The organism is Methylorubrum sp. B1-46 (assembly GCF_021117295.1).
Taxonomy (GTDB): Bacteria; Pseudomonadota; Alphaproteobacteria; order Rhizobiales; family Beijerinckiaceae; genus Methylobacterium.
This window is the reverse complement of the sequence record NZ_CP088247.1, coordinates 3,364,411-3,475,181: the sequence shown is the minus strand read 5'-3', so window position 1 is coordinate 3,475,181 and position 110,771 is coordinate 3,364,411. Positions and strand designations below refer to the sequence as shown.

At 69.3% G+C, this 110,771-nt stretch carries 105 protein-coding genes (1 of these 105 running past the window's edge); 51 read left to right on the top strand and 54 right to left on the bottom strand.

Features of this window, described 5'->3' with window-relative positions; all coding sequences use genetic code 11:
• A protein-coding gene (locus tag LPC10_RS16130; protein ID WP_231347072.1) for a 2'-5' RNA ligase family protein crosses the window boundary here: on the bottom strand, nucleotides 1-72 show its 5' end (the start). It extends 411 nt beyond the left edge of the window; the window shows 72 of its 483 coding nt (coding positions 1-72); it begins with the start codon at nucleotides 70-72; the stop codon falls past the left edge of the window.
• Between the two features lie 189 nt (nucleotides 73-261).
• Here LPC10_RS16130 and LPC10_RS16125 point away from each other — a divergent pair, with 189 nt between their 5' ends.
• Nucleotides 262-1,206: a hypothetical protein gene (locus LPC10_RS16125; protein ID WP_231343332.1), complete on the top strand. Its 945-nt coding sequence runs from the start codon at nucleotides 262-264 to the stop codon at nucleotides 1,204-1,206.
• A gap of 57 nt (nucleotides 1,207-1,263) precedes the next feature.
• Here the strand turns inward: LPC10_RS16125 and LPC10_RS16120 are convergent, their stop codons facing one another.
• Both LPC10_RS16120 and LPC10_RS16115 read right to left on the bottom strand, forming a co-directional pair.
• Nucleotides 1,264-1,590: a hypothetical protein gene (locus LPC10_RS16120; protein ID WP_231343325.1), complete on the bottom strand. Its 327-nt coding sequence runs from the start codon at nucleotides 1,588-1,590 to the stop codon at nucleotides 1,264-1,266.
• 401 nt (nucleotides 1,591-1,991) lie between these two features.
• Complete coding sequence (locus LPC10_RS16115; RefSeq protein WP_231343316.1) at nucleotides 1,992-5,324, bottom strand: hypothetical protein; 3,333 nt, start codon at nucleotides 5,322-5,324, stop codon at nucleotides 1,992-1,994.
• Between the two features lie 345 nt (nucleotides 5,325-5,669).
• Here LPC10_RS16115 and LPC10_RS16110 point away from each other — a divergent pair, with 345 nt between their 5' ends.
• From LPC10_RS16110 to LPC10_RS16100, 3 genes are all read left to right on the top strand, one after another.
• Nucleotides 5,670-7,460 (top strand): acyl-CoA dehydrogenase C-terminal domain-containing protein, encoded by a 1,791-nt coding sequence (locus tag LPC10_RS16110; RefSeq protein WP_231343314.1) that lies wholly within the window; start codon nucleotides 5,670-5,672, stop codon nucleotides 7,458-7,460.
• Between the two features lie 189 nt (nucleotides 7,461-7,649).
• Nucleotides 7,650-8,858, top strand: coding sequence for an acetyl-CoA C-acetyltransferase (locus LPC10_RS16105; RefSeq protein ID WP_231343312.1), 1,209 nt, complete (start codon nucleotides 7,650-7,652; stop codon nucleotides 8,856-8,858).
• Between the two features lie 127 nt (nucleotides 8,859-8,985).
• A complete protein-coding gene (locus LPC10_RS16100) occupies nucleotides 8,986-9,483 on the top strand; it encodes a hypothetical protein (RefSeq protein WP_231343310.1) in 498 nt (165 codons plus the stop codon).
• 54 nt (nucleotides 9,484-9,537) lie between these two features.
• On the opposite strand, the gene LPC10_RS16095 is transcribed toward LPC10_RS16100, so the two are convergent.
• Nucleotides 9,538-10,335 carry an EAL domain-containing protein gene (locus tag LPC10_RS16095; RefSeq protein WP_231343297.1) on the bottom strand — a complete coding sequence of 266 codons (798 nt, stop codon included), beginning with the start codon at nucleotides 10,333-10,335 and terminating at the stop codon, nucleotides 9,538-9,540.
• Between the two features lie 121 nt (nucleotides 10,336-10,456).
• Here LPC10_RS16095 and LPC10_RS16090 point away from each other — a divergent pair, with 121 nt between their 5' ends.
• The 3 genes from LPC10_RS16090 (at nucleotide 10,457) to LPC10_RS16080 (ending at nucleotide 13,627) form a co-directional block, all read left to right on the top strand.
• Nucleotides 10,457-12,658 carry an FAD-dependent oxidoreductase gene (locus tag LPC10_RS16090; protein ID WP_231343295.1) on the top strand — a complete coding sequence of 734 codons (2,202 nt, stop codon included), beginning with the start codon at nucleotides 10,457-10,459 and terminating at the stop codon, nucleotides 12,656-12,658.
• A gap of 100 nt (nucleotides 12,659-12,758) precedes the next feature.
• Nucleotides 12,759-12,923, top strand: a complete 165-nt coding sequence (locus LPC10_RS16085; RefSeq protein ID WP_012455304.1) for a YqaE/Pmp3 family membrane protein — start codon at nucleotides 12,759-12,761, stop codon at nucleotides 12,921-12,923.
• Nucleotides 12,924-13,180: 257 nt separating this feature from the next.
• Nucleotides 13,181-13,627: a DMT family transporter gene (locus LPC10_RS16080; RefSeq protein WP_231343293.1), complete on the top strand. Its 447-nt coding sequence runs from the start codon at nucleotides 13,181-13,183 to the stop codon at nucleotides 13,625-13,627.
• 6 nt (nucleotides 13,628-13,633) lie between these two features.
• On the opposite strand, the gene LPC10_RS16075 is transcribed toward LPC10_RS16080, so the two are convergent.
• Genes LPC10_RS16075 through LPC10_RS16065 form a run of 3 tightly spaced genes read right to left on the bottom strand, consistent with a single transcriptional unit; the run spans nucleotide 13,634 to nucleotide 17,084 of the window.
• Entirely contained in the window at nucleotides 13,634-14,116 is a 483-nt protein-coding gene (locus tag LPC10_RS16075) for a secondary thiamine-phosphate synthase enzyme YjbQ (RefSeq protein WP_231343285.1), read from the bottom strand.
• Nucleotides 14,113-16,005: a cisplatin damage response ATP-dependent DNA ligase gene (locus tag LPC10_RS16070; protein WP_231343256.1), complete on the bottom strand. Its 1,893-nt coding sequence runs from the start codon at nucleotides 16,003-16,005 to the stop codon at nucleotides 14,113-14,115. Before LPC10_RS16070 ends, LPC10_RS16075 begins: the two co-directional genes overlap by 4 nt.
• On the bottom strand, nucleotides 16,002-17,084 hold the full coding sequence (locus LPC10_RS16065; protein ID WP_231343254.1) for a ligase-associated DNA damage response exonuclease: 1,083 nt from the start codon (nucleotides 17,082-17,084) through the stop codon (nucleotides 16,002-16,004). The genes LPC10_RS16070 and LPC10_RS16065 overlap by 4 nt, the downstream gene beginning before the upstream one ends.
• 57 nt (nucleotides 17,085-17,141) lie before the next feature.
• Between LPC10_RS16065 and LPC10_RS16060 the strand changes: the two genes are divergently transcribed.
• The gene (locus tag LPC10_RS16060; protein ID WP_231343252.1) at nucleotides 17,142-18,131 is read left to right on the top strand and encodes a methyltransferase domain-containing protein; all 990 of its coding nucleotides are present in this window, start codon (nucleotides 17,142-17,144) and stop codon (nucleotides 18,129-18,131) included.
• A gap of 41 nt (nucleotides 18,132-18,172) precedes the next feature.
• Complete coding sequence (locus LPC10_RS16055) at nucleotides 18,173-18,934, top strand: YoaK family protein (RefSeq protein ID WP_231343250.1); 762 nt, start codon at nucleotides 18,173-18,175, stop codon at nucleotides 18,932-18,934.
• A gap of 33 nt (nucleotides 18,935-18,967) precedes the next feature.
• Here the strand turns inward: LPC10_RS16055 and arfB are convergent, their stop codons facing one another.
• Together arfB and LPC10_RS16045 are read right to left on the bottom strand one after the other, a co-directional pair.
• The gene (arfB, locus tag LPC10_RS16050; protein ID WP_231343248.1) at nucleotides 18,968-19,393 is read right to left on the bottom strand and encodes an alternative ribosome rescue aminoacyl-tRNA hydrolase ArfB; all 426 of its coding nucleotides are present in this window, start codon (nucleotides 19,391-19,393) and stop codon (nucleotides 18,968-18,970) included.
• 27 nt (nucleotides 19,394-19,420) lie between these two features.
• Complete coding sequence (locus LPC10_RS16045) at nucleotides 19,421-19,699, bottom strand: BolA family transcriptional regulator (RefSeq protein WP_231343246.1); 279 nt, start codon at nucleotides 19,697-19,699, stop codon at nucleotides 19,421-19,423.
• 167 nt (nucleotides 19,700-19,866) lie between these two features.
• Here LPC10_RS16045 and LPC10_RS16040 point away from each other — a divergent pair, with 167 nt between their 5' ends.
• The 3 genes from LPC10_RS16040 (at nucleotide 19,867) to cobT (ending at nucleotide 23,929) form a co-directional block, all read left to right on the top strand.
• A complete protein-coding gene (locus LPC10_RS16040) occupies nucleotides 19,867-20,571 on the top strand; it encodes a J domain-containing protein (RefSeq protein ID WP_231343244.1) in 705 nt (234 codons plus the stop codon).
• A gap of 340 nt (nucleotides 20,572-20,911) precedes the next feature.
• Nucleotides 20,912-21,895, top strand: a complete 984-nt coding sequence (cobS, locus tag LPC10_RS16035; RefSeq protein ID WP_231343242.1) for a cobaltochelatase subunit CobS — start codon at nucleotides 20,912-20,914, stop codon at nucleotides 21,893-21,895.
• 123 nt (nucleotides 21,896-22,018) lie between these two features.
• On the top strand, nucleotides 22,019-23,929 hold the full coding sequence (gene cobT, locus LPC10_RS16030) for a cobaltochelatase subunit CobT (protein ID WP_231343241.1): 1,911 nt from the start codon (nucleotides 22,019-22,021) through the stop codon (nucleotides 23,927-23,929).
• Nucleotides 23,930-23,986: 57 nt separating this feature from the next.
• Here cobT and LPC10_RS16025 read toward each other — a convergent pair whose 3' ends face one another.
• Together LPC10_RS16025 and LPC10_RS16020 are read right to left on the bottom strand one after the other, a co-directional pair.
• The gene (locus LPC10_RS16025; protein WP_231343239.1) at nucleotides 23,987-24,199 is read right to left on the bottom strand and encodes a hypothetical protein; all 213 of its coding nucleotides are present in this window, start codon (nucleotides 24,197-24,199) and stop codon (nucleotides 23,987-23,989) included.
• A gap of 196 nt (nucleotides 24,200-24,395) precedes the next feature.
• Nucleotides 24,396-25,322, bottom strand: coding sequence for a transporter substrate-binding domain-containing protein (locus LPC10_RS16020; RefSeq protein ID WP_231343237.1), 927 nt, complete (start codon nucleotides 25,320-25,322; stop codon nucleotides 24,396-24,398).
• Nucleotides 25,323-25,418: 96 nt separating this feature from the next.
• On the opposite strand from LPC10_RS16020, the gene LPC10_RS16015 reads away from it, so the two are divergent.
• A complete protein-coding gene (locus LPC10_RS16015) occupies nucleotides 25,419-27,284 on the top strand; it encodes a glycosyltransferase family 2 protein (protein ID WP_370644732.1) in 1,866 nt (621 codons plus the stop codon).
• On the opposite strand, the gene LPC10_RS16010 is transcribed toward LPC10_RS16015, so the two are convergent.
• From LPC10_RS16010 to LPC10_RS16000, 3 genes are all read right to left on the bottom strand, one after another.
• Nucleotides 27,235-27,828, bottom strand: a complete 594-nt coding sequence (locus LPC10_RS16010; protein ID WP_231343231.1) for an SCO family protein — start codon at nucleotides 27,826-27,828, stop codon at nucleotides 27,235-27,237. The genes LPC10_RS16015 and LPC10_RS16010 overlap by 50 nt on opposite strands.
• 307 nt (nucleotides 27,829-28,135) lie before the next feature.
• Nucleotides 28,136-29,593 carry a siroheme synthase CysG gene (cysG, locus tag LPC10_RS16005; protein WP_231343229.1) on the bottom strand — a complete coding sequence of 486 codons (1,458 nt, stop codon included), beginning with the start codon at nucleotides 29,591-29,593 and terminating at the stop codon, nucleotides 28,136-28,138.
• Nucleotides 29,594-29,775: 182 nt separating this feature from the next.
• Complete coding sequence (locus tag LPC10_RS16000; RefSeq protein ID WP_231343227.1) at nucleotides 29,776-32,463, bottom strand: nitrate reductase; 2,688 nt, start codon at nucleotides 32,461-32,463, stop codon at nucleotides 29,776-29,778.
• Between the two features lie 234 nt (nucleotides 32,464-32,697).
• On the opposite strand from LPC10_RS16000, the gene LPC10_RS15995 reads away from it, so the two are divergent.
• Nucleotides 32,698-33,138 carry a DUF779 domain-containing protein gene (locus LPC10_RS15995; RefSeq protein ID WP_231343226.1) on the top strand — a complete coding sequence of 147 codons (441 nt, stop codon included), beginning with the start codon at nucleotides 32,698-32,700 and terminating at the stop codon, nucleotides 33,136-33,138.
• 275 nt (nucleotides 33,139-33,413) lie between these two features.
• Here LPC10_RS15995 and egtD read toward each other — a convergent pair whose 3' ends face one another.
• A complete protein-coding gene (gene egtD / locus LPC10_RS15990; protein ID WP_231343224.1) occupies nucleotides 33,414-34,391 on the bottom strand; it encodes an L-histidine N(alpha)-methyltransferase in 978 nt (325 codons plus the stop codon).
• 42 nt (nucleotides 34,392-34,433) lie between these two features.
• Nucleotides 34,434-35,696: an ergothioneine biosynthesis protein EgtB gene (gene egtB, locus LPC10_RS15985; protein WP_231343223.1), complete on the bottom strand. Its 1,263-nt coding sequence runs from the start codon at nucleotides 35,694-35,696 to the stop codon at nucleotides 34,434-34,436.
• A 221-nt stretch (nucleotides 35,697-35,917) separates the two neighbouring features.
• On the opposite strand from egtB, the gene murI reads away from it, so the two are divergent.
• Nucleotides 35,918-36,793 carry a glutamate racemase gene (murI, locus tag LPC10_RS15980; RefSeq protein WP_231347071.1) on the top strand — a complete coding sequence of 292 codons (876 nt, stop codon included), beginning with the start codon at nucleotides 35,918-35,920 and terminating at the stop codon, nucleotides 36,791-36,793.
• 115 nt (nucleotides 36,794-36,908) lie between these two features.
• Here the strand turns inward: murI and LPC10_RS15975 are convergent, their stop codons facing one another.
• Nucleotides 36,909-37,466, bottom strand: coding sequence for a metallophosphoesterase family protein (locus LPC10_RS15975; RefSeq protein ID WP_231343222.1), 558 nt, complete (start codon nucleotides 37,464-37,466; stop codon nucleotides 36,909-36,911).
• A gap of 264 nt (nucleotides 37,467-37,730) precedes the next feature.
• Between LPC10_RS15975 and LPC10_RS15970 the strand changes: the two genes are divergently transcribed.
• Both LPC10_RS15970 and LPC10_RS15965 read left to right on the top strand, forming a co-directional pair.
• Nucleotides 37,731-37,931: a hypothetical protein gene (locus LPC10_RS15970; protein WP_108941052.1), complete on the top strand. Its 201-nt coding sequence runs from the start codon at nucleotides 37,731-37,733 to the stop codon at nucleotides 37,929-37,931.
• The gene (locus LPC10_RS15965; protein ID WP_231343220.1) at nucleotides 37,928-38,125 is read left to right on the top strand and encodes a hypothetical protein; all 198 of its coding nucleotides are present in this window, start codon (nucleotides 37,928-37,930) and stop codon (nucleotides 38,123-38,125) included. The genes LPC10_RS15970 and LPC10_RS15965 overlap by 4 nt, the downstream gene beginning before the upstream one ends.
• A 38-nt stretch (nucleotides 38,126-38,163) precedes the next feature.
• Here the strand turns inward: LPC10_RS15965 and LPC10_RS15960 are convergent, their stop codons facing one another.
• The 3 genes from LPC10_RS15960 to LPC10_RS15950 form a co-directional block, all read right to left on the bottom strand.
• Nucleotides 38,164-38,508, bottom strand: coding sequence for a diacylglycerol kinase (locus LPC10_RS15960; protein ID WP_231343217.1), 345 nt, complete (start codon nucleotides 38,506-38,508; stop codon nucleotides 38,164-38,166).
• A complete protein-coding gene (locus tag LPC10_RS15955; RefSeq protein ID WP_231347070.1) occupies nucleotides 38,505-39,560 on the bottom strand; it encodes an AbrB family transcriptional regulator in 1,056 nt (351 codons plus the stop codon). Before LPC10_RS15955 ends, LPC10_RS15960 begins: the two co-directional genes overlap by 4 nt.
• A 141-nt stretch (nucleotides 39,561-39,701) precedes the next feature.
• Nucleotides 39,702-40,640 carry a LysR substrate-binding domain-containing protein gene (locus tag LPC10_RS15950; RefSeq protein ID WP_231343215.1) on the bottom strand — a complete coding sequence of 313 codons (939 nt, stop codon included), beginning with the start codon at nucleotides 40,638-40,640 and terminating at the stop codon, nucleotides 39,702-39,704.
• A 148-nt stretch (nucleotides 40,641-40,788) separates the two neighbouring features.
• Between LPC10_RS15950 and LPC10_RS15945 the strand changes: the two genes are divergently transcribed.
• A complete protein-coding gene (locus LPC10_RS15945; protein ID WP_231343212.1) occupies nucleotides 40,789-42,378 on the top strand; it encodes a catalase in 1,590 nt (529 codons plus the stop codon).
• Nucleotides 42,379-42,481: 103 nt separating this feature from the next.
• Here the strand turns inward: LPC10_RS15945 and LPC10_RS15940 are convergent, their stop codons facing one another.
• From LPC10_RS15940 to miaB, 6 genes are all read right to left on the bottom strand, one after another.
• Nucleotides 42,482-43,192, bottom strand: coding sequence for a BA14K family protein (locus LPC10_RS15940; RefSeq protein ID WP_231343211.1), 711 nt, complete (start codon nucleotides 43,190-43,192; stop codon nucleotides 42,482-42,484).
• 224 nt (nucleotides 43,193-43,416) lie between these two features.
• Nucleotides 43,417-45,120, bottom strand: a complete 1,704-nt coding sequence (gene lnt / locus LPC10_RS15935) for an apolipoprotein N-acyltransferase (protein WP_231343210.1) — start codon at nucleotides 45,118-45,120, stop codon at nucleotides 43,417-43,419.
• A gap of 25 nt (nucleotides 45,121-45,145) precedes the next feature.
• Nucleotides 45,146-46,300 (bottom strand): hemolysin family protein, encoded by a 1,155-nt coding sequence (locus tag LPC10_RS15930; RefSeq protein WP_231343208.1) that lies wholly within the window; start codon nucleotides 46,298-46,300, stop codon nucleotides 45,146-45,148.
• 102 nt (nucleotides 46,301-46,402) lie between these two features.
• Complete coding sequence (gene ybeY / locus LPC10_RS15925; RefSeq protein ID WP_231343206.1) at nucleotides 46,403-46,888, bottom strand: rRNA maturation RNase YbeY; 486 nt, start codon at nucleotides 46,886-46,888, stop codon at nucleotides 46,403-46,405.
• A 17-nt stretch (nucleotides 46,889-46,905) separates the two neighbouring features.
• Nucleotides 46,906-48,012 carry a PhoH family protein gene (locus LPC10_RS15920; RefSeq protein ID WP_231343201.1) on the bottom strand — a complete coding sequence of 369 codons (1,107 nt, stop codon included), beginning with the start codon at nucleotides 48,010-48,012 and terminating at the stop codon, nucleotides 46,906-46,908.
• A gap of 36 nt (nucleotides 48,013-48,048) precedes the next feature.
• Nucleotides 48,049-49,389 carry a tRNA (N6-isopentenyl adenosine(37)-C2)-methylthiotransferase MiaB gene (gene miaB, locus LPC10_RS15915; RefSeq protein WP_231343199.1) on the bottom strand — a complete coding sequence of 447 codons (1,341 nt, stop codon included), beginning with the start codon at nucleotides 49,387-49,389 and terminating at the stop codon, nucleotides 48,049-48,051.
• Nucleotides 49,390-49,503: 114 nt separating this feature from the next.
• Here miaB and LPC10_RS15910 point away from each other — a divergent pair, with 114 nt between their 5' ends.
• Entirely contained in the window at nucleotides 49,504-49,944 is a 441-nt protein-coding gene (locus tag LPC10_RS15910; protein ID WP_231343195.1) for an MEKHLA domain-containing protein, read from the top strand.
• A gap of 145 nt (nucleotides 49,945-50,089) precedes the next feature.
• On the opposite strand, the gene LPC10_RS15905 is transcribed toward LPC10_RS15910, so the two are convergent.
• From LPC10_RS15905 to LPC10_RS15890, 4 genes are all read right to left on the bottom strand, one after another.
• Nucleotides 50,090-50,968 (bottom strand): 1-acyl-sn-glycerol-3-phosphate acyltransferase, encoded by an 879-nt coding sequence (locus tag LPC10_RS15905; protein ID WP_231343194.1) that lies wholly within the window; start codon nucleotides 50,966-50,968, stop codon nucleotides 50,090-50,092.
• A 25-nt stretch (nucleotides 50,969-50,993) separates the two neighbouring features.
• Nucleotides 50,994-51,515, bottom strand: a complete 522-nt coding sequence (locus tag LPC10_RS15900; RefSeq protein ID WP_231343192.1) for a GNAT family N-acetyltransferase — start codon at nucleotides 51,513-51,515, stop codon at nucleotides 50,994-50,996.
• Nucleotides 51,512-52,192, bottom strand: a complete 681-nt coding sequence (gene tsaB, locus LPC10_RS15895) for a tRNA (adenosine(37)-N6)-threonylcarbamoyltransferase complex dimerization subunit type 1 TsaB (protein ID WP_231343191.1) — start codon at nucleotides 52,190-52,192, stop codon at nucleotides 51,512-51,514. Before tsaB ends, LPC10_RS15900 begins: the two co-directional genes overlap by 4 nt.
• A 144-nt stretch (nucleotides 52,193-52,336) precedes the next feature.
• The gene (locus LPC10_RS15890) at nucleotides 52,337-52,903 is read right to left on the bottom strand and encodes a NifU family protein (RefSeq protein WP_108941036.1); all 567 of its coding nucleotides are present in this window, start codon (nucleotides 52,901-52,903) and stop codon (nucleotides 52,337-52,339) included.
• A gap of 202 nt (nucleotides 52,904-53,105) precedes the next feature.
• On the opposite strand from LPC10_RS15890, the gene rpoZ reads away from it, so the two are divergent.
• The 4 genes from rpoZ to LPC10_RS15870 all read left to right on the top strand — a co-directional run bounded on the left by rpoZ (nucleotide 53,106) and on the right by LPC10_RS15870 (nucleotide 57,891).
• Complete coding sequence (rpoZ, locus tag LPC10_RS15885; protein WP_108941035.1) at nucleotides 53,106-53,516, top strand: DNA-directed RNA polymerase subunit omega; 411 nt, start codon at nucleotides 53,106-53,108, stop codon at nucleotides 53,514-53,516.
• A 235-nt stretch (nucleotides 53,517-53,751) separates the two neighbouring features.
• Complete coding sequence (locus tag LPC10_RS15880; RefSeq protein WP_231343189.1) at nucleotides 53,752-55,983, top strand: bifunctional (p)ppGpp synthetase/guanosine-3',5'-bis(diphosphate) 3'-pyrophosphohydrolase; 2,232 nt, start codon at nucleotides 53,752-53,754, stop codon at nucleotides 55,981-55,983.
• Between the two features lie 148 nt (nucleotides 55,984-56,131).
• Nucleotides 56,132-56,722 carry an orotate phosphoribosyltransferase gene (gene pyrE / locus LPC10_RS15875; protein ID WP_231343187.1) on the top strand — a complete coding sequence of 197 codons (591 nt, stop codon included), beginning with the start codon at nucleotides 56,132-56,134 and terminating at the stop codon, nucleotides 56,720-56,722.
• Nucleotides 56,723-57,234: 512 nt separating this feature from the next.
• Nucleotides 57,235-57,891 carry an NYN domain-containing protein gene (locus LPC10_RS15870; RefSeq protein WP_108941033.1) on the top strand — a complete coding sequence of 219 codons (657 nt, stop codon included), beginning with the start codon at nucleotides 57,235-57,237 and terminating at the stop codon, nucleotides 57,889-57,891.
• Between the two features lie 180 nt (nucleotides 57,892-58,071).
• Here LPC10_RS15870 and smpB read toward each other — a convergent pair whose 3' ends face one another.
• Complete coding sequence (gene smpB, locus LPC10_RS15865; RefSeq protein WP_108941032.1) at nucleotides 58,072-58,545, bottom strand: SsrA-binding protein SmpB; 474 nt, start codon at nucleotides 58,543-58,545, stop codon at nucleotides 58,072-58,074.
• Between the two features lie 105 nt (nucleotides 58,546-58,650).
• Nucleotides 58,651-59,541: a 4-hydroxy-tetrahydrodipicolinate synthase gene (gene dapA / locus LPC10_RS15860; RefSeq protein ID WP_108941031.1), complete on the bottom strand. Its 891-nt coding sequence runs from the start codon at nucleotides 59,539-59,541 to the stop codon at nucleotides 58,651-58,653.
• Nucleotides 59,542-59,728: 187 nt separating this feature from the next.
• On the opposite strand from dapA, the gene LPC10_RS15855 reads away from it, so the two are divergent.
• Nucleotides 59,729-62,053, top strand: coding sequence for a lytic transglycosylase domain-containing protein (locus LPC10_RS15855; RefSeq protein ID WP_231347069.1), 2,325 nt, complete (start codon nucleotides 59,729-59,731; stop codon nucleotides 62,051-62,053).
• Here LPC10_RS15855 and LPC10_RS15850 read toward each other — a convergent pair.
• Nucleotides 62,043-62,648: an HD family hydrolase gene (locus LPC10_RS15850; RefSeq protein ID WP_231343185.1), complete on the bottom strand. Its 606-nt coding sequence runs from the start codon at nucleotides 62,646-62,648 to the stop codon at nucleotides 62,043-62,045. The genes LPC10_RS15855 and LPC10_RS15850 overlap by 11 nt on opposite strands.
• 139 nt (nucleotides 62,649-62,787) lie before the next feature.
• Here LPC10_RS15850 and LPC10_RS15845 point away from each other — a divergent pair, with 139 nt between their 5' ends.
• Nucleotides 62,788-64,074: an adenylate/guanylate cyclase domain-containing protein gene (locus LPC10_RS15845; RefSeq protein WP_231343183.1), complete on the top strand. Its 1,287-nt coding sequence runs from the start codon at nucleotides 62,788-62,790 to the stop codon at nucleotides 64,072-64,074.
• On the opposite strand, the gene LPC10_RS15840 is transcribed toward LPC10_RS15845, so the two are convergent.
• The 7 genes from LPC10_RS15840 to LPC10_RS15810 form a co-directional block, all read right to left on the bottom strand.
• Nucleotides 64,006-64,287 (bottom strand): hypothetical protein, encoded by a 282-nt coding sequence (locus LPC10_RS15840; RefSeq protein WP_231343182.1) that lies wholly within the window; start codon nucleotides 64,285-64,287, stop codon nucleotides 64,006-64,008. The two genes, LPC10_RS15845 and LPC10_RS15840, sit on opposite strands and share 69 nt — an antisense overlap.
• The gene (locus LPC10_RS15835; RefSeq protein ID WP_231343181.1) at nucleotides 64,284-66,296 is read right to left on the bottom strand and encodes a flagellar motor protein MotB; all 2,013 of its coding nucleotides are present in this window, start codon (nucleotides 66,294-66,296) and stop codon (nucleotides 64,284-64,286) included. Before LPC10_RS15835 ends, LPC10_RS15840 begins: the two co-directional genes overlap by 4 nt.
• Before the next feature lie 241 nt (nucleotides 66,297-66,537).
• On the bottom strand, nucleotides 66,538-68,196 hold the full coding sequence (locus LPC10_RS15830; protein WP_231343180.1) for a porin: 1,659 nt from the start codon (nucleotides 68,194-68,196) through the stop codon (nucleotides 66,538-66,540).
• A 356-nt stretch (nucleotides 68,197-68,552) separates the two neighbouring features.
• On the bottom strand, nucleotides 68,553-70,376 hold the full coding sequence (locus tag LPC10_RS15825) for an ABC-F family ATP-binding cassette domain-containing protein (RefSeq protein WP_231343178.1): 1,824 nt from the start codon (nucleotides 70,374-70,376) through the stop codon (nucleotides 68,553-68,555).
• A gap of 43 nt (nucleotides 70,377-70,419) precedes the next feature.
• The gene (locus tag LPC10_RS15820; RefSeq protein ID WP_231343177.1) at nucleotides 70,420-70,662 is read right to left on the bottom strand and encodes a hypothetical protein; all 243 of its coding nucleotides are present in this window, start codon (nucleotides 70,660-70,662) and stop codon (nucleotides 70,420-70,422) included.
• A gap of 74 nt (nucleotides 70,663-70,736) precedes the next feature.
• Nucleotides 70,737-71,054 carry a polyhydroxyalkanoic acid system family protein gene (locus tag LPC10_RS15815; protein ID WP_017486427.1) on the bottom strand — a complete coding sequence of 106 codons (318 nt, stop codon included), beginning with the start codon at nucleotides 71,052-71,054 and terminating at the stop codon, nucleotides 70,737-70,739.
• A gap of 152 nt (nucleotides 71,055-71,206) precedes the next feature.
• Complete coding sequence (locus LPC10_RS15810) at nucleotides 71,207-71,554, bottom strand: septal ring lytic transglycosylase RlpA family protein (protein WP_231343176.1); 348 nt, start codon at nucleotides 71,552-71,554, stop codon at nucleotides 71,207-71,209.
• 431 nt (nucleotides 71,555-71,985) lie between these two features.
• Here LPC10_RS15810 and LPC10_RS15805 point away from each other — a divergent pair, with 431 nt between their 5' ends.
• Nucleotides 71,986-73,182 carry a site-specific DNA-methyltransferase gene (locus LPC10_RS15805; protein WP_305080610.1) on the top strand — a complete coding sequence of 399 codons (1,197 nt, stop codon included), beginning with the start codon at nucleotides 71,986-71,988 and terminating at the stop codon, nucleotides 73,180-73,182.
• 66 nt (nucleotides 73,183-73,248) lie between these two features.
• On the opposite strand, the gene mutY is transcribed toward LPC10_RS15805, so the two are convergent.
• Nucleotides 73,249-74,463 (bottom strand): A/G-specific adenine glycosylase, encoded by a 1,215-nt coding sequence (gene mutY / locus LPC10_RS15800; protein WP_231343174.1) that lies wholly within the window; start codon nucleotides 74,461-74,463, stop codon nucleotides 73,249-73,251.
• Between the two features lie 191 nt (nucleotides 74,464-74,654).
• Here mutY and LPC10_RS15795 point away from each other — a divergent pair, with 191 nt between their 5' ends.
• The 12 genes from LPC10_RS15795 (at nucleotide 74,655) to LPC10_RS15740 (ending at nucleotide 83,793) form a co-directional block, all read left to right on the top strand.
• Entirely contained in the window at nucleotides 74,655-75,131 is a 477-nt protein-coding gene (locus LPC10_RS15795) for a DUF721 domain-containing protein (RefSeq protein ID WP_133090932.1), read from the top strand.
• A gap of 164 nt (nucleotides 75,132-75,295) precedes the next feature.
• On the top strand, nucleotides 75,296-75,949 hold the full coding sequence (locus tag LPC10_RS15790) for a DsbA family protein (RefSeq protein ID WP_231343172.1): 654 nt from the start codon (nucleotides 75,296-75,298) through the stop codon (nucleotides 75,947-75,949).
• Nucleotides 75,950-76,112: 163 nt separating this feature from the next.
• Complete coding sequence (locus LPC10_RS15785) at nucleotides 76,113-76,466, top strand: AtpZ/AtpI family protein (protein ID WP_231343171.1); 354 nt, start codon at nucleotides 76,113-76,115, stop codon at nucleotides 76,464-76,466.
• A 136-nt stretch (nucleotides 76,467-76,602) separates the two neighbouring features.
• The gene (locus tag LPC10_RS15780) at nucleotides 76,603-77,358 is read left to right on the top strand and encodes a F0F1 ATP synthase subunit A (protein ID WP_012455238.1); all 756 of its coding nucleotides are present in this window, start codon (nucleotides 76,603-76,605) and stop codon (nucleotides 77,356-77,358) included.
• A gap of 60 nt (nucleotides 77,359-77,418) precedes the next feature.
• On the top strand, nucleotides 77,419-77,646 hold the full coding sequence (locus tag LPC10_RS15775) for a F0F1 ATP synthase subunit C (protein WP_012455237.1): 228 nt from the start codon (nucleotides 77,419-77,421) through the stop codon (nucleotides 77,644-77,646).
• Nucleotides 77,647-77,758: 112 nt separating this feature from the next.
• Nucleotides 77,759-78,364 carry a F0F1 ATP synthase subunit B gene (locus LPC10_RS15770; protein ID WP_231343170.1) on the top strand — a complete coding sequence of 202 codons (606 nt, stop codon included), beginning with the start codon at nucleotides 77,759-77,761 and terminating at the stop codon, nucleotides 78,362-78,364.
• A gap of 98 nt (nucleotides 78,365-78,462) precedes the next feature.
• Nucleotides 78,463-78,948 (top strand): ATP F0F1 synthase subunit B, encoded by a 486-nt coding sequence (locus LPC10_RS15765; RefSeq protein ID WP_231347067.1) that lies wholly within the window; start codon nucleotides 78,463-78,465, stop codon nucleotides 78,946-78,948.
• A gap of 363 nt (nucleotides 78,949-79,311) precedes the next feature.
• Nucleotides 79,312-80,616, top strand: coding sequence for a serine hydroxymethyltransferase (gene glyA / locus LPC10_RS15760; RefSeq protein WP_231343168.1), 1,305 nt, complete (start codon nucleotides 79,312-79,314; stop codon nucleotides 80,614-80,616).
• A gap of 228 nt (nucleotides 80,617-80,844) precedes the next feature.
• Nucleotides 80,845-81,405, top strand: a complete 561-nt coding sequence (locus tag LPC10_RS15755; RefSeq protein ID WP_231343166.1) for an Rrf2 family transcriptional regulator — start codon at nucleotides 80,845-80,847, stop codon at nucleotides 81,403-81,405.
• A gap of 63 nt (nucleotides 81,406-81,468) precedes the next feature.
• Complete coding sequence (gene nrdR / locus LPC10_RS15750; RefSeq protein ID WP_231343164.1) at nucleotides 81,469-82,026, top strand: transcriptional regulator NrdR; 558 nt, start codon at nucleotides 81,469-81,471, stop codon at nucleotides 82,024-82,026.
• A 50-nt stretch (nucleotides 82,027-82,076) separates the two neighbouring features.
• Nucleotides 82,077-83,153: a bifunctional diaminohydroxyphosphoribosylaminopyrimidine deaminase/5-amino-6-(5-phosphoribosylamino)uracil reductase RibD gene (ribD, locus tag LPC10_RS15745; RefSeq protein ID WP_231343163.1), complete on the top strand. Its 1,077-nt coding sequence runs from the start codon at nucleotides 82,077-82,079 to the stop codon at nucleotides 83,151-83,153.
• 1 nt (nucleotide 83,154) lies between these two features.
• Nucleotides 83,155-83,793 (top strand): riboflavin synthase, encoded by a 639-nt coding sequence (locus tag LPC10_RS15740; protein WP_231343162.1) that lies wholly within the window; start codon nucleotides 83,155-83,157, stop codon nucleotides 83,791-83,793.
• Nucleotides 83,794-83,909: 116 nt separating this feature from the next.
• Here LPC10_RS15740 and LPC10_RS15735 read toward each other — a convergent pair whose 3' ends face one another.
• Nucleotides 83,910-84,332 (bottom strand): GtrA family protein, encoded by a 423-nt coding sequence (locus LPC10_RS15735; protein WP_231343159.1) that lies wholly within the window; start codon nucleotides 84,330-84,332, stop codon nucleotides 83,910-83,912.
• A complete protein-coding gene (locus LPC10_RS15730; protein ID WP_231343158.1) occupies nucleotides 84,305-85,849 on the bottom strand; it encodes a UbiA family prenyltransferase in 1,545 nt (514 codons plus the stop codon). Before LPC10_RS15730 ends, LPC10_RS15735 begins: the two co-directional genes overlap by 28 nt.
• A gap of 333 nt (nucleotides 85,850-86,182) precedes the next feature.
• Here LPC10_RS15730 and ribH point away from each other — a divergent pair, with 333 nt between their 5' ends.
• From ribH to thiL, 3 genes are read left to right on the top strand one after another with little or no spacing between them, the layout of a single operon-like run.
• A complete protein-coding gene (ribH, locus tag LPC10_RS15725) occupies nucleotides 86,183-86,692 on the top strand; it encodes a 6,7-dimethyl-8-ribityllumazine synthase (protein ID WP_231343157.1) in 510 nt (169 codons plus the stop codon).
• Nucleotides 86,689-87,219 (top strand): transcription antitermination factor NusB, encoded by a 531-nt coding sequence (nusB, locus tag LPC10_RS15720; RefSeq protein WP_231343155.1) that lies wholly within the window; start codon nucleotides 86,689-86,691, stop codon nucleotides 87,217-87,219. Before ribH ends, nusB begins: the two co-directional genes overlap by 4 nt.
• Before the next feature lie 7 nt (nucleotides 87,220-87,226).
• Entirely contained in the window at nucleotides 87,227-88,204 is a 978-nt protein-coding gene (gene thiL / locus LPC10_RS15715) for a thiamine-phosphate kinase (RefSeq protein WP_231343154.1), read from the top strand.
• Between the two features lie 24 nt (nucleotides 88,205-88,228).
• On the opposite strand, the gene LPC10_RS15710 is transcribed toward thiL, so the two are convergent.
• The 3 genes from LPC10_RS15710 to LPC10_RS15700 all read right to left on the bottom strand — a co-directional run bounded on the left by LPC10_RS15710 (nucleotide 88,229) and on the right by LPC10_RS15700 (nucleotide 90,803).
• A complete protein-coding gene (locus LPC10_RS15710; RefSeq protein ID WP_231343152.1) occupies nucleotides 88,229-89,089 on the bottom strand; it encodes an SDR family oxidoreductase in 861 nt (286 codons plus the stop codon).
• 18 nt (nucleotides 89,090-89,107) lie between these two features.
• Complete coding sequence (locus LPC10_RS15705) at nucleotides 89,108-89,287, bottom strand: DUF1328 domain-containing protein (protein WP_133090945.1); 180 nt, start codon at nucleotides 89,285-89,287, stop codon at nucleotides 89,108-89,110.
• Between the two features lie 190 nt (nucleotides 89,288-89,477).
• The gene (locus tag LPC10_RS15700) at nucleotides 89,478-90,803 is read right to left on the bottom strand and encodes a chloride channel protein (RefSeq protein WP_231343150.1); all 1,326 of its coding nucleotides are present in this window, start codon (nucleotides 90,801-90,803) and stop codon (nucleotides 89,478-89,480) included.
• Between the two features lie 302 nt (nucleotides 90,804-91,105).
• Between LPC10_RS15700 and LPC10_RS15695 the strand changes: the two genes are divergently transcribed.
• Nucleotides 91,106-91,543 (top strand): DUF3429 domain-containing protein, encoded by a 438-nt coding sequence (locus tag LPC10_RS15695; protein WP_231343149.1) that lies wholly within the window; start codon nucleotides 91,106-91,108, stop codon nucleotides 91,541-91,543.
• Between the two features lie 106 nt (nucleotides 91,544-91,649).
• Here LPC10_RS15695 and LPC10_RS15690 read toward each other — a convergent pair whose 3' ends face one another.
• The 4 genes from LPC10_RS15690 to LPC10_RS15675 all read right to left on the bottom strand — a co-directional run bounded on the left by LPC10_RS15690 (nucleotide 91,650) and on the right by LPC10_RS15675 (nucleotide 97,262).
• The gene (locus LPC10_RS15690) at nucleotides 91,650-92,768 is read right to left on the bottom strand and encodes a heme-binding protein (RefSeq protein ID WP_231343148.1); all 1,119 of its coding nucleotides are present in this window, start codon (nucleotides 92,766-92,768) and stop codon (nucleotides 91,650-91,652) included.
• Nucleotides 92,769-92,943: 175 nt separating this feature from the next.
• The gene (gene pdeM / locus LPC10_RS15685; protein WP_231343147.1) at nucleotides 92,944-93,657 is read right to left on the bottom strand and encodes a ligase-associated DNA damage response endonuclease PdeM; all 714 of its coding nucleotides are present in this window, start codon (nucleotides 93,655-93,657) and stop codon (nucleotides 92,944-92,946) included.
• 41 nt (nucleotides 93,658-93,698) lie between these two features.
• Nucleotides 93,699-96,272, bottom strand: a complete 2,574-nt coding sequence (locus LPC10_RS15680; protein WP_231343142.1) for a ligase-associated DNA damage response DEXH box helicase — start codon at nucleotides 96,270-96,272, stop codon at nucleotides 93,699-93,701.
• A 39-nt stretch (nucleotides 96,273-96,311) separates the two neighbouring features.
• Nucleotides 96,312-97,262: an alpha/beta hydrolase gene (locus LPC10_RS15675; RefSeq protein ID WP_231343140.1), complete on the bottom strand. Its 951-nt coding sequence runs from the start codon at nucleotides 97,260-97,262 to the stop codon at nucleotides 96,312-96,314.
• 218 nt (nucleotides 97,263-97,480) lie between these two features.
• Here LPC10_RS15675 and LPC10_RS15670 point away from each other — a divergent pair, with 218 nt between their 5' ends.
• The 8 genes from LPC10_RS15670 to LPC10_RS15635 all read left to right on the top strand — a co-directional run bounded on the left by LPC10_RS15670 (nucleotide 97,481) and on the right by LPC10_RS15635 (nucleotide 105,430).
• Nucleotides 97,481-97,837, top strand: coding sequence for a DUF6460 domain-containing protein (locus LPC10_RS15670; protein WP_231343138.1), 357 nt, complete (start codon nucleotides 97,481-97,483; stop codon nucleotides 97,835-97,837).
• 139 nt (nucleotides 97,838-97,976) lie between these two features.
• Nucleotides 97,977-99,374 carry a heterodisulfide reductase-related iron-sulfur binding cluster gene (locus tag LPC10_RS15665; RefSeq protein WP_231343137.1) on the top strand — a complete coding sequence of 466 codons (1,398 nt, stop codon included), beginning with the start codon at nucleotides 97,977-97,979 and terminating at the stop codon, nucleotides 99,372-99,374.
• Nucleotides 99,375-99,487: 113 nt separating this feature from the next.
• Nucleotides 99,488-99,874, top strand: coding sequence for a response regulator (locus LPC10_RS15660; RefSeq protein WP_231343136.1), 387 nt, complete (start codon nucleotides 99,488-99,490; stop codon nucleotides 99,872-99,874).
• 143 nt (nucleotides 99,875-100,017) lie between these two features.
• Complete coding sequence (locus LPC10_RS15655; RefSeq protein ID WP_231343134.1) at nucleotides 100,018-101,313, top strand: O-acetylhomoserine aminocarboxypropyltransferase/cysteine synthase family protein; 1,296 nt, start codon at nucleotides 100,018-100,020, stop codon at nucleotides 101,311-101,313.
• Nucleotides 101,314-101,332: 19 nt separating this feature from the next.
• Nucleotides 101,333-101,881 carry a murein L,D-transpeptidase family protein gene (locus tag LPC10_RS15650; protein WP_231343127.1) on the top strand — a complete coding sequence of 183 codons (549 nt, stop codon included), beginning with the start codon at nucleotides 101,333-101,335 and terminating at the stop codon, nucleotides 101,879-101,881.
• 351 nt (nucleotides 101,882-102,232) lie between these two features.
• Entirely contained in the window at nucleotides 102,233-103,918 is a 1,686-nt protein-coding gene (locus LPC10_RS15645) for a methyl-accepting chemotaxis protein (protein ID WP_231343125.1), read from the top strand.
• A 130-nt stretch (nucleotides 103,919-104,048) separates the two neighbouring features.
• Nucleotides 104,049-105,062, top strand: a complete 1,014-nt coding sequence (locus LPC10_RS15640; RefSeq protein ID WP_231343123.1) for an NAD(P)-dependent alcohol dehydrogenase — start codon at nucleotides 104,049-104,051, stop codon at nucleotides 105,060-105,062.
• The gene (locus LPC10_RS15635) at nucleotides 105,062-105,430 is read left to right on the top strand and encodes a hypothetical protein (RefSeq protein WP_231343119.1); all 369 of its coding nucleotides are present in this window, start codon (nucleotides 105,062-105,064) and stop codon (nucleotides 105,428-105,430) included. The genes LPC10_RS15640 and LPC10_RS15635 overlap by 1 nt, the downstream gene beginning before the upstream one ends.
• Before the next feature lie 101 nt (nucleotides 105,431-105,531).
• Here the strand turns inward: LPC10_RS15635 and LPC10_RS15630 are convergent, their stop codons facing one another.
• On the bottom strand, nucleotides 105,532-106,269 hold the full coding sequence (locus tag LPC10_RS15630) for an RNA methyltransferase (protein ID WP_231343118.1): 738 nt from the start codon (nucleotides 106,267-106,269) through the stop codon (nucleotides 105,532-105,534).
• Between the two features lie 108 nt (nucleotides 106,270-106,377).
• Nucleotides 106,378-106,926: a formaldehyde-activating enzyme gene (locus tag LPC10_RS15625; protein WP_133090371.1), complete on the bottom strand. Its 549-nt coding sequence runs from the start codon at nucleotides 106,924-106,926 to the stop codon at nucleotides 106,378-106,380.
• Nucleotides 106,927-107,325: 399 nt separating this feature from the next.
• On the opposite strand from LPC10_RS15625, the gene LPC10_RS15620 reads away from it, so the two are divergent.
• The gene (locus LPC10_RS15620) at nucleotides 107,326-108,540 is read left to right on the top strand and encodes an NADP-dependent isocitrate dehydrogenase (protein WP_231343117.1); all 1,215 of its coding nucleotides are present in this window, start codon (nucleotides 107,326-107,328) and stop codon (nucleotides 108,538-108,540) included.
• Between the two features lie 165 nt (nucleotides 108,541-108,705).
• Here LPC10_RS15620 and LPC10_RS15615 read toward each other — a convergent pair whose 3' ends face one another.
• Together LPC10_RS15615 and LPC10_RS15610 are read right to left on the bottom strand one after the other, a co-directional pair.
• Nucleotides 108,706-109,023, bottom strand: coding sequence for a plasmid stabilization protein (locus LPC10_RS15615; protein ID WP_231343116.1), 318 nt, complete (start codon nucleotides 109,021-109,023; stop codon nucleotides 108,706-108,708).
• A gap of 26 nt (nucleotides 109,024-109,049) precedes the next feature.
• Nucleotides 109,050-110,645 (bottom strand): hybrid sensor histidine kinase/response regulator, encoded by a 1,596-nt coding sequence (locus LPC10_RS15610; RefSeq protein ID WP_231343115.1) that lies wholly within the window; start codon nucleotides 110,643-110,645, stop codon nucleotides 109,050-109,052.
• Nucleotides 110,646-110,771 lie beyond the last annotated feature (126 nt).

Below are 110,771 nucleotides of genomic sequence, written 5' to 3'. Positions count from 1 at the left end.
GATGTGGTTCAGCGCTTGCGGGAAGTGCCGCCGCCTCAGGCCGTCGAAGGTGGCAAAGGCCGCCTTGTCCATCTGCAGCGTCAGGATCAGCGGGGCGGGCTCGGGCGACGCGGGCTCTGGCAAGCCTTGCACTCTCTCTGGATCGGGGCCGGCCGTCCGGCGCAATTCGAGCAAGATGGAGCGGCGGGATCGCGGTTCCAGCCGGCGGGCTGTGGTGCGGCTGCGCTGTTCAGCCGGCATCGCACCGTCTAGGAAGCAGCCATGGCCCGCAGGAACAGAGAGATCATCCACCGGGGGCGCGACGGGTGGCTGTTCCTGATCGGGGGCACCAACGGGGTGCTCCTGCAGTACCGGCGCTCGCTCGCCGGCTGGTGGCACCTGCGCCGCTGGGCGCGGCTGATCGAGGCCCGCGCCGCCCGCGCTCAGGCGCTCGGCATCCGCTACGTCCACACCGTCGTGCCGGAAAAGCTCTCGGTCTACGACGACCGCACCCTCGACCTCGACTACGACCCGCGCCTGTCGCCGGCCCGCCGGCTTGCCCGGCGGCTCGCCCGGATGGGCGGCTACGTCGATCTCGTCGCCCCCTTGCGCGCGGCCCGCGATGACGGGGCGCCGCTCTATCGCCGCACCGATTCCCACTGGACCTACGAGGGCTGCCTGGTCGGCTACCGGGCGCTGCTGCGCGCCTGCGGTGCGGTCGCTCCGCCCGATATCGCCGAACGCCCGCGCTTTCCCCATGACGGGTTGTGGGATCTCGGTGACAAGCTGCCCGACCGGCCGCGCGAGACGGTGGAGAACTGGGCGGTGCATCGCGACGCCGCGCGCAGCTATGCCAGCCCGCTGGTCGAATCCTACGAGTCGGCGGGACGGGCGGGCGACCTGCATGTCGGCGCCCACGTCATCTACCGGAACCCCTCCCCCCAGGCCGACCCGCGCACCCTGGTGCTGTTCGGGGATTCCTACGCGCATTTCGCGCCGATCATGCTGACGAGCTTCCTCGCCGAGACCTTCCGCGAGATGCACTTCGTCTGGTCGTCCAGCATCGACTGGACTTACGTCGAGCGAGTGCGCCCCGACATCCTGATGTTCGAGATGGCCGAGCGCTTCCTCGTCCGCATCCCGGCCGACGATTTCGATGTCGCGGCCTACGAGAGGCCGGGGATGGAGAAGCCGGTGCGTCAGGCGGAGACGGCACCCCTGGTCTGACGAACCACGGCGCCCCTGCCGGGAAGGGCGCCGTTTTTCCTTCGAAGCGTCGGGATCTTAGCGGGAGCAGACCCGCTGCCGGGCTGGGCCGCCGCCGCCGGCTTGATAGCTCTTCGCGTGGCCGATCGAGCCGGTCATGTCCTGGGTCGGATTGCCGCCGCCGCGCTTCACCACGATGTCGCAGTAGCCCGAGGATCCGCCTGCTGCGAACGGAAGCGCGCCGAAGCCGCCATGGGCGACGCGCGGCGGAGCCGGCGGCACGATCTGCGAGGGCAGCGCGGTCCAGGTTCCGTTCTTGGATCGAGCCGGCTGCGCGGCGACCGGAGTGGCCGTAGTCACAAACGCCACCAGGAGGACCGATGCGAATGATGCGAAGCGCAGCATGTTGTGCTCCTCTCTTGTTCAAATTCCGATTAATCTTGAGGCAAGAGCACACGTAACATTCAGTTTTTCGATTTGAAGTGTGTTTTATCACAATAATGCGATAGATTTTAATCCATCGAAATATTATATATATTATCTGGATTAGATTGTCTGCTCGAACGTATATGGAGAAGACGCAGTGTTGCTGAGGGGCGTCGACCGTTTGGTTGTGCCTTCGGCGGTGGAGCGACGGCACACGGACATGACAAGAGGGCCGCGCCCTTGTCCGGAGCGCAGCCCTTTGGATCACGGACGATCGCGCGGCGTGCGACGGGCTCGGACCGCATCCCGGTCCGGCGGCGCACGGAGGAGCAAGCGCGTCAAGACATGGCGCGGTTGCTTCGGTCCGGTCGGGCGGGTTTTCAGACCCCGACGCGCTTGTGGGCCGATGAGGACGTGCCGTTCGGCATGCCCGGCGACGGCGCGCCCATCAGGGACATCGGCGCCGTGGCGGTCGCCTTCGCCGACGGCGCCTCGTTCGCGGCCGGATCGACGACCTTCGCCCGGAAGCCCGCGGCGAGGCTCTTCGCCTCGGTGAGATCCTTCGGCGACAGCTTCGTGGCGACCTCGTCCCGCTTGCGGCCCGCTTCGCCATCGCCCTGCCCGGCCGCGGCCGAGAACCAGAGGTAGGACTGCACGAGATCCTGGCCGACGCCGAGGCCGCGGGCGTAGAGCACGGCCAGATTGTACTGGCTGTCGCGCACACCGTGCTCCGCCGCCCGGCGGAAGGCGTTGGCGGCGTTCGTAAAATCCGGTTTGCCGTTGGCGGCCGGGTTCTCGGCATGCAGGACGGCGAGATTGTGCATCGCCCGGATGTTGCCCTGATCCGCGGCGCGGCCGTACCAGAGCTTCGCCTTCTCGACGTCGCGGATCACGCCCGAGCCCTTCTCGTAGGCGTTTCCGACCTTGAACTGCGCCGGGGCGTAGCCGGCCGTCGCCAGCCGCTCGTAGAACTTGGCGGCGAGGGCGAGGTCGCGCGTCACCCCGCGGCCCTCGGCCTGACGGGCGGCGATCTCCCACACGGCGGCACCGTCGCCGTCGAGCGCCTCCTGCTTGAGCTTGGCCAGGGACGACGGCAGCCCGGCAAGGTCCGGTCCGAGTGCGGCCATGCCGACGACCTGAGGCAACGCGCGCTTGCCCGTCGGCGCCTTCGGCTCGGCGATGGACTGCGTGGTCGTCGGATCGACCGGGCTCGTCGGGGCTGCGGCGGGGAGCGTCGTCTCGGAGGACGCCTGAGCGGACGGGTTCTGAGACGGGGCGGCGGGCGCCGGGGCCGGCTCGGCCTGGGCCTCCGCGCTGCGGCCGGCCGGCGCGTCGGAGGACGCGGCCGGAGACGCGGTCTCCACCGAACGGGCATCCGCGGAGACGGCGTCTCCAGCCGGCGCGGTCTTGCCTGCCAGGAAGGCTTGGTAGGCGCCGAGCGCCAGAACGACGGCGGCGAGGCCGAGTAGCAGCGTGCGGCGGCGGCCGTCGAGGGCTCCGCGAAGCCGCGACAACGGCGCGGAATCCGCGCCCGGCAGACGGGCGGCCGGCGCGACTTTGTCGCGCAGCCGCGCCGCCAGCGGAGCCTCCGTTGCGGCTTCCGCCTGCGCGGCCTGCGCGGCGCGGCGGGCGGCGGCGATGAAGCTCGTCTTGATGTCGGTGCTGCCGGCGGCCGGGATCGCTTCCGGCGTGGCCGGGCGGCCGGGGCCGGGTCGGCCGGCGCCGGGTTCCAGCAGCTCGTCGGAGAGGCGAACCGCCTCGGTCCCGCCGCCGACCTCCTCGGACGGCACCGTGCGGCGCGGGCGGGCCTGCGACTCGGCCGCCGCCTTCGGGGCGGCGGGGCGCTCCTGAGAGACGCGCTCGCTCGGGGAGAGTCCGAGGGGCGCCCGCTCCTGCGGAGCGGCGGCGGTAAGCGCCGCGGCGGAGGTCATGGTGCGGTCGAGCTGCTCGCTCAGGCGCGTCAGCACCGAGTGGACGCCCTCCATCGTCGATTGAAGACGCTGGTCCGAGCCCTTCTGGTTCGCGCGCAGTTCGGCGAGATCGGCGCGCAGCCGCTCGACATCGCCGCCGGCCGCCGTGAGCGGAGAGGATGCGCCCGCCACGGCCTCGCGGACCGCGCGCTCGACGGCGGCTTCGACGTCCGTCCCGTTGCGAAGGGCCGCGACCTGGGCGAGCAGATCGCCCATGGAGCGTTCGAGGCGCGCCACGGCCGGATCGGGATCGCGCGGCGCGTCGAGCCGGCTCGCCAGGGCGAGGACGTGACGTTCCAGGGCGTCGAGCCCGCTGCCGCCCGCGCTGACGCGATCCACCTTCTCGGCCACGGTTTCGAGCCGCTCGATCAACTCGCCGACGGGCCCCGCCTCGGTCCGGCCCAGCCGCTCGGCGAGCGCCTCGAAGCGGGTGAGCAGGTCGCGGGGCAACTCGCGGGACGGATCGGGGATCTTCAGCTCGCCGCGGATCTCCTCCAGCAGCGGCTTGATGGCGGCCATGCCCGCATCCTCGTCGCGCTGAAGCTGCGCAATCTGGGCGCTGATCGCCTGCACGCCTTGAGCGAGGCTCTGGATCCGCTCCGGACCCGCCAGGGCCGCCACGAGGCGGCGGATCTCGTCGAGTTCACGGAACACGCTGTCGAGGGCGCTCTCGTCGGCCGGGCCCGTGAGGGCGCCGGAGAGCACGCTATCGACCTTCGCGACCAAGCGCTCCACCTCGCCCGCGACACGGGCATGAACGTTCTCGGCCACGTCCCCGGCCAGCCGCTCCACCTGGACGCGCATCAGCTCGATCGGGGCGGCGATGGCGGCGAGTTCCTGCGGATCGCGCGCCCGCTGGAGGTCGCTCGCGACGGCCTGCATGGTCTGTTCCAGCTCGCCCACGTCGCGGCCGGTCGCGAGGCCGCCGAGCGCGTCGCGCAGCCGGCTCGTCTCGCGCTGCAACTCGATGATGGCCGGCGACGGCTCGTGGCCGTGAGCCGCCTCTTGGAAGTGGGCGGCCTCTTGGCCGTGGGCCGCTTCCACGTTCGGAGCCGCGACAGGCACGTCCTCGGAGACCTCCGGGGCCGCCGGTTCGCTGTGCTGAGGCTCGCCCGCGCTGGCGCTGTTCCACTCGGCGATGCCCTCTTCCAGCTCGCGCTGGCGGCGGCGCACCTCGGCGACGGCGTCGCGCACCTCGGTGGCGAGCGGGCGTCCGCGACGGCCGAGCGGCCGGGGGGCGCTGAGCTGACCGGCGAGTTCGCCGACCTTGCGCTCGATATCGCCGATCATCCGGGCCGCGTCGGCCTTCGAGGCCTCACGCTCCTGGCTGATCGAGCGGTCGAGCGCGTCGAGCCGCCGCATCATCGCGCCGATCGACGCTTCGAGTGCGGCTGCGGGCGACGGTGCGGCAAAATCCTCGGATGCGGCAGCGGCGGGAGCCGCCTCGCGGCCCTTGTGATGCGGTGTCTCCTTCCGGGGTGCGGCCGCCTTGTCCGCCGCACGCCCTCCGACCCGCCGCGTCGGATCCGTGCCCGCGTCCTTAACTGTGTCTTTGGCCCCGTCCTTGGCTGGAGCCGCGGAGTCCGCGCGCCGCCGCCGCGATCCCGGCTTCGCCGTCTCCGGCACGGCCACGGAAGCGATCCAGCTCTCCAGCGGAACGCCCGCCCGCCGAGCGACCTCGCGGGCCGCCGCGAGCACCTCCGGGTCGAAGCTGTCGAGGCTGATCGAGGCAGTCTGTTTCATCGAGCGGAGATCCGAAGTCGGCGGCTTCCGGTGTCCGCCGGGCTGCCATTCCGCGCGGAGGCGTCAGGGCGGCGGATCGCGGATCGGACAGGAGTGACCTTTTCCAATCTTGGTAAATGGTCAGTTAAGATGCCCCGCGATCGGGCGCTCTTTTCCGGGACTTTCGCAAATGTTGGGGCGATGATTGCTGATGGATCGCCGGGGTAGGCCTCGAAGCGAGCGCCCGGACAGCGCCGGAAAGGGCCTTGCGGAGCCGCCGCCAGATAGTTTACATATGAACTATCTGGGGTCGAAGCCGGCCTGACCGGTGCGGCCCACCTGAGTGAGATGCGGGAGGCTGACGCGATGCCGAGCTACCGGGCCCCGGTCGAGGATACTCTTTTTCTCCTCAACGACGTTCTCGCGATCCACCGCTACGACAACCTGCCGGGCTTCTCCGAGGCTTCGCCGGACGTGGTCGAGGCGGTGCTCAACGAGGGCGGAAAGCTCGCCTCCGAGATCCTCGCGCCGCTGAACCTGTCCGGTGACCAGGAGGGCTGCACCCGCCGCGAGGATGGCAGCGTCGCGACGCCGAAGGGCTTCAAGGCGGCCTACGACGCCTACGCCGCTGGCGGCTGGATGGGCCTGTCCGTGCCGGAGGAGTTCGGCGGACAGGGCCTGCCGCACGTGCTCAACACGGCGATGCAGGAGTTCGTCTCGGGCGCCAACCTCGCCCTCGGCATGTATCCCGGCCTCACCCAGGGCGCGGTCGCGGCGCTGCTCGTCCATGGCTCGCAGGAGCAGAAGCAGACCTACCTGCCCAAGATGGTCGAGGGGGCCTGGACCGGCACGATGAACCTCACCGAGCCGCATTGCGGCACGGATCTCGGGCTCCTCAAGACCAAGGCGGTCCCGAACGGCGACGGCTCCTACAGCCTCACCGGCACCAAGATCTTCATCTCGGCGGGCGAACACGACCTGGCGGAGAACATCGTCCACCTCGTCATCGCCCGGATCGAGGGCGCGCCCGCGGGCACCAAGGGCATCTCGCTCTTCGTGGTGCCGAAGTTCCTCGTGAACGAGGACGGCTCGCTGGGCGCACGCAACGCGGTGTCCTGCGGCTCGCTCGAGCACAAGATGGGCATCCACGGCAACGCCACCTGCGTGATGAACTACGACGGGGCGAAGGGCTGGCTCGTGGGCGAGGAGAATCGCGGGCTGGCCGCGATGTTCGTGATGATGAACGAGGCGCGGCTGGCCGTCGGCGTGCAGGGGCTCGGCCAATCCGAGGTCGCCTACCAGAACGCGGTCGCCTATGCCCGCGAGCGGCTCCAGGGCCGGGCGCTGACCGGGGCAAAGGCGCCCGAGAAGGCCGCCGATCCGATCATCGTCCACCCGGACGTGCGCCGCACCCTGATGCAGATCCGCGCCTTCAACGAGGCGGGACGCGCGCTGATCCTCTGGACGGCGCTCAATTCCGACATCGCCCACCGCTCGCAGGACGCCGCCCAGCGGCAGGCGGCCGAGGACATGCTCGGCCTGATGACCCCGGTGGTGAAGGGCGTGCTGACCGACCGGGGCTTCGCCAACGCGGTCGAGGCCCAGCAGATGTTCGGCGGCCACGGCTATGTCGAGGAATGGGGCATGTCGCAGTTCGTGCGCGATGCCCGCATCGCCATGATCTACGAGGGCGCCAACGGCATCCAGGCGATGGACCTGATCGGACGCAAGCTGCCCAAGGACGGCGGCCGGGCGATGATGGCCTTCCTCACCGAGGTGCAGACCTTCATCAAGGACCACGGCGAGGACGAGGCGATGAAGCCCTTCACCGCCCCGCTCCAGCCGGCGCTGAACGACCTCCAGGCCGCGGTGATGTGGCTGATGCAGAACGCCTTCTCGAAGCCGGACAATGCGGGTGCCGGGGCCACCGACCTGATGCACCTGCTGGGCAACGTCGTGCTCGGCTACATGTGGGGCAGGATCGCCAAGGCCGCGCTGGCGCGGAAGGCGGAGGGCTCCGACGTCGAGCGGATGGACGCCAAGCTCGTGCTCGGCCGCTTCTTCATGGAGCGGATGCTGCCGGAGACGGGCCTTCGCCTCGCGCGGATCAAGGCCGGCGCCGAGACCACCATGGCGCTGCCGGCCGAGGCGTTCTAAGCAATCGCGACACCTGAACCCTCTCCGCTCCGCGGGAGAGGGTGGCCCCCGAAGGGGGTCGGGTGAGGGGAGCGCCGTTTTCGGACAAACCTGAGCCGGCCCCTCTCCCGCCCGCTGAAGCGGGCACCCTCCCCCGCAGAGAAGGGAGGGTTGACCCGGCGGCGATGAAGGACACGAGGAAGCGCTGAGATGCCCGAGGCCTACATCTACGATCACGTCCGCACGCCCCGCGGCCGCGGCAAGCCCGACGGTTCGCTGCACGAGGTGACGGCGCTGCGCTTGGCGGAAACGGCCCTGCGCGCCCTCAAGGACCGCAACGGTCTCGATACGCGGCAAGTGGACGACGTGGTGCTCGGCTGCGTCGATCCGGTCGGCGAGGCCGGCGGCGACATCGCCCGCGCCGCGGCGTTGGTGGCCGATTACGGCACCCACGTGCCCGGCGTGCAGATCAACCGCTTCTGCGCCTCCGGTCTCGACGCCATCAACTTCGCCGCCGCGCAGGTCATGGCCGGCCAGCACGACCTCACGGTGGGCGGCGGCGTCGAGTCGATGAGCCGCGTCGGCCTCGGCGCCTCGGGCGGCGCCTGGCCGGTCGATCCGGCGATCGCGGTCAAATCCTACTTCATGCCGCAGGGCGTCTCGGCCGACCTGATCGCCACCAAGTACGGCTTCACCCGCGACGATTGCGACGCCTACGCGGTCGAGTCGCAGAAGCGCTCGGCCCAATCCTGGAACGAGGGCCTGTTCAAGAACTCGGTCGTGCCGGTGCGGGACATCAACGGCATCACCCTGCTCGACCGTGACGAGCACATGCGGCCCTCGACCGACATGCAGTCGCTGGCGAGCCTGAAACCGTCCTTCGTGCAGATGGGCCAGATGGGTGGCTTCGACGCGGTGGCCGTCGATGCCCATCCCGATGTCGAGGCGGTGGAGCACGTCCACCATGCCGGCAATTCCTCAGGGATCGTCGACGGGGCGGCCGCCGTGCTGATCGGCTCGGCCGAGGCCGGCGATCGGGCCGGGCTGCGGCCGCGGGCCCGGATCCGGGCGTTCGCCAATATCGGCTCCGATCCGGCGCTGATGCTGACCGGCCCGGTCGATGTCACGCGGAAGGTGCTGGCGCGGGCCGGCATGAGCCTGTCCGATATCGACCTGTTCGAGATCAACGAGGCCTTCGCCTCGGTGGTGCTGCGCTTCCAGCAAGCCTTCGACCTCGACCCGGCGCGGGTGAACGTCAACGGCGGCGCCATCGCCATGGGCCATCCCCTCGGTGCCACCGGGGCGATGATCCTCGGCACCGTCCTCGACGAACTGGAGCGCACCGGCAAGGAGCGGGCGCTCGTCACCCTCTGCATCGGTGCCGGCATGGGCACCGCCACGATCATCGAGCGGGTGTGATCGGTCGGGCGGCGGCACGCCGCCGCCCTGCCCTGCCATCCATCGGGAAACGCTGCTAAGGGCCTCCCACGCCGCGCCCTTTTTCGATCGGGTGCGGCCCCAGAACACCGATGGGAGAAACGCCACGATGAAGTCGACAAAAGCCGCCCTGTGCCTCGCCCTCGTGCTGGCCCTGCCGCTCGCGGCGCGGGCCGACGAGAATGCGGACAAGCTCGCCGTCGCCACCAAGCTCACCGAGAAGACGGTGCTGAAGAACCTCGACACCGGCTTCGGCGGCGCGCTCGAGAAGACCGTCTCGACCATGCCCGACGACAAGGCGGAAAAGGTGCGCAAGGAGGCCAGGGCCGAGTTCGACAAGCAGCGCAAGGAGCTGCTGGAAGGCCTGTCCAAGCAATACGCCGACAAGTTCAGCCTCGACGAGCTGAAGGAGCTCGACAAGATCTACGACGACAAGACCTACCAGAAGTTCCAGGCCGTCAACGCCGACCCGAAGTCCGAGGTGAACCTGCTGTCGCAGGCGGTGGTGACGCGGCTCCTGAACATGCTGACGCTTGCCGCCGCCAGCGACCAGACCGGCGGTGCCCCGGGCGGCCTGCCCGGCGGCATGCCGATGCCCGCCAAGTAAGCCGGCGGAGGCGCGAGGATGAGCGGTGCGGCGGGCAGCTTCGGCGGAGGAGCGTCAGGCGACGCGCTTCGTCGGCGCGCCGTCGGCCGCGAAGCCCGCGACCGGCGGCAGGGCTTCCAGCGCCGGACGGGCGAAGTGGTAGCCTTGCAGCAGATCGATGCCGAGGCCGTGCAGCGCCTCGGCCTCGGCCGCGCTCTCGATGCCCTCTGCGATCACCGCGACGCCGAGCGTCCGCGCGATCTGGGTGATGCCGCCGACGATGGTGCGGCGCCCGGCATCCGCCTCGATGCCGCGCACGAGATCCATGTCGATCTTGATCAGGTCCGGGCGGAAATTGGCGAGCAGGCCGAGGCCCGCATAGCCCGCGCCGAAATCGTCGAGCGCCGTGAGGAAGCCCTGCCGCCGGTACTCCGTGACGATGCGCTGGACATGGGCGATGTCGGTAAAGCGCTCGTTCTCGGTGAATTCGAAGTTGAGGCGCCCGTTGTCGAAGCCGACGCGGCGGGCGGCCTCCAGCGAGGCGCGGATGCAGGCGGCCGGCTCGTAGACGGCGTTCGGCATGAAGTTGATCGACAGCTTGGTGTCGCCGCCCGGCGGGAACAGGCGACCGGCGAGTTCAATCGCCTTGACCCGCGCCGCCTGATCGAACCGGTAGAGCGTCTCGTCGGTGACCCGCGACAGGATCGAACCGGCGGACTCGCCGTTCGGCCCGCGCACCAGCGCCTCGTAGCCCCAGACGCGCGCATTGGCGACGTCGACGATGGGCTGGAAGGCCATGGTGAAGGCAAAGTCGAGATCCGCCCCGTCGCGGCAGGCTCGGCAGGCGGTTCGCGGTCGGGCGTCCGTCTTCATGGTCTGTCCGGAGGCGGTCGTGGAGGGACGGGGCCGGTCGCGCACCCGTTGCATCCGCCATGACGAGCCCTCCCTCTTAAAATTTCGATACGGCCAGGCTCTTTTCCTTCGAGGTTTCGCGATGACCGCCACCGAGAATTTCCGCTTCGAGACCGATGCCGACGGCATCGCGCTCGCGACCTGGGACATGCCCGGCCGCTCGATGAACGTCATCACCATGGAGGTGATGGCGGAGCTGGACCGGATCGTCGACGCGGTCGTCGCCGACGCGGCGATCAAGGGCTGCGTCATCGTCTCGGGGAAGAACAACTTCTCCGGCGGCGCCGACCTCACCATGCTCCAGGGCCTTGGGGTCGAGTACGAGCGGCTGAAGGCGAGTGAGGGCGAGGCGGTGGCCATGCGCCACTTCTTCGAGGAGTCGCGCCGCCTCAGCCTCGTGTTCCGCAAGCTCGAGACCTGCGGCAAGCCGTTCGCCGCGGCGGTGCACGGTCTCTGCCTCGGCGGTGCGTTCGAACTCGCGCTGGCCTGCCACCACCGGGTGCTCGCCGACGACGACAAGACCCGTGTCGGCCTGCCCGAGATCAAGGTCGGCCTGTTCCCCGGCGGCGGCGGCACCCAGCGAGTGGCGCGCCTGATGCAGACCGGCGACGCGCTGCAGATGCTGTTCAAGGGCGAGCAGATCCGTCCGCTCATGGCCAAGAATATGGGGCTGGCCCACGCCGTCGCCCCGGCGGCGGAGATCGTCGAGCGGGCTAAAGCCTGGATCCGCGAGGGCGGCTCGGCGGTGGCTCCCTGGGACGTGCCGAAGTTCAAGGCGCCGTCCGGCAAGGTCTACTCGCCGGCCGGCATGATGATCTGGCCGCCGGCCAACGCGATCTACCGCCGTGAGACCCACGACAATTACCCCGCGGCAAAAGCGATCCTGGCCTCGGTCTACGAGGGCCTGCAACTGCCGATGGATCTCGGCCTCAAGGTCGAGAGTCGCTACTTCGCCCACATCCTGCGCACCAAGGAGGCGCAGGCGATGATCCGCACCCTGTTCATCTCCATGGGCGAGATCAACAAGGGCGCCCGTCGGCCGAAGGATGTCGAGCCGACGAAGGTGGGCAAGGTCGGCGTCATCGGCGCCGGCTTCATGGGCGCGGGCATCGCCTACGTCACGGCGCAGGCCGGGATGGAGGTCGTGCTGATCGACCGTGACCAGGAGGCGGCCGATGCCGGCAAGGCGCATTGCCACAAGCTCATCACCGGCCAGATCAACCGCGGCAAGGCCAAGACCGCCGACCGCGACGCGCTGCTAGCCCGCATCACCGCGACGCCCGACTATGCCGCGCTCTCGGACTGCGATCTCGTCATCGAGGCGGTGTTTGAGGATCCGCGCGTGAAGGCCGAGGTGATCGCGCGGGTCGAGGCGGCGCTGCCGGAGCACGCGATCTTCGCCTCCAACACCTCGACCCTGCCGATCTCAGGGCTCGCCCAGACCTCGAAGCGGCCTGAGCAATTCGTCGGCATCCACTTCTTCTCGCCGGTGGAGAAGATGCTGCTCGTGGAGATCATCCGCGGCAACCAGACCGGCGACCGGGCGGTGGCCACCGCCCTCGACTATGTGCGGGCGATCAAGAAGACCGGCATCGTCGTCAACGATTCCCGCGGATTCTTCGCCAACCGCTGCGTGCTCGTCTACATCCAGGAGGGCCACAAGATGCTCGCCGAGGGCGTGCCCCCGGCCATGATCGAGAACGTGGCGCGGATGGCCGGCATGCCGGTCGGCCCGCTCTCGCTCAACGATGAGGTGGCGCTCGATCTCGGCCTCAAGATCATGCGCGCGACCGAGGCGCAGCTCGGCGAGGGCGCCGTCGATCCGGATCAGAAGCGGCTCCTCGTCGCGATGGTCGAGACCCACGGCCGGCTCGGGCGCAAGAACAAGCGCGGCTTCTACGACTACCCGGAAGGCGGCCAGAAGAAGCTCTGGCCGGGCCTTTCCGAGATCCAGCCGAACCGGCTCGATCCGGACAGCCTCGACGTGGAGGAGCTGAAGCACCGCTTCCTCGTGGTGCAGGCGCTGGAGGCCGCCCGCACGATGCAGGAAGGCGTGGTGATCGATCCGCGCGAGGCGGATGTCGGCTCGATCCTCGGCTTCGGCTTCGCCCCGTTCACCGGCGGCGCGCTCTCCTACATCGACTTCATGGGCGCGGGGGCATTCGTCGAACTGGCCCGTGCCCTCGAAGCCCGGCACGGCGCCCGCTTCACCCCGCCGGACAACCTGCTGGCGATGGCCGAGTCCGGGGGACGCTTCTACGATGTGCTGAAGCAGGCGGCGTAAGGCTTCAGGCAGCCCTCTCTGACCGGAGGGCTGCCATGCGGAACCGAACAGCGCCGCTCTCGTTCACCGCCCGACCATCGTGAGTGAACCGGAGTTCCCCTTGTCGACCCTCATCAAGATCCTGATCGCGTTCTTCCTGCCGCCGATCTCGGTGCTGATGACGAACGGGATCGGGATCCAGTTCCTGTTCAACATCCTGCTCTGCCTGCTGTTCTACCTGCCGGGCTCGATCCACGCGCTCTACCTGCTGCTGCGCGACCGCTGATCGCGCTCGACTGAGCGGCGGGCTCTGCTTCCGTTCGATCCGCGTCGATCACGCGACCGTCCTCGCGAAGCGGAGCTGGACCGTTGCCGTGCGCGTCCTTTACGGGGTTGTCGCGCCCCGGATTGCGTCGCGGACGCTCGCGAAATCGGCGTCCGATAAATCCCCAAGCAGCCAACCGGAAACGGTATGAACCGGATCGCGGCAGCGATCTGGACGTCGATGGGTCGGCCGATCGAGCGAGGGGGAAGCCGAGATCGATGCTCAGAGTTCTGCTGCCCTCTCTCCTCGCGCTGAGCGCCGGCATCAGCATCGTGATCCAGCAGGGGCTCAATACGCGCCTGCGCACGGATCTCGGATCGGCGGCCTGGGCCGGTTTCGCGAGCTACGCCGTCGGCCTCGCCTGCATGGTGCTGCTCATCCTGGCCCTGCGCGATCCCCTGCCCGCGGCCAGTGCGGCGGCGCGGGTGCCGTGGTGGGGCTGGAGCGGCGGACTGTTCGGCGCGCTCTTCATCGGGCTTGCCATCGTCCTCGTGCCGCAGCTCGGCGCCGCGACCTTCATCGCGCTGCTCGTGGCCGGGCAGATGCTCGCCTCGGTCGCCTTCGATCATTTCGGCTGGATGGGTCTCGCCCAGCGCCCCATTGACGGCCCGCGCCTGATCGGTGTCGCCCTGCTGGTCGCCGGCGTGATCCTGATCCGGCGCTGATCCCGCTCACGCCCCGACAGCGTGCAGCGCGATCTCCCGCCGATGGCCGCGGTCGCGGTGCTCGATCAGGTAGATCCCCTGCCACGTGCCGAGCGCCAGCCGTCCGTCGCGCACAGGGATGGTGAGACCCGAATCGGTCAGCATCGTCCGGATATGCGCGGGCATGTCGTCCGGCCCCTCCATGCCGTGGACATACTGACCGTGGCGCGGTGCGAACCCGTCGAGGGCGGTCATCAGGTCGACCCGTACGTCCGGGTCGGCGTTCTCTTGGATCGTCAGCGAGGCCGAGGTGTGCCGGCAGAATACGCTGACGAGGCCAGAGCGGATACCGCTCTCGGCCACGAAGGCGGCCACCGCCTCGGTGATGTCGGTGAAACCCTGGCCGGGCGTCGCGACGGTGATCCGCGCGCTCGCCTGCCGGGTCACGTCGCCGGCCGAAAAGCCTTCGAGCGATCCGATCTTGCCGGCGCTCCTGCCCGCCTGTCTCATTCCGATGCCTCCATCGTCGTCCCCGGCGCGACCTCGCGCTCGCCGCGGGCCAGAATTCGCTCCAGAACCTCGACCCGGTCCGCCTCCGCCGGGGGCTTGTCCCAGCGGATGCGGCTGACGCGAGGGAAGCGCATCGCCACGCCCGACTTGTGCCGGGTCGAGCGCTGCACGCCCTCGAAGGCGATCTCCAGCACGAGGCCGGCGTCGCGGCCGTAGGCGACCTCGCGCACCGGACCGAAGCGTTTGGTGGTGTGGTTGCGGACATAACGGTCGAGCTTTTGCAGCTCGGCGTCGGTGAAGCCGTGATAGGCCTTGCCGACCGGTACCAGCTCCTCGCCCTCCGCCCCCTCGCGCCAGCAGCCGAAGGTGTAATCCGAGTAGAACGACGAGCGCTTTCCGTGGCCGCGTTGGGCGTACATCATCACCGCATCGACCACGTAGGGCTCGCGCTTCCACTTCCACCACGGCCCCTTCGGGCGGCCGGGCAGGTAGGGGCTGTTGAGGCGCTTCAGCATCACGCCCTCGACGGCGTCGGCATCCGCGCCCGCGCCGGCGGAAGCCGGGTCGGCGCGGGCGCTCGCGACCTCGTCCCAGGTCGCGAACGGGACGAGCGGCGAGAGGTCGATGCGGGCATGGTCGAGCCGCCGCACCAGGGCTTCCAGCCGGGGCCGGCGCTCGGCGAAGGGCAGCCCGCGCAAGTCCTCGCCTTCGGCTGACAGCACATCGTAGGCGCGGACATGGGCCGGGAACTCGTCGAGGAGCTTGCCCGTCACCGCCTTCCGGTTGAGCCGCTGCTGCAGCACGTTGAAGCTCTGGACCCGGCCCTCGCGCAGGATCAGCAGCTCGCCGTCGAGGGCACCCTCGAAGGTGATCGCGTCAGTGAGATCGGGGAAGGCTTCGGAGATGTCCTCGCCGGTGCGCGAGTAGATTTTCTGGACTTGCCGGCCCTGACCGTCGCGCCCGCCCGCGAGCTGCACCCGGATGCCGTCCCACTTCCACTCGGCGGAGAAGGCTTCGGGCTCGAGTTTGTCGAGGTCTTCGAACGCCTCCACCGGATGCGACAACATCGGCGGGCGGAACGGGGCCGGGTTGCGGCTATCGGGGCGCTCACCCCTTCCCTCCACCCAGGCGAACAGCTCGGTGTAGGGCGGCCTCAATCCGTGCCAGACCTCCTCCACCGCATCGGCCTCGTGGCCGCCGAGCGCCCCGATTGCGGTCTTGGCGAGCCGGGCCGAGACGCCGACCCGCAGGTTGCCGGTGACGAGCTTCAGGAGCGCCCAGCGCCCGGTCTCGTCGAGGGCGTCGAGCCAGCCTGCGAGATGCTGCGGCAGCGCGCGCTTCGGAGTGGTGGCGAGGGTTTCCACGACCTCCGCCAAAGTGGGGACGGCGGGCGGCGGATTGTTGTGGCCGAGACCCGGTGCATCCCCTGTCCCCGCGCGCGGGGACAGGGCTTCGGCGACCTCGTCGTTGCCGAAGCGAGTCGGCTGGCGGTGGTGAGGGGGCATCTCCGAAATGGGCTCACCCTGAACCGCCCCCTCACTCCCACGACCGCTCGTCGCGCCGACGACGAGGTCGTCGCGACCCTCTCCGCGCGCGCGGGGAGCGGAGCTTTCATCCGGTCCCGGCCAGATCAGCGCGGTCGTCTCCGCGAGATCGCCCACGTAATTGTGCGAGAGCGCGAACAGCACCGGATCGACCCGCTCCTCGACGAGCGCGCGGATCAGCGCCGGCTTGGCCTCGCGGAAGGTCAGGCCGCCGGTCATCGCGGCCAGCGCCCAGCCGCGCTCGGGGTCGGGCGCGCCGGCGAAGAAGTCCTGGAGCAGACGCAGCTTGGCGTTGCGGCGCGGCTCGTAGGCGAGGCGGTCGAGAAGGTGGGCGAAGTCGTTCACGCCGAGGCCTCCGCCATCTTCGGTTCCTGCCCAGGATCAGGCTCGGCCTCGCCGTCGTCGCCATACCCCAGCAGGTGCAGCGGCTTGGCGCGGATGCCGCGCGTGCCGCACCAATGCACCAGCGCGTCCTCCTGTCCGTGCGTCACCCAGACCTCCTCGGCCCCGGTGTCGAGGATCGTCCGGCACAGGTCCGGCCAGTCGGAATGGTCGGAGATGACGAGCGGCAGCTCGACGCCCTTCTGCCGGGCGCGGGCGCGCACCCGCATCCAGCCCGAGGCGAAGGCGGTGACTGGATCGGGAAACTTGCGCGACCACAGATCCTGGATCGAGGAGGGCGGGCACAGCACGATGGCGCCGTGCAGATCCTTGCGCTCGGCCGCCACCACCTTCGGCGTCTCGCCGAGCGGCACGCCCTCCCGCTTGTACAGCTCGGTCAGCCGCTCCATCGCACCGTGCAGGTGGATCGGCCGATCCCAGCCCTCCTCGCGCAGCAGCGCCATCACCCGCTGCGCCTTGCCGAGGGCGTAGGCGCCGACGATGTGCGCGCGCTCGGGAAACAGCGTCACCGATTCGATCAGCTTGCGCACCTCGCCCCGCGTGTCGGGATGGCGGAAGACCGGCAGGCCGAAGGTCGCCTCGGTGATGAACACGTCGCACGGCACGACCTCGAACGGCAGGCAGGTCGGATCGGGCGCGCGCTTGTAGTCGCCCGAGACGACGATGCGCTGGCGCGGCCCCTTGCTATCCCCCTTGCCTTCGCGCTCGATCGCGATCTGAGCCGAGCCGAGCACGTGCCCGGCCGGGGCGAAGAACACGGTGACGTCGCCGATCCGCATCCGCTCACCGAGCCGCGCCTCCTGGCGCGAGGCACAGAAATCCTCGCCGTAGCGCACGGCCATGATCCGCAGCGTCTCGGGGGTGGCCAGCACCGTGCCGTGCCCGGCGCGGGCGTGGTCGGCATGGCCGTGGGTGATCAGCGCCCGCTCCACCGGCCGCGTCGGATCGACGTGGAAGCGCCCAAGCGGACAATAAAGACCCTCGCGGGTCAGGGTGAGGAGATCGGAGGCGCGCTGCGACATCGGCCGGGATATAGGGCGGAACCTTCCGTCGCACCGACACCCCGCCATCCTGCCGCGATGTCACGCCAACTTTCCTCCGGTGACCTCCTCGCCGACCGCCGCTACGCCTATGCCGAGGCCTGCCTCGCCGAGGACGATCCCGGAGCGGCGGCGGAGATGGCGAGCCAAGCCCTCGACCTCGCACCCGGCTATGCTCCCGCCTGGTTCCTGCTCGGGCGTGCCCGCGAAGCCCTGTTCGAGAAGAGCCGCAACGAGACCGACCGGCAGGCCGCCCTCGCGGCCTTCGAGCGGGCGCTCGACCTCGACCCGTCGGACGCGCTCGGTAGCCGGCTGCACCGGGCGGCGCTGGGCGGAGGCGACGCCCTCGCGGCGATGTCGCCGGCTTATCTCCGCGCGCTGTTCGACGGCTACGCCCCGCGTTTCGAGCGGCATCTCGTGGACGAACTCGGCTATTGCGGGCCGGCGCTGATCGTCGCCGCACTCGATGCGCTGCCGGTCGCGCTTCGATCTTGTGCGCCGCAACACTTCTCGAATGTGCTCGATCTCGGCTGCGGCACCGGCCTGATGGGGCGTGCGCTGGCGAACCGGGCCGGGCATCTGGCCGGGTGCGACCTCTCTCCGGCGATGCTGGCGCAGGCCGGCCGCACCGGCCTCTACGAGCGCCTCGTCGAGGCCGATCTCGTCACTTTCCTCGCCGGCGAACCGGAGGCCTCGGCCGACCTGATCGTGGCGGCGGATGTGTTCATCTATCTGGGAAACTTGGCATCCGCGCTCTCGGGCATGGCTCGCGTGCTGCGGCCGGCAGGGCTGGCCGTCTTCACCGTCCAGTCGCCGCAGGAGGAGGAAACCGGCGTCGTCCTCGGGGCCGACGGCCGCTACGCCCATGCCGACGCCTACCTGAAAGCCGAGGTGAGGCAGGCAGGACTCGTCGTGACCGAGATGCGTCCGGCCTCTATCCGGCGCCAGAAGAGAATAGACGTGCCCGGACGGCTTTTAATCCTGCACAAACACTTGATCGGATCTCATGAAATGGATGCAACCGGATAGCCGTAATACCGTTGTGCTGCGGAGCAAAATCAGGGGAACCGATGCCCGACGAGTCGAACAAAGCCTTTCCGGCGAGCCCAGTGACGCGGGTGCCGTTCGCGCTGATGCTGGCGGGAACCGCCGGCGCGGCTGACTCGATCGGCTTCCTCGAATTCTCTCAGCTCTTCATGTCGTTCATGAGTGGCAACACCACGCGGTTCGGCGTGGCCGTGGCCGGCTTTGACTGGGACGGCACCACGCGCTTTGCCAGCGTGATCGCGCTGTTCTGCTTCGGCGCCTTCCTCGGCACGCTGATCGCGGCCTGGGCCGGTCGCTTCCGGCTCTCGGTTCTGCTCATCATCCAGGCGATCCTGTTCGCCATCGGCCTGCTGGTCCCCTTCGGCACTACGGCCTTCCCGCTCCACGCCTATCCGATCGTGCTGGCGCTCGGCATTCAGAACGCGACGCTGCAAGACGAGGCGGGCCGCAGCCTCGCCATCACTTACGTCACGGGAACGGTGGTGCGCTTCGGGGCGGGCGTCGCCAACCTCATCCTGCACAAGCCGGCCCCGTCCTTCTGGCTGCAGGCGCCGCTCTGGGGTGCGCTCAGCACCGGCGCCGTGGTCGGCGGGTTCCTCCACGGATGGTTCGGCGAGCGGGCCTTCCTGTTCCCGGCCGGCTTTGCCGCCCTGCTCGCGGTGATCGCGCTGGTGCTGACGATCTGGCTCAAGGACACGCCCTACGTCTCCGGCATCGCCGCCCCGCAGCCCGATGCGCATCCGGAGGCGAAGCCGACGGCGACCGCGCCGGCTGCCGCGGGCTGATCCTCACCCTTCTTTACCTTACCCTTCGTCAACTTACCCCTCGTCACCTGGGCCGCCGCGCAGCCGCTTGACGCTGCTGCGGCGACCCTTCTCGTCGAGGCGCCGCTTCTTCGAGGCCAGGGTCGGCCGGGTGGCGCGGCGGGGCGTCGGCGGCACCGCCGCTTCCGCCACCATCGCCGCGAGCCGATCGCGGGCATCCGCCCGGTTGCGCTCCTGTGTGCGGAAGCGCTGGGCGCTGATGACGAGCACGCCCTCCCCCGTCAGGCGCCGGCCCGCGAGCCGCATCAGCCGCACCGCCACGGCGTCGGGCAGGCTGCGGGAGCGGCGCACGTCGAAGCGCAGTTGCACCGCGGTGGAGAGCTTGTTGACGTTCTGCCCGCCCGGCCCCGAGGCGCGCACGAAGCTCTCCTCGATCTCGGCCTCGTCGATCTCGATCTGCGGCGTGCAGCGAAGCCCCACGGCGGTCGCCCTCTCCCGGTGAGGGCCTCAGCCCGCCTCGCCCGGCGTGCGGGCCCGCACCGCCAGGGCATGCAGGCCGCGCTTAAAAGCCTCGTCGAGGAGCCCGTTGACGAGCCTGTGACGCTCGACCCGGTTCTTGCCCTCGAACACCGCCGAGACGACATCGAGCCGGAAATGGGTTTCGCCCTCCGGACGTGCTCCCGCATGGCCGGCGTGCAGGTGCGACTCGTCGATCACCTCCAGCGCGGTCGGCGCCAACTCGGCCTCGAGCCGCCCGGCGATCCAGTCCTTCAGGGTCCCGGTCATCGTTTCCTCACTGCGAAAGGCGGCGCTTCGAATGCGCCGCGAACCTGTTTCGGACATGCCGGCCCGGCACCTTTCGGGCACAGAAGCGTCAACCCCGGATCGAAGCATGCGGCATCAGGCCCGACGGCCTTTCCGTCCGCGCGTCCGCCCCTCATAATCGGCCCGTCATGGATCTCAACTCGCCGCTGTTCGACCGCATCCGCATCAAGCCGACCTGTGACGATCCCAAGCAGGGAGCGAAGGCGGGAACGCGGGCCGGTGGGCGGAAGGGCGCCGATGCGGGCGCCGCCACGACCGAGGCGGCCTGCGAGGCGCAGGGCTGCACCCATCCCGGCCTCTACCGCGCGCCCAAGGGCCGCAAGCAGGAGGGTCAGTACTGGCGCTTCTGCATCGACCACGTGCGCGCCTACAACGCCGCCTACAACTACTTCGACGGCATGAACGATGCCGCGGTCGAGGCCTACCAGAAGGATGCGATCATCGGTCATCGGCCGACCTGGTCGATGGGCATGAACGCCGCCGCAGGAGCCGCGGAGGGCAAGGCCAAGGGCGCCAAGCCCGAGGCCGAGCGCGACTGGGCCTATGCAGATCCGCTGGGAATCCTGCGGGCGAACGGGGTCGGCGGCGGGGCCGCGGGCCGGCGCCAAGCCGAGCCGGAGCCGCAGCGGCCGCGCCACTCGGCGGCGGTGCGCAAGGCGCTCGACGTGATGGGCCTCGACGAGAACGCCGACACCGCGGCGATCAAGGCGCAGTACAAGACCCTGGTGAAGCGCTTCCACCCCGATGCCAATGGCGGTGACCGTTCCTTCGAGGACCGCCTGCGCGACATCATCCGCGCCCACGACGTGCTGCGCGCCGCCGGGATGTGCTGAGCGCGACCTCCCTTCGCCGGCCCGCCCCGGTCCCGGCGGGGGGAAGACTTTCCGCCCTTGCGCCGGGCGCCGATCGGGCCGGCGATGGATGGGGCAGCAAATGTCCGTGCGCGCCCTATATTCATACGATACCGCTTCTTCGCGAAGCCGGCTTCCCGGATGAACCATCCTTCAGGCCGACCCGTCTTTCTGGCTGAGCCCCCTTGGCGATGCCGCGGGGCGGCGATTAAGGATGACATCCGCCCGCTTACCGACGGGCTGCCCGGCAGGTGAGTTGACGACGAAATTGCGCGGTCGCGCGGGCTTACGCACGCTCCCGGCCGCCTCGATGAGGTTCCGTATGCTGTCCGACGATACGCCCGCTTCCCTGCCCGATCGCCAGGTTTCCGTCCGCGAGGTGTTCGGCATCGACCTCGACCTCAAGGTGCCGGCCTATTCCGAGCCCGAGGAGCACGTGCCGGATCTCGATCCGGATTACATCTTCGACCGCGAGACCACGCTCTCGATCCTGGCGGGCTTTGCCCGCAACCGCCGCGTCATGGTCACCGGCTATCACGGCACCGGCAAGTCGACCCATATCGAGCAGGTCGCGGCGCGGCTGAACTGGCCCTGCATCCGGATCAACCTCGACAGCCACGTCTCGCGTATCGACCTCGTCGGCAAGGACGCCATCGTCCTGCGGGACGGCAAGCAGGTCACCGCCTTCCAGGACGGCATCCTGCCCTGGGCCCTGCAGAACAACGTCGCGCTCGTCTTCGACGAGTACGATGCCGGCCGGCCCGACGTGATGTTCGTGATCCAGCGCGTGCTGGAGGTCTCCGGCCGCCTGACGCTGCTCGACCAGAAGCGCGTCATCCGCCCGCATCCGGGCTTCCGCCTGTTCGCCACCGCCAACACGGTCGGCCTCGGCGACACGTCCGGCCTCTATCACGGCACGCAGCAGATCAACCAGGGCCAGATGGACCGCTGGTCGATCGTCACCACGCTGAACTACCTGCCGCACGACCGCGAGGTCGACATCGTGCTCTCGAAGGCGACGCACTACCAGAACGAGAGCGGGCGCGACACGGTGAACCGGATGGTGCGCGTGGCGGATCTCACCCGCAACGCCTTTATGAACGGCGACCTTTCGACCGTGATGAGCCCGCGCACGGTCATCACCTGGGCCGAGAACGCCGACATCTTCCGCGACATCGGCTTCGCGTTCCGGGTGACCTTCCTCAACAAGTGCGATGAGCTGGAGCGTCCGCTGGTGGCCGAGTTCTACCAGCGTGCCTTCGGCAAGGAGCTGCCCGAGAGCGCGCTCAACGTTGCGCTGAGCTGATCGGGCAGCCGTCCCCCTCGCACGCGACGGGGACGGCGCTCGTCTTCCCGGTTTTGGGGCCCCGCCGTCATGGCATTGCCCCGACCGGGCCTTCGAACTCGATTCGGTGGCGTCCGCGAAGATATGGCCCTGACCAACCGCCCCAAGACCGGTGATCGTAAGGAACCCGGCGCCGAGCCGCTGAAGCGCTCGGTGGCCGGTTGCCTGCGCGCCATCGCCAAGCGGCCGGATATCGAGGTCACCTATGCCAGCGACCGGCCGGCGCTGATCGGCGACAAGGCGCGCCTGCCCGAGCCGACGCGGCGGCTCACCGCCGAGGACGCGGCGATCCTGCGTGGCCACTCCGATTCCATGGCTTTGCGCCTCGGCTGCCATGATACGAGCGTCCACCGCCGGCTCGCTCCCGACAACGCCGCGGCGCGCGCCGTCTACGATGCGGTGGAGCAGGCCCGCGTCGAGGCGATCGGTTCGCGCCGGCTGGAGGGCGTTGCGGCCAACATCACCGCGATGCTGGAGGACCGCTACCACCGCGGCGGCAAGTACGAGAACATCACCGACCGGGCCGACGCGCCGATGGAGGATGCCGTCGCGCTGATGGTGCGCGAGCGCCTCACTGGCCAGAAGCCGCCGCCTGCCGCTGCCCGGATCGTCGATCTGTGGCGCGAGCATATCGAGGCGCGCGCCGGGAAGAACCTCGACGGCCTGATCGGCACGATCGACAACCAGCGCGGCTTCGCCCGCTCCGTGCGCGACCTGCTCTCCTCCCTCGACATGGCCGACCAGACGCCGCTCGATCAGGACGATGAGAGCGACGAGGACGAGAACCAGGCTCAGGACGACGAGCAGCAGCCGAGCGAGGGCGAGGCTGAAGAGCAGTCGCAGGGCGACCGCGCCGAGATCGAGGTGTCCGATGAGGCCACCGACGAACTCGACGAGGGCGCCACCGAGTCCGCCGACGCGCCCTCCGGCGAGTTGCCGGAAGAGGCCGAGGACGCGGAATCGGAGGAGGCTTCCGAATCCTGGCGCCCGCCGAGCCAGCGCGGCAACGAGCGCACCGGCCCCGATTACCGGGTCTACAATCCGCGCTTCGACGAGACCGTCGAGGCCGAGGATCTGTGCGATGCCGAGGAGCTGACGCGGCTGCGCAGCTATCTCGACAAGCAACTCGCCCACCTTCAGGGCGTCGTCGGGCGTCTCGCCAACCGCCTGCAGCGTCGCCTGCTGGCGCAGCAGAGCCGTGCCTGGGACTTCGACCTCGAAGAGGGTCAGCTCGATCCGGCCCGCCTCGTCCGTGTCGTCACCGATCCGTTCCAGCCGCTCTCCTTCAAGCAGGAGAAGGACACCGACTTCCGCGACACGGTGGTGACGCTGCTGCTCGACAATTCCGGCTCGATGCGCGGGCGCCCGATCACGGTCGCGGCGACCTGTGCCGACATTCTCGCCCGCACGCTGGAGCGCTGCGGCGTGAAGGTCGAGATTCTGGGCTTCACCACCCGCGCCTGGAAGGGCGGCCAGTCCCGCGAGGCGTGGCTTGCTAACGGCAAGCCGCCCAATCCCGGCCGCCTGAACGACCTGCGCCACATCATCTACAAGTCGGCCGACGCGCCCTGGCGGCGCGCGCGGAAAAACCTCGGGCTGATGATGCGCGAGGGGCTGTTGAAGGAGAACATCGACGGCGAGGCGCTGGATTGGGCCCACAAGCGCCTGCTGGCGCGGCCCGAGCAGCGCCGCATCCTGATGGTGATCTCGGATGGCGCGCCGGTCGATGATTCGACGCTGTCGGTCAATCCCGGCAACTACCTCGAGCGCCACCTGCGCTACATGATCGAGGAGATCGAGACCCGCTCGCCGGTCGAGTTGCTCGCCATCGGCATCGGCCACGACGTGACGCGCTACTACCGCCGCGCCGTTACGATCATCGACGCCGAGGAACTCGGCGGCGCAATGACGGAGAAGCTCGCCGAGCTGTTCGAGGAGAACACCGGCGCGTCCGGTGGCGGCGGGGCAATGCGGCGGGTGGCCGGACGGCGCTGACGGACCTCATCCGGGAGGAGCCGCCTCCCGGTCACTGTGTGGACGATGCGGCGAGGGTCAGCGAGACCCGTGGGGGTGTCCGTCCCGTCGTCTCAGCTCTGGCTTCAGGATCATGCGGCCCTCGTAGCCGTCATAGCCGCCGCTATAGGTGAAGCGGTTCAGCGCGAGCTTCTGTCGGCGCTCCAGGGACAGATCGCTCTCCCGCTGCGCGGTGTGCGGCTCGCCGGCGCGGCGACGCGCTTGTCCCTGTGTGCTGTACGGCTTCGGCATTCGTGGACGGTCCATTCGAGCCTTCAGAGCATCGTCCCGAAAGGTGGCCACCGGCTTTCGGAAAAAGACGATGCAAAACGATCATTTTAGAACATCGTTCTGGATCGGATATCCGGGACGATGTTCTCGGCCGGGGCTTGCAGGCCCCGTGAGGCGCGGGCTTCACGCTACAGCAGTTAGGGCGTTCGGGCCCAGGTCAGAACGGACTGACCGGAAAAAACCGTAGATAGAGCTCAGCGTATTTTCCATCGTCCCACACCCGCTGCAACGCATCGTCGAGGGCGCGGGCGAGTGCCGCGTCCTCGGTGCGGGTGACGAAGCCGATGCCCTCGCCGAAATAGCGGTTCTCCAAGTAGTCGCCGCCGGAATAGGCGCAGCAGCCTTCCGCTTCCTGGCCGTTCAGCCAGAGAGCGAGGCTGAGGCCGTCGGCGAACAGATACTCGACCTCGCCGCGCTTGAGCGCGCTCTCGGCCGCTGACAGGTCGGTGAACGTCTTGCCTGTGGCCTTAGGGAAATAGGCTTTCAGGTAGGCCTCGTGGGCGCTGCCCTCCACGACTCCGACGCTCCGCCCGGCCAGCGCGCTCGCCGAGGGAGCGGGCAGACCGCGATCCTTGCGGGCGACGAAGCGGGCTGGCCAGCGGAAATAGGGGCGTGTGGCCAGGAAGCGCGCGCGCAGGCCCGCGGTCAGGGGGACGGCGGCCGCCACCACGTCGCCCTGCTTGTCGGCGAGCGCGTCGAGCAGCGTGTCGAAGCGGCGCGCCTGCACCGTGCAGGTGATGGTCAGCCGCTCGCAGACCGCGCGGGCCAGTTCCACGGCAAAGCCCGTCGGCATGCCGTCGGGCCCCGCGAAGTGCAGCGGTGGGAACTCGTCGTCGGTCATGAAGCGGACGGCCCGCCCCGTCTGCGGCGCCTCGACGCGCTCGCCGCGCGCCCGCGGATTCCAGAAATTCGGGATGGCCACCGATGGCGTGGGCGCCGGTCCGGTCGGCTGTTGTGCCGATACAACATTGGTTAATGAAATGATAACGGCTGGTACGATCAGCCACCGTACCCAGCGGCCGAGAATTGACGCACTGGTTGTTGTCGTGGCGCAGTGCACGCCGGTGGAGAGGTCCGAGCCCATGCCTCTCCCTAGCACGGCGCGGGCTCGCAGGGAGCTGTCACCCTGTCCGATCTCGACCGCCGACGGAGCCACCGGGCCGCTCTGCTCCCGCCGGAAATCGGCTTCCTCGCCGCCGAAGGCGTTTCCCTCGAGACGCTGAGCCGGGCCGCGACCATCGCCCGACGCTGCGGCACCGACGCCGCGACCGCTCTCCTCAACGAGGGGCTTCTCTCCGAGGAGGTGTTCTACCGCGCGCTAGCCCGCCGGCTCGGAGCGACCTTTCTCGCCGGAGCGTTCACGATCGGAGACGGTGTTCCGTACAGGCGCTGTCTTGAGGCCGGCGCCGCGCCACTCGTGACATCGGAGGGAGGCGAAGTCCTCGTCGCGGCACCGCGCGGTGCGGCGGTGGCGCGCCTGATCGCGGTGGCGGATCGATCGGCGCTGCCTGCCATCACGACTCCGACGGCCTTGAGGCAGGCCTTGTTCGCACGGTACGGGGCCGCCATCGCCGAGGATGCCTCCGAAACCCTGGGGCGTCTGCGTCCCGAATGGTCCTGCCGCCCTGGGCCGCTGGCGATCGACCTTGTCTTGGCCGGCAGCATGTTCGCCCTTGTCGTCCTGCTCGCTCGCCTTCCGACGATGGCAGGCTTCCTCCTGCTGCTGCTGATCCAGGGCTTGATGCTGACTCTGCTGACCTTCCGCCTCACCGCGGCCGGGATGGGGGCTGCCGAGATCCTGCGCCCCACAGAGCCCGAAAAGCGGCCCGCGCTCCTGACGGACGAAGAACTTCCGACCTACACGATTCTCATCGCCCTCTACCGGGAGGCGCCGGTGGTGCCGCGTCTGCTCGGCGCCCTGCGCCGACTCGACTATCCGGCAGCCAAGCTGGACATCAAGTTCCTGCTGGAGGCGGACGACGAAGAGACTGCCGCGGCGTTCCGCGCGACCCCGCTTCCGGCCCGCTTCGAAATCGTCACCGTCCCGGAGGGCATGCCGCGCACGAAGCCGAGGGCGTTGAACGCGGCCCTCCCGCTCGCCCGCGGCGAGCACCTCGTGGTCTACGACGCGGAAGACGTGATTTCGCCTGAACAGCTTCGCCTCGCCGCGACGCTGTTTGCCCGCGCGCCGGCCTCGACCGCCTGCCTCCAGGGCCGCCTCGTGATCGACAATCACGGCGACGGTTGGCTCCCGCGCCTGTTCGCCATCGAGTACGCGGCTCTGTTCGACGTGCTCGGCCCGGCCCTGGCCGCGTGGCGGATGCCGACACCGCTGGGCGGGACCTCGACGCATTTCCGCACCCGCGTCCTGCGCGATCTCCACGGATGGGATTCGTGGAACGTCACCGAGGATGCCGATCTCGGCCTGCGCATGGCGCTTGCGGGCTACGATGTCGGCGATCTGCCGAGCGCGACCTTCGAGGAGGCGCTCGCCCATCCGCGCAAGTGGCTGCGCCAGCGCACCCGCTGGATGAAGGGCTTCCTGCAGACGAGCTTCACCCATGGGCGGCGCCCGCTCCACCTCTATCGCCGCCTCGGTGCGGCGGGGAGCCTGTGTGTGCTGGCGCTGCTGCCCGGCACGGTCGTCTCGGCCTTGTTCTATCCCTTCATGCTGCTCGGCGGTCTCGTCGACCTCGTCAGTTGGGTCGAGGCGGAGGACGGCCTCGCCATCGTGAAGCGTGCGGCCTCGATCACGGTGTTCCTCGGCGGGCTGGCAGCGATGTGCCTGCCCGGCCTCGTTGGCTGCCTCCGGCGCGGATGGTTCGATCTCGTGCCGCTCGTGCTGCTGCTACCCGTCTACTTCCTCCTCGGCAGCCTCGCGGCATGGCTCGCCGTGTTCGAACTGGCGCGGCATCCGCACCGCTGGAACAAGACCGAGCACGGGCTGGCCCGCACCTCTCGCACCGGCGCGCTCGGGCGGCGCCCGCTCGGCGCGATCAGATCCGCTTCGACAGCTCCGCTGCCGTCTCCGCTGCCGGCCGGTTGAGGTTGACCGCGCCGACGAAGCCGTTGCGGGCGTCCATCAGGTAGACGAGCGCGGTGTGCTCCATCGTGTAGTCGCCGCTCTGGCTCGGCACCTTCTTGGCATAGGCGCGGAAGGTCTTGATCGTCGCCGCCACCTGCTCCGGGCTGCCGGTGAGGCCGATGATGCGCGGATCGAAGCTCGACAGGTAGGTCTTGAGGGATTCGGGCGTGTCACGCTCCGGATCGACGCTGACGAAGGCGACCTTCAGCGCGTCGGCCTTGGGCCCCAGTGCCGCCAGTACGTCGCTGATCTGCTGTAGGGTGGTCGGGCAGACGTCGGGGCAATGGGTGAAGCCGAAGAACATCAGGTAGGGCTTGCCGGCAAAGGCGCGCTCGGTGATCGTCGCCCCGTCCTGGTTCACCAGGGTGAAGGGCCCGCCGACACCGCTCGGACCGCTCTGGGGATGCTGCGGCACCAGCGTCATCACCAGTGCGACGGAGAGGGCCACGAGGCCGGCGACGAAGGCGGCGAGCGGCAGGAGAACGCTGCGGGAGGGACGACGCATGGAGCTCTCGGACGCGTGTCTGTGAGGGCGCCCGACGAGGCGGGACGACCGTGTGAGATGGCCCGCAATCCCCGGACGCTGTGCCGATAGCGACAGCCTCGGGCATCAGGGCGCCGCCCCTCACATCACAGAGCTCAAGGCGTGCCGCAAGCCCGCGGGAAGCCGCACGGGGCGCCCCCGTCCTCCAGACGATGCAGGGTGTCGTACCAAATCCGGTTGATCCCTTCGGGATGGCGGATTTCGACTTCGCTCAAGCGCCGTGCGGGCTTGTCGATCCGATCTCCGCTTTGATCAAGCGGAGACCGTATCAGGAGGCTTCGGCCCGGATCTCGACAGGAGCGTCCGCGCCGCGGGTGTTGTGCCGGCGCAGGGCCTCGCCGACCATCAGCAGCGCCGGTCCTTCCAGGTCCGAGGCCTCGATCCGCCCGGCGAGATCCGCGGCGGTGCCGGCGACCGTGGCCTGCTTCGCCCGCGTCGCGTTGAACACGACGAGAGCCGGCGTCTCGGGGGCGAGCCCCTCGGCGACCGCCCGCTCCAGCAGGGCCCGCAGCGTGCGCTTGGGCATGTAGACGACGGTGGTGACGCTGCGGTCGGCCAGCGCCCCCCAGTTCAGATCCTCGGGCAGCGCCCCGCGGCGGTCGTGGCCGGTGACGAATTGCAGGCGCCGGGCCGCATCGCGATGGGTGAGTGACACGCCGAGCGCGGCGGCCGCGCCCTGCGCCGCGCTGACGCCGGGAACGATGGTGCAGGGAATGCCGGCGGCCTCGCAGGCCTCGATCTCCTCGCCCGCCCGGCCGAAGACGAGCGGGTCGCCGGATTTCAGCCGCACCACCTGCTTGCCGGATTTAGCCAGCGAGACCATCAGCGCGTTGATGTCGTCTTGGCGGCAGGAGGGGCCGTGACCGGTCTTGCCGACCAGCATGGTGCGGGCCTCGCGGCGGGCGTAGTCGGGAATTTCGGGAGCGACGAGGTCGTCGTAGAGGATCACATCGGCGTTGCGCAGGGCCCGCAGGGCCTTCAGCGTCAGCAGTTCGGCATCGCCCGGCCCGGCGCCGACGAGCGTTACGGCACCGCCGAGCGGCAGCGCCTCGGTCTGGCCCATCAGGTCGGTGAGGTCGGCCTCCGTCGGCGTGCGGTCCGGCTCGGCGAAGGCCCGGTCGGTGAAGCGCTCCCAGAAGCCGCGCCGCTCGGAGAAACCATGGAAGCGGGAAGAGACCGCCTCGCGCCAGTCGCGGGCGGCGGCGACCCAGTGCTTGAAGCCGCGCGGCAGCATCGCCTCGATGCGCGCCCGCACCGTCTGCCCGAAGACCGGGGCGGCGCCCTCGGTCGAGATGCCGACGACGAGCGGCGAGCGGTTGACGATGGCGCCGAACTTCACGTCGCACAGATGCGGCCGGTCGACGGCGTTGACGATGGCCCCGGCCGCGCGCGCTGCCGCGACGAAGGCGATGCAATCCTCCTCGTCCTCCATGGCGCCGATGGCGAAGGCCGCGCCTTGAAGATCCTCCGGGGTCCAGCGCCGCTCGTGCAGGGTCACCGAGCCGGCGGCGATCTCGGCCGGCACGCCGCGCAGTTCCTCGCTCGGCGCCTCGGCATAGACATCGACCCGGGCGCCGGCAGCGGCGAGCAGCTTGACCTTCCAGGGCGCGCCCCCGTTGGAGCCGGCGAGCACCGCCCGCTTGTCCTGCAGCGGCACGAACACGGGCAGCACCGCCAGCGGCTCGAGGCCGGCGCGGGTTTCGCGGGGTTGGCGGGGCGTGCTCATGGTCTTCTTGTACGACTCGAATCGAGGTTCCAGCCCCATCTCTCATCCGGAGGGGCCGGAGCGAGGCGGAGGCCCCGAAGGAGCCTCCAGGGATCGCGCGGTCTCCGGAGCCCTCCCTCAAAGCTGCTTCGCAGCACCTCAGAATGAGGACGAGAGCGGGACGGAGTAGCTTGAACCTGCCCCTACGCGGCGCTGCGCGCAAGCGTCGGCGACAGCAGCTTGCGGATCTCGGGGATGCAGGAGCCGCAATTCGTTCCCGCCTTGCAGGCCGCGCCCACCGCCTCGACCGTGTCGGCCCCGGCCGCGATCGCCGCGGTGATGACATCGAGCCCGACGCCGTGGCAGGCGCAGACCACCGGCCCGGCCGAGACCGTGGCCGCCCGGCCCGTGAGCAGGGCGCGCCGGTCGATTGCCTCGATGTCGGGGCTGGCGAAGACCGCCTTGGCGAGTTCCCAGTCCGGCCGCCGGTCGCCCGGTGCGACGCTGAGTGCCGCGACGAGCTGGTCGTCGCGATAGACGGCGCAGCGGTAGAGGCCGCGGGCGTGATCGACGTACTCGGCCCATTCGTGGCCGGGGAACAGGCCGCGCACGGACAGGGCCATTTCGCGCGAACTCTCCTGGGTGGCGAAGATGAGGCCCGAGCCGCCCTGCACGGTCGCCCGCGCCCACCACCAGCCGGCGGGCGCCGCTTGGCTGTCCCGCGTCAGCAGGAAGCCGCGGGAACGGTAGGCCACGGCCTCGACGGAAGCGGGCGTCGCCTTCAGTTCCGGCTGGCCCGAGACCGGATCGGTGATGCCGCGGGCGAGCGCCGCCGCGCGCCCGTCGGAGGCGGTCATGTCGGACCAGTGCATCGGCACGAAGATCGAGCCCGGCAGAACGGCGTCCGTCACCATCACTTCGAGGATCGCGCTGCCGAGCTCGGTCGCGACGCGGGCAAATCCCCCGTCGCTCAGGCGGTAGCGGGCCGCGTCGTCGGGGTGGACCTCGACGAAGGGCACGGCGCGGTGGGAAGAAAGGCGCTGGCTTTTGCCCGTGCGGGTCATGGTGTGCCAGTGGTCGCGGATCCGGCCGGTGTTGAGCACCAGCGGGTGCGCGGCGGTGACCGGCTGCGCCAGGGCCGGCGGCTGCACCGCGACGAAGCGGGCGCGCCGGTCGAAGGTGTAGAAGCGTCCGTCGGCGAAGAGCCGGGCGCGGCCCTTTTTCGCCTCCGGCCCGCGCTTCGGCACCGGCCACTGCATCGGCAGGTGCGTGTCGTAGGCACGCGCGCTCATCTCGGCGAGGCCGCCGAGGTCGAAGTCGCGGCTGCCCTCGTTCTCGAACGCCGAGAGCGCGGCGTGTTCGCGAAAAATCTCGGCGGCGGACTTGTAGGCGAAGGCGTCGCCGTGGCCGAGGCGGCGGGCGACGTCGCACAGGATCGCCCAATCCGCCCGCGCCTGCCCCGGCGCCTTCAGGAAGGCGCGCTGGCGCGAGATCCGGCGCTCGGAATTGGTCACCGTGCCGTCCTTCTCGCCCCAGGCGAGCGCCGGCAGCAGCACGGTCTTCTTCCCCACGGCGCGGGCGCTGTCGCTGTTCGCGACCGCCTCCGAGACGACGTAGAGGTCGAGCCCCTTGATCGCGTCGCGGATCCGGTCGGCGCGCGGCATCGAGACGAGCGGGTTGGTGCCGATCACCCACAGCGCCTTGATCTTTCCGCGTTCGATCGCCTCGAACAGCGCGACCGCCTTCATGCCCTCGCCGGTGATGATGTTGGGCGCCTTCCAGAAGCGGCGGACCCGGTCCACCTCTTCCGGCGCGAAGTGCATGTGGGCGGCGAGCATGTTGGCCAAGCCGCCGACCTCGCGCCCGCCCATGGCGTTGGGCTGGCCGGTGAGCGAGAGCGGCCCCATGCCGGGCTGGCCGATCCGGCCGGTGGCGAGGTGGCAGTTGATGATGGCGTTGCCCTTGTCGGTGCCCTGCGCCGACTGGTTCGCCCCCTGGCTGAAGCCGGTGACGACGCGCTTCGTCCGGGCGAACAGCTCGAAGAAGGCCTGCACGTCCGCTTCCGCGAGACCCGTGGCGCAGGCGGTGGCGGCCACGTCCGGCGCGATCTGCCGGGCGCGCTCGAGGGCGCCCTCGAAGCCGGCGGTGTGCGCCTCGATGAAGCGCAGGTCCAATTTGCCCATGCCGGCCAGATGCACCAGCAGGCCGGAGAAGAGCGCGGTATCGGTGCCCGGCTGAAGGCCGAGATGGAGGTCGGCCTCCTCACCGGTCTGCGTTCGGCGGGGATCGACGGTGACGATCTTCGTGCCGCGGTTCTTGCGGGCATCCATCATCCGCCGGAACAGGATCGGGTGGCACCACGCGGCGTTGGAGCCGACGAGCACGATCAGGTCGGCCTCGTCGAGATCCTCGTAGCAGCCAGGCACCGTGTCCGAGCCGAAGGCGCGGCGGTGGGCGGCGACGGCGCTCGACATGCAGAGCCGCGAATTGGTGTCGACGTGGGGCGTGCCCAGAAAGCCCTTCGCCAGCTTGTTGGCGACGTAGTAATCCTCCGTCAGGATCTGGCCCGACAGGTAGAAGGCGATTGCGTCCGGCCCGTGCTGCTCGGCGATCCGCCTCAAGCCGCCGGCCACGGTGCCGAGCGCGCCCTCCCAGGTCGCGGTTCGGCCGTCCACGAGCGGTTCGAGCAGCCGGTCGCCGAGATCGACGGTCTCGCCGAGTGCCGAGCCCTTCGAGCAGAGGCGGCCGAAATTCGCCGGATGGTCGGGATCGCCGGCGATCGCCACACCGCCCTGGCCGTCCGGCGTCGCGAGCACGCCGCAGCCGACGCCGCAATAGGGGCAGGTCGTCTTCACGGCGGGCGCGGTCCGGTCGGAGGCAGGCTGAGACATCGGGTATCCTCGGCGGATTTTTCGTCGCAGGGACGTTTCGCCGAGGGGTCGCAAAAGTCGGGCCGCTCGCCTTCACACCACCTGAGGGTAGTCGAAAGGCCAAGCCGCTTCGGAGGAGGCCGGCAAAGTTCGTCTGCTATCCTCGACGGGGCTGGCGGCTGGAGAACCGGTCGCTTGGACATCCGCCGGTTCGGCCTCAGATAACCACGAGAGAACGATCAGAGAGAGGAAGCCATGAGCGAGTCCGCGAGCCCTGCCGCCGAGCGCGTCGAACCCGTCACCGCCGAGCGGGCGGACAATTCCGGCACGCCCCTGCGGGTGACCGCGACGCCGGCGGCGCTGGAACTGATCGAGGAGCTCAAGGCGGAGTACGGCCCGGTGATGTTCCATCAATCCGGCGGCTGCTGCGACGGCTCGTCGCCGATGTGCTACCCCGTCGGCGACTTCATCACCGGCGATGGCGACGTGCATCTCGGCCGGGTCGGCGGCGCGGATTTCTTCATCTCGCACTCGCAGTTCGAGGTCTGGAAGCACACTCACATCATGCTCGACGTGGTGCCCGGACGCGGCGGCATGTTCTCGCTCGAGAACGGCCGCGAGAAGCGCTTCCACATCCGCTCGCGGCTGTTCACGAGCGCGGAGAACGAGGCGCTTTCGGGAGCCTGCCGCCTGTAAGACGGTCTCCGCTGGATCGCTTCGGTGTCTCTTCGTCTTTGCGAGGCGAAGCCGTGGCAATCCAGGGCTCGGCACTTTCCGGAGATGTCGCGCCCCGGATCGCTTCGGCTTCGCCTCGCGATGACGGCGTCGGGCAGAAACCGAAGCGATCAACCGGAAACGGTATAAGACGGCCCCGCGCCCGTCCCGGCAATCGGATCCGGGACGAGGCTCTAGATCATTGTTTTTGCATCGTCTTTTCCTGAAAGCCGGCGGCCACCTTTCGGGACGATGCTCTAGCCCTGCCGCCGAAGGGCGTGGACCGAGAACAACTCTTCCCGATCGGTCCAGGCTTCGACCGACGCCCAGCCGGCGCGGGCGGCGAGGGCCCGTAAGCTGTCGAGGGTGTACTTGTAGCTGTTCTCGGTGTGGATCGACTCGCCCTCCGCGAAGGCGAAGCCGCGCCCGGCGACGCGCACGCTCTGCGCCCGCCGGCTGACCAGATGCATCTCGATGCGCGAGGCCGCTTCGTTGAAGAAGGCCCGGTGCGCGAAAGCGTCCGGGTCGATCTCGCCGTCGAGTTCGCGGTTGATGCGGTGGAGGAGATTGAGATTGAATGCGGCGGTGACGCCGGCCGCGTCGTCGTAGGCCGCCTCCAGCACCGAGCGGTCCTTCACGAGATCGACGCCGAGCACCAGCGTCGCCCCCGGCCCAAGAATGCGCCCGAACACGTCGAGCAGGCGGGCCGCCTCACCGGGCTCGAAATTGCCGATGGTGGAGCCGGGGAAGAAACCGGCCAGTGCCCGGTTCTCGACGCCCTCCGGCAGGGCGAAGGGTCGGGTAAAGTCGGCGACCACCGGCTCCACGGCGAGGTCGGGAAAGTCGCCGCGCAGCAGGCCGGCTTGCTCGCGCAGGAACTCCCCCGAGACATCGACGGGGAGATAGGCCGAGAGCCCCGGCAGGTGCCGCAGCAGGCGCCGCAGCTTGGCGGTCGAGCCGCTGCCGAACTCGACGAGCGCCGCGCCCTCCGGAAGCAGCGCGGCGATCTCGGGGCCGCGCGCGTCGAGGATGCCGAGTTCGGTCCGGGTCGGGTAGTATTCCGGCAGGACGGTGATCTGCTCGAAAAGGGCGGAGCCGGCCGCGTCGTAGAAATACTTGGCCGGCAGCACCTTCGGGCTCGCGCCGAGCCCGTCCCAGACATCGGCCAGGAACAGGCCGTTCTCGGAGAGGGGAGCGGCGGGGCTGGCGGCGGTGAGGCGGGGATCGATCGTCAAAGGCTGTCTCCGGGACCGCGGGAGGTTGGGCGAGGCGGGTGATCAGCCTCGCGCGTCGGCGAGCCGCAGGCCGGTGAACTGCCAGCGCTGATGCGGGTAGAAGAAGTTGCGGTAGCCGGCCCGCGCATGTCCGTCCGGCGTGGCGGCCGAGGAGCCGCGCAGCACGTACTGGCTCGACATGAACTTGCCGTTGTACTCGCCGAGCGCGCCGGCCACCGGCCGGTAGCCGGGATAGGGACCGTAGGCGCTGCGGGTCCATTGCCAGACGAGGCCGAAGGCGTCGTCGATCAGGCCGTCGCGGGCGGCGACTTCCCACTCGGCTTCCGTCGGCAGGTCGCGCCCGGCCCAGCGGGCATAGGCGTCGGCCTCGAAGTAGCTGACATGAGTGACCGGCGCCGCCGGATCGACGGCCCGGCGGCCGGCGAGCGACATCATCGACCAGCCCTCAGACTCGCGACGCCAGTAGCCCGGCGCGTCCCAGCCTTCCCGCTGCAGGCAGAGCCAGCCCTCGTTGAGCCAAAGCTCCGGCCGCGCGTAGCCGCCATCCTCCATGAAGGCGAGCCAATCGCGGTTCGTCACGAGGCCGCGGTCGATGGTGGTGCCGAGCATCAAGACGTCGTGACGCGGGCTCTCGTTGTCGAAGGCGAAGCCGTCACCATCATGGCCGATCTGGGTAATGCCTCTTTCCAGGGCAGCCTTGCCAGCGCCTGCCTGCGCCTTGGGCATCGACCAGGCCGCGTCGTAGACCGGATCGAGCGGGTTCTGCGCGAACGCGTGCAGGATGTCGGTGAACATCAGCTCCTGATGCTGCTGCTCGTGGTAGAGGCCGATCTCCAAGATCGGCAGCGCTCGCTCCAGCGCCGTGTCGGAGGTCTCGCGCAGCCACACCGTGACCGCGCGATCGACATGGGCGCGGTAGGCGGCGGTCTCCGTCGCGGTCGGCCGGGTGATCATTCCACGCATGAAGCGCGGCTGCCGGGGGCCCGCCTGCACGTAGTAGGAATTGAACAGGTAGTGCAGGCGCTCGTCGTAGATGGCGTAGCCCGGCAGGTGCTCGCGCAGCAGGAACTGCTCGAAAAACCACGTCGTGTGCGCCCGGTGCCACTTGGTCGGGCTCGCATCCTCCATCGACTGGATCTGCTGGTCCTCCGGCGAGAGCGGGGCGGCGCGCCGCTCGGTCTCGTCGCGGACGGTGCGGAAGGCCGCAATCCAGGCATCGCGGTCGATCGGGCGGGCGTCGAGCGGGGGCGGCGGGAAGACCGCGCCGCTCTCAGTATGGGTGAGATGTGCTGCGACGGCTGCCATGGTTGGAATCTCTTCCTCCGTTGAGCGGCGGAAATAGACGCCGATTGCCGTATGACAACGCCGAGGCCCGCCAAGCTGTTCGTCGCACCCCGTGTCGCACCCCGCTCGTACCAGGGGGAAGCGCGGCCTTTTTGCAGCCGCAGTGAGGTGTCCTTAACCGTGGCTGCCGGACACTCGCCGCCCCGATGTTTCCAAGGATGCGCGAGCCTGAGGCGGCGGTGATGCGGATCGATCTGATGGCAGGGGCGACCCTTTCGGCGGCGTGGCCGGCGCAGAACGCGCAACCGGTCATCCTCGTGTTCGATTCCGGCCTCGGCGGCCTGACCGTGCTGGAGCAGGTGCGCCGCGCCCGGCCGGATGCGTCCTACGTCTACGCCGCGGACGACGCGGCCTTCCCCTACGGCGCGCTGAGCGAGGAGCGGCTGGTGGCGCGGGTGATCGCGGTGATGGAGCGGCTGCTGGCGCGCCACGCCCCCGACCTCGTGGTGATCGCCTGCAACACCGCCTCGACCCTGGTGCTGCCCGCCCTGCGCCAGCGCTTCGTCACGCCCTTCGTCGGCGTGGTGCCGCCGATCAAGCCGGCCGCCGCGCTGACGCGCACGCGCCTCGTCTCCCTGCTCGCGACGCCGGGCACCGTGGCGCGGCCCTATACTCATGACCTCGTCCGGAATTTCGCGGCGCATTGCGCCGTGACGCTGGTGGGCGCGAAGAACCTCGCGGGCTACGCCGAGGCCGAGATGGCCGGCGAACCGGTCTCGGACGCGGCGATCCTGGCCGAGATCGAGCCCTGCTTCGTGGAGGGGGCGGACGGAAGGCGCACCGATGTGGTCTGCCTCTCCTGCACGCACTACCCGCTGCTCCTGCCCCGCTTCGAGCGGCTCTCCCCCTGGCCGGTGACGTGGATCGACCCGGCCCCGGCCATCGCCCGCCGGGTGATCCAGCTTCTCGGCGAGATGCCCGCTGAGGTCTCCGATGCCCCGCCCGCGCGGGCGGTGTTCACGGGCGGGGCTGGGCTGACCCCGGCGCTCGGCCGCTCGCTAGAGCGGCGGGGCCTGTTCGAGACGATGATCGAGGCGATGCCGCTGACGGTGAGTTGATACGGCCCCCGCTCAATGCAAGCGGAGACCGTATCGGCAAGCTCGCGCAGCGCTTGAGCGACGCCCAAATCCGCTGTCCCGAAGGGATCGACCGGATTTGGCAGGAGGCGAACCTTCACCGCGATACCCGCGGCGCCAGTTCCTCCGGCACCAGCGTCGCCGCATCCTGCCGGGCGACGATCTCGCCGATGTCCGCCGGCGAGAAATCCCAGGCATCGGCCCCGACGTCGCAGGAGCGGATGGTGTCGGGCAGCGTCGCGTGGGTGTGGCCGTAGAGGTGCCGGGTCTCGCGCCACAGGCCCGGCCAGGCGCGATGGGCGTAATGCGCCAGGTAGAGCCGCCAGGTCCGGCCCGCCGCGTCCGTCACCGAGATCCGGGCGCTTTCCACCGGCGGCTCGAACCAGGGCAGATCGAGCACCCGGTTGCTGTCGTGGTTGCCGCGCACGAGTCGCTTGATGCCGTTGAGCTGGGCGAACACGGCGGCGCAATGCTCGCGGCTCGCATGGGCGGCGAAGTCGCCCAGATGCCAGATCTCGTCCGCCGCGCCCACGCGCGCATTCCAGCGGGCGATCAGGGCCGCGTCATGCGCCTCGACCGAGCCGAAGCCGCACCGTCTGCGCTCGACGAGGCGGGCGTCGCCGAAATGCGTGTCGGCAGTAAAGTAGGTCGCCATGCCTTCTTCACGTTGATGTGAGACAAGTCGAGGATCGCGGCGGGCAGACCGCCCGACGCCCCGTCTCAACGCAGCGCAAGCCGTCAATCCTGCGGCCGGTCGCAACATAAGGTACAATGATGCCGATCGACCGACCGTGCGGGCGCGAAGGGATCGCTTGTCGCAGCGGATGGTTCGGGCGTTGCATCATTTTTCCGAGGACTCGTGGCGAAGTGTCACTCGAGTCGCTCTGTGCCCCTGCCCAAACGTGCTAGCGCGGCGGCCATGTCGGTCTCGACGAAAATTCTCGTTGTCGTCGCCCTTGCCGTGATCGTGTCGGCCTGGGGGTGGATGCTGGACTTGAGCCTGTCCGCCGCCCATGCATGGCTGCTCGAACAGATCGGTCACACGGGGATGCGGCTGCTGATCGGAGCCATGGTGTTCGCCGGGGCCTGGGCCCTGTGGAAGGAGACGGAGGATCGATGAGCCGCCCTCTGGCCGTCGCGTTTCTGGGACTCGCTCTCTATCTCGGTGTGGTGGACTGCCTTCTGACCGTCAGTTTCTCGGCGGTGCATACGTGGTTGGTCGATCTGGTCGGCCGGACCGGCCTGTGGATCGTCATCGCGGTCACGCTGTTCGGTGGCGGATGGGTCGTCTGGAGCGAGCAGGACGACCGCTGAGCGAGGCACCATCGTCCGCCGCCCCCGGAACGCCTGGGTCAGAACCGGTCGATCACGGCCGCACCCCAGATCAGGGCGGCGATGACCTGGGTCATGAATGCGCCCGCCGAGGCGAGATCCTTGACGATGCCGATCCGCTCATGCCGGCCGGGATGAAGGTGGTCGCACAGCTTCTCGACGGCGGTGTTGAGGAGTTCTGCCCCGAGCATCAAGAGCAGGCTGGCGACGAGTGCCACCCGCACCCACAGGCTACTGCCGAGCACGAGCGCCACGGGGAGGCCGAGCGCGAGCAGGACGAGTTCGAGCCGGATCGCCCGCTCCGTGCGCCCGCCATGGACGAGACCGCGCCAGGAATTCAGGAAGGCGAGGTAAAGCGCGGTCACCGGGCGTCTCCCGGGACCGCTCGGGCGATCCACTTGGCGAGGATCGGGCCGGTCGCCAGCACCACGAACAGGCGCAGCGTCTGCACCGCGAGCACGAAGGACACGTCGGCCTTCGAGCCCACGGCGATGATCGCCACCGAATCGAGACCGCCGGGACTGGTGGCCAGGAAGGCGGTGAGAAAGTCGATCGGCAGCCAGTAGGTCAGAGCCCAGGCCCAGATTCCGCAGAGCCCGATGATCGCGCCCGTCGCGGTCAGCACGCCCGGCAGAGCGTGGAGCGTCTCGTCCAGGGTCCGCCGGTTGAAGCGCAGCCCGACATACCAGCCGATCGCCGCGTAGGCGGCATCGAGAACCGGCCCTGGCAGGACGATGTCGAGGAGACCGGTGGCGTGCAGGACGGCGCCGAGCAGCATCGGCCCGATCAGCGGCGCGGAGGGCAGCCGCAGCAGGCTCGCGAGGCCGTACCCGACGGCGGCGACCGCCACCGTGGCCGCGAATCCGGCCCAGCTCCACGTCTCGCCCGGAGCGCTCGCCGCGCCGGAGCCGGTCGCGTCGGCAAGGAGCCGCGCGGCGAGCGAGGCCGAGAGCACCACGGCGGCGACGCGCACATATTGCATGAACGCCACGAGGCGCGGATCGGCGCCGTAATCCTCGGCCATCGCCACCATGGCGGCGGCGCCGCCCGGCGAGGAGCCCCAGGCGGCGGTGGTGCCGGGCAGCACCCGCAGCCGTGTCAGGGCCAAGCCGGTCAGGGCGCCGGCCACCACCGTCACGCCGACGACCGCGAAGATGATGAGGCCGTCCTCGCGCAAGGTGGCGGCGATCTCGGTCGTGGCGGAGTGCGCGACGAGGCAGCCGATCACCGCCTGGGCGCCCAGGAACAGCGGGCGCGGCAGCGCGAGACCGGCCCCGCGCACGCCGAAGGTGATCGCGGCCAGCATCGGCCCGATGAGAAGGGCGGCGGGAAAATGCGCGCGGCTCAGGCCATAGGCGAGAGCGGCCGAGACGGCGACGAGCGCTGTCCAGCGCAGGAGGATGCGGGTCTCGGGCACGGGCGTGGATGCGAGGATGGTGCGGGACAAGTTCCGCGCGAGGCCCGCGCTACACGCTCTCGCCCGAACTGTCACGGTGAGCCCGCGACGCGGCGCGTCGCCCAGCGGGCGCGGTCCCGGCCTGCCCTATCCTCTCGGTGATCAGGCGCGATACTCTTCGTCCTCTCGGCAGGCGGCGGTGCCTGCCGGGGCGTGCGCCCGGAAGAAGGCGGCCAGATGCGCCAGCCCGGCCGCCCGCGGATCGCTGGAGCGCCAGGCCAGGGCCAGGGTGCGGCCGGGCCCCTCCCCCTCGAAGTGGCGCACCACGGTCAGGCCGCTCGGATCGGGGCCGGTGGGCACGGCCAGTGCCGGGATCAGCGTGTAGCCCGCGCCCGCCGCCACCATCGAGCGCAGGGTCTCCAGACTGGTCGCGTGGCGGCCGGCGCCCCTGAGCGTGCCACAGGCGGCGATGGTCTGGTCGCGCAGGCAGTTGCCTTCGTCGAGCAGCAGCAGATCCGGCCCGCTCAGATTTTCCGCCCGCGGGGCAGCCCCTTGAGCGAAGGCATGATCGGCCGGGCAGGCGAGCCGGAACGGCTCGACGAAGAGCGGCGAAACCGTCAGCCCCGAGGCCGCGACCGGGAGCGAGACCAGGGCCGCGTCGATGCGCCCGTCGCGCAGGCCATCGAGGATCTCGGCGGTGCGCGCCTCGCTGAGCGCCAGCGTCAGCAGCGGAAATTCTTGGCGCAGCAGGCGGAGCACGAGCGGGAAATAGTAGGGGCCGAGCGTCTGGATCGCGGCCAGTACCAGCCGGCCGGTCAGCGGCGAGCCGCGCCCCTCGACGGCGAGCGCCAGCAGGCGCTGCGCCTCGCCGAGCACCACGCGCGCCTGCCGGACGATGCCCTGCCCAGCCATGGTCAACAACACGCGCCGGTTGGATCGTTCGAACAAGGTCAGCCCGAGCGCGTTCTCCAGTTTACGGACCTGCACGGAGAGCGTCGGTTGGCTCACGTTGCAGCGCTCGGCAGCCCGGCCGAAATGCCCCTCGTCGGCGACAGCCACGACGTATTCGAGATCGCGCAGCGACAAACCAGAGAGATTCATAGGCTGTATCTATCACAATCTTTGTGACGATGCATTTGCCAATAGGTCATGCCTGGGTCATACCGTCGAAACAGAATGGTTCCAGGCTGTGCGGACGTGCCGAGCAACCCCACCTGAAGCCCCCTGCCTCCCAAGGAGAGAGTGACGCATGAGCGAGAACCGTCCGATTCTGACGACCCGCCAGGGCCATCCGGTCCGCGACAACCAGAGCCTGCGCACGGTCGGCGAGCGGGGACCGGCGACGCTCGAGAACTATCAGTTCATCGAGAAAATCACCCATTTCGACCGTGAGCGCATTCCGGAGCGTGTCGTCCACGCTCGCGGCGCCGGGGCACACGGCTATTTCGAAGCCTACGGCAAGATCGGCAATGAGCCGGCTTCCAAGTACACCCGTGCCCGCGTGCTCAACGAGACCGGCGTGAAGACACCGGTCTTCGTGCGCTTCTCGACTGTGGCCGGCGCCAAGGAATCGCCCGAGACCGAGCGCGATCCGCGCGGCTTCGCGGTGAAGTTCAAGACCGTCGAGGGCAACTGGGACCTCGTGGGCAATAACCTCAAGGTCTTCTTCATCCGCGACGCGATCAAGTTCCCGGACATGATCCACGCGTTCAAGCCCGACCCGGTGACGAACCGCCAGGAGGCGTGGCGCTTCTTCGACTTCGTGGCGCAGCATCCCGAGTCGATCCACATGGTGACGCATCTGAAGTCGCCCTGGGGCATCCCGGCCAACTACCGCGAGATGGAAGGTTCGGGCGTCAACACCTACAAGCTGATCAACGACCAGGGCGAGGCGGTGCTGTGCAAGTTCCACTTCGAGCCCAAGCTCGGCGTGCGCAACCTAACCTCGCAGCAGGCCTCCGAGATCCAGGCAAAGGATGTCGGCCACGCCACGCGTGACCTCTACGACAACATCCAGGCCGGCAACTTCCCCGAGTGGGAGTTCTGCGTGCAGATCATGCCCGACGGCCCGAACGACCACCTGTCGTTCGATCCGCTCGACGACACCAAGCTGTGGCCGGTCGAGGATTTCCCCCTCCTCCCCGTCGGCCGCATGGTGCTCGACCGCGTGCCGGACAACTTCTTCGCCGAGGTCGAGCAGTCCGCCTTCGGCACCGGCGTGCTGGTGGACGGCATCGACTTCTCGGACGACAAGATGCTGCAGGGCCGCACCCTGTCCTACTCGGACACGCAGCGCTACCGCGTCGGCCCGAACTACCTGCAACTGCCGATCAACGCGCCGCAGCCCGGCGTGAAGGTCTACTCGAACCAGCGCGACGGCCAGATGACCTACAGCGTCGACGGCACGGGCGCGAACAAGCACATCAATTACGAGCCCTCGACGCTAGGCGAGGGGCTGGCCGAGGCGCCCAAGCGCAAGGAGTATCACCAGCCGGTGAGCGGCAATCTCGGCCGCTACCAGACCTCGCGCACCGAGGACGACTACACTCAGGCCGGTGTGCGCTACCGCTCGTTCCAGGACTGGGAGCGTGACGACCTGATCGCCAACCTTGTGGCCGACATGAAGCAGTGCCCCGAGCCGATCCAGCTTCGGATGGTCTGGCACTTCTGGCACGCCGACGAGGATTACGGCCGCCGCGTTGCCGAGGGCGCCGGGATCGATCTGGAGAAGGCCAAGGCTCTGCCGCCGCTGCCGGGCCGCGCCGCCCCGCACAAGCGCCTCCAGGCTGAGACCTATACCGAGGGTGGCAACGCCCCGCAGAAGGTCGCCGCCGAATAAGGCTGGCGATCCGCTGATCTAAAAAGCCCCGCCCGACCTGATGGTCGGGCGGGGTTTCTTTTTGAGAGCGGAGGTGCCAGCTCCGGCGCCTCCGCTTCCGCCGTTACGGGCAGGAGCGGCGCACGCCGCGCTTGGCGATGTAGGTCTGGGTCTGCGGGTCGTAGGTCTTGAAGCGGCGAGCGCACTCGGCGACCAGATCGTCATCGCCCTGCGTCGCGCCTACCGCGACGGTCTCGGTGCCGTAATAGCCGGCCGGCGCGTAGTAGCCCGGCTGTGCGTAGTAGCCGCTGTCGTAGCCGTACCCGTAGCCCGGGTAGCCGTAGGCGCCGTAGAGGCTGCCGGCCGCGAGGCCGAGCCCCAGTCCGAGACCGATCCCGCCATAGCCGTAGCCGCGACGATAGTAGCCGGCGTTCCGCCAGCGGTTGCCACCGTGCCAGCCGTGATGGCCGAAGCCGGGCCGGACGCCGGCATAGCCGCCGCCGAAGCCCGGTCGGACGCCACCGAAGCTTGGTCGGACGCCACCGAAGCCAGGGCGCCCGGCGAAGCCACCGCCACCGATGCCGACACCACCACCCGGACGACCGGCGAATCCGCCGCCGATGGCGCCGCCGCCGGGCCGGATGCCGCCCCCGCCCAGGCCGCCGCCCCGGAAGCCGGGATTGCCGAAGCCGGTCACGCCGCCCGCTCCAAGCGCGCTGCGGAAATTGCCGCCGCCGAGGCCGCCGGAGCCGCCGACCCGCTGCGCCTCGGCGCTAGCCGGAATGAAGGCCAGGGCGCCCGCGAGAACGGCCGAGGCCATCAATATCTGTTTCATCGTCAATCCCTCAGAAGACCGTGAGAATCGCCCGCACCGGTTCAGTCGACAGAACGGGGCCTTACTCTCAGAACGCCGTGAGATGAGGGTTGATCCTAAGGCCAAGATTGGCCGAGCGGTGCGCTCTTGTCGCGGCTCTTCTTCGGTCAACGCTCGAAGCCGAAGTTTCGCGACCCGGCGCGAGCTCGAAAGGAGGTGGCCGGCTTTCGGAAAATGACGATGCTCTATGCCCGGCGGCGTCGGGCCGCGACCGCAATCAGGAGGCAGGCGATCACTCCGAGGGCGAACGGCCCGTCGCCGAAGGCGGCGTAGAGGGTGCGGCCGGGCAGCCGGGCGGGCAGGTCGGCATCGAGCACGCCCTCGACGCCGAGCGGAAGGCTCGCGGTGATCCGGCCATGGGCATCGACCACCGCGGAGATGCCGGAATTGGCGTCGCGCACCAGCGGCAGCCCCTCTTCAACCGCCCGCAGGCGGGCCTGGGCGAGGTGCTGGCGCGGCCCCGGCGTGTCGCCGAACCACGCATCGTTGGTGAGGTTGAGGATCAGCCCCGGCACCGCCGGCGCGCCGTCGGTGGGATCGGGCGGCAGGATCGCGCCAGGGAAAATCGCCTCGTAGCAGATCGTGGCGGCGACCGGCGGCAGGCCCGGCACGTTGAGGATGCGCTGGCCGGCGCGGTCGCCCGCGGTGAAGCCGCCTGGAACGGCGATGAATTGGCGCAGGCCGGCGGCCCGCAACACCGCGTCGAGGGGACCCGGCAGGTACTCGCCGAAGGGGACGAGGTGAACCTTGTCGTAGATGTCGCCGAAGCGCCCGCCCGCGCCGATCGTCAGGATCGCGTTGAAGAAGACCGCGTTCTCGCGGGTCGGCCGCTCGCCGTTGGGCAATTCGCGCATCCGCGCGGCGCCGGTGATGAGTTGCTTGCCTTCGGGCAGAGCCGCGCCGATCCGCCCGAGCGCCTCAGGATCGCGCTGGATCAGGAAGGGAAAGGCCGATTCCGGCCAGATCAGGTGGGTGACGTCGGCGATGCCGGTCCGTTCGGGCGAGAGCGCACGGTCGCTGAGTTCAAGATATTTGCTGACGATCCGCTCTCGATTGGCCGAGCCGAATCGGTCGTCCTGCGGGATGTTGGGCTGGATGAGCCGCAGGCGCACGCCCGCCACCGTCGGGTCCGGTGCGGCCGGCACGCGCCCTGCCCCGTAGGCGGCCAGCCCGGCGAGGGCGATGAGCGCCGCCAGCGTCGGTGCGATCCGTGCCTTCGGGGTCGTGCCGGTGGCGAGCGTGGCGGGCGCGGCGGCGATCAGCACGGCGAGTAGGGTCAGGCCGTAGAGGCCGACGAGGGAGGCCGCCTGCATCGTCCAGAGGTTGCCCCCGAGCGCCATGCCCAGCGTGTTCCAGGGAAAGCCTGTCAGCACGTGCCCGCGCAGCCACTCGGCGGCGGTGAGCCCGAAGGCGAGCGCCGCGATGCGGCCGGCCCCCCGTGACCAGACGAGACGCGCGGCGGCGAAGCCGGCGGCAAAGAACAGGGCGAGCACGGCGGGCAGGCCGAGCACGCCGAGCGGCAGCGCCCAGGCGAACTGATCCGCCTCCACGAGGAAGGCGGCGCCGAGCCACCACAGCCCGGCGGTGAAGTAGCCGAAGCCCCAGGCCCAGCCGATCCCGGCGCAGGCCCAGACTGTGCGACGGCCCGAGCCGCCCACCGCCGCGCCGTCGATCAGCCAGACGGCGACGCACAGCGAGACGACGAGGGCCGGGAACAGGCCGAAGGGCGGCATGGCCAGCGCGCCGCAGGCACCGGCCGCGACGGCGATGGCGAGCCCTACCCAACCGTGGCTCAGGATGATGCGATGCGCGAGGGCTTCAAGGAGGCCGATCCGCGCCGCGGCCGGGCGCATTCCGGCGCCGGGCGCGCGGCCGAGCGGAGCGGTCATGCCTGTTCGCCTCGTCTCGCCCTGCTTACCGGCCCGACTCGGCGATCGGGGTCGTGTCCGCCACGGTCGTCTCCGCCTCGGGCGCGTGCGGCGCTGGGCGCGGTGGCGGCAGGGCGAGGGGTACCACAGTGCCGATCTTGGCCGGGGCGCGCTGGAGCTTGATCCCCTTCACCCGCCGGGGATCAGCGTCGAGCACCTCGAACTCGATGTCCTCGGGGCCGGCGATCCGCTCGCCGCGCGCCGGCACGCGGCCGGCCAGCGTCACAATCAGGCCGCCGATCGTGTCGATCTCGGCGGCGAGTTCCCCGAAGGCGGCAACGAGATCGAGGCCGGTGGCCTCCGAGACCTCGGCGAGGCCGGCGCGGGCGTCGGCGATATACGCCTCCGTCTCGCCCTCCATGCGGTTGACGAGCTGGCCCTCGGCCACGTCGTGCTCGTCCTCAATATCGCCGACCACCATCTCGATCAGATCCTCGATCGAGATCAGGCCGTCGGTGCCGCCATACTCGTCGATGACCAGCGCCATGTGGGTGCGGGTCGCCTGCATCCGCACCAACAGGTCGATGGCCGGCATGGAGGGCGGCACGAACAGGACCGGGCGCTGGATGCGGGTGGAGGCCAGCGTCGCGGTGAGATCCACCTTGCCGAGATCGAGGCTGCGGAGAGCCCCGCGGGCCGCGGCCGTGCGGCGCGGGCGCGGTGTCGGCTTGGCCTCGCCATCGGCCACCGCCTGCGGCGTAGTGCGGCGCGGTGCGGCTTCCGCCTGGGTCGCGAGATACTCGACGAAGTCGCGGATGTGGACCATGCCGCGGGGGTCGTCGAGGGTCTCGCCGTAGACCGGCAGGCGCGAATGACCGGCGGTGCGGAACAGCTTCAGGAGATCGCCGAGGCTGGTGTCGCTGGCCACCGCCACGATGTCGGCGCGGGGCAGCATGACATCGTCGACCCGCACCTTGTGCAGGCCGAGCACGTTCTTGAGCATGGCCCGTTCGAGCGGGGAGAAGGCGTCCTCGCCCGTGTCGGGCTCGGCCAGGGCCTCCTCGATGTCGGTGCGCAGGGAGTCGCGCGGACGCAGGTGGAAGACGTTCAACAGACGATCGTACCACGCCTCGCGTTGAGGGGGTTCGGCGTCCGCGGCTGGCGCGGCCAGGGCCGCGCCGCGACTTCGGTCGTTGGTCATGGGTCTCTAGGTAGGATGCGGCGGGAGTGCCGGAAGAAGGCGAGTGTGTTGGGTGACGCGCTCTCTTTCGCCGAACCGGCATCCGCTTCGGCGGAGAGCGCCTCAGTCTTCGTAGGGATTCGGAATGCCGAGAGTCCGGAGCGCGGCGACCTCGAGCGCCTCCATGGCGTCGGCCTCTGCCTCGCCGGTCTCATGGTCCTGTCCGAGAAGGTGAAGGGTGCCATGGACGAGGAGGTGGGCGAAATGGTGCTCGAACGGCTTCGACTGCTCCGTACTCTCGCGCACGAGCGTGTCATACGCAAGAACCACGTCGCCCAAGGGCCGCGCCATGCCGGGCTGAAGCGGGCCGTCGGCCGCCGGAAACGACAGCACGTTGGTGGGCTTATCCTTGTTTCGCCACGTCCGGTTCAGGGTCTGAACGGTGGCATCGTCCGCGAGCAGGATGCTCACTTCGACCGGTTCGGAGGCCGAATCGGGCAGAATTGCCAAGCCGGCCTCAACGGCGCGCAGCGTGAACGCCTCCAGGTCGGGGACGGCCTGTTCCCAGCGCGCATCCTCGACGGCGATGTCGATCTCGTGGTCGCTCATATCGATCGTGGGATGCGTCAGGCCAGCGGCCGGCGCCGCGGATTGGGGTTGCGATCGGCCTCGGCCTCGCCGTGGGCGGCGGACTCGTAGGCGGTGACGATGCGGCGCACGAGATCGTGGCGGACCACGTCCACGTCGCGGAAGCGCACGCGGCCGATGCCCTCGACGCCGTCGAGCACGTTGACCGCCTCGACGAGGCCCGACTTCTGGCCCGGCGGCAGGTCGATCTGGCTCGGGTCGCCGGTGATGATCATGCGCGAGTTCTCGCCGAGCCGCGTCAGGAACATCTTCATCTGCATCGAGGTGGTGTTCTGCGCCTCATCGAGCAGCACCACGGCGTTGGTCAGCGTGCGCCCGCGCATGAAGGCCAGCGGGGCGATCTCGATGATGCCGGTCTGGAGGCCGCGATCGACGTGGCGCGCCTCCATGAAGTCGTAGAGCGCGTCGTAGATCGGGCGGAGATACGGATCGACCTTCTCGCGCATGTCGCCGGGCAGGAAGCCGAGCCGCTCGCCGGCCTCGACCGCGGGGCGCGACAGGATCAGGCGCTCGGCATGGCCCTGCTCCAGCAGCGAGACAGCGTGGCCGACGGCGAGCCAGGTCTTGCCGGTGCCGGCGGGGCCTTCGGCGAAGACGAGTTCGTTGGCCCGCAGCAGCTTGATGTAGTCGCTCTGCGCCGCGTTGCGGGCGCGCACGGCGCCGCGCTTGCGGGTGGCGATCTGATCGAATTGCTCGCGGCCGTTCTCCGTCGCGATCTCGGCGGAGGGGAACAGGTTGCCCTGTACCGTGACCTCTTGGATCACCCCGTCCAGGTCGCCGAGGGTGAGCGTCGTGCCGCCCTTCTGCACCCGCGCGTAGAGCCGCTCGAAGACGCGCCGCGCCTTCTCGGCGGCCTCGGGCGTGCCCTTGACCACGAGATGGTTTCCGAGCGCCGTGCCGGTGATGCTGAGGCGTCGCTCGATATGGGCGACGTTCTGGTCGTATTGCCCGAAGACGAGGCTGGCGAGCCGGTTGTCGTCGAAGGTCAGCGAGACCTCGACAGTCTCGGACAGTCCGGGGCGCCCCGGCGCGGGGCGGCTGTTGCGGCCGGCGGGGCCACGGGCGGACGCAACGTCAATCGGCACGCGAGAGATCCGGCATGGTGATATGCCTCATATAGGTCATGCGGCGGCCGCCGCACCCTCCAGCACCTCGCCGAACAGGCTGTTCGAGCCCGCCCGCGTGATCCGCACCGGCACCAGGGTGCCGATTGTGGAAGCCGGCGCATCGAACTGCACGGCCTGGAGATGCGGCGTCTTGCCCGCGACCTGCCCCGGATGGCGGCCGGTCTTCTCGACCAGGATCTCGGTGGTGGTGCCGACCGAGGCCGCGTTGAAGGCGTGGCGCTGTGCATCGAGGAGCTGCTGCAGGGCGGCGAGCCGCTCGGTCTTCACCGTCTCCGGCACAGCGTCCTCGCGCTCCGCCGCGGGCGTGCCGGCTCGCGGGCTGTACTTGAACGAGAAGGCCGCCGCGAAGCCGATATCGGCGACGAGCCGCATGGTCTCGGCGAAGTCGGCATCCGACTCGCCGGGGAAGCCGACGATGAAATCCGAGGACAGTCCGATGTCGGGCCGCGCGGTCCGGATCCGCTCGATCAGCCGGCGGTAGGCATCGCCGGTATGACGTCGGTTCATCGCGTGGAGGATGCGGTCCGAGCCCGACTGCACCGGCAGGTGCAGGTAAGGCATCACCAGCGGATTTTTTTGGTGCGCAACGATGAGATCATCCGCGAAGTCGTTGGGATGGCTCGTAGTGTAGCGCAGGCGCAGGAGGCCCGGCACGGAGGCCAACGCGTCCATCAGGTGCCCGAGCGTCGCGGGCGCGCCGTCCGGCCCGTCGCCATGATAGGCGTTGACGTTCTGACCGATCAGCGTGATCTCGCGCACCCCGCCCTCGACGAGGCGGCGCGCTTCTTCCACCACCGCCGCCACGGAACGCGAGACCTCGGCGCCGCGGGTATAGGGCACGACGCAGAAGGCGCAGAACTTGTCGCAACCCTCCTGCACCGTGAGGAAGCCGGTGACGCCGCGGTTGCGCCGGGCCGGCAGGTGATCGAACTTGTCCTCGAGCGGGAATTCGGTGTCGACGACGCGGCTCTCGCGCGACTGGCGCAGCAGGTCCGGCAGGCGGTGATAACTCTGAGGGCCGACGACGACGTCGACGGCCGGCGCGCGCGAAAGGATCTCGCGGCCTTCGGCTTGCGCGACGCAGCCCGCCACCACGATGCGGGTGTCCTGCCCGCTCTCGGCACGCTCGCCCTTGAGCACGCGCAGGCGCCCGAGTTCGGAATAAACTTTTTCCGCGGCCTTCTCGCGGATGTGGCAGGTGTTGAGGACGACGACATCGGCCTCCTCGACCGAGTCCGTCGCGCTGTAGCCCTCGGCCGCCAGCACGTCGGCCATGCGGCCGGCGTCGTAGGCGTTCATCTGGCAGCCGTAGGACTTGACGTAGGCTTTCTTCAAGTTCGCAACCCTGCCGCCGACGGGCGGCGTCTTTTTGGGAATGTTCGGTTCGGGGCCCCTTACCATGGATCGAACGCCGACACGATTCCGTTCCGAATCCTGTAGAAGCCGCGCATGAGCCTTGCCGACGATCCCACATTCTTCGCCCTGCTGACCGGCAGCTTCCGGCGCCTCGTCGGCCGCTCGCTCATCCCCGAGCCGGATCTCGGGCCGGACTGGCTCTACGCCCAGGCATCCTTCGCGGTGCTGTCCCACGACACGAGCGCCGACCCGCTCTTCGTCTACGCCAACCGGGCGGCGCAGCGAGCCTTCGGCTACACCTGGGAGGAGTTCGTCGGCATGCCCTCGCGGCTCTCGGCGGAGGCGCCGGAGCGGGCCGAGCGGCAACGCCTGCTCGACGCGGTCGCCCGTGACGGCTTCGTCTCGGACTATGCCGGCATCCGCGTCGCCAAGGACGGACGGCGCTTTCCCGTCACCGAGGGCATCGTCTGGCAGCTCATCGATGAGGACGGGACCGTGCGCGGGCAGGCGGCGACGTTTCCGCTCACCGCCTGAGGGCTCATCCCAAATCCGGTTGATCCCTTCGGGATGGCGGAGCTGGCCGTGGCGGGATCCCATCGCGCCGGCGCGAGGGGTGCCCTCCTCAAGGGCCGCGCGGGCTGGCTGATCCGCTCCCCGCTCTGATCAAGCGGAGACCGTATCAGACCGCGGCGATGCCGGGCGCCGAGACGTCGGCGCCTTCCCCCGCCATCTCGGGCGCTGCCGGCGCCGGGCGGGGGGGCAAGCCGCCGAGGCGGATCTCGCGCAGGCTCCGGCGCACGGCGGCCTCGGCCTGGGCGGTGGCCACCTTGCGGTCGGTGGCGGCATCGAAAGCGATCGGCGCCCCCCAATCCACGTGGACGTCGATCGGGCCGCGGCCCGCGAACAGGCCGAGATGGGGCACGAGGTCCATGTCGCCGTACCACGCGATTTCCGGGCGCTCGGCGCGGGTCACGGGCAGGCCGTTGCGGCGCGGATAGGCCAGGGCGAGCGGCTGGAGCCGGATGCGGGCAAGCCCGCCGGCCTCGGCGGCGAGCGCGGCGCGGGCGGCGCCGACGAGCGAAGAGCGGAACGGCAGCAGACGCAAACCGTCGCCGGTGGTGCCCTCGGCGAACAGCACGATCAGGTCGCCGTTCACGAGACGCTCTCCGACCGTGGCGTTGACGCTGGCAGTCGCCGCGCGCTTGGCCCGCTCGATGAAGACGGTGCGCTGGAGCTTGGCCAGCGGGCCGATCAGCGGCCAGCCCTCGATCTCCGACTTCGCCACGAAGGAGAGCGGGCGCAGCGAACCCAGCGCGACGATGTCGAGCCAGGAGACGTGGTTGGCGAGCACCAGCGCCGGCTCGCCCGGCGGCGGCGGCGTGCCCGTCTGTGTCACCCGCACCGAGAACAGGCGCAGGAACAGCCGGTGGAACAGCACCGGAATATGCGCGGCGAGCCGCCCGCGTCCGAAGCGCAGGCTGAGCCAGTGCGGCCCGATCACGATCAGGAAGGCCAGCGCCTGGACGAGCAGGCGGAGGCCAATGCCGGCGCGGGTCATCGGCCGGCTGCGCTCGCGCGAGGCGTCACGACAGCGACGCGCTCATGGTCAGCGCCGTGGCCCGGGTGCCATTGGGCAGGGGGTAGTAGCCCTTGCGCTCGCCGACCTTGAGGAAGCCGTGGCGGGCATAAAGCTTCAGGGCCGGTGTGTTGCCCTCATCGACTTCGAGGTGAACCGTGCGGATGCCGGAGAAGGCGAGCGCCGTCAGGTGCTCGCTCAGCAGCCGTCGGCTGTGCCCGCCGCCGCGCGCGGAGGGCGCCAGCACGATGGTGAGGATCTCCGCCTCGTCCACGGCCTTGCGCGACAGCACGAAGCCGAGCAGCGCGTTGCTCCGGCGCAGGGCATGCGCCTCGGTCGAGCGCTCGCACAGCAACCGCTCGAATTCGTGGGCGGCCCACGGGCGGGCGAAGGCGGTGGCGTGGAGCTTCTCCAGATCGCCCGCCTCGCCCGCATCCCGCAGGGGCGCGACGTAGGGCACGGAGCCCCAGGCATCCCACCACGCGGACCACCAGTCGAGCGGCCAGAACGGAGAGACGGTGCGCGTCATGCCCTTGCGAGCCTCGCATGGTCCTGCGGCTGGGCGTCCGGCCCGCGCAGGTAGAGGGGGCGCGGCAGCGCCTGATCCGGATCGGCCACGAGCCCGAGCGATGCGACCCAGGCGATCTGCGGTGCCCCGGTCTCGGCGAGTTCGACGGAGAGGCCGGCCGCACCCGCCGCTGCCGCGAGGGCGGGCGCGCCGGAGCCGGTGAGGATCGCCCGCCTGCCGTTCAGCAGGCTCACCGCCTCCTCGAGGGCGACGTGCCGGGGCGGAATCACCGTCCCTTGCCCGACGCTCATGGCCTGGAGGTAGACGGCGCCGTGGCGCGCATCGATCGCGGCGACGACCGTATCCTCGCCGTTGAGGGCGAGCTGCGGCGCCAGCAGGGCCGAGAGGGTCGTCACCCCGACGACAGGGATGCCCGCGGCAAGCCCGATGGCGCGGGCGGCGGAGAGGCCGACGCGTAGCCCCGTATAGCTGCCCGGTCCGACCGTGACCGCGACCCGGTCGAGCCCCTTGAAGCCGCCCTCGACCCGGGCCATGACCCGCTCGATCAGCGGTAGCAACGCCTCGGCATGGCCGCGCACGAGCGGCATCGACTCCTCGGCGAGCAGGTCGTCGCTGTCGTCGGTGGCCACGCAAGCCGCGCAGGCTTCGAGCGCCGTATCGATGGCAAGGATCCGCAAACGTCGATTCCATCCGGCGGCGGGCCACAGGCGCCCGCCATCGGCATCAGTTTAGGACGAAATGACCGCTCCCGTCAGGGCATCGGGCGCCGGTCTCCTTAAGGAAGCGCGGCGGTGTTGCACCCATGCCCGTGTGCCGGGCGTTCAGATCGCCTGCACTTCCCGCACGGAGGGGAGGAAGTGGCGGAACAGGTTCTGCACGCCCTGGCGCAGGGTCGCAGTTGAGGACGGGCAGCCCGAGCAGGCGCCCTTCATCTCGAGATAGACGATGCCGTCGCGGTAGCCGCGGAAGGTGATGTCGCCGCCGTCGCCCGCCACTGCCGGGCGCACGCGGGTCTCGAGCAGGTCCTTGATGGTGACGACCGTGTCGTGGTCGGCCTCGTCGTAGAATTCTTCCGTCTCGTCCTCGGCCAGCGCCGTGCCCTCGGCCAGCACCGGGCGGCCGGACTGGAAGTGATCCATGATCGCCCCGAGCACGGCCGGCTTGACCTGCGGCCACTCGTTCACACCGTCGGCCTTGGTGACCGATATGAAATCGTGCCCGAAATAGACGCCGCTCACGCCTGGCACCGCGAACAGGGCGGTGGCGAGCGGCGAGCGCTCGGCCCCGGCGGCGTCGCGCGCCTCGAAGGTGCCCTCGGGCAGCACCACGCGTCCGGGCAGGAACTTCAGCGTGGCGGGGTTCGGCGTGGCTTCAGTCTGGATGAACATGTGGAAATCCTCGGGTCCGCTGGCGCCGGTTCAAGGCCGGCCGGGAGCGGCGCCGGGATCAGCCGGCGCCGCTTTCCATGTGGACCGGGAGGAGCGGATTCTCAACCTGCCCGGCGACTTGTTGCGCAGCGGCATCCGGTGTAGGAAGCCCGTTCATCACGCATATCGTTCGTATCCGCGCCTGAGGAAGGAGCCGCCTCGCATGGCTCGCGTCACCGTCGAAGACTGCATCGAGAAGGTCGAGAACCGCTTCGAGCTGGTCCTGCTCGCCAGCCACCGCGCGCGCCTGCTCGCCGCCGGCGCCCCTCTGACCGTCGAGCGCGACCGCGACAAGAACCCGGTCGTGGCCCTGCGCGAGATCGGCGACGAGACCATCACGGCCGAGGATCTCAAGGAGCAGCTCATCCACTCGATGCAGAAATACGTCGAGGTGGACGAGCCCGAGGCCGAGACCGTGCCGCTCCTGTCGAGCTCGCCCGCTGCCGCGGCCGTCGCGCCCCAGTCGTCCTCCGACGACAAGGACGTGCAGTTCGATCGCATGAGCGAGGACGACCTTCTGCGCGGCCTGGAGAATCTGGCGCCGCCGACCGAGACCGACGACGAGGGCGAGTAAGTCCTTCCTCGCAAGCCGAGTCCACGTTTCGCGCCCGCCCTCGATCCCGAGCGGCGGGCGTTCTCGTCTCGACCCGCCCGTCCTGCGGCCGGTGCAGGGCAGGATAAACAGTGACGCTGCGTCTGCGACGCCTTGGGTCTGGCGCAAAAGGCGTCGATGCAGGAAGCTGTTGCACGACGACGATGGCCGGTCCCGGCCGGGCTTCCGACACATCGAGAGCAGGATCCTTCGGCGGATGATGCGCCAGTACGAACTCGTGGAGCGGGTCAAGCGCTACAACCCGGCCGCGAACGAGGCGCTTCTGAACCGCGCCTACGTCTATGCCATGCGCGCGCACGGCACGCAGAAGCGCGCCTCGGGCGATCCGTTCTTCGCCCACCCCCTCGAAGTCGCCGCGATCCTCACCGACCTGCGCCTGGACGACGCGACCATCGTCGCGGCGGTGCTACACGACACGGTGGAGGACACCGCCGCCACCCTCGACGAGATCCGCGAGATCTTCGGTCCCGAGATCGGTGCACTGGTGGACGGGCTGACCAAGCTCAAGCGGCTCGATCTGGTCTCGAAGCGCGCGGTGCAGGGCGAGAACTTCCGCAAGCTGTTGCTGGCGGTCGCCGAGGATGTGCGGGTGCTGCTGGTCAAGCTCGCCGACCGCCTGCACAACATGCGCACGCTTCATTTCATGCGCGACGACAAGCGGGCGCGGATCGCCGAGGAGACGCTGGACATCTACGCGCCGCTGGCCGGCCGCATGGGTATGCAGGAGCTGCGCGACGAACTGGAGGATCTCTCGTTCCGCACGCTCAAGCCGGAGGTCTACGCCACCATCACCAAGCGGCTCGAAGACCTCTCGGCCAAATCCGGCAGCGTCATCGAGAGCATCGAGCACGACCTCACCGCCCGGCTTGGCGCCCGCGGCATTACCGCTGCGGTGAAGGGGCGGCTGAAAAAGCCGTTCTCGATCTGGTCGAAGATGGAGCGCAAGTCGGTCGCCTTCGAGCAGCTCTCCGACATCGTCGGCTTCCGCGTGATCGTCGGCACGGTGGCGGATTGCTACGCCGCGCTCGGCGTCGTGCATACGAGCTGGCCGATGGTGCCGGGCCGCTACAAGGACTACGTCTCGACCCCGAAGCAGAACGACTACCGCTCGATCCACACCACGGTGATCGGACCGAAGCGCCAGCGCGTCGAACTTCAGATCCGCACCGCCGAGATGGACGAGATTGCCGAGTACGGCATCGCCGCCCACGCGCACTACAAGGAGGCGGGCAAGGAGGGTGCGGAGGGCGAGGTCCACCCCCGCCTCGCCACCGAGAGCGGCGCCTATCAGTGGCTGCGCCGCACGATCGAACTCCTGGCCGAGGGCGATTCGCCGGAAGAGTTCCTGGAACACACCAAGCTCGAGCTGTTCCAGGACCAAGTGTTCTGTTTCACGCCGAAGGGCCGTCTCATCGCCCTGCCGCGGGGCGCCACGCCGATCGACTTCGCCTATGCGGTGCATACGGATGTCGGCAACACGGCGGTCGGCGCCAAGATCAACGGGCGACTCGCGCCCCTGCTGCACGAACTCGCCAACGGCGACGAGGTCGAGATCGCCCGCTCCGACGGCGCCTCGCCGCCGGCGGCCTGGGAATCGCTCGTCGTCACCGGCAAGGCTCGCGCCGCGATCCGCCGGGCGACCCGCGCCGCCGTCCGGCGGCAATACGCCGGCCTCGGCCGCCAGATCCTCGACCGCGCCTTCGAGCGAGCGGGCAAGAGCTTCTCCGAGGAGAAGCTGCGCGGCGCCCTGCCCCGACTCGCCCGTGCCTCGACCGAGGACGTGTTCGCCGCCGTTGGGCGCGGAGAAATGTTTTCAGGCGACGTGGTGAAGGCGGTCTATCCCGACTTCAAGGACGAGCGCCGGCCCGGCGCGAGTGGCGGTCCCGCGGCCAGCGGCGCGGCAGGGCGCCTCACCCGCTCCAAGGATCAGACCATGCGGCTGACCTTCTCGGGCGAAGCCGACGGTGCCGCAGCACCGGGCAGCATCCCGATCCGCGGCCTCGCCGGCGACCTGCCGGTGAGCTTCGCCCCGAACGGCGGCGCCCTGCCGGGGGACCGCATCGTCGGCATCCTCACCCCCGGCGTCGGCGTGACGATCTACCCGATCCAGTCGGCGGCGCTCGCTGCCTTCGACAACGAGCCCGAGCGCTGGCTCGACGTGCGCTGGGACGTCGAGGGCTCGCAGGAGCGCTTTCCCGCCAAGCTCGCGCTCGAATCGATCAACGAGCCGGGCACCCTGGCGCAGATCGCCCAGGTCATCGCCGAGCACGACGGCAACATCGACAACGTCTCGATGAAGCGGCGCACGCAGGACTTCACCGATATCGCGATCGATCTCTCGGTGCCGGACCTGAAACACCTCACCGCCATCGTCGCGGATCTGCGCGGCAAGCGCTCGGTGAGCCGGGTCGAGCGGGTGAACGGTTAGAACGCTTTCCGATGAACCGATGACCGGTTCGTCGCGAGCGCGCGCGACAATCGATCGAGAGCCTTGAGCCCGGCAATTCGCCTTCGGCTTGCGCCCCGTGCGTGTCGCTGCAACAAGCGGCGGAACGCGTCTTGGCGAGCGGATGAGCATGACACCGGAAGAAGTCCTCGAAGAATTCCGTTCCGCGGGCGCCCTGATGCAGGGGCACTTCATCCTCAGCTCCGGACTGCGCTCGCCGACCTTCCTGCAGAAGATGACGATCTTCTCCGATCCCGCGCGCACCGAGCGGCTGTGCCGGGCGCTGGCGGAGGTGATCACGCGGCGGTTCGGCCGGATCGACATCGTGGTCTCGCCGGCCATCGGCGGCATCATCCCCGGCTACGAGACCGCCCGCCATCTCGGCGCCAGGGCGATCTTCGTGGAGCGTGATCCGGGTGGTCCCTTCACCCTGCGCCGCGGCTTCTCGATCCCCGCGGGAACCCGCGCCGTGATCGTCGAAGATATCGTGACGACCGGGCTCTCGGCTCGCGAATGCCTCGCCTCCCTGAAGGACGAGGCCGGAGAGGTGGTCGGCGCAGCCTGCTTGATCGACCGGTCCGGTGGACGCGGCGAGATCGGATTGCCGTTCGTCTCTCTCGTGACCCTCGATATCCCGACCTATTCCCCCGACGCCCTTCCGCCGGAGCTCGCCGCCCTCCCCGCGGTCAAGCCGGGCAGCCGGGCCATCCCGGCGCCCTGACGCCGTGCTGCGCGGCCGACATTCCTTGCGAGCCGCGAGGGCCGTTCAAGATTCCACTCAAATGAGCCCATGTCGACCCGAGTGTCCCGGCAACTTCAAGTATGTATGGTTTCCGTCTGATCCGTTGCGCATCTCGCCTTGCAATTGACAGTATGAGAATGATTTTCGGCGCGGGTCGTTGGTTGTGAGGTCATTTCTTCGCAAACGGCGCGCGCAGGCGCGGTTAACTCTTCCTGGTGCTTGACAGAGCTTACCCCCTCGGCCACCACGGTGATGGCTCGAGGCTGGTACTGTTCGCGCCATCGCGAGCGCTGCCATCCTTCGCCAATGTGATTGTCCGACCGGGCGGCGGCTTGTTCGATCGGCGGCCTGTATCGGCACTCGGAGGCGATCGCCCGTCAAGAATGTGAGAATCCCGAACTTGATTGTGTGTCGAGCTCGCGTTTTCTGTACTGCTTTCATGCCGGAATTTGCAATAAAATGACTTTCATCTCCAGCACACGGGTCGATCAATGAGTGATAAGCAACGTACCGCAATTTTCATTGATGGCGCAAATCTGTATGCGACCACGAAAGCGCTTGGGTTCGACATTGACTACAAGCGGCTGCTCAAGGATTTTCAGACCCGCGACAATCTCATCCGGGCGTTCTACTATACTGCGATGATCGAGGATCAGGAGTATTCCTCGATTCGTCCTCTGATCGATTGGCTCGATTACAACGGCTACCGCGTCGTGACGAAGCCGGTGAAGGAGTTCACGGACTCGGCCGGCCGCCGTAAGATCAAGGGCAATATGGACATCGAGCTCGCGATCGACGCGCTCGAACTCGCTCCTCACATCGACCACATGGTGCTGTTTTCCGGCGACGGCGATTTCCGCTCGCTGGTGGAAGCGATCCAGCGCCGCGGTGTCCGCGTGTCCGTCGTCTCGACGATCCAGACCCAGCCGGCGATGATTGCCGACGATCTGCGCCGTCAGGCGGACGAGTTCGTCGATCTCGCCCATCTCGCCAACCGGATCGGCCGTGACCCGAGCGAGCGCCCCGCCCGCGCGCCCGGCGACGGTCCTCGCCGCGACTTCGCTGAGCGCGCGCCCCGCGCCAATCCGGGGCTGGAGAGCCGCTACGGCATCCGTCCCGGCCCGTCCGAAGAGGATGCGGAGGGCTGAGCGGGACAGCGCGGCCCCGATCGCGATGACGGGAGCACGACCCTCACCGTCATCGCGAGGCGAAGCCGTGGCAATCCAGGGCGCCGCCTCATCCGGAAAGGTCGCGCCGCTGGATCGCTTCGCATGTGCTCGCGATGACGGTGGGGCCGGCTCAAGCCTCCGACCAAACCCAGAACGGCCTCAGCCCTTGTCACGCATCAGGCGGGCCTTGTCGCGCTGCCAGTCGCGCTGCTTGACGCTCTCGCGCTTGTCGTGGAGCTGCTTGCCCTTGCCCAGTCCCAGCTCGACCTTCGCCCGACCCTTGTCGTTGAAGTAGATCTTCAGCGGGATCACCGTGTAGCCCTGGCGCTGCGTCGCGCCGATCAGCTTGTTGATCTGGCGGCGGTGCAGCAGCAGGCGGCGGGGCCGCTTGGTGTCGTGGTTGAAGCGGTTCGCCTCCAGGTATTCCGGGATATAGGCGTTGAACAGCATCAGGTCGTTGCCCGACGGCCCGGCATAGGATTCGCCGATCGTCGCCTTCCCGCCGCGCAGGGATTTCACCTCGGTGCCGGTCAGCGCGATGCCGGCCTCGAAGGTGTCCTCGATCGCGTAGTGGAAGCGGGCGGAGCGATTGTCGGCGACGACGCGCCGGCCGGGATCGGGTTTGGGTGCCATTCTTCTTCAGGTTCGCGATCGGGCGGCGACGGTTCACCGATATGGGGACCGCCGCCTTGTCCGGCGAGGCGTCCCGCCGGATTGTCTCGGATCAGACGAAAATCGTCAGATCAGTCCGGCATGAGCCAGCGCGGCATCGACCGCCCGACGACAGCCCTCGGTGGCCGGCACCAGCGGCAGGCGCACCTCCTCCGACATCAGTCCGAGTCGCGAGAGCGCGTATTTCGCCGGCACCGGGTTCGATTCGTAGAACATCTGCACGTGCAGCGGCATCAGCCGGTCCTGAATTTTCAGGGCCTTGGCGTAATCGCCTGCGAGCGTTGCTTCCTGGAGATCGGCGCAGAGCCGGGGCGCGACATTCGAGACCACGGAGATGCAGCCGTGGCCGCCATGGGCATTGAATCCGAGCGCCGTCGCATCTTCGCCAGAAAGCTGGATGAAGTCTTCTCCCATCGCCTGCCGCTGGAGGCTGACACGGTCGATCTTGGCCGTGGCATCCTTCACGCCGGCAATGTTCTTCAACTCGAACAGCCGCTTCATGGTGTCGACGCTCATATCGACCACGGACCGGCCGGGGATGTTGTAGATGATGATCGGGATGCCGACGGCGTCGTTCACCGCCTTGAAGTGGGCGTACATCCCTTCCTGCGTCGGCTTGTTGTAGTAGGGCGTGACGGTGAGCACCGCATCCGCGCCGACGCTTTCCGCATGACGGGCCCGCGCCACCGCCTCCCGCGTCGAGTTCGAGCCGGCGCCCGCGATCACGGGCACCCGGCCAGCGGCCTCGGCGACGCAGATCTCGACCACGCGGTCGTGCTCGGAATGGCTCAGCGTCGGGCTCTCGCCGGTGGTGCCCGTCGGCACCAGGGCGTGGGTGCCTTGCTCGATCTGCCAGTTCACGAATTTGCGGAAGGCCGACTCGTCGAACTCGCCATCGCGGAAGGGGGTCGCGAGCGCGGTCATCGAGCCGCGAAGGCGGGCGTGGGTATCGGTCATCCTGGCGTTCCCGGCCGTTCTTCTTGCCTGTCTGGCATATCCCGGCGGCTTCGGCCGCGCACGGGTCGCGCGAGACATAGGCCCTCCCCAGCCCGCGCGCAAACGCTTCGCTTGCGCAGTTAATGCCATCTTAACGGACCGGAGCCCAGCTTAAGGCTTGGCCTCCGTGTCGGGGTGTCTGATGACCTTGGCGTTCCCCGCCCGCTCCCTGCCCCTGCTGCTCGGGCTCGTCCTGTCCGGCACCCTCGTGCTTCCGCAACGCGGCACGGCGGTTGAGCTGCGCAATCCGCAACCGGCCTCGGCGCCCGCCGCCCCGGCGAGCGACGCCACCGCGCCTGCAGGCCAAGTCAGCGATGGCGGGGGCCCCGCCGCCGATCCGGTCGCGGCCGACGCGCTGCGGCTCGATCCGAGTGCGGGCGAGGCCGCTTCCGACAAGCCGTTGCCCGCCGCGGCCTCGGCCTACGCCTCCACCGAATCGGACGGCCCGGTCGCCTTCCCGTTGCCCGACGCGGCCGTCTCGCCCGCCGCCCCCTCCCCCGAGGTGCCGGACCCGGCCCGGCCGATCGCGTCGGGCGAGACCGATCTCGGTCAGCTCCGCGAGGCGATCGACCTCTACCGCAAGGGCAAGGTCACCGACGGCGACCGGCTCGCCGCCGGCTTCACCGATCCGGCGGCGCGGGCGCTGCTCGAATGGGTGGCGATTCGTGCCGGGGCCGGTGTCAGCTTCGAGCGCGTCGTCGCCTTCACCCGCACCAATCCCGATTGGCCGGCAGGCCCCTTGCTGCGCCGCCGCGCCGAGGAGCGGCTGCTCACCGAGAAGAAGAGCTCAAGCTTGGTGCGCGCGTTCTTCGCCACCGCGAGGCCGACCAGCGCGCCGGGTAAGTTCGCGCTGGCGCTGGCGCTGCGCGCCGACGGGCTCGACGCGGATGCCGCCGACCTCGTCCACGACCTCTGGCGCGAGGAGAGCTTTGGACGCAGCCTTGAGAGTAAGGTCACCGACGCCTTCCCCGGCGTTCTGACCGTGATCGACCACCGCTACCGGATGGAGCGCGCCCTCCTGAAGGAGGATTGGGCCACGGCCGCCCGCGCGGCGGAGTATGCCGGCGGCTCCTATGCCAGCCTCGTGCGCGCCCGCCGGGCGGTGCAGGGCAAGACCGGGGCGGCCCCCGCCCTCGCCTCGGTGCCGCCGTCGCTTCGCAACGATTCGTCCTACCTGCTCTCGCGGGCCCAGTATTTCCGCCGCGCCGACAAGGCGGCGGAGGCGGCCAAGGTGCTGCTCTCCGCCCCCACCAACCCGGACGTCATCGCCGACGGCGACACGTGGTGGGTCGAGCGCCGCATCGTCGCGCGCAAGCTGATGGATGCGGGCGATGCCAAGACTGCCTACGCCGTGGTCGCGGCCCACTCCGCTCGCACCTCCGAGAAGCGGATCGAGGCCGAGTTCCATGCCGGCTGGATCGCGCTGCGCTTCATGACCGACCCGGCGGCGGCCGAGCAACACTTCGCGCAGGCCGCGAGCGTCGCCGAGACGCCGATTTCGCTGGCGCGTGCCGCCTACTGGCAGGGCCGCGCGGCGGAGGCTGCGGGCAAGTCGGCCGAGGCCAAGGCGTTCTACGAGCGCGCCGCGCTCCAGCCGATCGCCTATTACGGGCAGCTCGCCCGCGCCCGGCTCGGCCAGCACAGCCTGCCGCTCCGCCGCGCCGCCGAGTTGAGCCCGACGGCCCGCGCCGCGTTCGACGACCGGCTGTTCATGCGCGGCCTGAAGCTCCTCGCCGCCGCCCAGATGAAGGAGCTGGCGCTGCCGCTCTACATCGATGCCGCCCGCTCCCTGACCGAGGAAGCGCAGGTCAACGCGCTGGGCGAGGCTGCGGTGCAGGCGCGTGACGCCCGCGCGCTGGTCGCCATCGGCAAGCTCGCCACCCAACGCGGACTGGCGCTCGACACCCACGCCTACCCGACCATCGGCATTCCGGACTACGAAACCTTCACAGCGGTGCCGCAGGTCGAGCGGGCCATGGTCTTCGCCATCGCCCGGCAGGAAAGCCAGTTCGATCCCCGCGCCCAGTCCGGTGTCGGTGCGCGCGGCCTGATGCAGATGATGCCGGCCACCGCCCAGCGCACGGCCAAGCGCGTCTCGACCTCCTACGAGACCGACCGCCTCACCAGCGATCCGGCCTACAACGCCCGACTGGGACAGGCGCATCTCGGGGAGCTGATGGAGGACTGGAAGGGCTCCTACATCCTCGCTTTCGCCTCCTACAACGCGGGCGGCGGCAACGTGAAGAAATGGATCGACGCCTACGGCGATCCGCGCCGGCCCGATGTCGACGCGATCGACTGGGTCGAGCGCATTCCTTTCACCGAGACGCGCAACTACGTGCAGCGGGTCATGGAGAACCTGCAGGTCTACCGCAACCGTCTCGACGGCAAGAGCGCCCTGCTGATCGAGCGCGATCTCGCCCGCGGCGCCCGCACCGCCGTGAGCGCCGAGGCGCAGCCGGTCACGCCGTAGCGCTTCCGCCCTGGTAGTGGCGGCGAACCATCGCCTCCACGAACGGCCAGAGGCCGGGGATGCCGCGCTCGATCACCGGTCGGTAGCGCGCCAGCACCTGCGCCTCGGTGAGGCCGTTCTCGGCCCAGGTGCCGCCCTCGGTCAGCGTGTTGAGCAGCAGCGGCTGCAGCCGGTCGAGCGCCTTGGCGAAGCGGGCCTCCGCCGTCTCCACGGCCTCGAACTCCCGCCACAGGCCCCGGAAAAGGTCGCGTTGCGCCTCGGGGAGCAGCCCGAAAATCCGCTCGGCGGCCGCCGCCTCGACTAGGGCCAGGGCGGCGGCGTCGTAGGCGCCGTGGATCGGCACGTCGCCGGCATCGACCTCGACGATGTCGTGCACGAGCAGCATCGCGACGACGCGGCCGAGATCGAGGCCGGGGGCGAGATCGCCGAGGACGAGGGCGAACATCGCCAGGTGCCAGGAATGCTCGGCCGAATTCTCGCGCCGCCGCTCGCCGACGGTCCGGTTCTGGCGGAGCACCGCCTTGAGCCCGTCGATCTCGGCCAGGAAGGCGAACCGGCGCGCGAGGGTAGAGGTGTGGTCGGTCACGTCGTCCATGTCGGTGTTCCTGGCGTTCCGCTGCACCGTTGAAGGGTTCGGGACACCCGGGCAAGGCAGCCGCGCAATCGATTTCCCACAGGCATGGCCGCCTGACGCTTTCGGATCGCGGCACGAGCATCGATAGAATGGGCCCGCCATGGCCACCACGGATCCGATCTGCGAGTCTGCCCTCCGCGGCGTCGAGGCCCGCCTGATTGCGCGGGCAACGGGCTCGGACGATGCGGACGCCATCATTGCCGAGTTCTGCGAAGCGCTGATCGCCGCCGGGCTTCCGCTCTGGCGCCTCAGCCTCGCGGTACCGGTGATCGATCCTGTCTTTCGTGGGGTGAGCCTTGCGTGGCGGCGCGGACAGGGCATGGCGCTCTTTCCCACCGTGCACGGGCCGGAGGGAGAGGACACGTTCTCCCGCAGCCCCGTCGGCTGGCTGCGGGCCAACGACCTCGCCTTCGTGCGCTGGCGGCTCGACCGATCGAACGGGTGTCCCGATCTGCCGCTCCTCGGCGAGCTCAGGCAGGCGGGTGCCACCGATTACCTACTCCATGCTGTCGCCTTCGCGCCCGGCAGCGCCATGGAAGGCGTCGGCATCTCGTTTGCCACCGACCGTCCCGGCGGATTCACCGAGGTGGAGCAGGCGGTGGTCGCCGGGCTGGTGCCGGTGATTGCCCTGGTCACGGCCAAGCTGAGCCTGTCGCACACCATGCGCGAGATGCTCGGCACCTATCTCGGGCCGGCCACGGGCGCGCGGGTGCTCGCCGGCGAGATGCGGCGCGGGCAGAGCACGGTCGTCCACGCCGCGATCCTGCTCGCGGATCTGCGCGGCTTCACGGCGGTGGCGGATCGCGACGATCCGCTGAAGGTGGTGGGCTGGCTTGACGAGCATTTCGATGCGCTGGGCGAGCCGGTGCAGCGCCACGGCGGCGAGATTTCGAAGTTTCTCGGCGACGGCTTCCTCGCCGTCTTCCCCGTGTCAGAGCCGGACGCCCTCGCCTGCCCGGCCTGCGCCGGTGCGCTCGACGCGGCGCGGGAGGCGCTGACGCGCAATGCCGGGCTGAACGCCTCTCGCCGCCGGGACGGCCTGCCGCCCCTGGAGGCGGACATGGTGCTCCATTACGGGCGGGTCGTGTCCGGCAATGTCGGCACCGACCGGCGCCTCGATTTCACGGTGATCGGGCGCGCGATCAACGAGGCGAGCCGGATCGAGCGGCTCTGCGATGAGTTGGGGCACCCGCTGCTCCTCTCGGATGCCTTCGCCCGGCGCTGCTCCACCCCCCTCGTCGCGGTCGGTGAATTCGCCCTGCGCGGCGTCGGGCGCAAGCAGCGGATCTGGGGGCTGTCGGCGGAGGCAGCCGTCCCGTCAGAGCGGACGGCCGGAGACGGAGCGCCCGAACCCGCCCAGGACGCAGCCCGCGAGGTAAGCGCCTAGCAGTAGCGCGCCCGATTCGATCCAGAGGCCGGGCGCACCGGGCATCGTTCGCAGCGCCGCCAGACCTGTCAGAATCGCAAGGCCCGTGAGCAGAAGCCCGGCGGCCGCCATAGCGAGACCGCCTCGCGGAAGGCCGGTGAGCGCGCCGATGACGAGGCCGAGCCCCAGCGCCGCCGCCAGCGCCGGCCAGAGCGACAAGAAGACGAGGATCATGAGCGCAGGCTGAGGCCGATGCCCTGCCGGTCGGAGAGCGGTGCCATCCCCGTCGGCGCTGCGGCGCGCTCCAGCGGCACGCCGGCCTTCTGGAGATAGTCCACCACTGCGAGCGCTCGCGCCCGCGCGAGGTCGGCGCCGGCCTCCGCCCGCTCGACCTCGGTCCTCTCGGGCTTGGGCTCGGGCTTCGCTTCAGACTTGGCTGCCTCCTTGGCCGCTTCTTTCGGCTCCGCCTTGCCGGCCCTGGACTTCGCGTCCTTCTTCGGGTCCGGCTTCGCGCTCGCCTTGGCGGGTTTGGGAGTCGTCTCCTTCGCTGCCTCGTCGGCGACCGGATCGGCCTGCGCCTCGGGTTTCGCCCCGGCCGGATCGAGATGGCCCACGACCTCGATCCGCCCGCCCGGACAGGCGCGGGCCAAGGCCGCCACCGCGTCGAGAACCGGGTAGAACTCCGGTGCGAGCGCCGTGCTGCCCGGAGCGAAGCGCAGGGGATGGCCGGCGGTGCGCTCGGCCAGACGCTGCCCGCAGGCGCCCGGCTCGGCCGTGACCGCCGGCTTGTCGTCGGATGCGATCGTGACGGTCGCGCTCCAGCCGGCCGGCAGCGCCTGCGGCAGCGTCCGGCCGAGGCGGGCGGCGCTCTCCGGGTAGAGGCTCGTTCCGGTGAGGCGCAGATCGGTGCCGGTGATCGTCAACTCACCACCGGCCAGCGTCGAGAGCGGATCGACCGCCGCGGCCAGCGCTGCCGCCAGGCCGGCCGGGGCGCCCGCAGCCAGGCGTGTGCGGTCGTCGATTGATTCGCGGAAGAAGCGAGGATTGAGCCGGGCCAGCAGCGCCTCGCGACTCGCCTGATCGGGCAGATGGCCGCTCACCGTGACGCTGTCGGCGCCGCGGCGGATGCGCAGGACGTAGGGGACGATGGGGCGGGCGGTGAGCGCCACCCGGCCCGCACTGACACCGGCCGGGCGAGCCTCGCGCATCAGCCCTTCCGCCTCGGCGATCGCCGCTTGATCCAGGGCGTTGCCCTCGACCGAGATGACCGCGCCCTCGAAGCCGACGCGTCCCTCGTGCAGCAGCCCGGCGAGCTTGAAGACGAAGCGGGCCAGTGCCGCTCCATCGACGCCCTGCGGCAGGCCTCGGGCATCGTGAAGCCGGTCATCGACCGCGGCTCCCTCGGCGGCCTGAGCGGCGGCGGCACGGATCTCTTCGCGTGCTCCCTCGGAGGCGACATGGCCGTTGAGTTCGAGGCTGCCATCCGGCCGACGGGTGACGCCGAAGCGGAAATCCGCGACGACCGGCGGCGTGATCTCGACCGTGCCGAGGGTGTAGCCCTGCGGTGGCGTGGCCAGCGCCGTACGCAGGGCGTCGTAGGCGGCGAGACTGGCGGCCTCGCCGCGTATCGAGAGGACGGTGTCGTTGAGCGTGGCGACGGCGCCGGTGGTGAGATCCTGAAGCCGCTCCACGGCAAAGGCCGCCGCGTCGGGGAAGTCGCGCGGGGCACCCCGTGCGGCCCGTGCGTGATCGCTCAAGGTGGCGTCGCGCGGCAGGGCCGGCTTCAACCGCTGCGCCAACTCGAAGGCGCCGACCTCGGCCGGGCGGCTGCCGTTGACCTCGACCCTGTCGACCGCGGGCCGCTCCACCGACCAGACGAAGGGGGACACTTCCTCGATCACGCCGGTCCGGTCGGTGAGGCGGCGGACGCCCTCGATCGCGGCGAGCCGGCCGACGACCGCCTCGCGCTGCGAAGCTTCCGGCGCCTCGCCCGATGCGGTCAGGTCGCGGCCGGTCACCGAGACCCGCAGCCACGGCTCGGGCTGCCCGTCCCCGGTGCCGGCGGCGATCGCGGAGGCCTGCCGCTCCAGGCGGGCGCTGACGCGCGACAGGCCGAGCGAGGAAGCCGCCACGGCGATCAGCAGGAGGATGGGAACACCGACGAGCCAGCCGGCGCGGACCAGGCGTGAGCGTGACGGCGCGCCGTGCGGCGGTGATGACGGCGGAAGCGAAGGCGCGGACATGGGCTCGACCTCCTCGACGGCCGGCGATGATGATCAGGAGACACGCGCATCGGGGCGCTTTGAAGGCCGGGCGCCCTGCCCGCCATCGTGGACCGGCGCAACCGATCCGGCTCACGTATGATCAAGAAAAAACCCCGGCCGCGAAGCCGGGGTCTGGAGGATTTTCGTCGTTTTCGGCTCCCGAGCAAGCGGGAGACCGATGATTGCGAGCGGCAGGCGCGTGGCCTGCCGCAGGTTCGACTTAGAAGTCGCGCTGCACGCGGAAGCGGGCCTGGAACACGTCCTCGCTGCTGACGGTGCGGGTCGGGACGTTCGCCACGAAGCCGCCCTTGTCGCCGTCGGAGACGCGGCCGTTCTTGACGCCCGTCTTGATGTACTGGCCCTCGACGCCGATATCGAGATCCTTCACCGGCGACCAGATCAGGCTCGCGCCGGTGACGACCTGGTAGGTGTCACGGAGCGACTGGCTGAGGTTATAGCCGAGGTTGTTCGTGATGTAGGACGGCGGTGCGACGGTCGAGGGGCTGCCGACGATCGAGTTGGCTTGGCTCATGGCTTGGCGGGCGCCCGTCGGGAACCACATCTCACCGTAGCTGGCGTAGAAGGCCGAACGCCACTCGGGCGACCAGTAGTGGAGGTACGAGCCCACCACCGTGAAGCTGGTGGACAGCTCGGTCCGGCCGGTCAGCGGGTTGACCACCGCGTCGGAGAGGAACTGGTTGAACGGGTTGCCGGCATAGACCGAGGCGCTGCTCAGGTAGCCGGCGGTGAAGCGGTTGATGCCGGTGTAGAACGAGGCACCCTCGCCGTACGAGCCCTGGAGATAGAAGCCGTCGCCGGGGGCGATGAAGGGCAGGTTGAACTTCGCACCCGCCTGGACCGCCCAGCCGTACTCGGTCTGACCGACGCCGCCGCCGAGGCCGCGAGCCGCGAGCAGGTTCTGGGTGTTGGCGGTCTGCACCGCGCCGGTGCCGGGAACGCCGAGCACGGAGAGGTAGCCGCCGGTGTTGATCTCGCGCACGGCGGCGGAGAGCTGAGCCGAACCCCACGGAGCGTCGTAGCGCAGCGAGCCGACGAAGTCGGGCAGGCGCGAGCGCTGAACGGCGTCGATGAAGGCGACCGCGGTGGCATCGCCGGCGGCGTTGGTGCCGAGGATGATCGGGGTCGGAGCGGTGGTGAGGACCTGCGAGAGGGCACCCGTGCCCGCGCCCGCCGCCGCCGCCGGGACGGCGTCGGAGTAGATCGGGTTCTTGCGGTAGTTCGGATCTTCCATCGAGATCGTGGCGGTCCAGCCGTCGCCGAACTTCTGCGTGTAGGCGAGCAGGTTGGTCGACGGCATGTTGGAGCCGAGCGAGGAGCCGATGATCTCGTAGTCGGCGGCGTAGAAGTCGTAGAACGAGGAGGCGCGACCGGCGGTCAGGCCGGCGAACTGAATGAACGCCTTGTCGACGTTGACGAAGTTCTGGATGCGGCCGAAGGCATCCTGGCCGGTGCCGGAGAAGGCGTAGCCGCCGCGCAGGTTCGTGCCGGAGGAGAGCTTGGTGTGGCCGGTGCGGCTCGCCATGTCGACGCGAAGGAAGGCGCGCAGGGTGCCGTAGCCGGTCTGGGTGCGGGTGTCGAAGGCGAAGCGGGCAAGGCCGACGAAGCCCGAGAGATCGCCGCCGCCGACGACACGGCGGTTATCGCTGCCGATGTAGCCATACTCGGCGCGGGCGCGGCCGGAGATGCGAAGGCAGGTGTCGGTTCCCGGGATGTAGAAGAAGCCGGCGCCGTAGGCGGTGCAGACCCGGACGTACTCAATCGGAGCGGCCTTCTTCACCGGCAGGTCGGCGGCCTGAGCCCCACCCACGATGGTCAGCCCCGCTGCCGATCCAAGGAGAAGGCTCTTCACGAGCTTCATGGTAAACCCTCCAGAAGTTTCGAGACCCACGGGATCGGACTTCTGTTTTGGTCGGGATCCCATCGCTGAGAGCGACCCGGCCAGTCCTTGTTTCCCTTGGAGCTTGGGCCTTCCCACTCGGGTGTTGGCCAAGCCGCAGCGGGGTTATCCCGTTCGCAGCGGCACCATGGTCGAGCGTTGCCGTACGGGCAACAGGCATAACAGTCTTGGAGGTGTCACAAAGTGGCTTCGCTGCCGTCTGTTGCAGCCCCGCAACTTAATCCCTGTCGAAACGAAAAGTTTTCCCCGCTTACAAGGTGAGGCGGAGGATGATCTCGGCCCCGGCGCGGTGAGACTGATGAGCGGAGCGGAGGCGGTCAGCCGCCCTGCGCCTCGCGCTGCATCTCCAGGGTGAGCCAGCGTTCCTCGGCGGCGGCGAGTTCGGTCTCCGCGGCACCGAGCATCGCTGTCGCCTTCTGAAAGCGTCCGGGATCGCGACCATACAGGCCTGGATCGGCCAGGACCTCGCGCAGCTTGGCGATTCCCGCCTCCAGTTCGGCCATGCGCGTCGGCAGCGTCTTCAACTCGTGCTGCTCCTTGAAACCGAGCTTGGTCCGCGTCTGAGGAGATTCAGCCCGCGGCGCCTTTTCCCGCGGCTCGGGGCGGTCGCGGGCAGCCTTGTCCCGCCCGTCGCTGCGGGCCTCCACGCCGCGTCCGCGCTGGCCGAGCATGTCGGTGTAGCCGCCGGCATATTCGACCCAGCGCCCCTCCCCCTCGCTGACCAGGACATTGCCGGCGACGCGATCGAGGAAGTCGCGGTCGTGGCTGACCAGAATCAGGGTGCCGGCATAGTCGCCGAGCATCTCCTGCAGCAGGTCGAGGGTCTCGAGGTCGAGGTCGTTGGTGGGCTCGTCGAGCACGAGCAGGTTGGAGGGTTGGGCCAGCGCCCGGGCGATCAGCAGCCGGTTGCGCTCGCCGCCCGAGAGCACGCTCACCGGCGTGCGCGCCTGTTCCGGGCTGAAGAGGAAGTCCTTGAGATAGCCGATCACGTGGCGGCTGCGCCCACCCACCGTGACGCTGTCGCCGCGCCCCCCGGTCAGAACCTCCGTGACCGTGGCGGTGGGTTCCAGGACGGCGCGGGCCTGATCGAGATGGACCATGTTGAGGCCGGTGCCGAGGCGCATCTCGCCCGAATCGGGCGTGAGGGCGCCGGTCAGCAGATTGATCAGCGTGGTCTTGCCCGCCCCGTTGGGGCCGACGATGCCGAGTCGGTCGCCGCGCAGCACCCGCAGCGTCAGGTCGTGGACGATCCGGCGCTCGCCGTAGGATTTCGAGACGTGCTTGGCTTCGGCGATCAGCGTGCCCGAGGCCTCGCCCTCGCTCGCGGTCAGCACCGCCTGACCCACAGGTCGGCGGTGCTCGCGGCTCTGCTTGCGCAGGTTCTGCAGATCGGCGAGCCGGCGCACGTTGCGCTTGCGCCGGGCGGTGACGCCGTATCGCAGCCAGTGCTCCTCGTCGGCGATCTTTCGGTCGAGCTTGTGCTTGTCGCGCTCCTCCTCCTCGAAGAAGGCGTCGCGCCATGCCTCGAAGCTCGAAAAGCCCTGCTCGATCCGCCGCGTCACGCCGCGGTCGAGCCAGACGGTGGCGCGCGACAGGGACGAGAGGAAGCGGCGGTCGTGGCTGATGAGGACGAGGGCCGAGCGGGTGCGCTTCAGCTCGTTTTCCAGCCACTCGATGGCCGGCAGGTCGAGGTGGTTGGTCGGCTCGTCGAGAAGCAGGATGTCGGGCTCGGGCGCGAGCGCCTGGGCCAGCGCCGTCCGGCGTGCCTCGCCGCCCGACAATCGGCGCGGATCCTCGCTGCCGTCGAGTCCCAGGCTCTCCAGAAGGTAGCGGGCGCGGTGGGCGTCGTCGCCCGGCGCAAGACCGGATTCCGCGAAAGCCAGGGTCGTCTCGAAGCCGGAGAAATCCGGCTCCTGCGCGAGGTAGCGGATCGTGGTGCCGGGCTGGACGAAGCGCACGGCCCGGTCCGGCTCGACCAGCCCCGCGGCGATGCGCATCAGGGTCGACTTGCCCGAACCGTTGCGGCCGACGAGGCAGGTGCGGTCGCCGGATGCGATCGTCAGCTCGGCCCGCTCGATCAGCGGCGTGCCGCCGAAGGTGAGCGCGACATCCTGAAGGGTGAGAAGCGGGGGAGCGGCCATGCCGGGCTTATGGCAGCAGCCGCAGCCCGGAACAACGGACGCCTCAGGCGGTCGGGTTGGCCGGCCCCGTGGGGGTCGAATCGGGGAGGCCGGGGCTCTCGACCGGTATCTCGGTCGGCACGTTGCCGGGCGCCTCCGCGGGCATTCCGCCGGGGATCTCGGGGCCGGGACCCGGTTCGGGGATCTGCGGCGTGTCGGGCGTGGCGGGGCCGGGCGTCTCCGGTCCCGGGCTCGGGATCTCGGGGCCGGGTGTGGGGGTTTCCGGGATCGATCCGGGATTAGCCATCGTTGAGCGCCTCGCTGACGATGCGTCCATCGCGCCGCCGTCCGGGCCAACGGAGAGCGGGCGGGCGGGTTCCGCTACTTCTTGGTCAGGAGGAGCTTGTTGCCTTCCTTGCCGACGATCTTCTGGATCTTCTGTGCAAACATCGACAAGAGCAGCGGCATGCGCACCTCGACGCGCACCACGTCCTGGCCGACGTCGATCTGGCCGTCCACGGTCTGCGCCAGGGCCGTCACCGAGTAGTCGAGCCGGTCGCCGGTCCAGTTCAGCGTGTTGATGGCGATGCCGCTCTTGCCGAGCGCCTCGCGCACGCGGGTGGTGCCCTCGTCGATGCGCCGCCGGGCCTCGTCGCGGCCGAGTTCGTGCGGAATCTCGACCACCATCGGCTTCGCCATCTCGACCCTTCTCCTCTCCTCAAAGCGTGGGCCCGGATCGATGATCCGGGCCTCACGTCATCTCAAGAGACAATTATGGGAACGGGTCGGTTCCCCGGCAACGCTCGGCGCGTCGGCGCCGGTTGCGGCGGCGCTCGGGTGGCCTCGCGCCGTCAGCGCACCACGTTGAGCGAGACGTAGCTGGTGCCCGACATGCCGATGGCACGGGCCGAGCCGCGGGCGAGATCGATCACCCGGCCGCCGACGAACGGGCCGCGATCGTTGATGCGAACGACGACGGAGCGGCCGTTGGAGCGGTTCGTGACGCGAACGCGCGTGCCGAAGGGCAGGCTGCGGTGGGCGGCGGTGTATCCGTTGGGGTTGAAACGCTCGCCGTTCGCTGTCTTCCGGCCGCTTCCGTACCAGGAGGCCTGGCCGCTCTGGGCCTGGGCAGGCAGCGTCGCGAAGGCGCCGATGACGGTCACGAGGCAGGCGGCAGCGGTCCGGTTGGAAACCTTCATCGAAAATCGCATTCCCTTGTTATTTGCGATGTGCGTTGAGCACCGCGGAAAATGAGCCCGATCTCGGCCAAAATAAGACAGGGATTTTGTTCCCGGCGTTAGGTGACTGTTAAGACTATCCGTCGCCGCTCTCGTCCACCCCGCCGCTGAAAGAATTGATTACTTGGTGCGATCCCGGTGCGTCTTGTCTCCAGGATATCAAAACTGGCGCAACAAGCATTCGGCGGCGTGCATCGGCGCGTCGCGAAAGCCTGGGGCGAGCCGTCGCTGTCGTCTGCCCCTCGGACAGCAGACCCTTGCATTTGTTGCATGGGAGAGGGCGGCAAAAACTGCCGCCCCATAACGAGACGCAACCGTACGACGACGGCAAACCCGACCTTTACCGTGATCGCGGCATGGTCCCGGTGTCAGTCGCGTAACCGGTGTTTGCCATGGCTTCCCCGCGTACCGCGGTCGTCGGCGTCACCGCCCGGAATCAGGTCTCGCGTACCGGGCGGATCGCGTCGGCGCCGCGGATGGGTCTCGCACCCTCCGTTCAGCGTCTCCCCAACACCCTACCCCTCGACGAAATCCTGATCGGCGACTGTATCGCCGCCATGGATCGTCTCCCGGCGGAAAGCGTCGACTGCGTCTTCGCCGACCCGCCCTACAACCTCCAGCTCGGCGAGGCGGGCCTGACCCGTCCCGATCAGAGCGTGGTCGATGCCGTCGACGACGACTGGGACAAGTTTTCCAGCTTCGAAGCCTACGACGCGTTCACCCGCGCCTGGCTCAAGTCCGCGCGCCGCGTGATGAAGCCGAACGCAACCCTGTGGGTCATCGGTTCGTACCACAACATCTTCCGGGTCGGCAGCGCGTTGCAGGATCTCGGTTACTGGATTCTGAACGACATCGTCTGGCGCAAGGCCAACCCGATGCCGAATTTCCGCGGCAAGCGCTTCACCAACGCGCACGAGACCCTGATCTGGGCCTCGCGCTCGCCGCAAGCGAGGTACACATTTCACTACGACGCCCTGAAGGCCGGCAACGAAGACCTTCAGATGCGCTCTGACTGGTTCATTCCGCTCTGCACGGGCGAGGAGCGGCTGAAGGACGCGGCCGGCCGCAAGGTCCACCCGACCCAGAAGCCGGAGGCCCTGCTTGCCCGCACGCTGCTGGCGGCGACCAATCCCGGCGACGTGGTGCTCGACCCGTTCTTCGGCACCGGCACGACCGGCGCCGTGGCGAAGCGGCTCGGGCGTCACTTCATCGGCTGCGAGCGCGACCCGACCTACGCCGCCGCGGCACGCGCCCGGATCGAGAGCATCGAGACTCTGTCGTCTGCCTCACTGGCGCTCGCCACCCCGAAGCGGGCCGAGCCGCGCATCCCGTTCCTGAGCGTGGTCGAGGCCGGCCATGTTCGGGCCGGCGAGACGCTGACCGACGAGCGCCGCCGCTTCCGGGCGACGGTGCGGCCGGACGGCCAGCTCAGCGTCGGGCCGGCGATGGGGTCGATCCACAAGGTCGGCGCTCTGGTGCAGGGCCTGCCCGCCTGCAACGGATGGACATTCTGGCACGCCGAGCGCGGCGGAAAACTCGTCTGCATCGACGATTTTCGGACTGAGATGCGGGGCCAAGCCGGGGCTTAGCGCTCGTCTCGGTTTCGAAAGGACAAGTCCTTTCGCGGGTGCAGGGCAGAGCCCTGCATCTTCTTCTTATCGTGTCCGAACGGGCTTGGGCGCCTTCTTCACGATCCGCGCCAGATCCGAGGGCCGCGACGAGGCGGGCTTCGGGATCGGCCCGCGCCGCGGCGGCGGCTCGGGCTCGGGCAGCGTGGCGAGATCAGGCTCGGGCGGCGGCTTCGCCACAGGCGCGGCGAGCGGCACCGGCCCGCTGAGCGCGTGGGCGAGCACCTTCTTCATCGCGCCGGGCAGCGGTTCGGCGTCCAGCGCGTCGCGGGGGGTGAAGCGCATGCCCTCCGGCGGCTTCGTGTCCGCCGCGACGCGGGCGAGAAACACCGTCAGTTCGAGCGGAAAATGGGTGAAGCCGTGCTTCACCACGCCGGGCAGGCGCTTCCAGCGGGCATCGAGCGGCGCGTCGAGCAGGCCCTTGGCCGGATCGTAATCGGGCAGCCAATCGCTTGTTGGCGGTTCGGCCATGGCGCCGAGCAGGCCTTCCGGCGGCCGCGTGCGCAGCAGGACCGCCTCGTCGCCGGCCCGCAGCGCGACGAAGGCCGCGCCCTTTCGCAAGATCCCCTTCTCCTTCTTCACTTTACGCGGAAACGTCTCCTGCAAACCCTCGGCCCGGGCGCGGCAGGGCCGCATCCAGGGGCAGAGGGCGCAGGCCGGCCGCTTCGGGGTGCACAGCGTCGCGCCGAGATCCATCAGCGCCTGCGCGAAATCGCCCGGCCGCCGCTCCGGCACCAGCGCCTGCGTGAACAGGCGGATCTGCGCGCGGGCGGCGGGAAGCGGCGTCTCGATGGCGTGCAGGCGGCTCATGACCCGCTCGACATTGCCGTCGACGGCCGCCGCCGGCCGGTCGAAGGCGATCGCGGCGATGGCGCCGGCCGTGTAGGCGCCAATGCCGGGCAGCTTGCGCAGGCCTTCTTCCGTGTCGGGAAAGCACCCTGTGGCGGCGACGGCCTTGGCGCAGGCATGCAGGTTGCGCGCGCGGGAGTAATAGCCGAGCCCGGCCCAGGCCGACATCACCGCCTCTTCCGGCGCGGCGGCGAGCGCCGCCACGCTTGGAAACAAGGCCAGAAACTTTTCGAAGTACGGCTTCACCGCCGTGACGGTGGTCTGCTGCAGCATGACCTCGGAGAGCCAGACCCGGTAGGGGGCGGGGGTCTCGCCCGGAAGCGCGCGCCAGGGCAGCGCCCGGCGATGACGGTCGTACCAGGCGAGGAGGTCGGCGGCCGAGGCGGCGGGCATGTCCCGTCCATAGCGGGAGCGCGGGTGCGGAAAAAGCGGCTTCGGGTCGCCCTCGGAGCGATTGCCGAAAAGTGACGCCGCCGTGCCGCCGCTCCGTCCCGCGCCGGTGCCGACTCCCGCGGGGGGCGCAATTCGGGTAGGATCACGGCTGCGGCGTGCCCGTCACCCCGCCCTAGTGTTCCGGAAAGCCGATGGCGCGCGTCAAACCGCTGAGCGAACTGATCGAGGGCTGCATCGGCCCCGCCTTTGCCGCGCAGGGCTTCGCCTCGTCCGACATCCTGGCCGCGTGGCCGGACATCGTCGGAGCCCGGCTCGCCGGGGCCTGCCAGCCGGTCAAACTCGAATGGCCGCGCCGCGCCCGCCGCGACGCCGAGGGCCGGCCGGAGCCCGGCACGCTGGTGGTGCGCGTGGAAGGCGCCTTTGCCCTCGACCTGCAGCACCTTGCGCCGGTCGTGATCCAGCGCGTCAACGCGCATTACGGCTGGGCGTGCATCGGCAAGATCGTGTTGCGTCAGGACCGGTTGCAGCGGCCCGCCCGCCGCGCCCCGCAAAAAATGCTCGACCCGGCGCGGCGCGGAGAGGTGGCGCTGGCGGTGGCGCGCATTGAGGAGGAACGCCTGCGCGACGCTCTCGATCGGCTCGGCATCGCCGTGGTGGCGCGGCGATAGGAACAACGAAGGGTGGGATCGTGGGGCGTGCGGGCGGCGGCGCAGCGTGATAAGCGGCTGCGACAAAGGCCGTGCGGCGACGCGCCCCTCGGCCGGATGGAGCCGATCCGTCCTATAGCGCGGTATCGGGCCGAATGCGGCCCGCGAACGGAGCCCGCCCTGCCATGATCACCCGGCGCGACGCCCTGAAACTGACCGGCCTTGCCATCGGCACTGCCGCCCTGCTGCCGTCCCTGTCCCTTGAGGCTCTGGCGCAATCGGCCGATACGGCCGCCTTGATGCAGCCTGGGCCCCTCGGCGACGTCTGGCTCGGGCCGCCGGATGCCAAGGTGACAATCATCGAATACGCTTCGATGACCTGCTCGCACTGCGCCCATTTCCACGCGACGACGTGGCCGGTGCTGAAGGAGCGCTACATCGATACAGGCAAGGTGCGCTTCACCCTGCGCGAGTTCCCTCTCGATCCGCTCGCCACCGCCGCCTTCATGCTGGCGCGCTGCGACGGCGAGGCGAAATACTATCCGATCACCGACCTGCTGTTCGACCAGCAGCAGAACTGGGCCTTCGTGCGCAAGCCGCAATCGCCGGTCGATGCCATGGAGCAGCTCCTGCGTCAGGCCGGCTTCTCGAAGGAGAAGTTCGAGGCCTGCCTGAAGGATCAGAAGACCTACTCGGCCATCAACGCGGTCAAGACCCGCGGGCTCGAAACCCTCAAGGTCGAATCGACGCCGACCTTCTTCATCAACGGCGAGAAGCGCGCCGGCGCCCTCTCGATCGAGGAGCTGGAGAAGATCATCAAGCCGATCCTGGGGGCGTAAGCCAGCTCCCGGAAGGCCGTGGAAAAACAAAGATTATGTTGTTTTATCAACAGCTTGATGACCCCTCCGGTCGCCTTGACACTCAAGGTTGGCGAAACTATGGTGCGCCGCGCCGAGGGGACAGGCCGGTTCCTTCCGCTCCCGACGACATGTGGGGTCGCCCGTGAGCGGTGATCCTTCAGGCGAGGGGAGCGGGCCGGAAAAGGCTCCCGCCGACGGCGATCTCTCCGCGAGGCTCAAACGTCTCGAGACGCAGCTCGAGGGGAAGCGGCCGAAGGTCGCTTCATCCGAGCGTGCGCGCAACAGCGCGTCCGGCGGCTCGGCTCAACTCGGTCAGGCCATGCGGCTCTCGACCGAGTTCATCGCGGGCGTGATCGCCGGTGGGATCCTCGGATACATCGTCGATCATCTCTTCGGTACCAAGCCGTGGGGGATGATCGTGCTGCTGATGCTGGGCTTCGTGACGGGGATCTACAACGTCATGCGGGTCAGCGGCTTCAGCGGCAAGAAAAACTGAGAAAGTTCGTCGGTAAGGGTCGCCGAGACGCCTCAGGGGTCTTGAGACTCGCCCGGCATCGTGTAAGGGCGACGCGCGACGAACGGGAGCCGCGAAGGCTTCCTCGCGCGACACACAAAGGGGCGGAAGCGGGCACATGGCGGTCAGTATCGACCCGATCCACCAGTTCGAGCTGCAGCCGCTCGTCTCGCTGGGTCACATCGGCAACCAGCAGCTCGCGTTTACGCAATCGGCTCTCTACATGTTCGCGGCGGTGGGCATCATCGCGCTGCTGACCATCGTGGCGACCTCCGGGCGCTCGGTCGTCCCGGGCCGTCTCCAGGCGCTGGCCGAGACGCTCTACGAGTTCATCGCCGACACGGTGCACCAAGCGACCGGCGCGGACGGCAAGCGCTTCCTGCCGCTCGTCTTCTCGCTGTTCATGTTCGTGCTCATCCTGAACCTCCTCGGGATGATCCCCTACGCCTTCGCGGTGACCAGCCACCTCATCGTCACCTTCGGCCTCGCGCTCGTGGTGATCCTGACCGTGGTGATCTACGGCGTGGCCAAGCACGGCACCCACTTCCTCGGCGTGTTTGTGCCGTCGGGCGTGCCGAAGCCGCTGCTCCTCATCATGGTGCCGATCGAGATCGTGTCGTTCCTGTCGCGGCCGATCAGCCTCTCGGTCCGTCTCTTCGCCAACATCCTGGCCGGCCACATCGCCCTGAAGATCTTCGCCTTCTTCGTGGTGCAGCTTCTGGTCGCCGGTGCCTGGGGCGTGCTCTCGCCCCTGCCGCTCGCGCTCACCATTGCGCTCACGGCTCTCGAGTTCCTCGTCGCGGCCCTTCAGGCTTACGTTTTCGCGACGCTGACGGCGGTCTATCTCGCCGACGCCCTCCACCCCGGCCACTGATCCCAACCGGCCGGACCCTTCCGCCCACAACGAACCCCGTTCGAACTTCAGGAGTGTTTCATGGATCCCGTCGCTGCGAAGTACATCGGCGCCGGCCTCGCCTGCCTCGGCATGGCGGGCGCCAGCATCGGCCTCGGCAACCTGTTCGGCCAGTTCTACTCGGGCGCGCTTCGCAACCCGTCGGCCGCCGACAGCCAGCGCACCAACCTCCTCCTGGGCTTCGCGCTCACCGAGGCGCTCGGCATCTTCTCGCTGCTCGTCGCGCTGCTGCTGCTCTTCGCCGTCTGACGTGCCTTTCGAGGGCGTGCGAGCCGGCTTCAAGCCCGCCTCGCACGCCCTCGCTCGTTGATCCGGCCGCTCCGCCCGCGGAGCCGGCCTTCCGACGTCACCGGACAGGGCCATGGCCGAGCAGAAGAATCCCCTCACGACCCCCTCCCCGAATGCGGACACGCAGATCGTTCCGCCCGGGAGCCCCCATACCCATACCGAGCAGCCCTCCGGCGGCCATGGCGGCGCCTTCCCGCCCTTCGAGAGCCACACCTTCCTCTCGCAGTTGATCTGGCTCGCGCTGGCGTTCGGCCTGCTCTACTACCTGATGTCCAAGGTCGCGCTGCCGCGCATCGAGGCGATCCTCAATGACCGCTCCGGTCGGCTCTCGTCCGATCTGAACGAGGCGCAGCGGATGAAGGCCGAGGCCGACGCCGCCGGCGCCGCCTACGAGAAGTCTCTGCGCGAGGCCCAGGCGAAGGCGCAGGCCATCGCCCAGGAGACCCGCAACGGCCTCTCGGCCGAAGCCGATGCCAAGCGCAAGACCCTCGAGGCCGAGCTGAACCAGCGACTGGCCGCCTCAGAGGCGACCATCCGGGCGCGCACCACCGAAGCCATGGGCAACGTCCGCACCATCGCCGGCGAGACCGCCTCGGCCATCGTCGAGCGGCTGACCGGCCAGGCGCCCGACCAGGCCAGTCTGAACCGCGCCCTCGACGCGACGCCCGCCGTCCACTGACCTGAGGGCCGGCGTCGCGCCGGCCCCTCCCCCATCCGAACCGACCCCGCTCCGGCCTGGCCGGGCGGAAGGCCGACCAAGGGTTTGAGACCGACATGCTGTTGACCGCGGAATTCTGGGTCGCCGTCGCCTTCGTGGCGTTCCTGGTCATCGTCTGGCGGGTCGGCGGCTTCTCGATGATGACGAGCGGGCTCGACAGCCGCGCCAAGCGCGTGCGCCACGAGCTCGACGAGGCCCGCCGCCTGCGCGAAGAGGCCGCGGCCGTGCTCGCCGACTACAAGCGCCGCCGTACCGAGGCCGAGCGTGAGGCCGAGGCGATCGTCGCATCCGCTCGCGAGGATGCCGAGCGCATCGCCGCCGAGGGCCACGCCCGCCTCAACGACTTCGTCGCCCGCCGGACGAAGGCGGCCGAGGCGAAGATTGCCCAGGCTGAGGCCCAGGCCTCCGCCCAGGTCCGCGCTGCTGCCGCGGACGCGGCGGTGAAAGTGTCGGAAACCCTGCTGCGCGAGCGGCTTCAAGGTGCGGCTGCGCAGGATCTCGTCCGCGCCAGCCTCGGCGACGTGAAGAGCCGCCTGCAGGCCTGAGCCGATACCTCCGGTCCGTGCGGTGTCTGCCGGGTTTCCGCAAGGACTTGGCGCAAATCGGCAAGTGGCGGTGTTCCGAGCCGCTACGGTTGCGACGGCACTCGCGGACGAATCCTCCGAGACCCGATCGGTCCCGCGACACCCGGCCCTGCCGGGTGTTGTCGTGTGTGGAGCCGGGCTGATGCGCTGCGGTGCCGCAGACTCGGGCTGCTCCCGTGAAAAATTTTAAAGACAGGCGTAAAATCACCTGTGCTTGGCCTGTCGTTCCTCGACGTGTACGAATAGTGCCGAAATTCACCCCCGCAAACGCCAGCGGGAGAACGGGTGAGTTAAGCCCGTAAACAACGAAAAGAGGCTACGCTCATGAGCGCCGGAACTGCGTCCGACACCACCGCCCTCGACACCTTCTTCTCGGCTCATCTTGCCGAGACCGATCCCGAGATCGCAAAGGCCATCTCGCAGGAACTCGGTCGGCAGCAGCATGAGATCGAGCTGATCGCCTCCGAGAACATCGTCTCGCGCGCCGTGCTCGAGGCCCAGGGCTCCGTGCTGACGAACAAGTACGCCGAGGGCTATCCCGGCCGGCGCTACTATGGCGGCTGTCAGTTCGTCGATATCGCCGAGGAGCTGGCCATCGACCGCGCCAAGCGCCTGTTCGGCTGCGGCTTCGCCAACGTGCAGCCGAATTCCGGCTCCCAGGCGAACCAGGGCGTGTTCATGGCCCTGATGCAGCCCGGCGACACCTTCCTCGGCCTCGACCTCGCCGCGGGTGGCCACCTCACCCACGGCGCGCCGCCGAACGTCTCGGGCAAGTGGTTCAAGCCGGTCTCCTACACCGTGCGCCGTGAGGACCAGCGCATCGACATGGAGCAGGTCGAGCGCCTCGCCCAGGAGCACAAGCCGAAGGTGATCATCGCCGGCGGCTCGGGCTACCCGCGTCACTGGGACTTTGCGAAGTTCCGTGAGATCGCCGATTCGGTCGGCGCCTACTTCTTCGTGGACATGGCCCACTTCGCCGGCCTCGTCGCCGCGGGCTTGCATCCCTCGCCGTTCCCGCACGCGCATGTGGCCACCACGACGACCCACAAGACCCTGCGTGGCCCGCGCGGCGGCATGATCCTGACGAACGACGAGGCGCTGGCCAAGAAGTTCAACTCGGCGATCTTCCCCGGCCTCCAGGGCGGTCCGTTGATGCACGTCATCGCCGCGAAGGCGGTGGCCTTCGGCGAGGCGCTGAAGCCCGAGTTCAAGATCTACGCCAAGCAGGTGATCGACAACGCGCGAGCGCTGGCCGACACCATTATCTCTGGCGGCTACGACATCACCTCTGGCGGCACCGACAACCACCTGATGCTGGTCGACCTTCAGAAGAAGGGCCTGACCGGCAAGGCGGCCGAGGCGGCGCTGTCGCGGGCCGACATCACCTGCAACAAGAACGGCGTGCCGTTCGACCCGCAGAAGCCGACCATCACCTCCGGCATCCGCCTCGGCACCCCCGCCAGCACGACCCGCGGCTTCGGCGTCGCAGAGTTCAAGCAGGTCGGTTCGCTCATCGTCGAGGTGCTCGATGGCCTCGCCGAGAAGGGCGAGGGCGGCGATTCCGCGGTCGAGGCCGCGGTGAAGGAGAAGGTCCACGCGCTGACCGATCGCTTCCCGATCTACAGCTAAGAGCACCCCACGGAACGCCCGGCTCCCGACCTTCTCGCTCCGGCGAGGAACGTGCGGCGGGCGTTCTGTGAGAGGCGCTCAACCTTATCGAGATGTGTCCGGCCTCAAGCCGGACCATGCAGCCGCGGATCTGCCGATCCGCGGCTGCTGCCGTTTGCGAGCAACCTCAGAGTTAATCTACGCAAGGTTTGTTTTTCCAAGGAGTGTACACGTCATTCGATCCTTGGGATGATGCAGTCGAGCGCGCCTTCATCTGAAGGTTGTGCTGTTCCGCTCGGGAGGGCGACCCTGCATCTCTCGCTTCACACCGATTACGGCCTGCGTCTGCTGATGCACCTGACGCTGACCCAACCGGGCGCCTGGATTGCGACTCCGACCGTCGCGCAGCGCTTCGGCATCTCGGTGCATCACCTCCAGAAGATCGCCCAAGCCCTGGTCCGGTCCGGCGTCGTCGAGGCGCGGCAGGGCCGCTCCGGCGGCGTGCGCCTCGCCCGCGACCCGCGAGAGATCCGGCTCGGCCGGCTCGTGGCGGACCTGGAAGGCGTCGGCACGGTGGTCGATTGCCGGCGTGACCCCTGCCCGCTCATCGGCCGCTGCCGGCTCAAATGGGCCTTCGACGCGGCGGAGCAGGCCTTCTTCCTCGAACTCGACCGGCTCACCCTGGCCGATGTGGCGGCCGGGCCGACGGCGTCGGCGCTCCACGCCCTCTTCCGTGCCGAACCGGAAGCGCGGGTGGTGACGACTGCCCCCGATCCCACCGAACCCACCGAGCCCGGTTCTGGCAATTGAGCGGCGGGTGGGGCAGAGAGGGCCGGCTTTTGAGAGCGTCCGGGATGAGGTGGTGAGCGCGCGATGCGGTGTCCGTTCTGCGGAGGTCCCGACACGCAGGTGAAGGATTCGCGGCCGAGCGAGGATTCCTCGGCGATCCGCCGCCGCCGCGTCTGCCCGGATTGCGGCGGACGCTTCACGACCTTCGAGCGGGTGCAGTTGCGCGAACTCACCGTGCTCAAGCGCTCGGGCAAGCGCGTGCCCTTCGACCGCGACAAGCTGCAGCGCTCGATCGATGTCGCCCTGCGCAAGCGCACGGTTGATCCCGAGCGGGTGGAGCGCCTCGTCAGCGGCATCACCCGGCGCCTGGAGAGCGGCGGCGAGGGCGAGGTCACCAGCGAGGCCATCGGCGAGGCCGTCATGGAGGGCCTGAAGGGGCTCGACGACGTCGCCTATGTCCGGTTCGCCTCGGTCTACAAGAATTTCCGCGAGGCGCAGGATTTTCAGGATCTGCTCGGGACGCTCGGTGGCCGGCTGGAGGGTGAGGCTGCGGTGTCCGAGGACGCGCCGGCGGTGCCCGTGCAGCCCGACGCGGAGACGGCCGCCCCGCGCCGCCGCCGGCCTCCCCGAAAATCCGCGTAACGGGGCGAGCCGTGGACGCCTGCCAACAGCAAGCTCTCGATCGGCGCGCCATGCGCCTCGCCCTGGCGCTGGGGCGGCGCAATCTCGGCCGGACGTGGCCGAATCCCAGCGTCGGCGCCGTCGTGGTCGCCGATGGCCGCATCGTCGGGCAGGCGGTGACCGCACCGGGCGGGCGCCCGCACGCGGAGCCGCTGGCGCTCGCCATGGCCGGCGCGGCGGCCCGCGGCGCCACGCTCTACGTCACCTTGGAGCCCTGCTCGCATCACGGCCGCACGCCGCCCTGCACCGACGCGACGATTGCCGCCGGAATCGCCCGGGTGGTCACCGCCGTCGAGGATCCCGATCCGCGGGTGGCCGGGCGCGGCCATGCGGGCTTGCGCGCCGCCGGGATCACGGTCGAGACCGGCCTCATGCGCGAGGAGGCCGTTCGCGATCACCGCGGCCACTTCTCCCGCGTCACGCGCGGTCGCCCGAGCCTGCACCTCAAGCTTGCCCGCACCTGCGACGGCTTCGCCGCGCCCTCGACCGGCGAGCGTCTGAAGATCACCGGCCCGATCGCCGACGGAGCGGTGCATCTGTGGCGGGCGCATGCCGACGCGATCATGGTCGGCATTGGTACGGCGCGCGCCGACGACCCGTCGCTGACCGTGCGGCTGCCGGGGCTGGCCGAGCGCTCACCGCTGCGGATCGTCCTCGACTCGACACTGCGTCTCAATCCCGCGAGCCATCTTGTGCGCGGCGCCCGCGACCTGCCGACGCTGGTCCTGACCGGGCGCGGTGCTCCGGCCCATGCCCGGCGGATGCTCACCTCCTTCGGCGTCGAGCTGGCCTTCGTCCCCACCGATGCAAGGGGACGCATCGATCTGACCGCCGCGCTGGTCCTTCTCGCGGAGCGCGGCCTGACGCGGATCTGCAGCGAGGGCGGCCCGGCGCTTGCCGATGCGCTCGCCACGCACGATCTCATCGACGCCTGCACGCTGATCACCGGCCCCGTCACGCTGGGCGAGGCCGGCGGCCTGCCGGCGCTCGGAGCCAACCTCGCTCGCCGGTTGTCCGATGGCGCCTTCGCCGAGGTCGAGCGATGGGCCTACGGTCCCGACACGGCGGTCACCTACGAGAGGATCTGACATGTTCACCGGGCTCGTCACCGATGTCGGCCGCGTCGTCTCGGTGGAGGGGGCCGAACGCCTGCGCCGGATCGTCATCGAGAGCGCCTACGATCCCGCCGGCATCGCGCTCGGCGCCTCGATCGCCTGCTCCGGCCCCTGCCTCACCGCTGTCGCGGTCGAGCCGCACGGGACGGGCTGCCGCTTCTCGGTCGATGCCGCCGCCGAGACCTTGGCCCGCACTACGGTCGGCTCTTGGCGTGAGGGCACACGGATCAATCTCGAGCGCTCGCTCAAGCTCGGCGACGAACTCGGCGGCCATCTCGTCACCGGCCATGTCGACGGAATCGCCGAGATCATCGCCCGCGAGACCGTGACCGGGGAGGACAATCCGTGGGGGGCAAGCGAGCGCTTCACCCTGCGGGCACCGGAAGCGCTCGCCGGCTTCATCGCTGAGAAGGGATCGATCTGCCTCGACGGCACCTCGCTCACCGTCAACGCGGTCTCAGGCAGCGACTTCTCGGTGCTGCTGATCCCGCACAGCCTCTCGGTCACGACCTGGGAGGAGCGCCGCGCGGGCGACCGGATCAATCTCGAAATCGATCTCCTGGCGCGCTACGCCGCGCGCCTCGCCGAGACGCGCGGCCTATTGCAGGGGTGAGACCGATCCGCGTGACGTGTCCGCGCTCCTTGCCGTCGTAGCCGGCAGTCGGGATCGTGGCTGCGGCCACGGTTGTCTCGCCGTGGTAACGCTGCTTTGGGCCTACAGGCTCTGAACTACGGACCCTGGGGCGCGGGCCGCGCGCCGGGGGCAAAGGTGAGGAGCCGGTGGCCGAGATAGTTCGCTGCGGCGCCCGAAGCGATGCCGACGCCGTGGGCGAGCGCCTCGGCGATCGATCGTGCGAGATCCGGCAGCAGCGCGGTCAGGCTGTCGAGCAGGGCCGTGCTGACCGCGAGCACCACGCCCGCGCCGACGGCGTTGACCACGAGGAACAGGAACACCTGCCCACGCAGCGATCCCCGCGCCACCCGGAACACGAAGGCTCGGTAGAGCCAGAACGAGGCGACCATGCCGAGGCCGTAGGCGGCGAGCAGGGCCGCCTCGAACGGCATGACGAGTGAGAGCGGAATCCGCGCGAGCCAGTTGATCGCCGTCGCCGTGCCGCCGGCGATCAGGAAACGGACGACCTCATGACCCATGACGATTCGAGTCCCTGCGGAAAGAGGCTGTGGGGCAGGCCGAAGGCGGCGGCGGCGAAGGCGAGGCCGGCGATCCCTGCGAGCGCGAGGCTCGGGCGATCCTTGATCGCAAAGGCGACCGGATCGTCGTGGAGCGCGTCGCGGCCCGCCAGCAGCCAGACCCGGCCCATGAACAGGACGAGGATCAGCGGGAAGCTCCACAGGGCCAGCGGCGCGGCGAGCGCGGCATGGTGGAACGCCTCGTTGGCGAGATAGAGGATGAAGATGACGACGCTGGACAGGCCGGAGGCGACGCCGAAGGCGAGCACCACCGCCTCGTCCGCCGGCTGATAACCGCGCCCGGCGATGGTGCCCGATTGGCCGCGCCGCGCGGCGCCGCGCAGCTCCGTGTACCGCTTGGCGAAGGACAGCGAGGTGAACAGGAACATCGAGAAGGTGAGAAGCCAGGGCGACCACGCCACCGCGACCGCGGCGACGCCGATGGCGATGCGCAGCGAGAACAGGCACCCGAGCGTCAGCGCGTCGAGCATCGGCACCCGCTTGAGCCAGGTGGAATAGGCCAGTGTCAGGGCGAGATAGGCGAGCACGCCGGCGAGCACCGCCGCTCCGGCGAGGGCCGCGACCGCCAACCCGCCCCCGAGCCCGAGGACGAGCGCCGCCAGACCGGTGGCGATGGGAAGCCGGCCGCTCGCCAGGGGGCGCTCGCGCTTCGACCAGTGGGCCCGGTCGTGGGAGAGATCGAGGAGGTCGTTCATCAGGTAGCTCGCCGAGGCGACGAGCCCGAGGGCGAGGAAGGCCAGACCCGCGCTCGCCCAGGCCTCCGCCTCGCCGGCCCGGCCACCGAGCACGAGCGGCAGGAAGACCAGGGCGTTCTTAGCCCATTGATGCGGACGCAGGGCCTTGAGGAGCGTGTGGGAACGCGAGGCTGCGGGAAACACCTCGACCGGCTTGCCGAGCCGGTGGGCCGCACGGAGCACGGCGGGGGAGGCTCCCACCACGATCACCCGGCGCGCCGCGGCCCAGACGGGCAGGTCGGCAGCACAGTCGCCGGCATAGTCGAAGCCCTGCGGATAGAGCGCCTGAAGCTGGGCCGCCTTCGCCGCGCCTTTGAGGTTCCGTACGCCGTCGCTCGCCACCACCCGATCGAAGACGGGAAAGCGCCTGAGCGCCCGCAGGGCCATCAGCTCGTCGGCGGCGGTGGCGAGCACGATCGCCTGCCCCGCCGCCTTCCGCGCCTCGATATGGGCGAGCAGCGCCTCGTTGGCCGGCAGGGTCGCGACGTCGAGCCCGGCGCTCTCCGCGATGCGGCGCTTGAAGAAGGCCCGGCCCCGCGGCAGCCACAGCAGCATCAGGAGCAGCATCAGCGGGTTGCGCCGTAGCAGCGTGATGATGCCTTCCAGGAGAAGATCCGTGCGCAGCAGCGTGCCGTCGAGATCGATCACCAGCGGCACCACCCGCGGCGCCGCCTCGGCCGGCGCCGTGGCCGTTCCGTCCCTCCGCGCGCGCGCCGTCGCCATGCTGGATAACCCCCGTCTCCAGTGCGAGCCCCTTGTTCGAGCGCCCGCAATTTGTATTCGATAGTCTATCGCCGGCATCGACTTCGGACGGGTTAATCGCCGAGCATCGCAGGTCATGGCGACGCCCCTTCGAGCGGATTGGGTTGATCGAACGTCTCCGGCTCAACTGAAAAGCGAGGGCCCGCCGGGGCCGCGACGGCGCGTCGCTGGCCTGGACTGCATCGCGGCCGCGCGCGGCCTTGCGTCCCGTGCCGCTTGTAGAGCCCGCAGCACTTGCGCTAACCCTCCGGCCCGCCCCGAACTTCCGCGAACGCACCCCGGAACGTCACACGCATGGTCTCCCAACGCCGGGACGCGGACGCGCCCACAAGCATCCTCGAGAGCCTCGCCGGCACCCGCGTGCTGGTGGTGGAGGCACGCTACTACGACGACATTGCCGACGAGCTGCTGGCGGGCGCCCGCGCCGCGATCGAGGCGGTCGGCGCCGAGGCGCGGATCTTCACGGTGCCCGGCGCCCTCGAAATCCCCGCGGCCATCGCCATCCTGATGGAAGCCGGGCGCAAGGCCGGCGGTCCCTATGATGCGGCTGTGGCGCTCGGCTGCGTCATCCGCGGCGAGACGGGGCATTACGACATCGTCGCCGGCGAGAGCGCCCGCGCGCTGATGGACCTCTCCGTGTCCGAGCATCTGCCGCTCGGCAACGGCATCCTCACCGTCGAGACCATGGAGCAGGCGCTCGCCCGTGCCCGGGTCTCCGAGATGAACAAGGGCGGCGGCGCGGCGGAGGCGGCGCTGAGCCTCCTCGCCATCAAGCGCGCCGCCAATCTGGAACCCGCTCGATGACAGAACCCGCCGCGCCGCCGGCCCAGACGCCGGCCTCGTCGAAACCGAATACCCGAACCGGTGCCCGCCTCGCCGTGGTGCAGGCGCTCTACGAGATGGAGATCTCGGACAAGGGCGTGATCGACGCGCTCGCTGAGTTCGAGACCTTCTGGATCGGCCAGGAGATCGACGGCGTCGTCCATCCCCCGGCCGAGACCGCCTTCTTCCGCGACGTTCTGCGCGGCGCCGTGGAGGAGCAGCGCGCCATCGATCCGAAGCTCGACGCGGCGCTCGCCAAGGGCTGGCCCCTGCGCCGGCTCGAAGTGGTGCTGCGCGCGATCCTGCGGGCGGGCGCCTACGAACTGATGTTCCGCCGCGACGTGCCGGCCCGGGCCGCGATCTCGCAGTATGTCGACGTCGCCCACAGCTTCTACGGCGGCGACGAGCCGGGCATGGTCAACGCCGTGCTCGACCGGGTCGGCCGCGAGGTGCGCTCCACCGAGTTCGGCATCCCGGCCGCCCCCGGCCAGGCGCCGAAGAAGGCCTGAGGCGGGGATGGCGCGCGCGGGCGAGGAGGCGCTGATCGCGCGTTACTTCGCGCCGCTCGCCGGCCCCGGCGCCGAGGGCCTGCGCGACGACGCCGCCAGCCTGACGCCGACGCCCGGCCACGACCTCGTGGTGACCGCCGACGCCGTCGTCGCCGGGGTACATTACTTCCCCGACGATCCGCCCGGCTCGATCGCCGTAAAGGCGCTCGGCGTGAACCTCTCGGATCTCGCCGCCAAGGGCGCCCATCCCCGCGGCTTTCTTCTGACGCTGGCCCTGCCGGACGACTGGACCGAGGCGTGGCTCGCCGCCTTCACTGAAGGGCTCGGTGCCGCGAGCCGTGCCCATGGCTGCCCGCTTCTCGGCGGCGATACGGTCCGCTCCGGCGGCCCGGCGCTCATCGGCGTCACTGCCCTTGGCGAGGTGCCGTCGGGCACGATCCTGCGGCGTCAGGCGGCGCAGGCCGGCGACCGGCTCTGCGTCAGCGGCAGCATCGGCGACGCGGCCCTCGGCCTCGCCCTGCGGCTCGCGCCCGATCCCGCGCTGGAGGCATCCCACCGCGACGCTCTGCTCGACAGCTATCTTCACCCGCGCCCGCGGCTGGCCCTGGTTCCTGCCCTTCGCCGCCATGCCCGCGCGGCCATGGATGTGTCGGACGGGCTCGCGGGCGACCTGCGAAAAATGCTCGCCGGCACAGGCCTGACCGCGCGGATCGATGTCCCGGCGGTGCCGCTTTCGCCCGCCGCAGTGGCGGCCATCGCCCGCGCGCCAAGCCGGCTCGCCACGGCGCTGACCGGCGGCGACGATTACGAGATCCTCTGCGCGGTGGCGCCGGACGAGCTGTCCGCCTTTCTCGCCGAAGCGCGCGAGGCCGGCGTTCCGGCTGCCGCGATCGGCACGGTCGAGGCCGGGGAGGATGCGCCGTGCTTCCTCGACGGGACGGGCCGAGCCTTGGACTTCGCGCGCACCTCGTTCAGCCATTTCTGAGACGGCGAGCCGCGAGGCGCACCCTTATTGCGCGGCGTGCGACGCCTCGATCCCGACCTGCCGCCGGCTGAGGATCCAGACCCGCTCCTGCAACGCCTCGTCCCGGCTGCGGGCGGAGGAAGCCGTCTCGCGGCATTTGGCGAAGTAGCGCCCGCTCACGCCATCGAGTTCGGGCGCGGTGGCGACGTGGAGCGAGGTTCGGGCGCCCGCCTCGGTCGAGATCAGGAACGGGCGGATCAGGCTCCAGGCGAAGCCGAGCGCGCCGCGGGTGTTTTTGGCGAACTCGCTCGCTACAACGCCCGGATGCACCGCATTGACGGTGACGGGGCTGCCCGCGAGCCGCCGGGCGAGCGCATGGGTGAACAGCACGTTGCCGAGCTTGGCCTGCGCATAGGCCTTCATCGCGGAATAGCGGCGTTCGCCGCCGAGATCGTCGAAATCGATCTGTCCGCGCGTATGGGCGGCGGAGGCCAGGTTGACGATGCGGGCGCGGGGCGCGGCTTCGAGCGGTGCGCGCAGCTCGTGCGTCAGCAGCACGTAGGCGAGATGGTCGAGGGCCCACGTCCGCTCGATCCCATCGACCGTGACGTGACGCTCGGAGAAGATCGCGCCGGCATTGTTTACGAGGATGTCGAGGGCGGGATAATGCGCCCTCACCTCCCCCGCGAGGCGGCGGATCTCGGCTTGGCTCGACAGATCGGCGAGGAAGACGTCCGCCGCGCCGCCGGTCTCCCGGCGCAGATGCGCGGCGGCACGTTCGGTGCGCGCGCGGTCGCGCCCGACGAGGCCGACCCGCGCCCCGAGGCGGGCGAGCCCCAGGGCCGTCTCGGCGCCGATCCCGGAAGAGGCGCCGGTGACGAGGGCGGTGCGGCCGTCGAGGCGCACGGGTTCAGAGCCGAGGCGTCAGAACACCGCCTGACCGATGGCGAGCGCGATCACCACAATGACGATGGCGAGCACGAGGAACAGGCCGAACAGGATGCGCGCGATCGAGCTCGCGCCGGAGGCGATGCCGGTGAAGCCGAGGGCGCCCGCGACGAGCGAGATGATGAAGGCGATGGCGGCCCACTTGAGAAGCGTCATGGCAGTTCACTCCGATACGAAAGCGGAGCAGTAACTTCCGACGGACCGGCGGCGTTCCGCCGCGGCCCGGGCATTCGACCGATCGGCGATGATCCTGCCTCATCGCCGATTGCCCGCGCGACGGCGCGGCAGTGGTCGTCCGCCGGACGCATGGAACTGGACCACCGGTCCTGTTCCATGCAGCTTGATACTACGCATTTCGTTCGCGGCCTGCGCGCTGCACCAGCACCTCCGCCAGGGTGTGGTAGAGGCCGCCGCGGCAGACGAGCTTCGACATCGCGTCCGCGATCAGCGCGGCGAGCATCAGCGGGATCACCATCGCGTGGTTCTGGGTCATCTCGGTGACGATCACGAACGAGGTGATCGGAGCCTGGAGAACGCCGGTCAGGTAGGCGGTCATGCCGATCAGCACCAGCGCACCCATGGGGACGTCCGCGAGGATGAGGCTCGCCTGGGCGCCGAGCCCGGCGCCGACGGCGAGCGAGGGGGCGAAAAGGCCGCCGGGAATGCCGCTGATCGAGGACAGCACGGTGGCCAGGAACTTCAGCGGCGCGAACGCCCAGCGCGGATCGCTCTCGCCGTGCAGGATGTCCCGCGCTTCCTCGTAGCCGGTGCCGTAGACGGCGCCGCCGGAGGCCAATCCGCACAGGGCGACACCGAGTCCGCAGAGCGTGGCGAACAGGATGGGGCGGCGCGCGATCCATGCGCCGGCCCGGCCCGGAAAGCCCTGGGCAAACCCGATCACGATGCGGCTGAACAGCCCGCCGGCGAGCCCGCCCGCCACGCCGAGCACGGGGACTGCGAGCCATCCGGTGCTCAAGGACAGCCCCGCGTCGGACGTGCCGAAATAGGTGTAGTCACCCAGGATCGCCAGCGAGGTCAGGCCCGCCGCGACGATGGCGGCGACGATGAGAGCACTGCCCCGCCGGTCATAGGCCCGGCCGAGTTCCTCGATGCCGAACACGATTCCGGCGAGCGGCGTGTTGAAGGCGGCGGCGACGCCGGCCGCGCCACCTGCGAGCAGCAGACTGCGCATCCGTTCCGGGCTGAGCCGGCCGAGGGTGGCCATGATCGCCGCGCCGACCTGCACCGTCGGTCCCTCGCGGCCGATCGAGGCGCCGCAGAGGAGGCCGAGACACATCACGACGACCTTGCCCGCCGCAACCTTGAGCGAGATCAGGGCATGGCGCGCCGGCCCGTCGTCGAGGGCGCGGGCGGCGATCACCTGCGGGATACCGGACCCTTGCGAGTTCGGAAACACGGTCCGGGCCAGCCACGCCGCCAGCGCGAAGCCGGCCGGGCAGAGCAGCAGCGCCAGCAGCGGCGAGGCGGTGATTCCGGAGCGGAACACCGCCTGCGCCGCATCCGCCGCCTTCGCCATCAGTACCGCGGCCAAGCCGACGCAGACGCCGCCCGCCAGGAACAGGCTTCGTCGGCGCCAGGTCGTCCAGGCATCCCCGGACGCACCGCGGAGGCGTTCGAGGGCAAGTCTCGTGTCCGTCGGCCGCAGCAGCATGGAATCGATCGTGCAAGGGGTGGGCCGTCTCGCGCCCATCCTGCCGATGCCCGTCATCCGAGGCCATGGTCGCCCCGCCGCTATCCCGCGCCGATTCTCCGGCCGAGCATGCGATGAGGTCCCGTGCTGCAACAAATGGTCTCGGTTGCGGGACGGATGAGGATCTGCGCGTTTACACCGGATCATGACACCGCCCGCTCGACGGCGGCCCGCACCGGGCCGTCCCGTCGCGGCCGGTGGGTTCGAGCGATGCGCGAAACCGGTGCGAGCCGGGTCGCACGGCAGGCAGCCGAGGAGACGGCATGGGGCGGCTGAACACGGTACCCGCGAGCGCTGTCCTTCTCGGCATCGCGGGGCTGATCCCGTTCGTGGGCTTCGCCGCGCTGTCGGTGAGCGGGACGGATGTCGGTCTCGGCACGATCGGCCTGTCGCCGCGCACCATCCTCTCCGCCTACGGCGCGGTGATCGCCTCGTTCCTCGGCGGCATCCGCTGGGGCGTCGCGGCGGCGCGCGGGGCCGGCTGGCGCGACTACGTCCTGGCCATCGTGCCTTCGCTGCTGGCCTGGGCGGCTTTGGCCGCCCCGGCGCCGTGGGATCTTCGCACCCTCGGCGCCCTGGTCCTGCTCTGGGGCATCGTCGATCAGGACCTTGCCCGCCGCGGCATGGTCCCGAACTGGATGGGCCGGCTGCGGCTGGCCCTGTCGGGTATCGCTGGGGCGGCGCTGTTGATCGCAGCCTAAGGCGTCGCTGCGACCGTCGCCGTCGCCTTTCGAGACGATGCTCTATCCTCTTGCTCTTGCATCGTCTTTTTCCCGAAAGCCGGTGGCCACCTTTCGGGACGATGCTCTAGCTCTCCACGAGTTCGTAACCGGCCGGCAGCTTGTCCAGGGTGGCGATGCTGATATGCGGCCAGACGGCTCTTTCCGGAAATTCGTCTTCACGAGGGCGGAAGAAATGCAGCATGACGGTCTGTGAGTATTGCAATCGGAGTTTAGGATTGCCTTGCTCGTCCTTCTCCGCCAACTCCTGAATCCAGAACGTCGATTTCATGCTGACCGGTTCGGCCTCGCGAACCGAGAAGGGAACATTCGAGATTCCGCCGCTCTTGCGCGTCGAATCGACGGTCAGCGTTGTCGTCCGAACGATCTCGACGTTCTGGTTCGCGAAACGCAGAATTGCATTCATGTCGGTCGGACTGAAGCCGGGGAATCCCGGCGCCGTGACATTCCCCATGAAGGGATTGTCGATGTAATGCCGGTACGGTTCGAAATACGGATCCGGATCGGTGGCGGATCTGAAATCATAGTCCGGCGTCGTGACATCCTCGAACCGGCCCGAGGGTAGCCCGCTCACGGGCGGGATCGGCGGCATGCCGTCGTGCACCTCCGACTTGCCGAGGGCCAGGACGGAATTTCCGTGCGGGATTGAGGCCAGGCGCGCGACGTCGAGTTCGACCTCGGACACCGCATCGCCCTTGATCTGATCGTCCGTGCTCCGGCGGTTCTTCTCGTAGAGCCACAGGCCGGGCTCGTGGTGGATCGGCAGTCCGACCGGGCCGGCCAGGCCGCCGCTGCTCGGCCGATCTTCCGCAGCGATTTGTGCGATCTTCTGCTGATAATCGAGCGTGACGACGAACTGGTCGAAGTCGGGCTGGCTCGGCCTCGAAAGCCCCCGATTGGGAACATCGTCATCGACGAACGTGAACTGAAGCTCCTCGTCGTACTGGTTCATCAGCACGCGGAACTTGAATCCAGCCGGCGGCGCCGGTGCTTTGTGGAACGGAAGGGCGATCATGTTCCAGCCCGTACCCTTTCCGGTCCAAACGCCCAGCAATTGTTCGAGAGGGCCGAGTTCCTGTCGCGGCGGTACACCCCGGCTGGTCAAACGGCGGGTACGGACGGGGCGCGGTGTGACGACTTCGGAAAACTTGCGGGTTCTGCGGTCGGGATTGTTGCCGGCAGCCATGGTACCTGTCCTCCCATGAGAAGGGCACCATCGCAGAAGACGATTTTGCTGCCTTGCGCGCGAAAGTAGTAGTCGCACGGTGATTTCGAATCAGAAGATGTGGGTGGCCTGCGCGGTCGTATTTTGCAACTGCGCAATTCCGTTTGGTCGATCTGGCCTGTGTCCGTGAGGCTTCTCAATCCCGCCCGAGCATGGATCGTCCGATCGCGAAGACGCGCCCGTCGCCGAGCAGATAGGCTGTGAACCCCTTCGGGAAGAGTGGCTCGAAGGCGGCGTCGCGCACGTTGAGGCCGCCGGTATAGGCGCCGAAGGCCGGCATCACGAGACGGTGGCCGTCGCTCACGAAGCAGCGGCGGCGCACGGAGCGGCCCCGCATCGTCACCTTGCCGCAGGGATGGAGATGGCCGGCGATCTCGCCCGCCCCGGCTCCCGCCAGCGGCTCGTGCCGCAGGGTCAGGCCGCCGAGGGACACCGTCTCGCAGTAGCGCCCGCCGACGCCCTCGCTCACCGCCGCGTCGTGATTGCCGGCGATCCAGACCCAGTCGCGACCCTCCTGCAGGGCGGCGATCATCGCTCGGTCGCCGGGCTCCATCCGCTCGGGGCCGCGGGCATCGTGGAACGAATCGCCCAGCGCAACCACGCAGGCCGGATCGAGCCGCTGGATCACCTCATGCAGGCAGGCCAGGGTCTCGCGGGTGTCGTAGGGCGGCAGGAACTGGCCCGAGCGGGCGGCAAACGACGACCCCTTCTCCAGGTGCAGGTCCGACACCACCAGGGTGCGGTGTTCGGGCAGCCACAGGGCGCCGGTGCGGTCGAGGCTCAAGGCCTCGCCGGCAAGCGCAAGGTCGGTGCCCTTCACGGTCTTCTCGAGTCTCTGGCCGAGTGCCACGTCGTTGTCCCAAGCTTCGCGGAGAGGGCGGCCGGCCCGCGTCAGCCGAGCGCTTCTTGCAGCAGCTCGGCTTCGGCCTCGGCCAGGATCTCGTCGGCCCCCTCCCCGTAGACCCGCTCGCGCCCGATTTCGAGCATGACGGACACGGAGAGCGGCGAGACCCGGTCGAGCGCCCTGTGGGTGATTCGCCCCCGGATACGCCTCAGCATCATGCCGAGGCGGGTCACGTCGAGGAGTCCGGTTGCCGCATCCTGCCGTGCGGCGCGCAGGAGCAGGTGGTCGGGCTGGTGGCGGCGCAGCACGTCGTAGATCAGGTCGGTCGAGATCGTGACCTGTCGGCCGGTCTTCTTCTGGCCGGGAAAGCGCCGCTCGATCAGCCCGGCGATCACCGCGCACTGGCGAAACGTGCGCTTCATCATCGCCGATTCGTCGAGCCACGCCTCTAGGTCGTCGCCGAGCATGTCCTCGTCGAACAAGGCCTCCATGAAACCGGGCGAGAGCGCGGCCCGTTCGCTGACATCCCGCGTGCACCAGATGGCGATGCCGTAATCGTTGGCGGCGAACCCGAGCGGGCGCAGCCGGGCGCGCTCCAGGCGCCGGGTCAGCAGCATGCCCAGCGTCTGGTGGGCGAGCCGCCCCTCGAACGGGAAGGCGGTGAGATAGTGGCGCCCGGCGCGGGCAAAGGTTTCGACCAGGAGGTCGCGCTCCCCCGGAAGGGCCGAGTGCCGGCGCTGCTGCGCGAGGTAGTCCGAGAGCTGGCGCGGCAGCCGGTCCCACTCGAACGGGTCGGCGATGATCGCCCGCACCCGCGCGGCGAGGAAGGTCGAGAGCGGAAACTTCGCGCCGGCATAGGAGGGGATCGCCGGATCGGTGCCGGGGCCGGCCCGCGTCACGAGGCACTCGTCCTCCGCCAACCCCTCGAAACGCAGGACTTCGCCGGCGAACAGGAAGGTGTCGCCGACGGTGAGCGTCTCGGCGAAATCCTCCTCGATCTCGCCCAGCGTTCGCCCGCCCTTGGGGAGCACGGTGCCGGGCTTGGCGCGCAGGCTGCGGGCCATGCGCACCTTGATATGCGTCGACTCGATGATGGTGCCGATGTTCATGCGGTATTGCTGCGCCACCCGCGCGTCGCGCACCCGCCACTTCCCGTCCGGCCCGCGCAGGATCTTGGCGAAGCGCTCGTAGGCGCGCAGCGCGTAGCCGCCGGTGGCGACGTAATCGACCACCGCCTCGAAATCCTCCCAGGACAGGCGCGCATAGGGCGCGGCCGAGGTGATTTCTTCGTAGAGTTCGAGCGGGTCGAACGCGTCGGCGCAGGACATGCCGAGGACGTGCTGGGCCAGCACGTCGGGGGCGCCGAGGCGGGCGTCCGGCGTGTCCTGGGCCGCCTCCTCCACCGCGTCGAGGGCGGCGCGGCATTCCAGCATCTCGAAGCGGTTGCCGGGCACGAGATAGGCCTTCGAGGGCTCGTCCATGCGGTGGTTGGCCCGGCCGATCCGCTGCATGATCCGGCTCGCGCCCTTCGGCGCGCCGACATTGACCACCAGATCGACGTCGCCCCAATCGATGCCGAGATCGAGGGTCGCTGTGCAGACGATGGCACGCAGTTGCCCCGCTGCCATCGCCGCCTCGACCCGGCGGCGCTGCGAGGCATCGAGCGAGCCGTGGTGCAGGGCGATCGGCAGCGTATCGTCGTTGAGCCGCCACAGCTCCTGGAACGTGTATTCCGCCTGGAGGCGCGTGTTGACGAAGACGAGCACCATGCGGTGCGCGCGGATCAGTTCGTAGATCGCCGGCATGGCGTGCCGGGCAGTATGGCCGGAGAGCGGGAGCGTGCGGCCGATGTCGAGCATGTGCAGGTCGGGCTTGGCGCCCCCCTTCACCACGACGAGGTCGGCCATGGGCGCCTTGCACCCTCTCCCGCCCGCTCCGCGGGCACCCTCCCCCGCAGGGGGGGAAGGGGTTTGTGAGACGAGATACTTCCGCAACTCGTCCGGCTCGCGCACGGTCGCCGAGAGGCCGATGGCGCGGGCCTCCGGCGCCAGCCGTCGCACGCGGGCGAGCGCCAGGGAGAGAAGATCGCCGCGCTTCGAGGTGACGAGGGCATGCAGCTCGTCGAGCACGACCGTCTTCAGCCCGGCGAAGAATGCTTCCGCTTCGCGATGGGCGAGCAGGAGCGAGAGCTGTTCGGGGGTGGTGAGCAGGATGTCGGGCGGGCGTTGGATCTGGCGCGCGCGCTTGTGGGCCGGGGTGTCGCCGGTGCGGGTCTCGACGGTCACGGGAAGCCCGATGCCTTCGATCGGCGCTTCAAGATTGCGGGCGATGTCGACCGCGAGCGCCTTGAGCGGCGAGACGTAGAGGGTGTGAAGGCCGCGCGCCTTGCCCTTCTCGCCGCCCCTCCCGGCGCCCTTGCCGCCGCCCTTGCGCTCGCTCAGTTCGACCAGGCTCGGCAGGAACCCGGCCAGCGTCTTGCCGGCTCCCGTGGGCGCGACGAGGAGCGCCGAGCGTCCGGCTTGGACGGTCGCCAGCAGTTCGAGCTGATGCGGGCGCGGCGCCCAGCCGCGCGAGGCGAACCACGCGGAGAAAGACGGCGGAAGGTCGGGAGGCGCGGGCACCCGGCTCAGGTAGGACGGCGGCGGCCCGTCGTCACCGCGTCACGCCAGCGCCATCAGGAAGCGGTCGATCAGTTCCAGCGCCCGCTCCGTCAGCGCGCCGGGATAGCGCACGAAGATGTGGCAGCCGCCGGCATAGACCGCGGTGTGGCCGCCGTTGTTGGCCGCGGCCCAGCGGGCCGACATGTAGAGCGTGTCGTCGAGCAGCGGGTCGGCGGTGCCGACCGTGAACAGGGCCGGCGGCAGGCCCTTCAGATCGGCGTAGAGCGGCGACACGTCGGGCCGGCGTCGATCGATGCCCTCGCGCACGTAGCCGTCGGCGAAGCGCTTGAGGTCGGTGGTGTTGATGACGAGCCGCTCCTCGCCCCACAGCCGCACGCTCGGGGTCAGGCCGAGATCGAAGAATCCGGCATTGAGGTTGGCACCGCGGAAGGCGCGCGGCAGTCCGTGGCGGTCGCGCAGACGCAGCAGCGTCATCACCGCGAGATGCGCGCCGACGGACTCGCCGCCGATGGTCAGCGCGTGGATGCCGAGTTCCGCCTTGCCGGGGCCGGCGAGCCAGAGCGCCGCGGCCTCGCAATCCTCGAGCGCGGCCGGATAGGGATGCTCCGGCGCCAGCCGATACTCGACCGAGAGGCAGACGAAGCCGCAGGTATCGGCGATGCGCTCCAGCCAGGGATCCTGCTCGTCGGCCGCGCCCCAGACCCAGCCCCCGCGGTGGATGTGGAGGTAGGCGCCGCGCGCCTTGCCCTGCGGACGGATGACGCGCAGCGCCAGCGGGCCGCCCGGCCCCTCGATGGTCAGGATCTCGGCGCGCGGGCTGCGCGGCATGGCGGGAGAGGCCTGTGTCCCCGCCCGGCGCCGCGCCCGCACCTCCTCGATCGGCAGCGACCACGGATCGGCCTGCGCCGCGTGCGCGGCCACGATCTCGGCGTTGAGCGCCTTCGTCTCGGCATCGATGGTCGCCGGGTCGAACAGAGCGTGGTCGATCATGGCCTTCGTCAGGTCGCGCGAGGTGGAGGCGTGAGAGCCGGCAGGGCGAGATTGAGCCTGCCATCTTGAGCGGAACGTTCGAGGATGCCATCTGGCTGCTACCCCGAATGCGTCGAATGCGAAGTTCGACCGGCGGTTTCGCATGAGTGTGGCGGAGAGGCAACGCCGTTGCGGGGTTGCCACGAAGTCCTGAGGATCTGGCGAGGATACCGACCGACATGATCGGCGATCACGACCCCCGGCGCCGCGCCCCGCTCGATGCCGGCGCCTACCCGGCCGATCCGCGCCACGGTGAGCCGCGCCGCCGCTCCGGGCTCAACCGCTTCCTCGGCGGCTCTCCGGCGGCCGTGTTCGTGAAGCTGCTGTTCCTGTCCGTGCTCGTCGGCGCGGTGATGGCGATGTTCGGCCTGACGCCGGGCCTGCTGTTCTGGCAGTTCTACGATCTCACCCGGTCGCTGATCGACCTCGGGCTCGACACGTTCCACGATTTCGGTCGCTGGATCCTCGCGGGTGCGGTGGTGGTGGTGCCGATCTGGTTCATCGCCCGCCTGCTCACCGTCTCGCGCGATCGCTGAGGCTTTTGCCGCGGGTTTCGACCGCCTGATCCCGCGCCACTGCGACACAGCAACAGCTTAGAACCGTTCCGATTGCCTCGCCCGCGCGAACGGTTCTAAGAGACGTAAAGAGAAGCAAGAAACCGCATCGAGGCGCGTCGTGCAGACCAATTTCGCTCCCGAGCAGCTCGCCGACCCCGCCATGGCGGCCTCGGAGAAGATCCTGCGTACCTGCGTTCATTGCGGGTTCTGCACCGCGACTTGCCCGACCTATCTCCTGCTCGGCGACGAACTCGATTCACCGCGCGGCCGCATCTACCTGATCAAGGATATGCTGGAGGGCGGCAAGCCGGCGAGCCGCGAGGTGGTGAAGCACGTCGACCGCTGTCTCTCCTGCCTGTCCTGCATGACGACCTGTCCGTCGGGCGTGCACTACATGCACCTCGTCGATCACGCCCGCGCGCATATCGAGAAGACCTACCGGCGCCCGCTCTCCGACCGGCTGCTGCGCACGGTGCTGACGCTGGTTCTGCCCTATCCGAACCGCTTTCGGCTGGCGCTGCTTGCGGCCAAGGTCGGGGCGCCGTTGCGGCCACTCGTCGCCCGGCTGCCGCGGGTCGGCAACCGGCTCGCGGCGATGCTCGACCTCGCGCCCGCGCAACTGCCCAACCGCAACCGGACCGACCGGCCCGGCACTTTCCCCGCCGATCCCTCGGCGCAGGAGATCAGCGCGCTGTTCCAGACCGGCGCGGACAAAGGCCCGGCCGAACGCCGCGGCCGGGTCGCGCTCCTGCGCGGCTGCGCCCAGAGCGTGCTGCGGCCGGACTTCAACGAGGCTGCGATCCGCCTGCTCAACCGTCACGGCGTCGAGGTGGTCCATCCCAAGGGCGAGGGCTGCTGCGGCGCACTGACCCACCATATGGGCCGGGAAGACTCCGCCCACGCTCATGCCAAGCGCACCATCGACGCCTGGATCGCCGAGATGGACGGGCCCGGCCTCGATGCCATCGTGGTCACGGCGTCCGGCTGCGGCACGACGATCAAGGATTACGGCTTCATGTTCCGCGACGACCCGGCCTATGCCGAGAAGGCGGCGCGGGTGTCGGCGATCGCGAGGGATGTGACCGAGTACATGGCCGAGATCGGCCTACTGCCGCCGGTGGAGGACACCGACCTCGTGGTCGCCTACCATTCCGCCTGCTCGATGCAGCACGGTCAGGCGATCCGGACCGAGCCTAAAACCCTTCTCAAGAAGGCGGGCTTCACGGTGAAGGACGTGCCGGAGGGGCACATCTGCTGCGGCTCTGCCGGCACCTACAACATTCTCCAGCCGGAAATCGCCGCGCGTCTGCGCGACCGCAAGGTGGCCAATATCGAGCGCGTGAAGCCAGACCTGATCGCCACCGGCAATATCGGCTGCGCCACCCAGATCGGGAAAGGCACCGACATCCCGATCCTGCACACGGTCGAGCTGCTCGATTGGGCGACCGGCGGCCCGCGGCCGGAAGCTCTGGCGAATCTTCCCGCGCGCCCGGCGCCTGTCCGGGCACACGCGTAAGGTCAAGATTAAGTTTTCCGCCGTGCACAATTGCAGGGCGCCCCTTCCTTGACCTCGCTGCAGGTGCGAATTAGGCCCGCAACCAGTGTCGGCCCGAGATCGTTTGCAGCCTCATGACAGAAAACCCGACAGAGTTGCCCGTCGTCCTCCTCGTCGAAGACGACGGCCTGCTGCTGATGGAAGCCTCCGATACGCTGGCGGAGGCCGGGTTCAACGTCCTTGAAGCGCACCATGCCGACAAGGCCCTCGACGTGCTTCAGGACCGGCCCGACGTCGAGATCCTGATGACCGACGTCGACATGCCGATGGGCTCGATGGACGGCTTCGCGCTCGCCCGTGTCGTCGCCCACCGCTGGCCGGACATCCCGGTGCTGATCGTCTCCGGCATGGGCACGCCCAGCCCCGGCGACATGCCGGAGGGCGCCCGCTTCATCCCGAAGCCCTACGCGCCGACCATGCTGGTGCGCACCCTCAAGGCCTGCCTCAAGCGCGCGGCCTGACGCATCCTCCCAGACGTTTCGCGCATGGCGGATGCGCGCGGGGGCCGATCGCGGGTTTCGCCGCGGGCCGTTTCACGGCAGAAGGCGGGTGAGAGTGGCGCGCTGCCTTGCGCGCCGACAGAGCGATCAGTCCAGGTCCCGCCATGACCGCCGAGCCAAAGATCCTCCGCCTCGCCACGCAGGCGGTCCATGCGGGCGCCGCGCCCGACCCCGCCACGGGCGCGCGGGCGCAGCCGATCTACTTCACCAACGGCTTCGTGTTCGATTCTACCGAGCAGGCCGCCGACATCTTCGCGATGCGCAAGACCGGCTTCTCTTACTCGCGCGGCTCGAACCCGACGGTCGCCGCGCTGGAGCGCCGGATCGCCGCGCTCGAAGGCGCCAAGGCGGCGGTGGCGGTCTCCTCCGGGCAGTCGGCGGTGCTGCTGGTGATGATGACGCTGATGCAGGCGGGCGATGCCTACGTCGCCTCGCCGCGCCTGTTCGGCGGCTCGCTCGGCCTGATGCGCCGCCTCGAAGGCCGCTACGACCTGACGCCGCACTTCGCCGCCGACCTGACGCCGGAAGCCTTCGAGGCGGCGATCACGCCGCAGACCAAGGCGATCATCTGCGAGTCGATCGTCAACCCTTGCGCCACCGTAATGGACATCGAGGGCATCGCGGCGGTGGCCAAGCGCCACGGCCTGCCGCTCGTGATCGACAACACCCTCGCCTCCCCCGCCCTGATCCGTCCGATCGAGTACGGCGCCGACATCGTCGTCCACTCCACCTCGAAGTTTCTCGGCGGCTCGGGGCAGGTGATCGGCGGCATGATCTGCGATGCCGGCACCTTCGACTGGAAGGCGCAAGGATCGCGCTACAACCTCATCAATGATCCCTGGCCGGACTATGACGGCCTGATCGTCAGCGAGCGCTTCCCCGAGATCAGCTTCGCCGTCGCCTGCCGGCTGTTCGGCCTGCGCGACCTCGGCCCCGGCCTGTCTCCGATGAACGCCTTCCTGACGCTCACCGGCATCGAGACCCTGCCGCTGCGGATGGAGCGCCACTGCGCCAACGCCAAAGCGGTCGCCGCCTACCTCAAGGACCATCCGGCGGTGGAATGGGTCAGCTACCCGGCGCTGCCGGGGCAGAAGGGCGAGGCGTTGGCCAACCGCTACGTGCCGCAAGGGCCGGGCTCGATCTTCACCTTCGCGCTCAAGGGCGGCGAGCCGGCCGCGCTGAAGCTCATCGCAGGTCTGGAGCTGATCTCGCACCTCGTGAACATCGGCGAGATAAAGTCGCTGGCGATCCACCCGGCGACCACGACCCACCGCCAGCTTCGCCCTGAGGAGCGTGCGGCGGCCTGCGTCGGCCCTGAGACGGTACGCCTCTCGATCGGCCTGGAGGATCCGGAGGATCTGATCGCCGATCTCGAACAGGCCCTGGCCAAGATCGGCTGAAAAATCGGCTGAGGCGGCCATGGCTGGGCGGCGGCACATCGCGGCGGTGATCGGCGGCCTCGCCGTCTTCGGTGCGGGCGCCGTCCTCCTCGCCGACTTTCTCCAGTTCGGCCGCACCGAACCGACGCTCGCCGCCGAGCCCGAGCGCGCCGACCGCGTCCTCGTGGAGAAGGCGGCGCGCCGCCTGACGCTGCTGCGTGAAGGCCGGGTGCTTGCGACTTATCCCGTCTCCCTCGGCTTCGCGCCGGAAGGGCACAAGGCCCGCGAGGGCGACGGGCGCACACCCGAGGGCAATTATACGATCGCGTTCCGCAACCCGCGCAGCGTCGCCCACCTCTCGCTCAAGGTGTCCTACCCCTCCCCCGCCGACGAGGCGGCCGCGCGAGCCGGTGGCTATCCGCCCGGCGGCGACATCATGATCCACGGGCTGATGAACGGCTTCTCCTGGCTCGGCCGCCTGCACCGGATGAGGGACTGGACCCAGGGCTGCGTCGGCGTCACCAATGCCGAGATGCGCGCGATCTACGCCCGCGTCGATGTCGGCACGCCCATCGAGATCAGGCCGTAGCGGTGTCGGGCCGTTTGCCTCGGTGTTGACGATCGCGTCGCTCCGCGATTTCCGCGTGTGACCTCCATCTGCATCGTCAAGACTTCTAAATTTTCGGGCATTCGGCGTTCATTGGGGTTGTATCTGGAAAACAACCCTCTCGTGGGACGCTATTATTTTCTGATTTGGTCTCATCTTGAAATGGACTGTTTCGTTCGAAAATAAATCTAAGCGATCGATGGCCCCGATACGCTGCCCCGGAAACGGGTTTAGTTCATTTGTTAATATTTCAACGATATCAAATGTTCGTCAGAAGACCCGGTCGGTCCGTGCGCGGCGGGCGACTTGGCACTTTACGCGCCTCCTTCGCCCATGCGTCTCAGTCTCAAGGCCACTCTCGCTGCTCTCTTCGGGGGGGTCGCGCTCATTACGGCCATACAAGGTGCGATTTCGCTCGGTGAGCTGTCTTCCATTCGAAAACGCGTCAACGAAGTCGCGTCGAATTGGCTTCCGTCGGTCGTCACGGCCAACGAGATGAATGCCACCGCCAGCCGTGTGCGTCTGCGGCAGTTCCGGATGGCCACGACGGTCGACGATCCGAAGGCGTTGACCGCCTATCGGAACCTCTACGAACAGGCCGGAGCGGAGATGGCGGATGCCCGGCGACGCTACGAGGGGCTGATTTCATCGCAGCAGGAACGCGCCCTCTACGATCAGTTCTCCTCAAACTGGGATCGCTACGAGCAGGCAAGCTCCCGACTGATCCGGTTGATCGATGCGGGCCGACAGCAGGAAGCCGTCACGGAGCTGGCCGGCAACGATCTGTTCAAGCTCTACACCGCTGCCAGCGACGTCCTGATGCAGGTCGTTGCCCTGAACCGGGGGGCGGCCCAGCGGGATGCGGACGCGGCGGTCGGCGCGGCCGACAGCGCCTCCGTGACGGCCGTCGTGTCGGTCGCGCTGGCACTCTTCCTGGCTCTCGGCGCCATGCTGTTCGGGCTGTTTCGGATCTCTCGGCCGATCACCGGCATGACCGGAACCATGGGAGCGCTCGCTGCCGGCGATGTCGAGACGCCGGTGCCCTATCGGCAGCGCCGGGACGAGATCGGCGCCATGGCGGGCGCGGTCCAGGTGTTCAAGGACAATCTGATCCGGACCCGTGCGCTGGAAGCCGAGACGGCCCTCGCCCGCGCGTCGGCCGAGGAGCAGAGAAAGGCTGCGATGCGGGCGATGGCCGACAGTTTCGAGGCGGCGATCGGCGGGATCATCGGCACCGTGACCTCGGCGGCGACGCAGTTGCAGGCCACGGCCGAGAGCATGTCGGGGACCGCCACCGAGACCGCGTCGCAATCGGTCACGGTTGCCTCGGCGGCGGAGGAGGCGGCGACGAATGTCGAGACCGTCGCCGCGGCCGCGGAGGAGCTCGGCACCTCCGTCCACGAGATCGGCCGGCAGGTCGCCAACTCGTCCGAACTGGCGCAGATCGCGGTCGGCGAGGCCGATCAGACCGCGGGACTGGTCCAGAACCTGTCGAGTGCGGCGTCCAAGATCGGCGACGTGGTGGCCATGATCTCGACGATCGCCGGGCAGACCAACCTGCTCGCCTTGAACGCCACGATCGAGGCGGCCCGTGCGGGTGAGGCTGGCCGCGGCTTCGCGGTGGTCGCCGCCGAGGTCAAAGAGCTCGCCAACCAGACCGCGCGGGCCACTAGCGAGATCGCGCAGCAGATCGGCACGATCCAAGGCGCGACCGATCACGCCGTCCTGGCCATCGAAGGCATTTCCGGCCGTATCCGCGAGATCAGCGGTGTCGCCACCGGCATTGCGGCGGCGGTCGAGGAGCAGGGGGCGGCAACCCAAGAGATCGTGCGCAACGTCGCCCAGGCCGCGACCGGAACGGGCGAGGTGACGACCAACATCGCCGGCGTCGCCCGCGCCTCCGAAGAGACGGGCGCTGCGGCAAGTCAGGTGCTGGGCGCAGCCTCCGAGCTGTCGCGCCAGTCCGAGCGTCTCTCGGCGGAAGTGAGCCGCTTCCTCACGACGGTGCGCGCGGCGTGAGGCGGTGACGGCGAGAGGTCCGTTTTCCGGCCGGCCTTCGGAATGATGAGGAAGAGGTCGCCTTCGGGCGGCCTCTTCCCATATGGGCCTTGCGTCGATCCGAGAATCGAAGCTGCCACGGGAGACGGCCATGCGCGCCTACGAAATGTCCGCCGCCGCAGGTCTCGATAGCTGGAAGAGCGTCGAGCGCCCCACCCCGGAACCCGGTCGCGGGCAGGTGCTCGTGCGAATGCGCGCGGCCTCGCTGAACTACCGCGACCTGCTGATTTGCCAGGGCCGTTATCCCTTCGCGATCAATCTCGACCGGCTGATCCCGGTCTCGGACGGCGCGGGGGAGATCGTGGCGCTCGGCGAGGGCGTGCGCCGCTTCACCGGCGGCGAGCGCGTCGCCGGCATCTTCTCGCAGAGCTGGCTCGGTGGCGCCCAGGTGGCTGATACGTGGCAGACGGCGCTCGGCGGCGCCATCGATGGGGTGCTCACCGAGTACCAAGTGTTCGACGAGGACGGGCTCGTCACGCTTCCCGATCATCTGAGCTTCGAGGAGGGCGCGACCCTGCCCTGTGCCGCCGTGACCGCCTGGAACGCGCTCTACGGGCTCAAGCCCCTGCGGGCCGGCGAGACGGTGTTGACGCTCGGCACCGGGGGCGTCTCGATTTTCGCGATCCAGCTCGCGCACGCGGCCGGGGCGCGGGTCATCGCCACCTCATCGAGCGATGCCAAGCTGGAGAAGGCGCGCGCGCTCGGCGCGAACGAGACCATCAATTATCGCACTCATCCCGATTGGGAGCGGGAGGTGCGTCGGCTGACCGGCGGCGTCGGCGTCGATCACGTGGTCGAGGTCGGCGGCACCGGAACGCTGCCACGCTCCATCGCCTCGACCCGACCGGGCGGGCATGTCGGCCTGATTGGGCTGTTGGCGCAGGGCGAGGCGATCGACCCGCTGGCGATCCTGGGCGCGAGCTGCATCGTGCGCGGCGTCGCCGTCGGGCCGCGGGAGATGTTCGAGGACATGAACCGCTCGATCGCCCTGCACGCGATCAAGCCGGTGATCGACCGGGTCTACGGTTTCGACGAGGCGCCCGCCGCGCTGGCGGCCCTGGCCGAAGCCTCCCATGTCGGTAAGATCGTGATCCGGATCGCTTGATGGCCACGTCTCTGGGGGAGGAGCGGTCGATGCGCGTGGCGTGGTGGGGCGTCTTCTCGGCGCTGCTTCTGCCGATGGCAGCCAGCGCTGCGGAAGTGACGACGGTGCGGACCGAGTCCTTTCCTCGGCCGCCCTATTCCGGCGCGACCTACTATGTCTACGAACGGGCGGGCCAAACGATCTGCACCAAGCTCGCCGTCTGCAACAAGTTCGATCACTGCGAGACCACCTACGTCCCCGGTGCCTTCCGGGCACCCGAGGATACGGCGACCGGCGAGCCCTACGGGACGACGCCGGCGGTGCCGATTGCGCCCGCCTCGCTCGCCAAGCATGTCTGCCTGACGCGGTTCGGCCTCGTGCGGCGGTAGAGCATCGCCCCGAAAGGTGGTCACCGGCTTTCCGAGCGATGCAGAACTAAGAGACGAGAGCATCGTCCCGGATCCGTTATCGAGGACGATGCCCGAGGCTCTCAAGCCTCGTCGCCCTTTGCTCCGCGGCGGCTCAGCGCCCGCAGCGCGCCGCGGAAGGTGCGCACGTCCTGCTCGGTCATCGCCATGCGGTGGAGCATGTCGCGCATGTTACGGGCGATGATCTCGCGCTTCTCCGGTGGGTAGAATCCGGCGCCCGCCAGCGTCTCCTCCAAGCTGGCGAACAGCGACAGCAGGGCCTCGCGGGTGGCGGGTGGCGAGAGCAATTCGCCGGAAAAACGGAGGGTCGCGAGGCCTGCGGCGCGGCGCCATTCGTAGCCCATCAGAAGCACGGCCTGGGCGAGGTTGAGCGAGGGGAATTCCTCCGTCACCGGGAAGGTGACGATGGCGTCGGCTAGCGACACCTCGTCGTTGCTGAGGCCCACACGCTCGCGCCCGAACATCAGCCCGATCCGCTCGCCGCGCCCGACCCGCTCGGCGACCACCGTCATCGCCTCGTCGGGCGCGAAGACCCGCTTCATCTGCCCGCGCTCGCGGGCGGTGGTGGCGAGAACGTGGTGCAGGTCGGCGATGGCCTCGGCCAGGGTGGCGTAGATCTTCGCGCCGTCGAGCACGTGCGTCGCACCGGAGGCCGCCTCCCGCACGCCCTTCTTCGGCCAGCCGTTCTTCGGCGCCACGAGGCGCAACTCCGACAGCCCGAAATTCGCCATGGCGCGGGCTGCCATGCCGATATTCTCGGCCAATTGCGGCTCGACCAGGATGACGACGGGGGCGTTCATAGCCGCCCTCTCGCATGCCGCGGGCACGGCCTCAATCTGCAAATCGCGGACGATGCGCGAACGGTCCGGCGCCGCCAGCGAAGCCGGCGGCGCCAAATGCGAGACGACTCAGATCTTACCGTCGAGACCCATCTGGTAGTACTTGTGGACGATCTTATCCTGGTTCTCGAGCAGCCAGTCGATCGACGGCTCGTTGGTCATGGCCTTGCGGATCGCCTCGGTCATGCCCTTGCGCTGGATCTCGAACAGCGCCTTGTGGTCGATGTTCTCGTCCTGGATCACGCCGGGGCTGAGCCAGACCGAGCAGATGATGCCGAGATCGTTGGCCTTCTCCTTGGGGATGTAGCCGGCCCGCACGGCGTCGAGCACGCCGTTGGCGATGGCGTACTGCACCGTGCCCATCAGGATCGAGGTGTACTTGTTCTCGGTCACGCTCACCTTGGAGACGCACAGCGTCACGGGCCGGACCATGATGTCGGTGTTCAGGAGCGCGAAGACGCGACTGTGGCCGACGACCTGATCGCCGGTCAGCGTGGCGAGTGCGGTGCCAACCGGGCCGTCGAGCTCGCCGATGATGACTTCGGGCTCGGACGCGGTGTTGGGCGGGCCGCCCGCGACGAGCGCCTCGCCGGCGCGCAGGATGATGCGGTCGCTCATGATGTGTCCTTCCTCGTGATCGGCCATGCGATGGACGGCCGGGGTCGTCGCAGCGGCAGCCGGGTTTGTCCAGGCCGCTTAGCGCGGCCGTGGCGTGCGCTCTTGTGCCGGAGCGACACTTGCTTTGGCCGGGGAGCGGGATGCGGGATGCCCGAGCCGGCTCGTCTCTATCGGAAGCGAATGACGCGGGGCATGCCTCGACCCATGACGGATGCCGCAGAGGACGGCGGCGGCCGGTTGCTCTTGCGCCGGTAACAGATCCGCATATCCGAAACCGGTGCCCGGAGCCCGGCTTTGTCGGCTTGCTGCGCTGCGTTATAGGGGCGGCAACGGGGTTCCGGGAGGACGCGCAAAGGGCAATCGGCCGAATGCGCGGCACCGGGTAATCGAGGGACCGACATGGCGAAGATCAAGGTGGCCAATCCGGTCGTCGAACTCGACGGCGACGAGATGACCCGGATCATCTGGGCTGAGATCAAGAACAAGCTCATCCATCCCTACCTCGATCTCGACCTCGACTATTACGACCTCGGCGTCGAGCACCGCGACGCGACCAACGATCAGGTCACGATCGATGCGGCCGAAGCGATCAAGCGCCACGGCGTCGGCGTGAAGTGCGCCACGATCACGCCGGACGAGGCGCGCGTCGAGGAGTTCAAGCTCAAGGAGATGTGGCGCTCGCCCAACGGAACGATCCGCAACATCCTCGGCGGCGTCATCTTCCGCGAGCCGATCATCTGCTCGAACGTGCCGCGTCTCGTGCCGGGCTGGACCCAGCCCTTCGTGATCGGCCGCCACGCCTACGGCGACCAGTATCGCGCCACCGACTTCAAGGTGCCGGGCAAGGGCCGCCTCACTATCAAGTTCGAAGGTGACGACGGCACTGTCATTGAAAAGGAAGTCTTCAAGTTCCCCGATGCCGGCGTCGCGATGTCGATGTACAACCTCGACCAGTCGATCATCGATTTCGCTCGCGCCTCGTTCAACTACGGCCTCGCCCGCAAGTACCCGGTCTATCTGTCGACCAAGAACACCATCCTGAAGACCTATGATGGGCGCTTCAAAGATCTGTTCCAGAAGGTGTTCGACGAGGAGTTCAAGTCGAAGTTCCAGTCGCTCGGCCTGACCTACGAGCACCGCCTGATCGACGACATGGTCGCCTCCTGCCTCAAGTGGTCGGGCGGCTATGTCTGGGCCTGCAAGAACTACGACGGCGACGTGCAGTCGGACACGGCGGCGCAGGGCTTCGGCTCGCTCGGGCTGATGACCTCGGTGCTGATGACGCCGGACGGCCAGACGGTCGAAGCCGAGGCCGCCCACGGCACGGTGACGCGCCACTACCGTGAGCACCAGAAGGGCAAGGCGACCTCGACCAATTCGATCGCCTCCATCTTCGCCTGGACTCGCGGCCTCGCCCACCGGGCAAAGCTCGACGGTAACGCCGACCTCGCCAAGTTCGCCGCGACCTTGGAGAAGGTCTGCGTCGACACCGTCGAGGCCGGCCACATGACGAAGGATCTCGCCCTCCTCGTCGGCCCGGACCAGAAGTGGCTCACCACCAACGGCTTCCTCGACAAGGTCGATGAGAACCTGAAGGCGGCGATGGCGGGGTGAGGTAGAGGCCGCCCGCTTCCCTTTCCCTTCTGCGGGAGAGGGTGGCTCGCGAAGCGGGCCGGGTGAGGGGCGCGCCGTTTCCGGAGAGTTCGGGGCCGGCCACTTTCCCGCCTCGCATCCGCGACGCACCCTCCCCCCGCAGCGGGGGAGGTTATGTTTCGGCGTTCACCCAGCCTTCTTCGCCGCGTTCCGCTTGCGCGTCTCGGCCGCTTTCTTGGCCGAGGCCGAGCGCTCTTCCTTGGTGCGCGAGGCCGAGGCCGTACCGCCGCTGCGACCGCCCTTATGCGCGGCGGGATGGCCGGTGGAGCGCCCGCGGCCCGAGCCACCGGGCTTCTTGCCGCCGCCGTCATCCTTGTTGACGGTCGCCCAGGCGCGGGATTCCGCTTCCTTCTCGGGCACGCCGCGGGATTCGTAGGATTCGGCGATGTGCTCCGCCTTGCGGATCTGCTTGTCCGTGTATTTCGACTTGTCGCCCTGAGCCATGATGCTCTCCCGATTGGCCGCGGCGGTCAGGTTTGGACCGGCGCGTCGAGGGCCGCACGCACCCGCCGGATCAGCTCGGCGCGGCGGTACGGCTTGTTCAGGATATCGAACTCCGGACGCTCGATGCCGGTTCGCTCAAGGCTGGCCTCGGCGTAGCCGGTGGTGAGCAAGATCTTGAGGGCGGGGTGGCGGCGACGCGCCTCGCGGGCAAGCGACAGACCGTCCATGCCGCCGGGCATGATCAGGTCGGAGAACAGCAGGTCGATCTCCGGATGGTCGCCAAGGATCTCTAGGGCCTCGCGGCCGTGGCGGGCCATCAGGGTGCCGTATCCGTAGTCGCGCAGGATCGCCCGGGCGAGTTCGGCGACGTCGGCGCGGTCGTCGACGATCAGAATCGTCTCCGTCCCCGGCCGCTCATCGATCGAGGGAGGCGGCTCGTTCGGTTCGCCCTCCTCCTCGGTGGCCGGGAAGGACAGGCGCACGGTCGTCCCTTCCCCCATCACCGACTCGATCTGCGCGAAGCCGCCCGACTGCTTGGCGAAGCCGTAGACCATCGACAGGCCGAGCCCGGTGCCCTTGCCCTCCTCCTTCGTGGTGAAGAACGGGTCCATCACCCGCGCCAGCACATCCGAGGGGATGCCGGAGCCCGTATCCGTGACCGCGACGCTGACGAGGCGACCGGTGCCGTCGGGGCGGCTGGCTTCCTCGTTGCGGGTCGTGATGGTGACGTGTCCGCCCTCCGGCATCGCGTCGCGGGCGTTGATGAGAACGTTGAGCAGGGCGACCTCGGCCTGGGTCCGGTCGATCCGGCAGGCGCGGAGATCGGGGGCGAGATCGGTCTCGATCGTCACCGCGTCGCCCAGCGTGCGCGCGGCCAGCTCCTTGGTCTCGGTGACGAGGTCGTTGAGATTGAGGGTGCGGCCGACGAGGCGCTGCTTGCGGGCGAAGGCCAGCAATTGCTGCGTCAGTGTCGAGGCGCGCTCGGCCGCTTCGCGGATGTTGCCCACGGCACGGCCCATGCGGCCGGGATCGGCGTCCGGCCGTTCGAGATTGGTCGCAAGCGAGTCGGCATATCCCAGGATGACCTGGAGCAGATTGTTGAAGTCGTGGGCGATCCCGCCGGTGAGCTGGCCGATCGCCTCCATCTTCTGCGCCTGATGCAGCGATTCCTCGGCGATGCGGCGGCGGGTGATGTCGAGCTGCGAGCCGAAGAAGTACACGAGGTCGCCGGCCGCATTGTAGACCGGGCTGACGAACAGCGCGTTCCAGAAGGATGAGCCGTCCTTGCGGTAGTTCAGGATCTCAGTGGCGACGTCGCGCCGGGCGGCGATGGCATCGCGCACCTGCGCCCGCGTCGCCGGATCGGTCTCGGGCCCCTGGAGGAAGCGGCAGTTGCGGCCGATGACCTCGTCGCGGGCGTAGCCCGTCATTTCCAGGAAGGCCTGGTTCACGAAGACGATCGGATGGTCGTCCCGGTTCGGGTCGACCACCACCATCGGCATGCGGGTCATCGAAACGGCGGCAAAGAAGATGTCGTTGCCCGCATCGAACTCGTGGCCGGCCGCGCCGGCTTCGACGCTCGTGTGGACGCCGTGGGGTCTCTTCTCGGGGATGTCGGTCATGCGGACCCGCGGCGTGGCGTGATGGTCGAGGCCACCGGCGTCGCCGCCGCTTCCTCACTGCTGGAGTGTAGAGCGTCGTCTCGAAAGGGGGGCCCCGAACTTTGTAGAAAAACGCTGGGCAGAAAG

Coding starts and splice junctions, on each gene's coding strand:
- LPC10_RS16125 (WP_231343332.1), top strand. CDS start 262: ATGGCCCGCAGGAACAGAGAGATCATCCACCGGGGGCGCGACGGGTGG.
- LPC10_RS16120 (WP_231343325.1), bottom strand. CDS start 1,590: ATGCTGCGCTTCGCATCATTCGCATCGGTCCTCCTGGTGGCGTTTGTG.
- LPC10_RS16115 (WP_231343316.1), bottom strand. CDS start 5,324: ATGAAACAGACTGCCTCGATCAGCCTCGACAGCTTCGACCCGGAGGTG.
- LPC10_RS16110 (WP_231343314.1), top strand. CDS start 5,670: ATGCCGAGCTACCGGGCCCCGGTCGAGGATACTCTTTTTCTCCTCAAC.
- LPC10_RS16105 (WP_231343312.1), top strand. CDS start 7,650: ATGCCCGAGGCCTACATCTACGATCACGTCCGCACGCCCCGCGGCCGC.
- LPC10_RS16100 (WP_231343310.1), top strand. CDS start 8,986: ATGAAGTCGACAAAAGCCGCCCTGTGCCTCGCCCTCGTGCTGGCCCTG.
- LPC10_RS16095 (WP_231343297.1), bottom strand. CDS start 10,335: ATGAAGACGGACGCCCGACCGCGAACCGCCTGCCGAGCCTGCCGCGAC.
- LPC10_RS16090 (WP_231343295.1), top strand. CDS start 10,457: ATGACCGCCACCGAGAATTTCCGCTTCGAGACCGATGCCGACGGCATC.
- LPC10_RS16080 (WP_231343293.1), top strand. CDS start 13,181: ATGCTCAGAGTTCTGCTGCCCTCTCTCCTCGCGCTGAGCGCCGGCATC.
- LPC10_RS16075 (WP_231343285.1), bottom strand. CDS start 14,116: ATGAGACAGGCGGGCAGGAGCGCCGGCAAGATCGGATCGCTCGAAGGC.
- LPC10_RS16065 (WP_231343254.1), bottom strand. CDS start 17,084: ATGTCGCAGCGCGCCTCCGATCTCCTCACCCTGACCCGCGAGGGTCTT.
- LPC10_RS16060 (WP_231343252.1), top strand. CDS start 17,142: ATGTCACGCCAACTTTCCTCCGGTGACCTCCTCGCCGACCGCCGCTAC.
- LPC10_RS16055 (WP_231343250.1), top strand. CDS start 18,173: ATGCCCGACGAGTCGAACAAAGCCTTTCCGGCGAGCCCAGTGACGCGG.
- LPC10_RS16045 (WP_231343246.1), bottom strand. CDS start 19,699: ATGACCGGGACCCTGAAGGACTGGATCGCCGGGCGGCTCGAGGCCGAG.
- LPC10_RS16040 (WP_231343244.1), top strand. CDS start 19,867: ATGGATCTCAACTCGCCGCTGTTCGACCGCATCCGCATCAAGCCGACC.
- cobS (WP_231343242.1), top strand. CDS start 20,912: ATGCTGTCCGACGATACGCCCGCTTCCCTGCCCGATCGCCAGGTTTCC.
- cobT (WP_231343241.1), top strand. CDS start 22,019: ATGGCCCTGACCAACCGCCCCAAGACCGGTGATCGTAAGGAACCCGGC.
- LPC10_RS16025 (WP_231343239.1), bottom strand. CDS start 24,199: ATGCCGAAGCCGTACAGCACACAGGGACAAGCGCGTCGCCGCGCCGGC.
- LPC10_RS16020 (WP_231343237.1), bottom strand. CDS start 25,322: ATGGGCTCGGACCTCTCCACCGGCGTGCACTGCGCCACGACAACAACC.
- LPC10_RS16010 (WP_231343231.1), bottom strand. CDS start 27,828: ATGCGTCGTCCCTCCCGCAGCGTTCTCCTGCCGCTCGCCGCCTTCGTC.
- cysG (WP_231343229.1), bottom strand. CDS start 29,593: ATGAGCACGCCCCGCCAACCCCGCGAAACCCGCGCCGGCCTCGAGCCG.
- LPC10_RS16000 (WP_231343227.1), bottom strand. CDS start 32,463: ATGTCTCAGCCTGCCTCCGACCGGACCGCGCCCGCCGTGAAGACGACC.
- LPC10_RS15995 (WP_231343226.1), top strand. CDS start 32,698: ATGAGCGAGTCCGCGAGCCCTGCCGCCGAGCGCGTCGAACCCGTCACC.
- egtB (WP_231343223.1), bottom strand. CDS start 35,696: ATGGCAGCCGTCGCAGCACATCTCACCCATACTGAGAGCGGCGCGGTC.
- murI (WP_231347071.1), top strand. CDS start 35,918: ATGCGGATCGATCTGATGGCAGGGGCGACCCTTTCGGCGGCGTGGCCG.
- LPC10_RS15975 (WP_231343222.1), bottom strand. CDS start 37,466: ATGGCGACCTACTTTACTGCCGACACGCATTTCGGCGACGCCCGCCTC.
- LPC10_RS15970 (WP_108941052.1), top strand. CDS start 37,731: ATGTCGGTCTCGACGAAAATTCTCGTTGTCGTCGCCCTTGCCGTGATC.
- LPC10_RS15965 (WP_231343220.1), top strand. CDS start 37,928: ATGAGCCGCCCTCTGGCCGTCGCGTTTCTGGGACTCGCTCTCTATCTC.
- LPC10_RS15950 (WP_231343215.1), bottom strand. CDS start 40,640: ATGAATCTCTCTGGTTTGTCGCTGCGCGATCTCGAATACGTCGTGGCT.
- LPC10_RS15945 (WP_231343212.1), top strand. CDS start 40,789: ATGAGCGAGAACCGTCCGATTCTGACGACCCGCCAGGGCCATCCGGTC.
- LPC10_RS15940 (WP_231343211.1), bottom strand. CDS start 43,192: ATGAAACAGATATTGATGGCCTCGGCCGTTCTCGCGGGCGCCCTGGCC.
- lnt (WP_231343210.1), bottom strand. CDS start 45,120: ATGACCGCTCCGCTCGGCCGCGCGCCCGGCGCCGGAATGCGCCCGGCC.
- LPC10_RS15930 (WP_231343208.1), bottom strand. CDS start 46,300: ATGACCAACGACCGAAGTCGCGGCGCGGCCCTGGCCGCGCCAGCCGCG.
- ybeY (WP_231343206.1), bottom strand. CDS start 46,888: ATGAGCGACCACGAGATCGACATCGCCGTCGAGGATGCGCGCTGGGAA.
- LPC10_RS15910 (WP_231343195.1), top strand. CDS start 49,504: ATGAGCCTTGCCGACGATCCCACATTCTTCGCCCTGCTGACCGGCAGC.
- LPC10_RS15905 (WP_231343194.1), bottom strand. CDS start 50,968: ATGACCCGCGCCGGCATTGGCCTCCGCCTGCTCGTCCAGGCGCTGGCC.
- LPC10_RS15900 (WP_231343192.1), bottom strand. CDS start 51,515: ATGACGCGCACCGTCTCTCCGTTCTGGCCGCTCGACTGGTGGTCCGCG.
- LPC10_RS15890 (WP_108941036.1), bottom strand. CDS start 52,903: ATGTTCATCCAGACTGAAGCCACGCCGAACCCCGCCACGCTGAAGTTC.
- rpoZ (WP_108941035.1), top strand. CDS start 53,106: ATGGCTCGCGTCACCGTCGAAGACTGCATCGAGAAGGTCGAGAACCGC.
- LPC10_RS15880 (WP_231343189.1), top strand. CDS start 53,752: ATGATGCGCCAGTACGAACTCGTGGAGCGGGTCAAGCGCTACAACCCG.
- pyrE (WP_231343187.1), top strand. CDS start 56,132: ATGACACCGGAAGAAGTCCTCGAAGAATTCCGTTCCGCGGGCGCCCTG.
- LPC10_RS15870 (WP_108941033.1), top strand. CDS start 57,235: ATGAGTGATAAGCAACGTACCGCAATTTTCATTGATGGCGCAAATCTG.
- smpB (WP_108941032.1), bottom strand. CDS start 58,545: ATGGCACCCAAACCCGATCCCGGCCGGCGCGTCGTCGCCGACAATCGC.
- dapA (WP_108941031.1), bottom strand. CDS start 59,541: ATGACCGATACCCACGCCCGCCTTCGCGGCTCGATGACCGCGCTCGCG.
- LPC10_RS15850 (WP_231343185.1), bottom strand. CDS start 62,648: ATGGACGACGTGACCGACCACACCTCTACCCTCGCGCGCCGGTTCGCC.
- LPC10_RS15845 (WP_231343183.1), top strand. CDS start 62,788: ATGGCCACCACGGATCCGATCTGCGAGTCTGCCCTCCGCGGCGTCGAG.
- LPC10_RS15840 (WP_231343182.1), bottom strand. CDS start 64,287: ATGATCCTCGTCTTCTTGTCGCTCTGGCCGGCGCTGGCGGCGGCGCTG.
- LPC10_RS15835 (WP_231343181.1), bottom strand. CDS start 66,296: ATGTCCGCGCCTTCGCTTCCGCCGTCATCACCGCCGCACGGCGCGCCG.
- LPC10_RS15830 (WP_231343180.1), bottom strand. CDS start 68,196: ATGAAGCTCGTGAAGAGCCTTCTCCTTGGATCGGCAGCGGGGCTGACC.
- LPC10_RS15825 (WP_231343178.1), bottom strand. CDS start 70,376: ATGGCCGCTCCCCCGCTTCTCACCCTTCAGGATGTCGCGCTCACCTTC.
- LPC10_RS15820 (WP_231343177.1), bottom strand. CDS start 70,662: ATGGCTAATCCCGGATCGATCCCGGAAACCCCCACACCCGGCCCCGAG.
- LPC10_RS15815 (WP_017486427.1), bottom strand. CDS start 71,054: ATGGCGAAGCCGATGGTGGTCGAGATTCCGCACGAACTCGGCCGCGAC.
- LPC10_RS15810 (WP_231343176.1), bottom strand. CDS start 71,554: ATGAAGGTTTCCAACCGGACCGCTGCCGCCTGCCTCGTGACCGTCATC.
- LPC10_RS15805 (WP_305080610.1), top strand. CDS start 71,986: ATGGCTTCCCCGCGTACCGCGGTCGTCGGCGTCACCGCCCGGAATCAG.
- mutY (WP_231343174.1), bottom strand. CDS start 74,463: ATGCCCGCCGCCTCGGCCGCCGACCTCCTCGCCTGGTACGACCGTCAT.
- LPC10_RS15795 (WP_133090932.1), top strand. CDS start 74,655: ATGGCGCGCGTCAAACCGCTGAGCGAACTGATCGAGGGCTGCATCGGC.
- LPC10_RS15790 (WP_231343172.1), top strand. CDS start 75,296: ATGATCACCCGGCGCGACGCCCTGAAACTGACCGGCCTTGCCATCGGC.
- LPC10_RS15780 (WP_012455238.1), top strand. CDS start 76,603: ATGGCGGTCAGTATCGACCCGATCCACCAGTTCGAGCTGCAGCCGCTC.
- LPC10_RS15775 (WP_012455237.1), top strand. CDS start 77,419: ATGGATCCCGTCGCTGCGAAGTACATCGGCGCCGGCCTCGCCTGCCTC.
- LPC10_RS15770 (WP_231343170.1), top strand. CDS start 77,759: ATGGCCGAGCAGAAGAATCCCCTCACGACCCCCTCCCCGAATGCGGAC.
- glyA (WP_231343168.1), top strand. CDS start 79,312: ATGAGCGCCGGAACTGCGTCCGACACCACCGCCCTCGACACCTTCTTC.
- LPC10_RS15755 (WP_231343166.1), top strand. CDS start 80,845: ATGATGCAGTCGAGCGCGCCTTCATCTGAAGGTTGTGCTGTTCCGCTC.
- nrdR (WP_231343164.1), top strand. CDS start 81,469: ATGCGGTGTCCGTTCTGCGGAGGTCCCGACACGCAGGTGAAGGATTCG.
- ribD (WP_231343163.1), top strand. CDS start 82,077: ATGCGCCTCGCCCTGGCGCTGGGGCGGCGCAATCTCGGCCGGACGTGG.
- LPC10_RS15740 (WP_231343162.1), top strand. CDS start 83,155: ATGTTCACCGGGCTCGTCACCGATGTCGGCCGCGTCGTCTCGGTGGAG.
- LPC10_RS15735 (WP_231343159.1), bottom strand. CDS start 84,332: ATGGGTCATGAGGTCGTCCGTTTCCTGATCGCCGGCGGCACGGCGACG.
- LPC10_RS15730 (WP_231343158.1), bottom strand. CDS start 85,849: ATGGCGACGGCGCGCGCGCGGAGGGACGGAACGGCCACGGCGCCGGCC.
- ribH (WP_231343157.1), top strand. CDS start 86,183: ATGGTCTCCCAACGCCGGGACGCGGACGCGCCCACAAGCATCCTCGAG.
- nusB (WP_231343155.1), top strand. CDS start 86,689: ATGACAGAACCCGCCGCGCCGCCGGCCCAGACGCCGGCCTCGTCGAAA.
- thiL (WP_231343154.1), top strand. CDS start 87,227: ATGGCGCGCGCGGGCGAGGAGGCGCTGATCGCGCGTTACTTCGCGCCG.
- LPC10_RS15705 (WP_133090945.1), bottom strand. CDS start 89,287: ATGACGCTTCTCAAGTGGGCCGCCATCGCCTTCATCATCTCGCTCGTC.
- LPC10_RS15700 (WP_231343150.1), bottom strand. CDS start 90,803: ATGCTGCTGCGGCCGACGGACACGAGACTTGCCCTCGAACGCCTCCGC.
- LPC10_RS15695 (WP_231343149.1), top strand. CDS start 91,106: ATGGGGCGGCTGAACACGGTACCCGCGAGCGCTGTCCTTCTCGGCATC.
- LPC10_RS15690 (WP_231343148.1), bottom strand. CDS start 92,768: ATGGCTGCCGGCAACAATCCCGACCGCAGAACCCGCAAGTTTTCCGAA.
- LPC10_RS15675 (WP_231343140.1), bottom strand. CDS start 97,262: ATGATCGACCACGCTCTGTTCGACCCGGCGACCATCGATGCCGAGACG.
- LPC10_RS15670 (WP_231343138.1), top strand. CDS start 97,481: ATGATCGGCGATCACGACCCCCGGCGCCGCGCCCCGCTCGATGCCGGC.
- LPC10_RS15660 (WP_231343136.1), top strand. CDS start 99,488: ATGACAGAAAACCCGACAGAGTTGCCCGTCGTCCTCCTCGTCGAAGAC.
- LPC10_RS15655 (WP_231343134.1), top strand. CDS start 100,018: ATGACCGCCGAGCCAAAGATCCTCCGCCTCGCCACGCAGGCGGTCCAT.
- LPC10_RS15650 (WP_231343127.1), top strand. CDS start 101,333: ATGGCTGGGCGGCGGCACATCGCGGCGGTGATCGGCGGCCTCGCCGTC.
- LPC10_RS15645 (WP_231343125.1), top strand. CDS start 102,233: ATGCGTCTCAGTCTCAAGGCCACTCTCGCTGCTCTCTTCGGGGGGGTC.
- LPC10_RS15640 (WP_231343123.1), top strand. CDS start 104,049: ATGCGCGCCTACGAAATGTCCGCCGCCGCAGGTCTCGATAGCTGGAAG.
- LPC10_RS15635 (WP_231343119.1), top strand. CDS start 105,062: ATGGCCACGTCTCTGGGGGAGGAGCGGTCGATGCGCGTGGCGTGGTGG.
- LPC10_RS15630 (WP_231343118.1), bottom strand. CDS start 106,269: ATGAACGCCCCCGTCGTCATCCTGGTCGAGCCGCAATTGGCCGAGAAT.
- LPC10_RS15625 (WP_133090371.1), bottom strand. CDS start 106,926: ATGAGCGACCGCATCATCCTGCGCGCCGGCGAGGCGCTCGTCGCGGGC.
- LPC10_RS15620 (WP_231343117.1), top strand. CDS start 107,326: ATGGCGAAGATCAAGGTGGCCAATCCGGTCGTCGAACTCGACGGCGAC.
- LPC10_RS15615 (WP_231343116.1), bottom strand. CDS start 109,023: ATGGCTCAGGGCGACAAGTCGAAATACACGGACAAGCAGATCCGCAAG.
- LPC10_RS15610 (WP_231343115.1), bottom strand. CDS start 110,645: ATGACCGACATCCCCGAGAAGAGACCCCACGGCGTCCACACGAGCGTC.